Origin of the sequence: Roseovarius sp. SK2 (genome assembly GCF_028807495.1) — a bacterium.
Classification (GTDB): domain Bacteria; phylum Pseudomonadota; class Alphaproteobacteria; order Rhodobacterales; family Rhodobacteraceae; genus Roseovarius; species Roseovarius confluentis.
The window spans coordinates 113,373-200,570 of the sequence record NZ_JARAMK010000011.1 but is presented as its reverse complement, the minus strand read 5'-3'; the positions used below and the strand labels follow the sequence as shown (position 1 = coordinate 200,570).

The following is an 87,198-nucleotide window of genomic DNA, read 5'->3' as shown; positions in this document are numbered from 1 at the left end:
CTCTGGGCTATCGCCCGCCTGCGCCAGAAGCCATAGTCCAGATGGACCAAAGGCCGATCATGCACTAACAATCAAATTGGACCACTTAGATGGGGCCGATCAGGGGCAGAGTTATCGTAACAATTTCCTTACCGCTCACCGATACCTAGAAACCGTGCCGGCGCAGGAGCTACTGGTAATCGTGTGAACAGTATTGGCTTCCTCGATCCGTATGATGGATGCAGCCCTTGAGGGGTGAACCGCGCCGGGTTTGCCGGAGGCTGCAACTCCTGAGTAGGAAGGAGCATCATGAGCAAGACGACGAACAAATATTCCCCCAAAGTGCGCGAGCGTGCCATTCGCATGGTTCTGGACAAAGTCGGGCAGCATGAGAGCCACTGGTCGGCGATCCCGTCGATTTCCTCGAAGATCGGTTGCGAGCCGCAGACGCTGAACGAGTGGGTCAAGAAGGCTGAAGTCGATCGGGGAGACCGCGCCGGTATCACGACCGAGATGGCCGAGAAGTTGAAGGCCTTGGAGCGCGAGAACCGCGAACTGAAGCAAGCCAACGAGATACTGCGGAAGGCTTCGGCGTATTTCGCACAGGCGGAGCTCGACCGCCGGTCCAGGACATGATCGCCTTTATCGAAGAGCACCGTGACGCCATTGAGGTCGAGCCAATCTGCAAGCACCTGCCGATTGCCCTGTCCAACTTCTACGATCACATGGCCAAACGGGTGAACCCTGATCTTCTGTCGGATCGGGCTAAGCGCGACATGGCGTTACGGCCTGAGATTGAGCGCGTTTGGGAACAGAACTACAAGGTCTACGCCGGTCGCAAGGTCTGGCCCAGATGCGCCGGGAGGGCTTCGATGTGGCCCGCTGTACCGTTGCCCGATTGATGAAGGACATTGGGCTCGAAGTCGTCACCCGTGACAAGAAACACAGGACGACCATCCCGGACAAGTCTCAGCCATGTCCGCTGGACAAGGTGAACCGTCAGTTCAAGGCACCTGCTCCGAACATGCTGTGGGTCAGCGATTTTACCTATGTGGCGACATGGCAGGGTTTCGTTCACGTGGCTTTCGTCATCGATGCCTTCGCGCGTCGCATCGTGGGCTGGCGGGTCAGTCGAACGGCCCATGCTGGGTTTGTTCTGGATGCTTTGGAGCAGGCCGTGCATCAGCGGCAACCTGGATCGGGTCTGGTTCATCATTCGGATCGCGGATCGCAATATCTGTCCATTCGCTATACCGAGCGCCTAGCCGAAGCGGGGATCGAACCGTCCGTCGGCAGCGTTGGCGAAAGTTACGACAACGCCCTGACCGAGACGATCAATGGGCTGTTCAAAGCGGAGGTCATTCACCGGCGTGGACCATGGTGCAGCTTCGATGCCGTGGACTACGCCCCACTCGAATGGGTGGATTGGTTCAACAACCGCCGCCTGCTGGAACCCATCGGAAACATACCGCCAGCTGAGGCCAAGGCAAACTTCTACGCTGCTCTGGGAGCATCAGACGTGGCCGCGTAACTAAGGTCAATCAGCCTACGGCAAACCCGGCGCGGTTCACTACACAGGAGTGCCATTAAACGAAATGCGAACGCCGCCCTTCAGGTCCTCGAGGGCGGTCATCTCTTCTGCTATTTTGGGCAGTATTTTTCTTAGCTCCCGAGCTGTTTTCGGCATCTCATTTTCGTTGGCGAACCATTCCAAATCCAACATCACTTCGTAAAACCAACCTTTGTTCATTGTTTTCTTCCCCAATTAATGGTTCTAGTTTTCTCCGAATAGTCGTTCTCTCGACAGTGTAATGGAGTGGCATCACCTAGTAAAAATTTGGTAAAAATCTTTGTTGCACGCAAATCAATCAAAAGGTCGTTTGGAATAACAAAGTTCTGCCGTATCAGACCAGACGCTTTAGATTTTTTGTACATACAGCCTCTGCAGTTGATGCTGCCGTGTATGGCTAGCAATTACGCTAATGCATTCTCCTTCGTATGGAAGTTACCTGGTAACGGAGCCGGGTTGGCCAAGACCTGCTCCCCTTGGAGTCCGCATTTATCAGTTAGCTCTGTTCAGGGTTTGATCTTCTTCTGACCGCCGGTGCCCGAGACTCTACGAAGAAATGGCCCGGTCATTCGGGGCTAGACAGGCGGTAAAGAGCGCACGAGGTCGGTCTTTCTAGATTGGAAAGGCAACCCTAAAGAATTGGAGCGACTTTATTGGATGGCGCAGTGCGGCCAGCATGAAGCGCAAGCCGCACCTGCCAAACACACATGGCGCGAATGCATCGAGGCTTGGCGCAGCGATGCTCAGATCCAGCACAATCTAGTTAATAGCACAAAGACCAGCTATCGCCGCATGATGGACGCCCTTCTCGAAAAGAACGCTGGCAAGGACATGAGCAAGACCACGCGGCAAGTTGTGCGCGCCGCCATCAACGCCATAGCAGCGGAGACGCCGCGCAAGGCGACAAAGTACGCGCAGACGATTTCCCTTCTCTGGAATTACGCCGTGACCGAACTGGATTGGCCGCTTGGCCTGAACTCGGCAAAGAAGCTGGGTTCGCACAAGCCCGCCCGCGAGTTTGAGCCGTGGCCTGATTGGATGGTGCGCCAGCTCGATTCTGCGCCCGAGCGCGTGCAGATCGCCGCGCGTCTGATCCTCGGCACCGGCCAGCGCCCGAACGCCGCCATCACCATGCAGCAAGATCAGTTTCACGGCGAAACCATGACCGTGCGCGACGAAAAGGGAAAACAGGAAATTGAAGTCTATTGCCCGAAATCGTTGCGCGAGTTCGTTGGAGAGCTGCCAAGGCGCGGTAAGTATATCCTGGCGAAGAACCTGACTGAGCCGATGGGCTATAACCCCGTCGAGAAAGCCTTTCGGACGTGTCGCGATACGATGGGTGAGCCGGCAAAGCCCTTCAGCCTACACGGGCTGCGCAAGCTCGCAATAATTGAGCTGGCCGAGGCCGGCGCGTCAGACGCCGAAATCCAAGCCGTTACCGGCCAGAGCGCCGAAATGGTGGCCTATTACCGCAAGCGGGCAAACAAGCTGACTCTGTCGAAAGCCGCAATTAAGCGAATGGAATGAGCTGGAACGGAACGTGAAACCGTGACCGAGCACCGTGACCGCGTCTGATTCTCCCACGCCCAAAAGCCGCTAAGTCATTGGTACCCAAGGCCGGACTCGAACCGGCACGGTATCACTACCGGGGGATTTTGAATCCCCTGCGTCTACCATTCCGCCACTTGGGCACGGACCCAACCTGTACCCAACTCGTCGGGCAAGGACAATAGGCGAACTGGCGCTGGCGTCCGGACGTGCGATTTGCTACCCGAGACCTGCCGATCTTTTGCGATCCGTTGACCAAGGGCCCACAGGAATGACCGCGAAACCGCCGGGAGATATCGCGATATCGGACCGGCTTGACCAGTTGACAGCTCTTGCGGCGGGCGATCGTGTGTCGCTCGGCTGGATTCTGGAACAGCTTCACGAACGCGCTTTCGGATTGTTCCTGCTGATACTCGCCCTGCCCTGTTGCATCCCGTTCCTCTACGGCGTGCCGCAGGTTGTGGCTCTGCCGCTGATGTTCGTCGCCGTCCAGATCGCCATTGGGCGGCGGGTGCCGTGGCTGCCGGGCAATCTGGCCGCCCGACAGGTCACCAGCGACAGTCTGCACAGGCTATCCGGCCGCGCGGGCCCATGGCTGCGCCGAATCGAGGCGGTCAGCAAACCGCGCCTTGCGTTCCTGACCCGCAAGCCGCTGGATCAGGTCGTCGGCCTGGCGCTGGTCCTGTTCAGCGCGTCGATCCTTGTCCCTCTGCCCGCCACCAACACCGTGCCGGGCTTTGCCGTGGTGGTGGTGGCGATGGGCCTGTTGCAGCGTGACGGCATCCTGGTGCTGATCGGCGCCGTGCTGGGCACCGCGTGGATCGCCACGCTGATTTTCGCCGGGGCGACGCTTGTCAGCCTGATCAAGGGATGGCTTGGCCTGTGACGCGGCAAGATGAACGCTTGCACCGCCGCACCAACCCGATCTAATTCACCCATCCCTTATCGTTCGAGGCTAATGTGACCCGTAATTCCCTTGTGATCCTTGCCGCCGGCGGCTCGCTGGCCCTTCTGCTGGGGGCGCTGGCGTTCCAACATGTGGGGGGCCTTGCGCCCTGCAAGCTGTGTATCTGGCAGCGCTGGCCCCACGGCGCGGCGATCGCGATCGGGGCGCTGGTGCTGCTGGTCCCGCTGGGCATCGGGGCGATGCGGCTGCTGCTCGGCGCGGGACTGCTCGCGGCGCTGACCACCGCCGGGATCGGCGGCTATCACACCGGCGTGGAACGCGGCTGGTGGGAAGGCCCTTCCTCGTGCACCGCGGGCAGCACCAGCGGCATGAGCACCGACGAGTTGATGGACCAGATCATGTCCGCGCCGCTGGTGCGCTGCGACGAGGTCCCGTGGGAGATGCTGGGCCTGTCGATGGCCAGCTGGAACATGTTGGCGTCATTGCTCTTCGCGGTTTTCTGGGCGATGGCGCTGCGCCGCACAGCCTAACCGGCCTGTTTCTTCGTACTCAGCAGCAGGCTGGTCTCGGAGGTCGCGACGCCCTCGAAGCGCCGGATCTCGGCCAGCACGGTATCGAGTTCCTCCAGCGTTTCGGCCCCGATCTCGACAATCAGGTCCCAGCGGCCATTGGTGCTGTGCAAGGCCCGCACGGCGGAGAGCCCGCGCAGGCGCCGTTCCACCCGTTCGGTGCCGCGCCCTTCGATCCCCAGCATCATCAGCCCCCGCACCGGGTCACGGACCGTGTCCTGCTTGACCACCACGGTAAAGCCCACGATCTCGCCCGAGACCTTGAGCCGGTCGATCCGCGACCGCACCGTGGTGCGTGACACGCCCAGCGTCATCGCCAGTTCCGACAGCGACGCGCGCGCGTCATGGCGCAGCGCCGACAGCAGTTTCTGATCCACCGCATCCATTTCGCAGAACAAAGCCTCCGTTTTGCCTATTTTACTTTCGTTATGGACAAAATACCTGCTTCAATCCGATCTTTTTAGCAACAACATTCTGGCCAACACCAAAAGGAGCCACGCCATGACCCCGTCGCATTGCATTCTCATCGGTGCCCCCGTGGACAGCGGCAAGGCAAGGCGCGGATGCCTGATGGGCTCCGACGCGCTGCGGGTGGCGGGGATCGAGAAATCCCTCGCCTCGCTTGGTCATACGGTAGAGGACTGGGGCAACCTGGCCTCTGCCCCGGCCACCGCACCGGCCTCGCTGCCCGGCCACCTCGTCCAGCCTGCGGAAACCATCGGCTGGACCGAGAGCATCGCCGCCTCCGCCAGGAAATCGATGGAGACCGGCCTGCCCATATTCCTGGGGGGCGACCATGCGCTGTCATTGGGCAGCGTGATCGGCGTGGCCGACCACGCGGCAAGCGTGGATCGGCCCCAGTTCGTACTGTGGCTCGATGCCCATACCGATTTTCACACGCCCCAAAGCACCGAATCCGGTAATCTGCACGGCACGCCGCTGGGCTATGCCACGGGCCGCGAAGGATTTGACGGGTTTCCGCAGGTCGCCAACCCGGTGCCGTATGAGAACATCTGCTTCCTCGGCCTGCGTTCCGTCGACCCCGATGAGCGCGAATTCCTGCAATCCACGCCCGCCCACCGCCACGACATGCGCAGCATCGACGAACAGGGCATCGCGCGGCCCCTCGCCGCCTTCCTCGACACCGTCGCGGCGGCGAACGGGATGCTGCACGTATCCTTCGACGTCGATTTCCTCGACCCCGGCATCGCGCCTGCCGTGGGCACCACCGTGCCGGGCGGCGCCACGATCCGCGAGGCGCATCTGGTGATGGAGATGATCTGCGACAGTGGTCTGATGACCTCGCTCGATCTCGTCGAACTCAACCCTTTCCTGGACGAGCGCGGCCGCACCGCGCAGGTGATGGTGGATCTGACCGCCTCGGCCCTCGGCCGCCGCATCTTCGACCGCCCGACCCGCGCCTTCGCCTGATTTCAAAGGAGCCTGACATGCCCATCCTCGCCCCCTCGGACAAAGCCTTCGTTCCGTTCGTCTCTGTCGAGAACATGATGCGCCTCGTGCACCAGATCGGCATCGAGAAGATGCTGGAAGGCCTCGCCGAATACATCGCCGCCGATTTCGCCCGTTGGGAGCTCTTCGACAAGACGCCCCGCGTGGCCAGCCACTCGGACGTGGGCGTGATCGAGCTGATGCCAACCTCGGACGGCGAGGCCTATGGCTTCAAATACGTGAACGGCCACCCCAAGAACACCAAGGACGGCTTGCAGACCGTGACCGCCTTTGGCCTTCTGGCGGATGTCGACACAGGCTATCCCGTCCTGCTGACCGAGATGACGGTGCTGACCGCCCTGCGCACGGCGGCCACCTCGGCATTGGTGGCCAAGCACCTTGCGCCCAAGGGCGCGGACACCATGGCGATGATCGGCAACGGCGCGCAGTCGGAATTCCAGAGCCTTGCGATGAAGGCCGTCCTTGGCCTCAAGACCGTGCGTCTGTGGGACATCGACAAGGCCGCCACGCGCAAGGCCGCGCGCAACCTCAAGGGGCTGGGCCTGAACGTGGTGGAATGCGACAGCGCCGAGGAAAGCATGGAAGGCGCGCAGATCATCACCACCTGCACGGCGGACAAGCAATATGCCACCATCCTGACCGACAACATGATCGGCGAAGGGGTGCATATCAACGCCATCGGCGGGGACTGTCCCGGCAAGACGGAACTTGCACCGGCGATCCTGACCCGCTCGGACATCTTCGTGGAATACCCCGAGCAGACCCGGATCGAGGGCGAGATCCAGCAAATGGACCCGGACCACCCGGTCACCGAGTTCTGGCAGGTCCTGTCGGGGGCCGCGCCAGGGCGGACCAGCGACCGGCAAATCACGCTTTTCGACAGCGTCGGCTTCGCCATCGAGGATTTCAGTGCGCTGCGCTACATCCGCGACCACATCCCCGGCACGGATTGCTTTCTGGATCTCGACCTGCTGGCCGACCCGGACGACCCGCGCGATCTTTTCGGCATGGTGCAGCGCGCGACGCCCTGACGCCGAGGACCGATCCGCTCTCGTCTTGGGCGGTGAACTTGGCTATCACGTCGCGCGAACACCACAAGGAAAGAGCGTGCCGATGGCCCCACTCACCCGATGGCTCGACCGTCGCCGCAACCCGTGGAAGGCCGCCTTCTACGATGCCTGCCGCATGTGGCGGCGGCAGAACGGCGCGGCGCGGCTTTACCAGTATGGCAATCTTGTTCCGGGCGACGTGGTGTTCGACCTGGGCGCCTCTCGCGGCGAATGGACCGATGCCGTGCTGGACCAGCAGCCCGCCGCGCAGATGCACCAGCTGGCCATCGGGTCGACGACCGGCACGATGGAGCTTTCGGATGCGGGCGATGCGTCGTCTTCGGTGGCCGATCATGACCGCGCCTTCCAGGTCAAGACCATGTCGGTGTCGGATTTCTTCGCCCATACGCCGGTGGACCGGATCGCACTGATGAAAGTGAATATCGAGGGCAGCGAATACGACCTGCTGCCCGCACTGATCGAGACCGGCGACATCACCAGGATCGACCGGCTGCAAGTGCAGTTTCACCTGTTCGAACCCGACATGAAGGCGCTGCGCGACGATATCCGCGCCCGGCTGGACAAGACCCATCATTGCGTCTGGTCTTACCCCTTCGTCTGGGAAGAATGGCAGCTACGTCCCTGAGAGACAAAGAAAAACGGGGGGCCGAAGCCCCCCGGGTCTAGTTTCGCCGCTCAGGCTCACTCTTTATGTACCGCCCGGTTTCTGCCTGCGGCCTGAGCTGCGTCAGGGGCGAGCGCACCCGCCCCGGATCAGGATGGGTCAGAGCGATAGTCTGCCCCCACCCTAGTCTTCAGACCCCGCGCGATGTCTCGCGCCGCTGGCCTGTCTCGTCGGGGCGGCCGGCCTAACGCCAAGCCGGGACCGCCCCTGCACATCCCCCAGGGATGTGTGTTTCTTCAGCTACACCCGCTCGTCGCGCCGCAGGTGTTGCACTTCATGCAGGTGCCGTTGCGCACCAGCGTGTAGTTGCCGCATTCGCCGCAGGCCTCGCCCTCGTAGCCCTGCATCCGCGCCTTGGTCGCGGCGTTCATGCCCAACGTGCCAGTTGAGACCGCCGTCGTGCTGGTCGTCGCGCTGACAGTCTTGGTCTCGGGCACCAGCGTTTGCAGAGCCGTCTCGGGGTCACCGCTGTCCAGCGCCGTGGCCAGCGCGGCCCCGCCGTTCAGCACCACCAGTTCCTGGGGCAGACGCTTGCGCAGGTAGCCGGTCGAGCTGATCTGCTTGAGCACTTCGAGGGATTTCGAGGCAGCTTCGCCCGACATCTCCTTGATATTGCTCACGCCTTCCTCTTCGCCGCGACCGAGGTCGTCAAACGACGCGCCTTCGGGTTTGACATGTGCGAGGTCCGTGCGGTCGAGGTAGCTGACCGCCAGTTCGCGGAAGATATAGTCCAGGATCGACGTCGCGTTCTTGATGCTGTCGTTGCCCTGCACCATGCCCGCCGGTTCGAACTTGGTGAAGGTGAAGGCATCCACGAACTCCTCCAGCGGCACGCCGTATTGCAGGCCGACCGAGACCGCGATGGCGAAGTTGTTCATCATCGCCCGGAAACCCGCGCCTTCCTTGTGCATGTCGATGAAGATCTCGCCAAGCGAACCGTCCTGGTATTCGCCCGTGCGCAGGTAAACCTTGTGCCCGCCGACGACGGCCTTCTGGGTATAGCCCTTGCGACGCTCCGGCATCTTCTCGCGGTGCGACTTGACCACTTCCTTGACGATCACCTTTTCGACGATCTTCTCGGCCAGAACGGCGGCCTTTTCCTGTGCCGACCCGCTCTCCAGCACCTCGGCGGCTTCGTCGTCATCCTCGACCAGCGCGGCGGCCAGAGGCTGGCTGAGTTTCGAGCCGTCGCGATAGAGCGCATTGGCCTTCACCCCCATCTGCCAGCTGCGTTCATACGCGGCCTGGCAATCCTCGATGGTGGCGTCGTTGGGCATGTTGATCGTCTTGGAGATCGCGCCCGAGATAAACGACTGCGCCGCCGCCATCATGTCGATGTGGGAGTTCACCGACAGGAAGCGCTTGCCCTTCTTGCCGCACGGGTTGGCGCAGTCGAAGACCACGTAATGTTCTTCCTTGAGGTGCGGTGCGCCTTCCAGCGTCATCGTCCCGCAAACGTGGTCGTTGGCCGCCTCGATGTCCTGCTTGGAATAGCCCAGCGAGGCCAGCAGGTCGAAGGTCGGGTCGTTCAGTTTTTCCGCCGGGATGCCCAGCACGTTGCTGCAGAACTCCTCGCCCAGCGTCCACTGGTTGAAGACGAAGCGGATATCGAAGGCACTGCCAAGCGCCGCGTCGACCTTGGCCAGCTCGTTGGCGCCAAAGCCGTGACCGGCCAGCGTGGTGTGGTTGACGCCCGGCGCGTTGCCGATGGTGCCGTGACCCACGGCGTAGGCGACGATCTCTTCGACCTCGGCGCTGCCATAGCCCAGCTTTTCAAGCGCGGCGGGCACCGACTGGTTGATGATCTTGAAGTAGCCGCCACCGGCCAGCTTCTTGAACTTGACCAGCGCGAAGTCGGGCTCGATTCCGGTGGTGTCGCAATCCATCACCAGGCCGATGGTGCCGGTGGGCGCGATCACGGTCGACTGCGCGTTGCGGTAGCCGTGCTTTTCGCCCAGCGTCAGCGCCTCGTCCCAGCTTGCCATCGCCAAATCGGCCAGGCGGCTGTCGGGCACGTTGGCCAGGTCCAGCGGCACGGGTTTCACGGCCAGCTTTTCATAGCCCTCGGTCGCGCCATAGGCGGCGTTGCGGTGGTTGCGCATCACCCGCAGCATATGCGCCTTGTTGCGCTTGTAGCCGGCGAACGGCCCCAGTTCCTTGGCCATCTCGGCCGAGGTGGCATAGGCCACGCCGGTCATGATCGCGGTCAGCGCACCGCAGAGCGCGCGGCCCTCGTCACTGTCATAGCCGTAGCCCATGTTCATCAGCAGGCCGCCGATATTGGCGTAACCCAGGCCCAGCGTGCGGAACTCGTAGCTCAGCTGCGCGATTTCCTGGCTGGGGAACTGCGCCATGGTGACCGAGATCTCCAGCGTCACGGTCCAAAGGCGCGTGGCGTGAACATAGGCTTCCGAATCGAAGGTATTGCCGTCGAAGAATTGCAGCAGGTTCATCGAGGCCAGGTTGCAAGCCGTGTCGTCGAGGAACATGTATTCCGAGCACGGGTTCGAGCCGCGGATCGCGCCGTCTTCCGGGCAGGTATGCCAGGCGTTGACGGTGTCGTGGTACTGGATGCCCGGATCGGCACAGGCCCATGCGGCATGGCCCACCTTCTCCCACAGCTCACGCGCCGGGATTTCCTTGACCACGCTGCCGTCGGTCCGGTTGGTCAGCGGCCACATCGCGTCGTCCTTGACCGCCTGCAGGAAGGCATCGGTCACGCGGATCGAGTTGTTGGAGTTCTGGCCCGAGACGCTGGCGTAGGCTTCCGAGTCCCAGTCGGTGTCGTAGGTCGGGAACTCGATGCTCTCGTAGCCCTGCTTGGCGTAGTCCAGCACCCGCTTGACGTAAGTTTCCGGGATCGCCGACTTTTTCGCGCCGCGAATGGCGGTCTTCAGCTGCTCGTTCTTGCTGGGGTCGACTGCATCCTCGGTGCTGCCGTCCCAGGCGCGGATCGCGCCGAAGATATCATTCAGCTTGGCCTCGTGCATCTTGGAGCCGGCGACGATGGACGCCACCTTCTGTTCCTCGATGACCTTCCAGTTGATGAAATCCTCGATATCGGGGTGGTCGACGTCGCAGATCACCATCTTCGCGGCGCGGCGCGTGGTGCCGCCCGACTTGATCGCGCCCGCCGCGCGGTCGCCGATCTTCAGGAAACCCATCAGGCCGCTGGACTTGCCGCCGCCCGACAGCGGCTCGTTGGCCGCCCGCAGCGACGAGAAGTTCGTGCCGGTTCCTGATCCGTACTTGAACAGGCGGGCCTCGCGCACCCACAGGTCCATGATGCCACCGTCGCCGACAAGGTCGTCCTTGACCGACTGGATGAAGCACGCATGGGGCTGCGGGTGCTCATAGGCGCTGCTCGATTTGGTCAGTTCGCCCGTCTTGAAATCCACGTAGTAGTGGCCCTGGCCGGGGCCGTCGATGCCATAGGCCCAGTGCAGGCCGGTGTTGAACCATTGCGGGCTGTTGGGCGCCGCCATCTGACGCGCCAGCATGAAGCGCATCTCGTCGAAATAGGCGCGGGCGTCTTCCTCGGTGGTGAAATAGCCGCCCTTCCAGCCCCAGTAGGCCCAGGCGCCGGCCAGCCGGTCGAACACCTGCTTGGCGCTGGTTTCGCCGGTTTTCGGCGTGTCGTCTCTGGCGGGAACCGAGCGCCACAGGAACTCGGGCACGTCCTTTTCCTCGACCTTCTTCAACGCGGTCGGAACGCCGGCCTTGCGGAAATATTTCTGGGCAATCACGTCGCTGGCGACCTGGCTCCACTTGGCGGGGACTTCGACCTCGTCCAGCTTGAAGACGGTGGTGCCGTCAGGGTTGCGGATTTCCGAACTCGTGGTGACGAAGTCCAGCTCCGCATAAGCGTCCTGACCTGCCTTGGTAAACTTTCTTTCGATCTTCATTTTGGCTGCCCCATGATCCAGCGTTATTATGACCAGCACGACCTTTCTGGCCGCAAACCCTCGCGTCTCAGTGGACCGGGAGCAAAACCCATACCTGCCGATGCGCCGCATCCGGTCGCACCTGGCTTTGTCCGGCCCTGCCGGTGGAAGTCTTGGGTTTCTGTCCCTACCCAGATCCGCGCCACTATATCTTGTGGCTTACTGATCCGCCTGCACAACCTGACGTATGTAGCCACAAACGGTCAACGGATTTTTTACCAAGATGACCTAAAAAATTCAGTTGACCGGCTTATCCACAGCGGCGGTTTTGCGCTCGCCCCGATTCATTTCCGAGCGCGTGTCGACGCCCGCCCAAAAAAGGGGCGAAAAAAGCGCTTTTATCCGTGTGGCTTAGCCGGTTCTGAACAAACGAGTTCGGTATGGGCATGGGCAAGGGACCGACAACCCACCAGATGTGGTGTTCCGGGCACGCAAGAACCCATACATAGTGCGGGCGCGTGTCCCGGCAACACGCTCAACTGTGTTATCCACAGAATCGACCCAAAGGCGAGTGCCCCGCGTGTCATCATCGTCATGTCGGAAAAAAATGGTCGGGGCGGCAGGATTCGAACCTACGACCCCCTGTACCCAAAACAGGTGCGCTACCAGACTGCGCCACGCCCCGGACCGTGCCGCCCGTTTAGAGGGCTTTGCATCGAATGGAAAGCCCCTTTGCGACGCGCCCGAAAACTAGGCGACATGTCATCCCGGGCGCACGTAGACCTATTCGGCGTCGCAGGGCCAGGCCGCATTGTCTCCGATCACCGGATGACGCAATTCGCTGCCCTCGGAAATGCCCATCTGCCGGGCCAGCCCGCCATTGATCTCCAGCACGTACTGGATGGCATCGCCGCCATAGATCAGCGACTCGTCCAGCGGCTGGGCTTCGTGATGCACCTTTTGCACCGTGCCGGCCTGATCGAGAAAGATCATGTCGAGCGGAATAAGCGTGTTGCGCATCCAGAACCGCACCGGGCGCGGGGCCGGATAAGCGAAAAGCATCCCCGCCGAGCGCGCCATGCTTTCGCGGTTCATCAGGCCCTGCGCCCGTTCGGCATTGTCGTCGGCCAGTTCCACGGTAAAGCTGGCCGAGCCCCAGTCGCCGCGCAGGTCGACCTTGTCTTCGCGGCAGGCACCCATCGCCGCGCCCGCCATCAATACCAGCGCCGCCGCGCCTGTCAGGAGTCTTTGGATTCCTTGACCGCCATTTCCCATCCACACACCTCCGTGGCCATCCGGCCGCGTTTCCCTTCAATCACACGAATGGCAAGCGCCTCGCCCGGCTGCAAGTCCGCAAGGCCCGACCGGCGCAACACTTCTATGTGAACGAAGACATCCTCGTCGCGTCCGAAGGTGTTGGCAAATCCGAACCCCTTGCCCTTGTCGAACCACTTCACCCGCGCCGGTTCCAGCGGGGCGGATCGGATCACCTCGGGGTCGACGCCTTCCAGGTCGGCAAGCCCGGTGGAGTCGGCATCCTCGGGCGGCTCGATCTGCAGCACCTCGACGGCCTGAACGCCACGCTCGGTTTCCTGGACGGTCAGCAGGATGCCCGCCCGGTCGGCGACCGAGCTTTGGCCGAAGTTCCGCAGCACATTGGCATGCAACAGGATATCCGGGCCGCCTTCGTCTGCCACGACGAAGCCGAACCCCTTGACGGGATCGAACCATTTCACATGGCCATGCAATTGCCTGGTGCCGTCTGCCGAATTTTCCACGTTCACTGTCCGGTTGCGCCTTCTTTTCAGGCTGTTCACGAATATTGCGCCGAAGTGCGCGGCGTATTCAAGAGAATCACATAGCGATCAAAGGTTTGCATGCTTGCGCTTTGTTCACCCTACGGGCTGAGTCGTGTAATTTCCCAAGCGTTTTCAAGTGCTTCGCGGCGCCAGACGAACCGATCATGCAAACGGAACGCGCCATCCGCCCAAAATTCGATTTCAACCGGAGCGATACGGAACCCGCCCCAAAACTCGGGACGCGGTGGATTCGGCCCCTTGGCGGCGGTCACGCGAGCGACCTCGGCCATCAAATCCGTACGAGATTCCAAGGGCTGCGATTGTCTCGACGCCCAGGCCCCCAGCCGGCTTTTCAGCGAGCGCGACGCGAAATAGGCGTCGGCCTCGGGCCCGTCCTCTCGGGTCACCGTGCCACGCACCCGGATCTGGCGGCGGAGCGATTTCCAGTGCAGCACCAGCGCGACTTTGCCGCTGGCCGCGATCTCGGACCCCTTGGCGCTTTCGTAATTGGTGTAGAAGACGAAACTGTCCGCACCGATGCTTTTCAGCAAGACCATGCGTACGTTGGGCAGGCCGTCGGGGTCCACCGTCGCCAGTGCCATGGCATTGGGATCGTTGATTTCCGCGGCTTCCGCCTCGGCCAGCCACGCGCGGGCGATCTCGAACGGATCGTCGCCCGCGAATTTTCCGGTTCTGTCAGCCATTCAGTCCTTCCCGTCTTGTCCCAGCCCGCGCTAGACCGCGACGCACGATTGCGCAAGTGCAACCTGACCCGCCCGCCACGCTCTGGCGCCCGCATGCCGTCGCATCCGGTCTTTGGCTTGATGCACCTTTGGCAATCGCCTAAAGCAGTCAGACAAGCGAAGTGGGCCGAGGGCACTGAATGTCAAATCAACTGATGGCGGGCAAGCGTGGGCTGATCATGGGATTGGCCAATGACAAATCCATTGCATGGGGAATCGCCAAGGCCTGCGCCGACGCCGGTGCCGAACTGGCCTTCTCCTACCAGGGCGAGGCGCTGTTGAAACGCGTGGCGCCGCTGGCCGAAGAGCTGGGCAGCGACACCGTCCTGCCCTGCGACGTCGCCGACATGGCCTCGATCGGGGCGCTGTTCGACGAGTTGGAAAAGAAATGGGGCAAGATCGACTTCCTTGTCCACGCCATCGGCTTTTCCGACAAGAACGAGCTGCGCGGCCGTTACGTGGACACCAGCCGCGAGAATTTCATCAAGACGATGGACATCTCGGTCTATTCCTTCACCGCCGTGGCCCACCGCGCCGAGAAACTCATGACCGACGGCGGCTCGATGCTGACGCTGACCTATTACGGTGCCGAGCAGGTAATGCCCCATTACAACGTCATGGGCGTCGCAAAGGCCGCGCTGGAGGCGTCGGTGAAATACCTGGCCGAGGATCTGGGCCGCGACGGTATCCGCGTGAACGCCATCTCCGCCGGCCCGATCCGCACGCTGGCCGCCAGCGGCATCGGCGATTTCCGCTATATCCTGAAGTGGAACGAACTGAACTCGCCCCTGCGCCGCAACGTGACGATCGAGGACGTGGGCAAATCGGCGCTCTATCTTCTCAGCGATCTGGGCAGCGGCACCACGGGCGAGAACCTGCACGTTGACGCGGGCTATCACATCGTGGGCATGAAGGCCGTCGACGCGCCGGATATCGACAAGAGCTGAGCCTTACCCGTTGCGCCGCCGCACCAGTTCGCGGCGCAACCCCTCTTCGCCACGGGCCATGGCCCATCTGTGGTTGGCGATGAAAACCGGCCAGAGGATCGGCGCCATGATCCGCATCCAGGGCCGCTCCACACCCACTGTCCAGACATAGCGGGCCACGGCGACGTCACCCTCCTGCGCGAAGGCCCAGACGCCCTGCCCTTCGAGGTCGCCGCGGGCGCGGATCGTCCAGCCGTCATCCTGCACCGAGATCACCTCGCCGCGCCAGCGCAGCGTGTAGGGCAGCTTGCCCCGGCTGTGAAACGCCACCACGCGCCCCACGCCGTTTTCGTCGCCGTCTTTCAGGGTCTCCACGCTCAGGTAGACGTCGCCCCACCAGTCGGTCAGCGCCTCGGCGTCGCCCAGCACATTGACCACCTCCTCGACCGTGCCGGGCAGGCGCCATTCGGAGACAAGCGTGCGCGAGGCCATTTGCAGCATTCCTTTCGCGGCGCAGGGTACACCGCCCCGGCCCGCGCGCAAAACCCGGCTTTCGCTTTGCGCGGTGTTGCGCTAGACGAATAAGGCAAAGGAGACCGCTTGAGATGACCGACCGCCTGCCCCACGAAAAAGGCTTCCACGTCAGCTGGGATCAACTGCACCGCGACGCACGAGCGCTGGCCTGGCGGTTGCAGGACGAGGCGCCTGCCGATGCCGACTGGAAGGCCGTCGTGGCCATCACCCGCGGCGGCATGGCGCCCGCGATGATCGTGGCACGGGAACTGGACATTCGCGCGGTCGATACGATCAGCGTGAAATCCTACAGCCACCAGACGCAAGGCAAGCCGCAGATCCTGAAATCCCCCGACCCGGACCTCGTGGGCGATGGGACGGGCGTGCTGATCGTCGATGATCTCGTGGACACCGGCAAGACGCTGGAAGTGGTCCGCGCCGCCCTGCCAAAGGCGCATGTGGCCACCGTCTATGCCAAACCGCAGGGGCGCGAGCTGGTCCATACCTTCGTCACCGAGGTCAGCCAGGACACCTGGATCTTCTTCCCCTGGGACATGGCCCTGCAATATGTCGAACCCTATCGCGGGGCCTGAGGACACATCATGACAAGCCGCACCGAGACGACCTTTTCGCCCCCGGTGATGGAGGCGCGGCGCTGGCTGGAGGGCGTCACCTTCCCGCCCGAGCGCCCGCTGATCAACGTCAGCCAGGCCGCCCCGGTGGACCCGCCGCCCGACCAGCTGCGCCAGGTCATTGCCGAGGCCGCGCTGAACGAGCCGCAGGCGCATCTTTACGGCCCCGTTCTGGGCCGTCCGGATCTGCGCGAGGAAGTGGCCCGGCAGTGGTGCGGGGCCTATGGCGGCGCTATCGCGGCAGACCAGGTCGCCATCACCTCGGGCTGCAACCAGGCCTTTGCCGCCACGATTGCCGGGCTGTGCACCGAGGGCGACGAGGTCATCCTGCCCACCCCGTGGTACTTCAATCACAAGATGTGGCTCGACATGCAGGGCGTCACCTCCGTGCCCCTGCCCACCGACGACGCACTGCTGCCTGACCCCGAGCGGGCCGAGGCCCTGATCACGCCGCGCACGCGGGCCATCTCGCTGGTCACACCGAACAACCCCGGCGGCGTGGAATATCCCGCCGAACTGGTGCGGGCGTTCTTCGATCTGGCCCGCCGTCACGGCATCGCGCTCATCGTGGATGAGACCTACCGCGATTTCGACGCCCGCAGTGGCGCGCCGCATGACCTCTTCACCGACCCCTCATGGGACGACACGCTCATTCAGCTTTACTCCTTCTCCAAGGCCTACCGCCTGACCGGTCACCGCGTGGGTGCCATGGTCGCCAGCCGCACGCGCCTGGCCGAGGCCGAGAAGTTCCTCGACACCGTCACCATCTGCCCCAACCAGCTGGGCCAGATCGCCGCCCTTTGGGGGATGCAGAACCTCAGCCAATGGCTGGCCGGCGAACGCGACGAGATCCTCGACCGCCGCGCCGCCATTTCGGACAACATGGCCAAGATCGACGGCGCGGGCTGGAAACTGATGGGCTGTGGGGCGTATTTCGCCTATCTCCGCCATCCCTTCGCCATGCCGTCCGATGAACTGGCGCAGAAACTGGTGGCCGAGGCCGGCATCCTGCTGTTGCCCGGCACCATGTTCCAACCCGCCGGTGACGCGCAGGGCAAGCGCGAACTGCGCGTGGCCTTTGCCAACGTGAACCGCGCCGAGATCGGCACGCTCTTCGACCGGCTGGCCGGTCTCGACTGGCCCCTTGCTCCTCGCTGAAACCGGCCTTAGACAGGCCTGAACGCAAGAGCAGCCCCGGGGGAGGCCAAATGGCAGCCAAAAGCATCACGAAACCGCTTGTCTGGAGCTTGATGGGTCTCCTGATCCTCGGTCTCGGCGGCTTCGGCGTCACCAGCCTGTCGGGCACCCTGCGCACGGTCGGCACCGTGGGCGAGGCCGAGATCTCGGTCCAGGACTATTTCCAGGGCCTTCAGAACGAGATCCGCGCCGCCGAGGCCGACAGCGGTGAAAGCATCAGCTTTGCCCAGGCCCAGCAGAGGAACATCCCCGAGCGGGTCATGGGCCAGCTGACCGTGCAGGGCGCGCTGGACCATGAAACCATCGTCAACAACATCTCGGTTGGTGACGCCAATCTGGCCGATCAGATCACCTCGATGCAGCAATTCATCGGCCCCGGCGGCGAATTCGACCGCGAGGCCTACCGCTTTGCCCTCGACCGCATGGGCATGAACGAATCCGAGTTCGAGGACGACATCCGCCGCGAGATCGCCCGCAGCTTCGTGCAGGCTGCCGTGCTGTCGGGCGTCACAATGCCCGAAATCTATACCGACACCATGCTGCAATATCTGGGCGAACAGCGCGGCATCGAATGGGCCATCCTCGGGCGCGAGGATCTGGAGGTCGGCCTGCCCGAGCCGGACGACGCGGATCTTGCCGCCTTCCATTCCGAGAACGAGGCGATGTTCACCCGCCCCGAGGTCAAGCGCATCACCTATGCGTGGCTGACGCCCGAAATGATCCTCGACACGGTCGAAGTCGACGAGCAGGCCCTGCGCGACGCCTACGAGGCGCGGCGCGACGAATTCGTCCAGCCCGAGCGCCGGCTGGTCGAACGGCTGGTCTTTTCCGACACCGAAGCCGCCGAGGCCGCGATGGCCCGGCTTGACGAAGGCGAGGCCAGCTTCGAGGACCTGGTGGCCGAACGCGGGCTGGAACTGGCCGATACCGACATGGGCACCGTCGAGGCCGCCGACCTGGGCGAGGCCGCCGAAACCGTTTTCGAGGCCGCCCCGTCCGAAGTGGTCGGCCCCCTCCCCAGCAGCATCGGCCCCGCGCTGTTCCGCGTGAACGCGGTGCTGCAGGCACAGGAAACCACCTTCGAAGAGGCCGAGCCGGAACTGCGCGACATCATCGCCGCCGACCGCGCCCGCCGCGTGGTCGAGGGCCGCGTCGACGCCGTTGATGACCTTCTGGCGGGCGGCGCCACGATCGAGGATCTGGGCGCCGAGACCGCCATGCGCGTTGCCAGCATCGACTGGCATCCCGGCATGTCCGAGGATATCGCCGCCTACGAGGGTTTTCGCGCCGCTGCGGCCAACCTGAGCGAGGACGATTATCCGGAGGTGATCGAACTGGAGGATGGCGGCATCTTCGCCATGCGTCTTGACGAGGTCGTTCCCCCCACCCTGCAACCGCTCGAGGAGGTCCGCGACGCCGTCAACGCCGCGTGGACCGAGACCAAGATCAATGAGCTTCTGCGCGAACAGGTGGCCGGCAAAGTCGGTCGACTCGCCGCCGGCGAAAGCTTCGAGGAGGTCGAACTGACCGTTGACGGCAGCGAGGAAGTCACCCGCCGCGGCTTCATCGAGGAAGCGCCTCAGGAATTCATCGAGACCGTCTTCGGCATGGACGTGGGCGATGTCGAGGTGATCAACGGCAATGGTCGCATCTTCGTACTGAAGCTGAACACGGTTCAGGACCCCGATCCCGAGGATGGCGACCTGCAACAGATCGACCAGTTCCTCCGCAACGAAACCGCGGGCGGCCTGTCACAGGACCTGTTCCAGGTGCTGGCCAATGACATCCGCGCCCGTGCGGGCGTCAATTTCGATCAGGGTGCGCTGAACGCCGTGCACAACAACTTCCAGTAAGGGCGCCTGCGTTGGACCTCACCCCGACATTCGAGGATTTTGCCAAGGGCTACGAGGCCGGGCAGAACCAGGTCGTCTATGCCCGGTTGGCCGCCGACCTCGACACGCCCGTGTCCCTGATGCTGAAGCTGACGGGCGCGGCCCGCGATGCGTTCTTGCTGGAATCCGTCACGGGCGGCGAGGTGCGCGGTCGCTACTCCATGATCGGGATGAAGCCCGACCTGATCTGGCAATGCCACGGGCAGACCAGCCGCGTCAACCGGCAGGCCCGCTTCGACGGCGACGCGTTCGAGGCGCTGGACGGCTCGCCGCTCGACACGCTGCGCGCGCTGATCTCCGAGAGCCGGATCGGCCTGCCAAGCGACCTGCCCGCCGCCAGCGCGGGCCTTTTCGGCTACCTTGGCTACGACATGATCCGGCTGGTGGAACACCTGCCCGACGTGAACCCCGACCCGCTGGGCCTGCCCGACGCGGTGATGATCCGCCCCTCGGTCGTGGCCGTGCTGGACGGGGTGAAGGGCGAGGTGATCGTCGTGGCCCCTGCCTGGGTCAGCGACGGTCAAAGCCCCCGCGCGGCCTATGCCCAGGCCGCCGAACGGGTCATGGACGCGGTGCGCGACCTCGAACGCGCCTTGCCCCAGCAGGCCCGCGACCTGGGCGATGCGCACGAGGTGGGCGAGCCGGTCAGCAACTTCACCCGCGACGGCTACAAGGCCGCCGTCGAGCAGGCCAAGGAATACATCCGCGCGGGCGATATCTTTCAGGTCGTGCCCAGCCAACGCTGGACGCAGGACTTTCCGCAGCCGCCCTTCGCGTTATACCGCAGCCTGCGGCGCACCAACCCGTCGCCTTTCATGTTCTATTTCAACTTCGGCGGTTTCCAGGTGGTGGGCGCCAGCCCCGAAATCCTCGTGCGGGTCATGGACGGCGAGGTCACGATCCGCCCCATCGCCGGCACCCGCCCCCGCGGTGCCACCCCCGAAGAGGACCGCGCCAACGAGGCCGACCTACTGGGCGATCAAAAAGAGCTTGCCGAGCACTTGATGCTGCTGGACTTGGGCCGCAACGACGTGGGCCGCGTGGCGAAAATCGGCACGGTGCGCCCCACCGAGGAATTCATCATCGAGCGCTACAGCCACGTGATGCACATCGTGTCGAACGTGGTGGGTGAGCTTTCCGACGAACACGACGCCCTCTCGGCCCTTCTGGCCGGCTTGCCCGCCGGCACGGTCAGTGGTGCCCCCAAGGTCCGCGCGATGGAAATCATCGACGAACTGGAGCCCGAAAAGCGCGGCGTCTATGGCGGCGGCGTCGGCTATTTCAGCTGCACCGGCGACATGGATGTCTGCATCGCCCTGCGCACGGCTGTGGTGAAGGACGGCAAACTTTACATCCAGGCGGGCGGCGGCGTGGTCTATGACAGCGACGCCGAGGCCGAGTACATGGAAACCGTCCACAAATCCAACGCCATCCGCCGCGCCGCCGCCGATGCCACGCGCTTCACCGGCGACGGCAACACGTAGGGTGGGGTTCCACCCCACCATCGCGGCGCCTTGCGCACACCTCCACCGCCACGCATGCTGATCCTCTTCAACAAACCCCACGGCGTCCTGTCGCAGTTCACCGACAAGGGCACCGAGGGCAGTCCCCGCCCGACGCTCTCGGCCTATATCGACATCCCCGGCATCTATCCCGCCGGGCGTCTGGACCGCGACAGCGAGGGGCTCTTGCTGTTGACGGATGACGGCAAGCTGCAGGCGCGCCTGTCGAACCCGAAGTTCAAGACCGAGAAAACCTATCTGGTGCAGGTCGAGGGCGACCCCGATGCCGCCGCGCTCGACGCGCTGACACGCGGCGTCACCTTGAAGGACGGTCCGACACGTCCCGCAAAAGTCCGCCGCATCGCCCCGCCCGACATCTGGGAGCGTGACCCGCCGGTGCGGTTCCGCAAATCGGTGCCGGATTGCTGGCTGGAGATCACCATCTCGGAAGGCCGCAACCGGCAGGTCCGTCGCATGACGGCCGATGTTGGCCACCCCACCCTGCGGCTGGTGCGCTGGCGGGTGGGCGACTTCACGCTGGACGGGATAGAGCCCGGCACGTGGCGCCACGCCTGAACCGGGCGGCAGGGCGCGCGTCGGTCATCCGTCGCGTCGGGGGGGGGACGCGAACCGCCCTATGCCGCCTCTGGGGTGAATGTCAGCGTCGCAACGACACCATGCGTGCCGTTTCGCAGGTCCAGGTCCGTACCAAGCTCCATGCAGACGACTTCGGCGATCTTCATCCCCAGGCCGCTCGTCTTTGCGCCGTGGTCGGGCGGAAGACCGACACCGCTATCCGAACAGGTCAGCCGGACACGCCCGTCCGGTTCGAGACCGAGATCGACCCTGACCGCACCGCCCTGCCCGTCGGGAAATCCGTGCTTGAAGGAATTCGCGACAAATTCGTTCACGAACGTGCCCACGGCGACGGCCTGCTGTGCCACGACCGACACCGATACCGCCGCGACCTCGACCGTGACTTCAGCCGGCGCCAGCCCTTCGAGCTGGGCGCAGACCTGGGTGAGGTACTGACCCAATTCGACCACGCTGAGTTCATCGGATTGGTACAGCATGTCGTGCAGCTGTGTCAGCGCGTCGATCCGGGTCTTGACCATCGACAGGGCCAGTTTCGCCTCGTCCGCGGCAAAGGCCCTGGTTTGCAGATTTGTAAAGGACGACAGCGATTGCAGCGAATTCTTGACCCTGTGATCGACCTCGCGGCGCAGGATGTCGGCCGACCGCAACGCCTTGCGCATCTCCAGCAGGGCCATGACCTGCCGCGCCAGAACGCGCAGGGTGTCGCGCTGCAACGCGGTCAGTTCACGGGGCTCGTAATCCAGAACGCACATCGTGCCCAGCGGCAGCCCCTCCTGGGTGGTCAGCAACGCCCCGGCATAAAAGCGCAGGCCCGGCTCGCCACAGCACAGCGGGTTGTCCTGCATCCGGGGGTCTTCCAGCGTGTCCCGGATTTCGGCAAACTCCTCTTCGAGGATCACATGGGCGCAGATCGAGGTTGCCAGCGGCGTCTCGCGCACGCCAAGTCCGGTTTCCGCCTTGAACCATTGCCGTTCCGCGTCAATGAAATTGACCACCGAGATCGCCGTGCCACAGGCCGCCGCGGCCAGCTTCACGATCTCGTCGAACTCCTGCTCGGGGTCCGTGTCGAGGATCTCGAAGTCGTGCAGCGCGGCAAGCCTGTGCTGTTGCAGCGGGTGATGGACGGCTTCCATTGAAATTACTGTCCCGAACTGTGGTCAATTGGTCGATGTCACCGTCAGGTCCACGACGTCGCCTGTGGCAAATGACCTGTTTCCCTACGACCTCTACGATATCCCGCACATGTGGCGCAACAGGCGTCGCGCGCACCGTCACGTCACGCAGAACTGGCCTACTCGGCCGTCAGCACCGCCGAGACCGGCGCCAGCGCCACGCTGGCCGCCCGGTCCTGAAGCCCCCAGAGCAAGAGCGCGCTGATCGTGTCCGGGCGCAGCCGGCCCACCATGATCACCCCGCCCTCTTCCTGGCCCGCGCGGAACGCGGCCTGATCGAGGAACCGGCGCACGGCAGCGGCGTTCTGACCGTTGGAATCGAAATCGCGGAACACCGTGGCCGACGGCACGCCCTCGCGCGCGATCAGCTTCTGCGCCGTGTTCAGCCCGTTGGGAAACATTACCAGGCCATGGCCGCTGTCCTTCAGGATCGGCGCCAGCTGTTCGGCGGCCTCGCGGCTGGATTGGAGCCCGGTGCCTGTCCCCTCGAAAACCGCCACCGCCTCGGGAACGGCCTCCAGCAGAACACTCATCGACGTTTCCGCGTCGCTCGCGGCGGCATTCTGCGGCAGGTTGACCATGGCCAGAACCTCCATCCCCGCCGCACGATACTTCGCGGCGGTGTCAGCGGCATTGGCATACGAAGCATCCACGGCAAAGCTCAGCGGATAGGGAAAATCGGCCAGCGCGGCGGGGCCGATCGGGCTGGTGCCATCGTCGATCAGGATGATCGACATCAGCGGCTTGTCCTCGGGGTTGTCGAACTGGGCGGCGAAGCGTTCGACCGGCGGCAGGGTGTCTGCTTCCGTCTCTTCGGTTGCATCTTCGGCTGACACGTCTGCGGTCCCGGCTTCGGCTTCAGGCGCGGGGTCGATGGCGGTGGGCAACCGGTTGGTGGTCACGCCTTCTGCAATATCACCGATCGTGCCGGTTTCTTCCGTGTCGCTCGTTGCCTCCGCAGCCTCTTCGTCCGCTTCTGCCAAAGGCGAGGCCGACTCTTCCGCCTCCTGCGGTGCGTCGACGACCGGGTCGTCCTGTGGCTCCGGCGCGGCCACGTCGCTGTCAGAGGTCTCGGGCGTGGTTTCCGGGATCGTCTGAGAGCCAGAGCCGCTCTCGGCCTCGGCTTGCGGTTCGCTGTCCGCCTCGGGGGCATCCGCGCCTTCAGGCTCGGGGAATGCGGTGCTTTCCTCTCCGGGGTCCGGCAGCGCCGGCTGCGCCGGTTCGGTGGAAATCGACAGGTCGTCCTCGCCCGACGGTGCCTCGGGCGCCTGGGCCTGCGGGTTGGGCAGCACCGGCTCCTCGTTGCCCACGCTCAGGCCGCTGTCACCCTCGGGCGTCTCCGGCGTGCTCAGCCCCGTTTCGGGCTGGCCGGTTTCGGGCTGCCCCGACGAGGTGGTGTCGGCGCCGTCCATCGAGCTAAGATCGTCAGGTTCGGGCGCGGTTACCTGCGGCACGGAGTCAGGCGTGGGCGTTTCCTGCAACTGCGGCAACGAGGCCGCGTCGTCGTCGCGCGACTGGTCGAACTCCGACCCGGCCGGCACTTCGACCGGCGTCGCCTCCGGCGGGGTATTCCCCGGCATTCCGCTCAGCACCGAGGCCCCGGCCAGAAGTATTCCCGACAAGGCCGTTCCCGACACCACTCCGGCAAGAAATCCGCGTAACACTGCTATTGCCCTCTTATTTCTTTCTTAACAGTTTTGCGCCTCTTGACCCTGCCGCGCAACCCTGAGCATCTATACCCCGATTGAAATGCCGGGTCATAGGCCCGAAATGACACGGCGCGGACGGGAAATTGGCGACATGCTGCTGCTCATCGATAACTACGACAGTTTCACCTACAACCTCGTGCAATATGTGGGCGAGCTGGGCGCGGACGTGCAGGTGCATCGCAACGACGCGCTGAACGTGCAGGAGGCGATGGCGATGAAACCCGCGGGGATCCTCCTGTCGCCCGGCCCCGGCACGCCGTCGCAGGCGGGCATCTGCAAGGCGCTGATCGAAGCGGCGGCGGACACGCGCACGCCGCTCTTGGGCGTCTGCCTCGGCCATCAGGCCATCGGCGAGGTCTTCGGCGGCACGGTCACACGGCATTCCGATATCGTGCATGGCAAGATGGGCACGATGCACCACACTGCCTCTGGCGTCTTTGCCGGGCTGCCCACCCCGTTCGAGGCGACGCGCTATCACTCCCTTGTCGTGGCGCGCGACACCTGCCCGGATGTGCTTGATATCACGGCAGAACTTGACGATGGTACGATCATGGGCCTGCAACACCGGACGCTTCCCATCCACGGTGTCCAGTTCCACCCCGAATCGATACGCTCGGAACATGGCCACGCTCTTTTGCAGAATTTTCTCGACGTCATGAAGGTGCCCGCGTGAGTGACAGCCTGAAGCCCCTGATCGGCGCCGCCGCCGACCGTCCCCTAACCCGGGAAGAGGCCGAAACGGCCTTTACCACCCTCTTCGAGGGCGAGGCGACGCCCGCCCAGATGGGCGGCTTCCTGATGGCCCTGCGCACGCGCGGCGAGACGGTGGACGAATACGCCGCAGCCGCCGCCGTGATGCGCGCCAAGTGCAACAAGGTCCGCGCGCCCGCCGGCGCGATGGACATCGTCGGCACCGGGGGCGACGGCAAGGGCACGCTGAACATCTCGACCGCCACTGCCTTCGTCGTGGCCGGCGCGGGCGTGCCCGTGGCCAAGCACGGCAACCGCAACCTCAGTTCAAAGTCCGGCGCGGCCGATGCTCTCACGCAGATGGGAATCAACGTGATGGTCGGCCCTGATGTGGTTGAAAAGGCTTTGGAAAGCGCGGGCATCGCCTTCATGATGGCGCCCATGCATCACCCGGCCATGGCCCATGTCGGCCCGGTCCGGGCGGAGCTTGGCACGCGCACGATCTTCAACATCCTCGGCCCGCTCACCAACCCCGCCGGCGTCAAACGCCAGCTGACGGGTGCGTTCAGCGCCGACCTCATCCGTCCCATGGCCGAAACCCTCGGCAAGCTCGGGTCCGAGCGGGCCTGGCTGGTGCATGGCGGCGACGGCACAGACGAGTTGAGCATCTCCTTCCCCAGCCAACTGGCGGCGCTGGAGGAAGACGGCACAATCCGCGAGGCGGAAATCCACCCCGAGGACGCGGGTCTGCCCGTCCACCCCTTCGAGGACATCCTGGGCGGCACGCCCGAGGAAAACGGCCGCGCGTTCCGCGCCCTTCTGGACGGGGCGCCGGGCGCCTACCGCGACGCCGTACTGCTCAATGCCGCCGCAGCCCTTGTGGTGGCGGGCCAAGCAGACGACCTCAGGCAAGGCGTCGAGCAGGCCCGCGACAGCATCGACAGCGGTGCCGCCCGCGCCCGGATCGAAACACTTGCCAAAATCACATCGGAGGCCGCATGAGCACGCCGTCCATCCTTGAGAAGATCAAGGCCTACAAACTCGAGGAAGTCGCCGCAGCCAAGGCCGACAAGCCTCTGGAAACGCTTGAATCCGAGGCCGCGAATGCCCCGACCGTGCGCCCATTCGGCGACGCGCTCTTGCAGGCCAGCAAGACCGGTTTCGGCCTGATCGCCGAGATCAAGAAGGCCAGCCCCTCCAAGGGTCTGATCCGCGAGGATTTCGACCCCGCCGCGCTCGCCGCGGCCTATGCCGAGGGCGGCGCCACCTGCCTGTCGGTGCTGACCGACACGCCCAGCTTCCAGGGTGCGCCCGAGTACTTGGCGCAGGCCCGCGAGGCGTGCGATCTGCCGGTGCTGCGCAAGGATTTCCTCTATGACCCCTACCAGGTGGTCGAGGCCCGCGCCTGGGGCGCCGACTGCATCCTGATCATCATGGCCTCGGTCAGCGACGCGCAGGCGATCGAACTGGAAGAGGCCGCAATCGCGCAAGGCATGGACGCGCTGATCGAGGTGCACAATGAGGCGGAACTGGAGCGCACCGGCGTGCTCAAATCCAACCTTCTGGGCATCAACAACCGCGATTTGAACACGTTCGAGACCTCGCTCGATGTCACCAAGCGGCTGGCACGGCTGGCCCCGATCGATCACCTGCTGATCTCGGAAAGCGGGCTTTACACCAGTGACGACCTGGCCGAGATGGCCCGCTACGGCACGCGCTGTTTCCTCATCGGTGAAAGCCTGATGCGGCAGGAAGACGTCACCGCCGCCACCCGCGATATCCTGTCGGGTACCACCCCGGCGGCGCACGTCTGATGGCCGGGCTCACCCATTTCGACGGCAAGGGCGATGCCCACATGGTCGACGTCTCTGAAAAGGACGTGACGGACCGTGTGGCCGTGGCCGAATGTCACGTGAAGATGGCGCCTGAAACCTTTGATATCATTATCGAAGGCCGCGCCAAGAAGGGTGATGTCCTGTCCGTTGCGCGCCTTGCCGGGATCATGGGCGCCAAGCGCACATCCGAACTGATCCCGCTCTGCCACCCGCTGCCCATCGCCAAGGTAGCGGTGGAGCTTACGCCCGACCCCGACCTGCCCGGCATCCGGATCGAGGCGACGGTCAAGACCACCGGCCAGACCGGGGTGGAGATGGAGGCGCTGACCGCCGCCAGCACCGCGGCGTTGACGGTCTATGACATGGCCAAGGCCGTCGACCGCGCGATGGAAATAGGCGGCTTGCGCGTGGTGCTGAAAGACGGCGGAAAATCAGGCCGTTACGAGGCAAAATGATCACCGTCGACCAGGCTCTTAACCACCTCTTCTCGCTCGTCTCCCAGTTGGAGCCGGAAACCGTCCCTCTGCGCGAGGCACATGGCCGCGTTCTGGCCCAGCCTGCCGAGGCGCGACGCGATCAGCCGCCGTTTGACGCCTCCTCCATGGACGGCTACGCGCTGAACGAGGCCGAGGCCACACCGGGCGCCAGTTTCGACGTGATCGGCGAAGCCGCCGCCGGACACGGCTTTGACGGCACGGTCCGCTCCGGTCAGGCCGTGCGCATCTTCACCGGCGCGCCGGTGCCCGAGGGCGCAGACAAGGTGGTCATACAAGAGGACGTCAGCCGCGACGGCGACCGTATCACGCTAGGCGACAGGCTTGACGACAAGCCGAACATCCGCCCCCGAGGTGGCGACTTCAAGGTTGGCGACCGGATCGAGTCCCCGCGCCTGCTCTCCCCCGAGGATGTCGCACTGCTTGCCTCGATGAACGTGGCCGACGTCACCGTCACCCGCAAACCCAAGGTCGCGCTCATCGCCACGGGCGACGAGCTGGTGATGCCGGGCGAAGATCCCGGCCCCGACCAGATCATCGCGTCCAATTCCTTTGGCCTCTGCGCCCTGCTTGACACCCTGGGCGCCGAGCCCCGGATGCTGCCCATCGCCGGCGACACGCGCGAGTCGTTGGAGACCGCCTTCGACCTGGCCAAAGGCGCCGATCTCGTCATCACGATCGGCGGCGCGTCGGTGGGCGATCATGACCTCGTGGGCAAGGTCGCGGGCGATCTCGGCATGGAACGCGCGTTCTACAAGGTCAGAATGCGCCCCGGCAAACCCCTGATGGCGGGCCGGATGGGGGACGCGGCCATGCTCGGGCTGCCCGGCAACCCGGTTTCGGCCATGGTCTGCGGGCATGTCTTCATGGCGCCGATGATCCGCGCGATGCAGGGCTTGGGTGCACACCCCGCCCCGCGTCTCTCTGCCAGGCTTGCCGCCGACATAGGTCCCGGCGGCCCGCGCGAACATTACATGCGCGCCCAGGTCGAGGACGGCACCATCCTGCCCGAACGCAGCCAGGACAGCGGGATGCTGTCGGTGCTGGCCCGCGCCAATGCCCTGCTGATCCGGCCCGCCGACGACGCCCCCCGGGCGCAGGGCGACTGGATCGAATACGTTCCGATCTGACCGCTTATCCACAGACCCGTTGACACAAAACGAGAACATGCGTAGAACAAATGTAAACGCATGGATCGTGGAGACGTGGAAAAATGCTGACGAAAAAGCAGCTCGACCTGTTGGAATTCATTCACAAGCGGGTGCAACGCGATGGCGTGCCGCCCAGCTTTGACGAGATGAAGGATGCGCTGGACCTGCGTTCGAAATCCGGCATCCACCGCCTGATCACGGCCCTGGAAGAACGCGGCTTCATCCGCCGCCTCGCCCACCGGGCCCGGGCGCTGGAAATCATCAAGCTGCCCGAAAGCATGGGCGGCGAAGCGATCGGCGGCGGCGAAAGCGGCGGCTTTACCCCCCGCGTGATCGAGGGCGACCGCCCCGAGGCCGCACAGCCCGCCAACGCCCAGCCGGTCGAGCCGGTGCACGCGCTGGAACTGCCTGTCATGGGCCGCATCGCCGCCGGTGTCCCGATCGAGGCGATTGCCCATGCCAGCCACAATGTCGCCGTTCCCGGCGGCATGATCGCCGGTCCCGGCCAGCATTACGCGCTGGAGGTCAAGGGCGACTCGATGATCGAGGCGGGCATCAACGACGGCGACGTGGTGGTGATCCGCGAGACATCGACGGCGGACAACGGCGATATCGTCGTGGCGCTGGTGGACGACCAGGAAGCAACGCTGAAGAAATTCTACCGCCGTGGTAACGCCATCGCACTCGAGGCCGCGAACCCGGCCTACGAGACCCGTGTGCTGCCCGAGGATCAGGTCAAGGTACAGGGCCGCCTCGTCGGCCTCATCCGCACCTACTAAAGCGTTTCGCGATAAACCTGGATCACAGCTTATCGCGAAACGCAGCACTACGGCCAATCGTTGCACGCGTTTCGCCTTCAGCTGATGCCTCTGGTGAATGGCGAAACGCTTTAACGCCAGTCGGACCGCCGCCGGCGGTCCGTGTTCCAAAGCCGCGCGCCCGTCATGTCGCGGGCGGTCACGGCCCGAAGGCCATCGTTCTCTCGCCAGATCGCCAGCGCGCCCGTCTCTTTCAACGTACCGGGATGGATCGCGCGGCATGGCAATTCCACCTTCGGCACGTTGTTGAACACCACCCACTCCTTCGCGGCGCAATCGGTAAATTCTTCCGCCGCGCGCTTGCCCCGCACGGCGGTGATCGGCCAGCCCTCGCCGCCCGCCACCTTGGTCCAGCGGGCGAACGCCCCCTCCTGATCCACCGGATCGCCGTCATTCTCCAGCCAGTTCATCGCGACAAAGCCGGAGGCACGACCCGTGGACAGCGCCCGCCCCTCGGGCGTCATCACCCCCACCAGGCTGCCATTGTCGGAGACAAGGATATCGGGCCGCTCCGCCTGCGCCCACAGAACGAAGGCCAGCGCCACCGGCGCCACGCCCGCGAACCGCGCCTGCCCCTGCCACAGCACGACCAAGAGCAGGCCCAGCGACAAGAGCGGCAGCACACACGGACCGGGGCGAACCACGGTACCGCGCGCGCCCTCCAGCCCCGAGACCCAATGCGCCACGCCCAGGATCCACTCCAGCGCGGGCTGCATCACCGCCAGCGCCAGTCCTTCCAGTCCAAAGGGCATCAAGAGCCCCGCCAGCACCGCCATGGGCATGACCAGCACGCCCATCAACGGCACGCTCATCAGGTTCGCCACCAGCCCGAAATGCGCGATCTGGTTGAAATGCGCGGCGGCAATCGGCGCCGTCGCCAGCCCGGCCACGAAGGACGACATGACGACCGCCCAGACCGGCCGCATCCATTTGGGCCCCAAGCGCCAGTCAAGGTCGCGCAAGGCGCCGAAGACCGCCACCAGCGCCGTCGTTGCCGCAAAAGACATCTGGAACCCCGGCCCCATCAACGCTTCGGGCCGCAGCATCAGGATGATGCAGGCCGCCAGCGCCACGGCCCTCAAGGACAAGGCCCGCCGGTCCGCCAGCACCGCCAGCAGCATCACCGCCACCATGACAAAGGCGCGTTCCGTGGCGACGTTGCCGCCCGACAACGCCAGGTACCCCGCCGCCGCCGCCAGCGCGCCCACCGCCGCGATCTTTTTCGTCGGCAGGCGCAGCCCCCAGCCCGGCACAGCCGCCATCCCCAGCCGCAAGGCGGCAAAGACGAACCCAGCCAGCAGGCCCATGTGCAGGCCCGAAATGGCCAGCAGGTGCGCCAGGTTCGACACGCGCAGCGCGGTCAGCGTCTCCTGCCCCATGCCCGAGCGGTCCCCGGTCATGATCGCGGCGGCAAAGGCGCCGGCTTCACCCGGCATCTGCGCCTGGATGCGGCCCGACAGGGCCATGCGCGTCTTGAACAGCACCTGTCCGCCCGACGCCGGTTCCAGCAGCAGGACAGGCGTGCGCGTATACCCCACCGCGCCCAGCCCCATGAACCAAGCGTGCCGCTGGAAATCGAAGCCGCCCGGCTCCACCGGGCCTGCGGGCGGCGACAGGTGCGCGGTCAGGATCAGCGTCTCGCCCGGTTGCGGATCGGCCCCCTCCGCCGCGCCATGAAACGACACCCGCACGCGCCCGGGCGTGATATCGGGGCCCATGTTGCGCAGCACCACCCGGTCCAGCGTCACCCGCAGCGCGTCCGAGCTGGAGCGGTCGATATCCACCACCCGCCCCTCGACCGGGCCGTAATAACGCCAGCCCAGCTTGGCATCCGCCACGCCATGCGCCCGAAACGCCGCGATGCAGAGCCCGAGTGCGACCAGCGCCACGGCCCAGATCACCGGCGCCAGTCCCGCGTCCACCAGGCGCAGCACCACAAGTGCCCCGCCAATGCCCCCGGCCAACGCCACGTAAACCAAGACCGGCGGTTCGGACTTCAGCCCGAAATAGAGCCCGATGCCGCACGCCAGCATCACCGGCACCCATGCAAACAGGTGCCCGCGCTGATCCAGCCACGCGGCGACGGCACGCTGCCAAAGCACCAAGGCTTGTCTCCCTTTTCATGGGCCGATAGACAGGCACCGTTATTGATACGTCTCCCATGCTTACCGAAAGGTTAACCGGCCCCATGTCGCAGCCAGTTGTCACCCGTTTTGCCCCTTCGCCGACCGGATACCTGCATATCGGTGGGGCGCGCACGGCGCTCTTCAACTGGCTTTTCGCACGGCGTCACGGCGGGTCTTTCCTGCTCAGGATCGAAGATACCGACCGCGCGCGATCGACCCCCGAGGCGACGCAGGCCATCCTCGACGGGCTGGCATGGCTGGGCCTGGACCATGACGGCGACGTGGTCAGCCAAGCCGCCCGCGCCGACCGGCACGCCGAGGTGGCGAACGAATTGCTGGCCAAGGGTCAGGCGTACAAGTGCTTCGCCACGCAGGAAGAAATCCAGGCCTTCCGCGATGAGGCCAAGGCCCAGGGCCGCTCCACCCTCTACCGCAGCCCGTGGCGCGATGCCGACCCCGCGACGCACCCCGATGCGCCCTACGTCATCCGCATCAAGGCCCCGCTCGACGGCACGACCACCATCGCCGACAAGGTGCAGGGCGACGTCACCATCCGCAATGATCAGCTGGACGACATGGTCCTGCTGCGCTCGGACGGCACGCCCGTCTACATGCTCGCCGTCGCGGTGGACGATCACGACATGGGCGTCACGCATGTCATCCGCGGCGACGACCACCTCAACAACGCCGCCCGCCAGATGCTGATCTACACCGCGATGGACTGGCCCCTGCCGGTCTATGCCCATATCCCGCTGATCCACGGCCCCGACGGCAAGAAGATGAGCAAGCGGCACGGCGCCCTCGGCGTCGACGAGTACCACAAGCAGGGCTACCCGGCCGCGGGGATGCGCAACTATCTCGCCCGCCTCGGGTGGAGCCACGGCGACGACGAGTTCTTCACGGATGACCAGGCGCAGCAATGGTTCGACCTCGACGGCATCGGCAAGTCCCCGGCCCGGTTCGACTTCAAGAAGCTGGAAAATCTCTGCGGCCAGCACATCGCCGCAAGCGACGATGCTGCGCTGCTGCATGAATTGAATGAATTCCTTGACGTGACGGAATCCGCGCCCTTGCCCGAGCCGACACGGGCCCTCATGCTGGACGGCATGTATTGCCTCAAAGAACGCGCAAAGACCTTCCCGGAACTGCTTGATAAGGCGCAGTTTATCCTGGCGAACCGCCCGATCCGCCCGGACGAGAAGGCCGCCGCGCAGCTCGACGCGGTATCCCGTGGTATACTGAACGAATTGACGCCGCACTTGCAAAATGCTAACTGGTCGCGCAACGATCTGGAAGAAGCCGCAAATGCGTTCGCGGCATCCAAGGATATCAAGTTCGGCAAGCTGGCCGGCCCGATGCGGGCCGCGCTGGCCGGTCGGGCGGCAACACCTAGCGTGTTTGACATGATGCTGGTCCTGGGCCGGGAGGAATCCCTCGCCCGACTGAATGATGCTGCCTCGCAGAACGGTTAACCCGTTCGTAAGGCGTGCTGGAATATGCAGCCAAGGCGCGCCACGCGCCGCGGCGTGACGAGGGAGACCCTGATGGCAGACAGTACCAAATCCGCGAAACTGACGATCGAAGGCAACGACTACGAGCTTCCGATCTATTCGCCCACCGCCGGACCGGACGTGATCGACATCCGCAAGCTCTATGCGCAGGCGGGCGTGTTCACCTATGACCCCGGCTTCACCTCGACCGCCAGCTGCGACAGCACGATCACCTATATCGACGGCGGCAAGGGCGAGCTTCTGCACCGCGGCTACCCGATCGACCAGCTGGCCGAGAAATCGCACTATCTCGAGGTGTGCTACCTGCTGCTTTACGGCGAACTGCCCTCCGCCGCCCAGCTGGAAGATTTCGAGACCCGCGTGACCAACCACACCATGCTGCACGAACAGATGCAGTTCCTGTTCCGCGGCTATCGCCGCGACGCGCATCCGATGGCCATCATGGTCGGCGTCGTGGGCGCGCTTTCGGCGTTCTACCACGACAGCACCGACATTTCGGACCCGTGGCAACGCGAGGTCGCGACGATCCGCCTGATCGCCAAGATGCCGACGATCGCCTCGATGGCCTACAAGTACACGCTGGGCCAGCCCTTCGTGTATCCGCGCAACGAGCTCGACTATGCCTCGAACTTCCTGCGCATGTGCTTTGCCGTCCCGGCCGAGGATTACGAGGTTAACCCGATCCTTTCGCGCGCCATGGACCGCATCTTCACGCTCCATGCCGACCACGAGCAGAACGCCTCGACCTCCACGGTGCGGCTCGCGTCTTCGTCGGGCGCCAACCCGTTTGCGTGCGTTGCAGCGGGCATCGCCTGCCTCTGGGGCCCGGCCCATGGCGGCGCCAACCAGGCCTGCCTGGAAATGCTGCAGGAAATCGGCACGCCCGACCGCATCCCGGAATTCATCGCGCGCGCCAAGGACAAGGACGATCCGTTCCGCCTGATGGGCTTCGGTCACCGCGTCTACAAGAATTTCGACCCCCGCGCCAAGGTGATGAAACAATCCGCCGACGAAGTGCTTGACCTTCTGGGCGTGGAAAACAACCCCACGCTTCAGGTTGCCAAGGAGCTTGAGGCCGCGGCGCTCGACGATCCCTATTTCACCGAGAAGAAGCTGTTCCCGAACGTGGATTTCTACTCGGGCATCATCCTCGAGGCGATGGGCTTCCCGACGTCGATGTTCACGCCCATCTTCGCGCTCAGCCGCACGGTCGGCTGGATTTCCCAGTGGAAGGAAATGATCGGCGATCCGCAACTTAAAATCGGCCGCCCGCGCCAGCTTTACATGGGCGAAACGCTGCGCGATTACGTGGATATGGAAAACCGGTAAGCGCCGCACCCGCTCTTCTGCAAAACGCCCCGCCAGTGCGGGGCGTTTTTCGTTGCGCCGTCCGGTTATTGAAATTTTAGCCAACCGACGGGGCGGACCCGATCGTACATTTACTTACGATTCAGTCGGCTGCGCCATGATTGCTGCAACTGGTCGGTTAAGGGCACATCATGGTGATACTCGGCATCTTGGGACATCATGATCTTGGGCCAGGACGACACGGTGACCGGTGGCGACAGCTTTGACCTTTTCATCGGCAGCAGCCCCACTTTTTGCCGGCAGCCCGGCCAACATCATGGATTTCGAGGTGAACGAGGAGTTGCTGGTGCTGACATAGGAGGGCAGCGACCTGCCGGACCTCAGCCTGAAGGATGTCGTCGGCGCCGCGGTACTGAGCCTCGACGGCGCCCCGCCGCAATCCTGGCCGGGCTTGGCGGCTCGTTCGTGCTCAGCGACGTGGAACTGGTCGAACGCGTCGCCTGATCAGCGCCCCTCGTATTCCGGTTTGCGCTTGTCCAGGAAGGCGGTCACACCTTCCTGGAAATCCCGTGTCCGGCCGCATTCGCCCTGCAACTGCGCCTCCAGGTCCAACTGCTTGTCGAACCCGTTTTCCCAACTGCCGCGCACCGCGCGCTTGATCCCGCCATAGGCCGCCGTCGGTCCCTTGGCCAGATGCGCCGCCCGCGCCTGCCAGTGCATCTCGAACGCGTTATCCTCGACCGCCTCCCAGATCAGGCCCCAGGCATCCGCCTGCCGCGCCGAAATCGGCTCGGCAAAGAGCGCCGCGCCCATCGCCTTGGCCGCGCCGACCTGCCGCGGCATCCAGTAGGTGCCGCCCGCATCCGGGATCAGGCCGATCCGCGCAAAAGCCTGCAGGAAATAGGCGCTCTCGGTCGCGATCACAACGTCGAAGGCCAGCGCCAGGTTGGCCCCCGCCCCTGCCGCCGGGCCGTTCACCGCCGCGATGGTCGGCACCGGGCAGTCCGAGATCATCCGCAGCATCGGCTCGTACTCGTCGCGCAGCACGCGCTCCACGTCCAGCGCCGCCGCCGTGCCGTTGTCCGACAGGTCCTGCCCCGAACAGAACGCCTTGCCATTGCCGGTCAGCACCGCCACCCGCGCCTCGCGCCCGGCGCGCTGCATCGCATCGGTAATCTCGGCCCGCATCTGGGTATTGAGCGCGTTCATCTTGTCAGCGCGGTTCATCCGCAGCACGGCGATGTCGTCGGTCAGGTCATAGGTCAGGGTCTGATAGGTGGTCATCGGGCGGGCCTCCATCTGGCGTTTGACGCCAATCAACCCCGCCCGGGCGTGAAATGCAACGCGCGACGGCGCGTCAGTCCTTCATGATTTCCTTCAACCGCGCCTCTTCGGCCCAGCCCAGCCCGGCCTCATCCTCCGGTTTCGCCCGCGCGCGGCCGCGGATATAGACCACCGCCAGCAACCCGCCCAACAGCAGCATCACCGGCCCCGCAAGCCACAGCACAAGGTTGCTGCCGCTCGCCACGGGGTTCAGCAGGACGTATTCGCCGTAACGGTCCACGACAAAGTCGATGACCTCCTCGTCGCTGTCCCCCGCCACCAGCCGCTCGCGCACCAGAAGGCGCAGGTCCCGGGCCAGGTCCGCATTGGAATCGTCGATGCTCTCGTTGCGGCAGACAAGGCAGCGCAGGCCCGAGGAGATCTCCCGCGCGCGCTCTTCCAGCGCCGGATCGTCAAGAATCTCGTCCGGCTGCACCGCCCAAAGCGGCGAGGCCAGAAGGCACAGGATCAGCACAAGCCGTTTCATTCCGCCGGCACCCCCACGGCGCGGGTCTTGCGCGCACCCGCCGCCACGCGATAGCGCCGGTCGGACAGCGACAGCGCGCCCCCGATCGCCATCAGGATCGCACCGCCCCAGATCCAGTTCGCCAGCGGCTTGTAGTAGGTCCGCACGGCCCAGCCGCCCGCCGCCTGCTCGTCGCCGATCACCACGTAAACGTCACGCAGGATGCCATTGTCGATCGCGGCCTCTGTCGTGGGCATCCCCGCCACCGGGTAAACCCGCTTTTCGGGGTTCAATTGGCTGATCTCGGACCCGTTTTTGGACAGGGTCACATCTGCCATCGTGGACAGGTAATTCGGCCCCTCCACCTCGCGCACGTCGTTGAGCGTGATGGTCAGTCCCGCCACGTCGAAACTTTCGCCCACCTGCGCCACGCGGATATCCTCGGCCTCCCAGGCCAGCATCCCGGCGATACCCGCGATGGTGATGCCAAAGCCCGCATGCGCCACGGCCTTGCCCCAGTCCGCCCGCGGCAGGCGTTTCAGCCGCGACAGGCGGCCCCCGCCCCGGCCCGTGCGGCTCCACAAATCGACCACCGCGCCCGACACCAGCCAGGCGGCCAGGAACAGGCCCACCGGCCCAAGCGCGCTGCGCTCTGTCTGCATGGCATAGGCCAGCGCACCCACCGCCACGGCCAGCGCAAAGGCTCCCGCCAGCGGCCTCACGACCCGGCCCAGGTTGCCCCGCTTCCACGGCAGCATCGCGCCCACCGGCAGGATCAGTCCCAACAGCACCATGAACGGCGTGAAGGCCATGTTGAAGAACGGCTCGCCCACGCTCAGCTTGCGGTCGAACATTAGCTCCGACACCAGCGGCCAGATCGTACCCACGAAAATGACGAAGGCCGACACGCCCAGAAGAACATTGTTGGCGACCAGCATCGTCTCGCGGCTCACAAGGCCAAAGACCCCCTTGGCCTGCATCGCCCCGGCCCGCGCGGTAAAGAGCGATAGGCCAAGCATCATGAAGAACCCTGTGATCATCAGCAGGAACACGCCGCGCTCCGGGTCCGTCGCAAAGGCATGGACCGAGGTCAGCACTCCCGAGCGCGTGATGAACGCGCCGATCATCGAAAAGCCAAAGGCGATGATGGCGAGCAATATGGTCCAGCTTTTCAGCGACTCGCGCTTTTCAACCACGATGGCCGAATGCAGCAACGCGGCGGCGATGAGCCACGGCATGAAGCTGGCGTTTTCCACCGGATCCCAGAACCAGAATCCGCCCCAGCCCAGCTCGTAATACGCCCACCACGAGCCAAGCGCGATGCCGATGGTCAGAAAGATCCACGCCGCCAACGTATAGGGCCGCACCCACCGGCCCCAGGCCGCATCCACGCGGCCTTCGATCAGGGCGGCCAGCGCGAAGGAATAGGTCATCGAAAGGCCCACGTAGCCGAGGTAGAGGAACGGCGGATGGAACGCGAGGCCCGGGTCCTGCAACAGCGGGTTCAGGTCACGCCCATCGAAAGGCGGCACTTCCATGCGCAGAAACGGGTTCGAGGTGAACAGGATAAAGGCAAAGAACGCCACACCGATGAGACCCTGTATCGACAGCACCCGCGCCTTCAGCGTCGGCGGCAGGTTGCCCCCGAACCATGCGGCAAAGGCCCCGAACAGCGTCACGATCAGCACCCACAGCAGCATCGAGCCTTCGTGGTTCCCCCAGACGCCGGTGATCTTGTAAAGCATCGGTTTCGCGGAATGGCTGTTGGCCACCACCAGTTCCAGCGAGAAATCCGAGGTCACGAAGGCCCAGGTCAGCGCCGCGAAGGCCCCCAGCGTCAGCACGAATTGCAGCGTAGCGGCGGGCTCGGCCACGGCCATCCACCCCGCCCATCGCTTGTGTGCGCCGATCAGCGGCACGACGGATTGAAAGCACGCCACGAAGAAGGCGAGGATGAGGGCGAAATGTCCAAGCTCGGTGATCATGGCCCGGTTATAATCGCCCCGGGCCTCGCCTCCAACGCATTTCGGGTGCGACGGGTGATCACATTGTCGCGGGGCGCGGCCGTGCCGTCGCTGCCCCCCGGGGTGGCGCGCCGACGCCAGAGCAGCAGACCTTAACCCCAGCCAAATCCGAAAAACGTCCAAGCAGAGCGCTTGCGTCTGCCAAATCGCCGCCCCCTGGGTGGGCGGCAGCGATGGCGCGGCGGCGCGTACCGCGCCTTGATTCCGCGCCGTCAGTTTACCGCCCGTGGCTCGCCTCCTGCCACTCGCGCAAGGCCGCGTTCGGCTCGCTTTCCACCTCCTGCACCTGCAACGCCAGCCCCGCATCATGCCCGGTATCCGCCACGCCCGCGCTGCCCGCGTCCAGCGCGCGCAAGGATCTCAGGTTGCCCACCACCTTTGGCGCGCGGGCCATAGTGGCGGCGATGGAGCGCTGAAACTCCTGCCCCTTGGCCTGATGCCGCGCGCCGAAATAGAAACTGACGATTGCCCCCAGCAGCCACCACAACGGCTCGGGCACCAGTGCGATCCCCTGCATCCGCTCGGAAAACCAGATCGGATCGACCATCGCCGTGACGAACAACCCCAGCGTCCCAAGCGCCATGGCCGGGCGCGGCACCCGGTTCAGCCCGTCGATAAACCGGTCGTACCAGCCCTTGCGCACGGCCTTGTACTCGGCCGCCAGCTGCGCCAGCGCCGCGCCCTGCAATTCGGCGGCGCGTTCATCCGATTTCTCGGCATTCACCCGGAACACTTGGGCCGTTTCCGCCACGGCATTGCGCCCCCCGCCGAAGACCAGGCTCAGGACCGTCTCGATCAGTCCCATTTCGCCACCCGATCCCGAAACTCCGCCGGCGTCATGTGATAGCGCGACGAGATGAACGCCTCGGCGCGCCGGATCCAGCCGCCTTTGCCACCCGACCGGGTGCGCGCAAACTTGCGCGACGCGGGGCGCTGATCGGCCAGCCGGAAATAGTAATTCCGCCGCGCGATCCCGTAGGCATCGGCGATATGCAGCGGCGCCACGCCATGCGCCAGCTCCGCCGCCTCGATGGTCTGTGGGCCGATGAGTCCGTCCACGGCCACCTCGTGGCCCATCTGCCGCAACAGCCGTTGCAGGATCTTCACCGCGTTGGCCCCCGCATTCACGTACATGTCGAACACGCTGGCCTGCAAAACCTGCGGCAGGCGCGCGATCCCGGGCCGGTGGTAATAATGGTCGATGAAAATGTCCTGCGCCTGCGCCCGGCTGAGACGACGCACATCGGCCACGTCCACATCCCCGTCCCGGTCAAGATCCAACCCCAGCCGCCGCATCGTGTGGATGGTCACGCCATGGTTGGTGGCCCCGCCCGGGTCGTCGGGGTCATTCACGAACCCGCCTTCCCGCGCCAGGATATCCTCTGCGATCTCCGAGACAGTCTGCATTCCGCGCTCCCTTGGCCAGCGATTTGAACTCGCCGGCAAGGATTGTCAGGAATGGTTAATGCGTGGCTTAGCTACCGTCCGGTTCCTGGTAAACGCCCTGTTCCTTCAGCGCATCGACGACTTCCTTGGGCATGTATTCCTCGTCATGCTTGGCCAGGATCTCGGTCGCGGTGAAAACCCCGTCCTCGTAGCGGCCCAGGCCCACCATGCCCTCGTTCTCGCCAAACAGATCCGGCAGAACGCCGGTATAGCGCACCGGCACCGACGCCCCGCCATCAGTCACGCTGAAGCTCACGGTCTCGCCCTCGCCACGCACCAGAGTGCCTTCCTCGACCAGCCCGCCAATACGGAACGTCTCCGAAGGTGCGGGCGGTTCGGCCATAACTTGACTGGGCGAGCGGAAGAAGTTGATGCCGTCGCGCATGGCATAGCCGATCAGGCCCGTGGCCAGGATCAGCGCAATCGCCGTTACGGCAATGACCTGCACGCGCCTCTGTTTCTTCAGTGATTTCATCGCGCTACCCCGTCCTCCTCAGGGAAACTAGGGAAACACCGGCGCCAGCATCAGCCCCGTCGTCTCGTCCAGATTTAACATCAGGTTGGCGTTCTGCAAGGCTTGCCCGCTCGACCCCTTGCACAGGTTATCGAGCGCGGCGACCACGATGGCCCGCCCCTCGATGCGGTCCGCGACCACGCCGATATGGCAGAAGTTGCTCCCCCGCACATGCCGGGTGCTGGGCCCCTCGCCAAAGGGCAACACCTCGATGAACGGCTCATCCGCGTAAGCGTTGTAAAGCGTCTCGTAAACCGCCTTCGCCTCGCCCTTCACATACCCCGTCGCCAGAATCCCCCGGTTCGCCGGCACCAGGTGCGGCGTGAACTGGATGTGCACGTCGCGCCCCGCGATGGCCGAGAACTCCTGGTCAAACTCGCCCAGATGCCGGTGCGTCCCCCCCAGAGCATAGGCGTGATACCCCTCCGACAACTCCGCATGCAGCAGGTTTTCCTTCAAACTCCGCCCGGCCCCCGACACCCCGCATTTCAGGTCCAGGATGATGTCGTCGAGGTCGATCACCCCGGCTTCGATCAGCGGGCGCAGTACGTATTGCCCGGTCGCGGCGTTGCACCCTGTTCCGGCCACCAGCCGCGCCTCGCGGATGGCATCGCGGTAAAACTCGGTCAGGCCATAGACGGCCTCTTCCTGCATCTCCACCGCCGCATGGGGGGTGCCGTACCATTTCTCATAGGCGGCCGGATCGCGCAGCCGGAAATCCGCGCTCAGATCCACGATCTTCAGATCCTTGGGCAGCGCCGAGATGACCTCCTGGCTGGTCTTGTGCGGCAGGGCGCAAAAACACAGGTCAATGCCGGTAAAGTCGATCTCGTCGATCGTCACCAGCGTGGGCAGGTCGAGGTGCCGCAGGTGCGGAAACGCCTGCGCCATGGTCTGCCCGGCCTTGGAATTGGCCGACAGCGCGGCAATCTCCAGCCCGGGATGCGTCGCGATCAGCCGGACAAGTTCGGCGCCGGTATAGCCCGAGGCGCCCAGAATGGCGATTTTATGGGTCATGTCAGACCTCTTTCGTCAGTTAACAGTCATGTAAGGAAGAATGCGCGGCCCCGCAATGCGACGCGCTGGCCTCAGGCGGCCTGGAACGTGATCCCTCGTCGCAGGAACTGCGTCGCCCGGTCCGAGGTGCGCTTGGGGTCGCCCGTGGTCAGGAACCGCACGCCGGTCCCGCCATCCGCCATGTCCGGATGCCGCGACAGGTAATCGGCCAGGCTCGCCGCCACCAGGTTGGGCTGCGAGAACACCTGCACCTCCGGTCCCAAGGCCGCCTGGAACACGTCCTCGACCAGCGGGTAATGCGTGCACCCCAAAACGGCGGCCTGCGGATTGGGCATCTTGCGCTTGAGCGCGTCCACATGGCTGCGCACCAGCGCTTCGGCCAATATCATGTCGCCATCCTCGATGGCGTCCACCACGCCGCCGCAGGCCTGCGCCTCCACGTCCACGCCGATGGCGCGAAAGGCCAGTTCCCGCTGAAACGCCCGGCTGCTGACAGTCGTGGGCGTTGCAAAAAGCGCGGCATGCTTCACCGCCACCTCGCGCGGGGCGGAATTGTCGCCCCACTGCCGCTCGGTCAGCGCCTCGATCAGCGGCACGAAGACGCCCAGCACCCGCTTGCCCGGCGGCACGCCTTCCTCCTGCATCCGGCGCAGGGCGGCGGCGGACGCCGTGTTGCACGCAAGGATCACCAGGTTGCACCCCTCGTCATGCCACAGCCGATGCACATGCGCCTTGGTGCGGGCAAAGATATCCTCGGGATCGCGCACACCGTAAGGCGCGTTGGCATTGTCGCCCAGATACACCAGTGCCACCTCCGGCAACCGTGCCTCCACGGCGCTCAGAACCGTCAGGCCACCAAGCCCGCTGTCGAAAATTCCAACTGCCATATGTCCCGCGCTGCCCGCGCCCCTAGTCGTATTCGAAGCCAATCTCGTCCGGGTTCACCGGACGCGTGCTAAGCTCATACGTCTTGTGCCGCAGAAACGCCATCATGGATTTTGTGTCCTTGGCCCGTGCGCGCAATTCGTCCTGCGGGATCGGCTGGCCCACCACGACCTGCACGCGTGTGTCCACCCGCTTGCAGAATTCCTTGATCAGCAGCCCCATGCGCAGCGTGTAATGCAAGTGACTGGCCAGCTGGAACAACCGGCTGGTGTGCCCCTCGAAGAAGATCGGCATCACGGTCGCATCCGATTTCGCCACCATCCGCGCCGTGAACCCCCGCCAGCCGGGGTCGAGCGGCTGTGCAAAGGGTTTCGCCGCCGTGCTGACCGTGCCGCCGGGGAAAATGCCGATGGCCCCGCCGTCACGCAGATAATTCAACGCCGTTCTGCGCGTCTCGATGTTCAGCGCCACCGCCTCTTTCGTCTCGTCAAAGCTGATCGGCAGGATGATCCGGTTCAGGTCTTCGGCCTTGCGGAACACCTTGTGCGCGAGGATACGGAAATCGCCCCGCGTCTGGCTCAGGATATGCCCCATCATCATCCCATCCAGAATGCCGTAGGGATGGTTCGCGATCAGGATCAGCGGCCCGGTGCGCGGAATGTTGTCCAGGCGCCCGCCCACAACGTCCAGCGTCAGGCCATAGCGCTCCACCATCACCTGCCAGAAATCGCGGCCCGCCGCGACTTCCTGCTCATAGCCCGCCGCCCGCTTGATCAGCCGAATGCGGCCCGTCAGGTTTTCCATCGTGCGGATCATGGCGCGGCCCCCGCGGGTCTGCGCCGAATAGGCATAGCTGATGTCACGGGCCACGTGGCGTTCCTGGCGCATCTCACCTTCCGTCTCGATTCGCGTGCATCCAACTACATCGCCCCGCCACGTAACAGGGCGATGAATTCTAGGTAACAAACACGGGAGTGCCCTACTGTGCCGCCCGCGCCACGTCCTGCCCCCCGTCGCGGATCACCTGCAAAAGATGCTCGCGCTGCTTGGCCGCCTTTTGCGCGTTCGCCATCTTCACCGGGCCGAAGCCGCGGATCTGCAATGGCAATTCCGCCAGCGCCACGATGGCGTCCTGCGTCTTGCCCTCCAGCTTGGGCAGCACCTCGGCCATGTCCGCCTCGTACTCGCGGATCAGGGCACGTTCCATGCGCCTCTCCTCGCTATAGCCGAAGATGTCCAGCGGCGTGCCGCGCAAGCCCTTGAAGTTGGCCATCAAGCGCATCGGCTTTTCCATCCACGCCCCGAACTGCCGCTTCTTCGGCCGCCCGTCCGGGCCGGTCTTGCTCAGGATCGGCGGGGCCAGGTGAAAGGTCATGTCGAAATCGCCCGCGAACTCTTCCTCGGCCTTTTTCCGGCTCTGGATCAGCAGCCGCGCGACCTCGTATTCGTCCTTGTAACTCAATAGCTTGTGATAGCCCAAGGCCACCGCCTCGCGCACGGTCCCGTTCTCTATTCCGTCGACCAGCTTGCGATACCGTTTCGCCAGCCGCTTGCCCTGGTAGCCGACAAGGTGATCGGCGCGGAACGCGATCTTCTCCTCCAGCGACTTCGGCTTTTCCACAACGGTCGGCGTCACCATCCGGTCCGCCTCTTGCGGGTGCTCCGCGGCCCACCGCCCGATATCGAAGGCCCGCAGGTTGCGCTCCACCGCCGCGCCGTTCAGTTCAATGGCGGCGTCGATGGACGCCTTGCTGAGTGGCACAAGCCCCCGCTGCCACGCCGCGCCAAAGATGATCATGTTGGAAAAAATCGCGTCGCCCATCGCCACCCGAGCAAGCTCGCTGGCGTCGAACAGCACCACGTCGTCCTGCATCCGCGCCTTCAGCGACAGCGCCAGCTGGTCGGTCGGCAGCGTGAACTCGGTGTCGCGGGTGAAATCGCCGGTCATGATCTCGTGGCTGTTGACCACGCCGCCCGTGCGCCCCTTCCGCGTCTGTCCCAGCGTCTTGGCTCCGGCGCTGACAACCAGGTCGCCGCCGATCAGCGCATCCGCCTCGCCCGTGGCAACCCGGATGGCACTGATATCGCTTGGCTTCTCGGCAATCCGGCAGTGGATATGAACTGCGCCACCCTTCTGCGCCAGCCCGGCCATCTCCATCATGCCCGCGCCCTTGCCGTCGATCTGCGCCGCCTGCGCCATCACCGCGCCGATGGTCACCACGCCCGTGCCGCCCACGCCGGTGATCACCACGTTATAGGTGCCGTCGATCCTGGGCAGCGCGGGCTCCGGCAGATCCGGCAGGTCCAGATCGGCCGACGCCTCCTTGCGGATCTTCGCCCCTTCCAGCGTCACGAAGGACGGGCAGAACCCCTTGAGGCACGAAAAATCCTTGTTACAGCTCGACTGGTCGATGGCCCGCTTCCGGCCAAGTTCGGTTTCCTTGGGCACGATGGCGACACAGTTCGACTGCACCCCGCAATCCCCGCAGCCCTCGCAGATATCGGTGTTGATGAAGACCCGCTTGTCGGGGTCCGGAAAGGTGCCGCGCTTGCGGCGGCGGCGCTTCTCGGCAGCGCAGGTCTGCACGTAAATAATGGCCGATACGCCTTTGATTTCCTGAAACTTCTGCTGCACCTGCATCATCTCGGCCCGCTCGTGCCAGCCGATGCCCGAGGGGAAATGCGCCTTCTCCGGCTCTTCCTTCTCGTCATAGACCACCGCGATGTGCTCCACGCCCATCGCCTGCAACTCTCGCGCAATCCGGTCCGGCCCCAGACCGCCCTCGTTGGTCTGCCCGCCGGTCATGGCGACCGCGTCGTTGTAAAGGATCTTGTACGTGATGTTCACACCCGCAGCCAACGCCGCGCGAATGGCCAGAACGCCCGAGTGGTTATACGTTCCGTCGCCAAGGTTCTGGAACACATGCTCGCGGTTGGAAAACGGCGCCTCGCCGATCCAGTTCGCGCCTTCCGCGCCCATATGCGTGAACCCGCTGGTCTCGCGGTCCATCCACAGCGCCATGATGTGACATCCGATCCCGGCATAGGCACGCCCGCCCTCCGGCACCTTGGTCGAGGTGTTGTGCGGACACCCCGCGCAGAAATACGGCAACCGCGCCGCCAGCTCTTCGGCGTTGTCCGATTTCTTCGCTTCGTCAATTAGTTGCAACCCGGCCTTCACGCGGTCCGTGCCGCGGCCTTCCTCCACCAGGATGGTGCCGATCTTCTCGGCCACCATCACCGGGTCCAGCGCCATGCGCGTCGGGAACAGTTCCTCGGAATGCAGGCCGCCCGCGCCGCCCTTGTACCAGCCATAGACGCGCCGCCCCTGCCGGTCGTCGAAAATCGCCTCCTTGATCTGGATCTCGATCAGCTTGCGTTTTTCCTCGACCACCACGATCAGGTCCAGCTCCTCGGCCCAGTCGTGAAAGCCCTTCATGTCCATCGGAAAGGTCTGGCCCACCTTGTAGGTCGTCAGCCCCAGACGCTCGGCCTCGGCGGCGTCGATCCCCAGCATGTCCAGCGCATGCGTCAGGTCCAGCCAGTTCTTGCCCGCCGCGACGAACCCGATCTTTGCGCCGGGTTTACCCCACACCCGCTTGTCGATTTTGTTCGCGTGGGCAAAGGCTTCGGCGGCGTACCTCTTGTGGTCGATCATCCGCGCTTCCTGCGCGATCCAGTGATCCCCAAGCCGGATGCTCAGGCCCCCATCCGGCATGTCGAACTCCGGCAGGACGAAGTTCATCCGGTCCAGACTGCCATCGACGACGCTGGTCACTTCCACCGTGTCCTTCATCGTCTTCAGACCCGCCCAGACGCCCGCGAAGCGCGACAGCGCAAAGCCGTAAAGCCCGAAGTCCAGGATCTCCTGTACCCCGGCAGGTGACAGCACCGGCATATAGGCATCCACCAGCGCCCAATCCGACTGGTGACAAACCGTGGAGCTCTCCCCGGTATGGTCATCCCCCATCGCCATCAGCACGCCGCCCAGCGGCGCGGTCCCGGCCATGTTGGCATGGCGCATCACGTCGCCCGAGCGGTCCACCCCCGGCCCCTTGCCGTACCACAGGCCGAAGACGCCGTCGTGCTTGCCCTCGCCGCGCAGCTGCGCCTGTTGCGTGCCCCACAGGGCCGTGGCCGCCAGGTCCTCGTTCAGCCCCGGCTGAAAGGTCACGTTCGACTCGGCCAGCACCTTTTCGGCACGCGCCATCTGCATGTCCACCGCGCCCAGGGGCGAGCCGCGATAGCCCGTCACGTAGCCCGCGGTATTGTGCCCCTCGGCCCGGTCCCGTGCGGCCTGCATCAGCATCAGCCGTACTAGCGCCTGCGTGCCGTTCAGCAGAATCTGCGATTTGGTCAAATCCAGCCGGTCGTTCAGGGAAATCTTCTGATCGCTCATGTCGTCCTCCCGAGGCGCTTGCGCGATCCCGCGCAATTGCTAGGTATATAGGCGTATTTTAGGTCATAATACGTGACCTAACACAAAGTTTCACGTTTTTTCCACGCTATCGGCTGTGAACCGCAGATGTTTTTCTGCTATTGCGCCTGCGGGATTGGATTGAATTGAAAGTTGCGAAATGGATTGGGACAAACTGAGAATATTTCACGCTGTGGCCGATGCCGGCAGCCTCACACATGCCGGCGACCAGCTTCACCTGTCGCAATCGGCCGTCTCGAGGCAGATTCGCGCGCTCGAAGAATCACTCAATGCCACACTTTTCCATCGCCACGCCCGCGGCCTGATCCTGACCGAGCAGGGCGAGCTTCTGTTCGATGCCACCCGCGCCATGGTCAAGCGCCTGGACGCCGCCACCGCCCGCATCCGCGACAGCGAGGAGGAGGTATTCGGCGAGCTGCGCGTGACCACCACCATCGGCTTCGGCACGCTCTGGCTGGCCCCGCGCCTGCCCAAGCTCTTCGCCACCTATCCCGACCTCAACATCGACCTGATGCTCGAGGAACGCGTGCTCGACCTGCCCATGCGCGAGGCTGACGTGGCGATCCGCATGAAGGAACCCAGCCAGGCCGACCTCATTCGCAAGCGCCTGATGATGATCAACATGTGCCTTTTCGCGACCCAGAAGTACCTCGACGAGCGCGGCACGCCGGAACGGATGGAAGACCTCAGCCAGCACCGCATCATCTGCCAGAACCCCCGCTCGGCCCAGGTCGGCGCTGGCGCGACGCTGGTCAGCGAGCTGATGACCTACGACATCCCCTCGCTGCTGACGGTGAACAACTATTACGGCGTGTTGCAGGGCGTGCTCAACAATTTGGGAATCGGCGTGCTGCCCGACTACCTCGGCCAGGATTTCGACCAGATCGTGCGCGTCCTGCCAGAGGTCCAGTCATCGGACGTGCCGGTCTTCCTCGCCTACCCCGAGGAATTGCGCCAGTCGCAACGCATCAAGGCATTCCGCGACTTCGTCCAGGAAGAGATCGTGGCCTATCGCAAAAACGTCGCAAAATAAGGCATTACGCCCATTTCTCGGACAACCGCCGATGCAGCTATGCGGCAACAGCATAGCAGGTTTTCGCCTCCTGCGACCTGATTACCCTTGAACGCTCGGAAAACGGGTACTAATTCGCGGTCATGACGGTGATCAACCCGATCACTTCATACCTCCCTGTTGGACTTTGGCCGAGCTTATTGCTCGGCCTTTTTTTTGGCCTGTCGGGATGGCTGACGCATGATGAAATCAGGTTGCAGCAGCTGCTGACCCTTCGCTCCCTGGCGCGGGATCAAGACGCAGCCAGCTGCTCCGCCGCGCCATCGACGGGCCGCCCCCACGGCACATCGAGTCGTTGAAGTGAGTGCACCGCTCGTTCCTTTTGCGGCAACTTGGGAATAAAGCGCACCTGCTCCGGCCCTGGATCGACGCACCACGGCCCGTCGATGGCGCGGCTCGGCACCCGGTTGTGGAGCGTCTACGACGGATCCCCACGATCCCGGTCCCTTCCTCCCCTAAATCACCGCAATATCACCCCCTGCCAGCGGCGACAGCGCCTTCGGCCGGCCTTCGGTGATGACGATCACCTCCTCATGGACCATGCACAGCCCGCCGGGCCGGTCGATCCCGGGCTCCAGCGTGATCACCATGCCGGGTTCCAGCACGGTTTGGTCCTGCGGCGTCAGCGACAGCCCCTCGGTCAGCTGCATCCCCAGGCCGTGCCCCAGCCGTCCCGCCGTCTCGCCCGCCCCGACGATACCCGACATGACCCGCCACAGATCGCTGGCGCGCGCGCCGGGCCGGGCGATCTCCATCGCCGCTGCCGTGGCCGCGACAAGCCGTTCATGCGCCTCTGCCACGCCTTCACCCACATGTCCCACGGCGAAATTGCGGTCGAAATCGCAGAAATACCCGTCCCATACCGCGCCCGTGTCCAGCATCAGCACGTCGCCCGCACAGAGCGGCGTCTCGGGCGCGGGCGAGATCACGTCCGCGTACCCGCCCTGCGCGGCGCCCCCGGCAAGGTAAGGCACCCAGTCCGCGCCTTCCTCCAACAAGAGGCGCTGAAAATCGCGAAAGACCTGCGCCAGCGGGCGGCCTTCCCCCGCGATCTCGGGCACCCGGGCAAAGGTCCGACCGGCAATGGAACAGGCGGTTTCAATCTTGGCGATCTCGGAGGGGGATTTCACAGCCCGCAGTCGCGCCACGAGTCCCGCATCTTTGGTGAACGCCAGACCGGCCAAGTCTTTCACCCGCTCGAAGTCGTGCAAAGGCATCCTCAAATGCGTCTCGTACCCCATTGGCACGCCCACCGGGCCGCCCACCTCGCGCAGCGTTGCGGCCAGCAGGCTCACACCGTCATCGTCGGGGTTGGGGGCCGACCACGTGCGGATATCCTCGACCCACGTGCGCCCCATCAGCGCCGCCCCGATCGACGGGATCACCGCCACCGGCGGACCTTCGCGCGGCACCACCAGGAACCACGGGCGGCTCGGGCTTTCCCAGAACCGCGTCAGAAAGCCGGTGAAATAACGCACATCCGCCTCGGTCGTCAGCAAGAGCGCGCCCAGCCCCGCACGGTCCATCAGCACCTGCGCCCGCGCGGTCCGGGTCTCGTACTCCGCCCGCTCGAACCCCCGGATCATCCGTCGGCTTGCTCACTCAGGATGCACAGCACCCGCGCGTCGGGTCCAAGGCCCATCAACCGCGCGGCGGCCAGCCCCGCCGCCCCCGATTCCGTGCTCTCCAGCCCCATAAGCTTCAATTCCGGCAGCACCTCCGCCGCCTCGTCCTCACTGAGGGTCACGAAGGCGTCGGCATCCCGCGACAAACCACGCAGCGCGATCAGCGATGGCTCCTTGCAATCCAGACGCCCCATGGCCGAGACCGGACCTTCGGTCGCCACCGGACGACCCGCTTCGATACTCGCCTGCAACGCCGGGGCGGCCTCGGGCTCCACCACCACGATGCGCGGCTCCGCACCCCAATGCGCCCGGAAAAGCGCTGCGCAGGCCCCCGCAAGCCCGCCGACGCCCGCTTGCAGGAAAATATACGTGGGCACCTCCGGCATCTGCCGCACCGCCTCCTCGGCCATCACCAGGTAGCCTTCCATCAGCCGCCAGGGCAGGTCCACGTACCCGGGCCAGGAGCTATCGGACAACAGCGTCCAGCCGTTGTCCGTTGCTGCTTGCTCGGCGGCCTTCATGCTGGATTCGTAGTCTGACCCGGCCCGCACCACCTCGGCGCCCCTGTCGCGCAGGCGTCCGGCAAAGCTTTCAGGCACCGTCTCGGCGATATAGACCACGGCCTTCGCGCCAAAGACCTTCGCCCCCGCCGCCACCGACATCCCGTGATTGCCCGCGCTCGCGGTGACATAGGTCCGCTCCGCCAGCGCCCTCGGCATGTCCTCCGCCCCCGTCGCGGCGGCCTCATGCGCAATCACGTAAGCCGCCCCAAGTGCCTTGAAGCTGCCCAGCCCCATGCGCCCGCGCTCGTCCTTGACGAAAAGCGTCGTGCCGAACGCTTCGCGCCGCTCCAGCGGCGTCTCGCCATGCGCCGGGCACTCGGACAACAGCCGCAAGGGCGCGGCGGCGTCCACGCTGGGGCCGGGGATCTCGGCCAGGACCCCGTCCACCAGCCCCTGCCCGCGCCACGGGTTCTCGATCGTCTTCATGGCAACTCCTTTTCGCACAACCCGACGGCATCGCGCGGCATCCGTCAAGGCCCATGGCACGCACCGCGCCGCACCCCCTTCCCCCCGCTGCGTTCATGGCCTAATAGGGGCGCCATCTGCACCGCACCTTGGGGGACATGTTTCACATGCAGGAACCGGCCATCACGTCCGAACTGATCGCGGCCCACGGGCTCAAGCCCGACGAGTACGACCGCATCCTCGAAATCATCGGCCGCGAACCGAGCTTCACCGAACTCGGCATCTTCTCGGCCATGTGGAACGAGCATTGCTCCTACAAGTCCTCCAAGAAATGGCTGCGCACCCTGCCCACCGACGGCCCGCAAGTGATCTGCGGCCCGGGCGAGAATGCGGGCGTGGTGGATATCGGCGACGGCCAGGCCGTGGTCTTCAAGATGGAGAGCCACAACCACCCCTCCTATATCGAGCCCTACCAGGGCGCGGCCACCGGCGTGGGCGGCATCCTGCGCGACGTCTTCACCATGGGCGCGCGTCCCATCGCCTCGATGAACTCGCTTTCCTTCGGCGAGGTCGCCCACCCCAAGACCCGCCAGCTGGTGCATGGCGTGGTCGAGGGCATCGGCGGCTACGGCAACTGCTTCGGCGTGCCCTGCGCGGGCGGCGAGGTGCGGTTCGATCCGGCCTATAACGGCAACTGCCTCGTCAACGCCTTCGCGGCGGGCCTCGCGGATGCCGACAAGATTTTCTACTCGGCCGCCTCCGGCATCGGCATGCCCGTCGTGTACCTCGGCGCCAAGACCGGCCGCGACGGCGTCGGCGGCGCCACCATGGCCTCCGCCGAATTCGACGAGACCATCGAGGAAAAGCGCCCCACCGTTCAGGTCGGCGACCCCTTCACCGAGAAACGCCTGATGGAGGCCACGCTGGAACTGATGGCCACCGGCGCCGTCATCTCGATCCAGGACATGGGCGCGGCCGGCCTCACCTGTTCCGCCGTGGAAATGGGTGACAAGGGCGGCCTCGGCGTGAAACTCAACCTCGACGCCGTGCCGCAGCGCGAGGCGAACATGACCGCCTACGAGATGATGCTGTCCGAATCCCAGGAACGCATGCTCATGGTCCTGCGCCCCGAGAAAGAGGCGGAAGCCCGCGCCGTGTTCGAGAAATGGGACCTCGACTTCGCCATCGTCGGCGAGACCATTGCCGAGGACCGCTTCCTCATCATGCACAAGGGCGAGGTCATGGCCGACCTGCCGCTCGCCACCCTGTCGGGCAGCGCGCCGGAATACAACCGCCCATGGGAAGAGCCTGAAACGCCCGAGGCGCTCGACGATGCGAACGTGCCCAATGTCGATCCGATCGACGGGCTGAAGGCCCTCATCGGTTCGGTCAACTACTGCGGTCGGCAGTGGGTGTACGAGCAATACGACACAATGGTCATGGCCGACAGCGCCCGCACACCCGGTCAGGGGGCGGGTCTCATCCGCGTGCACGGCACCGACAAGCACCTCGCCTTCACCTCCGACGTCACCCCCCGCTACGTCAAGGCGAACCCCTTCGAGGGCGGCAAACAGGCGGTGGCCGAGGCCTATCGCAACCTAACCGCCCTTGGCGCCGTGCCGCTTGCCACGACCGACAACCTCAACTTCGGCAACCCGGAAAAGCCCGCGATCATGGGCCAGTTCGTCATGGCCATCAAGGGCATCGGCGCGGCCGTCGCGGCGCTCGACATGCCGATCGTGTCGGGCAACGTCTCGCTCTACAACGAGACCGATGGCAGCGCCATCCTGCCCACCCCCACCATCGGCGCCGTGGGCCTGATCAAGGACCCCGAAACCGCCATCACCGGGCAGGCCCGCGACGGCCACGTGGCCCTTCTGGTGGGCGAAACCACCGGCCACCTGGGCCAGTCGGCGCTTCTGGCCGAGGTCTACAACCGTGTCGAAGGCGACGCGCCCCCTGTCGATCTCGATGCCGAGAAGCGCAACGGCGACTTCATCCGCGCCAATGCCGAATACATCAAGGCCTGCACCGACCTTTCCGACGGCGGCCTCGCGCTCGCCGCCTTCGAGATGGCCGAGGCCGCCGGCGTCGGAATCTGCCTCGACAGCGACGAGACCGCGACGCTCTTCGGCGAAGACCAGGCCCGCTACCTAGTGGCCTGCAACTTCGACCAGGCCGAGGCGCTGATGATTGCCGCAGGCCAGGCCGGCGTGCCGATCCAGTCCGTGGGCCGCTTCACCGGCAGCGACGTGCAAATGGGCCGCTCCAGCGCCCCGCTGGACGAGCTGGCCGCGATCTATCGTGGCACCTTCGGCGACACCTTCGCCTGACACCCCGCAGGCCGGGGTTTCACCCCGCCTTGCCGCGCCAATGCCGGGACGAAATCCCGGGCTGCCCCGCCACGGACGACATCGCCCGAAACCTCGCCTGTCGCTTGCACTCGGCCCCCACCGTCTCTACATCAGGGACAGACACCAAGGAGACGCGCGCATGCCCATGCAAGTCCAGGAAATCGAGGACCTGATCCGCGAGACCTTCCCAGACGCAAAGATCACCATCACCGATCTGGCCGGCGACGGGAATCACTACGCGGCCGAGGTCATCGACGAAAGCTTCCGGGGCAAGAACCGTGTCCAGCAACAGCGGGCCGTCTATGCCGCGCTCAAGGGCAAAATGGACGGCCCCTCGGGCGACCTGCACGCCTTGGCCCTGACCACCAAGGCCCCGGACTAGGCCCATGAGCTGGACGCTGATCATCCTCCTGGCCCTGGTTTTCGCCGCCATCACTGCGGTCGCCATCGTGGGCCAGCGCAAATCCCCCGGCAAGCGTGGCAGCGAACCGGGTGAAGGAATGCACGCCCTGGAATCCGACTACCAATCCGGAATGGGCGGCGGCAACGTCCGGCGCTGGGAAATCCCCCGCGATCCACAAGCCTACGCCAAAATCTTTGCACCGAAGGACACCAAGAAATGAGCGATCCCAAGACGCAAATCGAAGAAACGAACAAAGCCAACGACGTGGTGCTTTACATGAAGGGCACCAAGACCATGCCGCAATGCGGGTTCTCGTCCCGCGTGGCCGGCGTTCTGAACTACATGGGCGTCGAGTTCACGGATGTGAACGTGCTGTCGGATGATGGCATCCGTCAGGGCATCAAGGACTATTCCGACTGGCCCACCATCCCGCAACTCTACGTGAAGGGCGAATTCGTCGGCGGCTGCGACATCATTACCGAGATGACGCTCTCTGGCGAACTCGACACGCTGTTCGAGCAAAACGGCGTCACCTATGACAAGGACGCCGCCGAGAAGATCCGCGAAGCCAACGCCTGAGCGGGTCTTTCGATCCAATTAATGCAAGGCGCGGTCCCCGCCCGGGGGCCGCGTTTTTCTTTGCGAATGCTTAACGGCGCACGGTCTGTTCATTCCGGCCCTTCGAACAACGGCACCGTCGCGATACCACCCGGATACCGACGCGATACCGACGTGGATTTTCGCCCCCGATTCGCCGTTAAGACATCGGCCAAAGGATCAAAAACAACCCCGCCGCAAACGCCGCCCCCCGCAGCGGCCAGCCTTTCCTCAGAACCAGCGACAGGCTGACCAGCGCCAGCCCCACGCCCACCTTGAACATCGCCAGAACCGCCACTCCCGGCGCCTCGGCCAACGCCGTGATACCGGGATTTGCCACCATCCCCAACGGGATCAGGTACAGCCCCACGCCCAGCGTCATCGCCGTCAGCGCGACCCGCAGCCAGTTATCTCCGATCATGCCCGCCGCGATGAAAACCGCCCCGCAGACGGGCGGCGTGATGGTCGATAACAGCGCGTACCAGAAAACGAAAAGATGCGCCTGAAGTGGCTCCATCCCCAGTTCGATCAGCGCCGGCCCCGCGACCGAGACGCAGATCACGTAGGCCGCCGTTGTCGGCACCTCCATGCCCAGGATCAAGCAGGCAAAGGCGGTCAGCAGCAGTGACGGCCACAGCATCCCGCCCGAGGCCGACAGGATCAGCGAGGTGATCTTGACCCCCAGCCCCGTGACGCCCAGCACGCCTATGACCAATGAGGCGCAAAAGATGATCGACCCGATCAGCGCCACCTGCCGCGCCGCCGTCATCACCGCCGTCTCGGCCCGCGCCAGGGCCCGCGACAGGTCCACCCGCAGGTCCGACCCCAAGAGCAGCAGCGCCGCCCCGGCAAAGATCGACAGGCACGCGGCATATTGCGGCGTGACCCGCATCACGAACATACCCCACAGCAGGATCAGGAACGGCACCAGGAAAAACCCTGATGTTACAAGCACATCGCGCCGCGCTGGCCGGTCCGCATCCGAAAGTCCCCGCAAGTCGAACCGCGCCGCATAGCCGTCGATCCCGACCCAGACGGCCCAGAAATACAAGAGCGCCGGAAGCGCCGCAGCAGCCATGATGCCGGTATAGGGCACCCCCGTCAGCTCGACCATGACGAAGGCCCCCGCCCCCATCAGCGGCGGCATGATCTGCCCGCCGGACGAGGCCACCGCCTCCACCGCGCCTGCGATCCGCTTGGGGTATCCCAGCTTCTCCATCGCCGGCAACGTCACCGCCCCGGTCGAAGCCACGTTGGCCGAGGCCGAACCCGAGATCGACCCGAAGAGCGCCGAGCTCAGCACCGACACCTTCGCCGCGCCCCCTCTCAGACGCCCGGCAGCAGCAGCGGCCACGTTCATGAAGCCCTGCCCCGCCTCGCCCGCGTTCAGCACCGCGCCGAAGATGACAAAGATCGCCACCACGTTCACCGACACCTGCGTCAGCGATCCCCAAAGCGCGCCTTCGGCAATCGTCAGCGTCCCGAGAAAGCTCTCGATCGGCGTGCCCGAATGGCCGAAACGCCCCGGAATGTATTGCCCCAAAAGCCCGTACATCAGGGCGATGGCCGCCACCAATGGCAGAGGCCAGCCAATCGCCCGCCGCGCCGCTTCCAGCACCACGAGGATCAGCACGGCGGCGATGGCCACCTGCCCCCGTCCTTCGAGAAATCCGTACTGGTCCCCCAGGATGTCACGGTTGACCACGACCCAAAGCGCCGCGCCCACGCCAAGCGCCGCCAGCACGTACCCGCTCTGGCGTGTCAGCCCCACCTGCCCCCAGATCAGCACCCACGGCAGCACGAAGACCAGGTGCATCGGCCGACTGACCAGGTTCGGGACCAGCCCCCAGAACACCAGCCCGATGTGAAACACCACCGACGCCAGCGCCAGGCCAAGCCAGAAAAACCGCGCAGGACCGGCCTGCGCGGCGGGATCGGGGGTCGTCAGGCTCACGTGGTCACTTCTGCGCGTCGGTCAGGGTCATGCCTGCCTCTTCGTAATACCGCACGGCTCCGGGGTGGATCTGGCCGGTGATGTTCTCCATCAGGCCTTCGTCCACGCCGTTCCACCATGCCGAGGATTCCGCAAGCCTGGCCTTGTTCTCCCAATAGGTCTTGGTCAGCTGATAGGCGGTCTCGTCATCCATCTGGGTGGTCGTGTAGGCCGCCACCGGCAGCGAGGTCGTCACGATCTCCTCATCCTGCCCCGCATAGGTGCCCGCGGGGATGACCAGCCTTGTGCGCTTGGTCTCGGCGATCTGTTCATCGCTCAGCGACAGCACCGTCACGCCGGTCGAGGCCGCGGCCTCCACCACGTTCGGCGCGGGCCACGAGCCTGCGGTCACGAACCCATCGATCTGGCCGTTCTGCATCGCCGGCACCGCGTTCGACAACTCCACGTCCGCGATCTCGACCTTGTCGGCCAGCCCGAAGAGATCGAGATACTTCTCGCCCTCAGTCGCGCCAAAGCTGCCCTTGCCCAACAGGATCGTCTTGCCTTCCAGATCGTCCAGCGTCGTGGCCCCGCTCTCCTCGGACATGACGAAATGCATGGTCAGCGACGGAATCGGAAACAGCGCGCGGATCTCGTCAAAGGCCGGGTCGCCCTTGCCCTCGAACATCGCCTTGCCACCCTGTGCCAGGCTGACCAGCACCGGGGGCGTGGTGAAGACGTAGTCAGCCCCCCGCGCCCGAACTTCCATCACGTTCTGGACCGACCCCTGGCTTTCCTCGACCGTCACGCTGATTTCGCCGTCCGAAGCCTCTTGCATGGCTTCGGCGATCTGCACCCCCATCTGGTAATAGGACGAGGCCGTCTTGGCGGATTTATAGGTCACGCGCGTCTCGGCGGCCGCCGGAAACGCGAGCATCGATCCCGCCAGAACGGCGGCGGTCATACGGTGGAATTTCATGGTATCCTCCCAAGTGTTCGAGGCGCATCAAGACATGCGCCCCGGGCAGGGTCAATGGTCAGATATCCAGCGTATGGTCCTTTTCCCATTGGCTGAAATGCGCCATGTAGGAATCCCATTCCTGCCGCTTCATCTTCAGGAAGGCGGACGAAAACGCGTCACCCAACATCGCCTTCAACTCCTTGTCCTTGTCGTAAAGACGCAAGGCATCCAGCATGTTCAGCGGCAGTTTCGGCGCACCCCGCACCTTGTGGCCTTCGGCATACATGTCGATGTCATACCGCTTGCCCGGATCGGCCTTGGATCGGATCCCGCTGAGACCCGCCGCGATGACCACGGCCTGCAACAGGTACGGGTTCGCCGCCCCGTCCGCCAGCCGCAGTTCGAACCGCCCCGGCCCCGGCACGCGCACCATGTGCGTGCGGTTGTTGCCGGTCCACGTCACCGTGTTGGGCGCCCATGTCGCCCCAGAGGTGGTGCGCGGCGCGTTGATCCGCTTGTAGCTGTTGACCGTCGGATTGGTGATCGCCGCCATGCCGCTGGCGTGCTTCATGATCCCGCCCAGGAAGTTTGCGCCCCGGTCCGACAGGCCCAGCTCTGCCGTCTGGCTGCCCTCGGCGGTGTCGGTGGCAAAGACATTGGTCTTGGCCTTGTCCCCCGGCGCGTCCCAGACCGAGATATGCACATGCGCGCCGTTGCCTGTCAGCCCCTCGACGGGCTTGGGCATGAAGGTGGCGCGAAAGCCGTGTTTCTCGGCCACCGACTTGGTCATGAACTTGAAGAACGAATGCCGGTCGGCGGTCACCAGCGCGTCGTCGAACTCCCAGTTCATCTCGAACTGGCCGTTCGCGTCCTCGTGGTCGTTCTGGTACGGGCCCCAGCCCAGATCCAGCATGTAGTCGCAGATCTCGCGCACCACGTCATAGCGGCGCATCACCGCCTGCTGGTCATAGCACGGCTTCTCGGCGGTATCGAACTCGTCCGACAGCGCATTGCCATCCGGCGTCAGCAGGAAATACTCCGCCTCCACGCCGGTCTTGACGTGCAGGCCTTCCTCGGCAGCCTCGTCGATCAGGCGACGCAGCACATTCCGGGGCGCTTGCGCCACGTCCTCGCCTTCCATCACCGGGTTGGCGGCGACCCAGGCGACCTCGGGCTTCCACGGCAGTTGAATGACCGACTCCGGGTCCGGCACGGCCAGCATGTCGGGATGCGCCGGCGTCATGTCCAGCCACGTGGCAAAGCCCGCGAACCCCGCGCCATCCTCCTGCATGTCGGCAATCGCCTGCGCCGGAACCAACTTGGCGCGTTGCCCGCCAAAGAGGTCCGTGAAGGATATCATGAAGTATTTGACGCCGTTCTTGTCGGCAAATTTCGCCAGGTCCGTGGCCATTGTCGTCTCCCCGTTTCTTGTCGTTCTGATTTTTGTTGTCGATTAGATACCGCCCTGCCCGGGAATCCAAGAGGTTCCCGCCAAAGGCACCCGCGCCATGGCGGCGGCCTCCACGGTAAGAGCTTGTAAATCTTCTGGCTCCAGATTGTGCACGTGGTTCTTGCCACAGGCCCGGGCCAGCGTCTGCGCCTCCAGCGTCAGAACCTGAAGGTAATTGTTCAGCCGCCGCCCGGCCTCGACCGGGTCAAGGCGTTTGGACAACTCCGGGTCCTGGGTGGAAATGCCCGCCGGGTCGCGGCCCTCGTGCCAGTCGTCATAGGCCCCGGCGGTAGAGCCGAGCGCGTTGTACTCGGCCTCCCACTTGGGGTCATTGTCGCCGATGGCCACCATGGCCGCAGTGCCGATGCTGACGGCGTCGGCGCCAAGCGCCAGCGCCTTGGCCACGTCGGCACCCGTGCGGATGCCGCCCGACACGATCAGCTGCACCTTGCGGTGCATGCCCAGTTCCTGAAGCGCGGCGACGGCCTCGCGGATACACGCCAGCGTCGGGATGCCGACATGCTCGATAAACACGTCCTGCGTGGCCGCCGTGCCGCCTTGCATGCCGTCGATCACCACCACGTCCGCGCCGGCCTTCACCGCCAGCGTCGTGTCGAAGAACGGGCGCGCCGCGCCGACCTTGACGTAAATAGGCTTTTCCCAGCCGGTGATCTCGCGCAACTCCAAGATCTTGATCTCAAGGTCATCCGGCCCCGTCCAGTCCGGGTGCCGACACGCCGAGCGCTGGTCGATCCCCTTGGGCAGCGTGCGCATCTCGGCCACGCGGTCCGATATCTTCTGACCCAGCAGCATCCCGCCGCCGCCGGGCTTGGCGCCTTGCCCCACGACAACCTCAATGGCATCGGCCTTGCGCAGGTCGTCGGGGTTCATGCCATACCGGCTCGGAAGGTATTGATAAACCAGAGTTTTCGACTGCCCGCGCTCTTCGGACGTCATGCCGCCATCGCCAGTGGTGGTCGAGGTGCCCGCCATCGACGCCCCGCGCCCGAGCGCCTCTTTCGCTTGCGCCGACAGCGCGCCAAAGCTCATGCCGGCGATGGTGATCGGGATCTTCAGCTCGATCGGCTTCTTGGCATAGCGCGACCCCAGCACCACGTTCGTATCGCACCGCTCGCGATAGCCTTCCAGCGGGTAACGCGACATGGACGCGCCCAGGAACACAAGGTCGTCGAAATGCGGCACCTTCCGCTTGGCCCCGCCGCCGCGGATATCGTAGATACCGGTGGCCGCGGCCCGCCGGATTTCCGCGTTAACGTCAGGTGTGAAGGTATTGGAATACTTCGGCAAAGTCCGCGGAGCGGATTTTTGATTGTCGCTCATGGTCCGTCTCCTCAATAGGCGTTGTCGACTTTGAAATTATAGAGCTTGCGGGCCGAGCCATAGCGCTTGAACTCCGACGGGTCGGCGTCGATCCCGGCCATCTCCAGAAGTTCGGTCAGTTTCTCGACATGCTCGGTCCGCATCTCCTTTTCGATACAGTCGGCGCCCAGGCTTTTCACGCTGCCGCGCACGAACAGCTTCGCCTCGTAGATCGAGTCGCCAAGCGCATCGCCCGCATCCCCGCACACCACCAGGTGCCCCGCCTGCCCCATGAAGGCCGACATATGCCCCACATTGCCGCCCACCACGATGTCGATCCCCTTCATCGAGATCCCGCAGCGGGACGAGGCATTGCCCTTGATCACCAGGAGCCCCCCATGCCCGGTCGCCCCGGCATACTGGCTGGCGTCACCCTCGACGATCACCGTACCGCTCATCATGTTCTCGGCCACGCCGGGGCCGACATTGCCCGCGACGCGCACCGTCGCCTTTTGGTTCATGCCCGCGCAGTAGTACCCGGTCGAGCCCTTCACGGTCACATCGAGGGGCGCGTCCAGCCCCACGGCAATCGCGTGGCTGCCGCGCGGATTGACCACTTCCCAGCCGGTCTCGTTGCCGCTGGCCGCTTGCAGCGTGGCATTCAGCCCGCGCAGCCCATCCGCTTCCAAGTCGTAAGTCTGCATCTCAATGGCTCCAGAAATAAACAGTGGCGGGTTCGGGTTCCCACACGCGGGCATCCTCGATGCCCGGCAGGTTCACCAGCGCGCGATACTCGCTGCCGAAGGCCACGTATTGATCGGTTTCGGCCATCACGGCCGGTTTGCAGGCGATGGGATCGCGCAGCACGCCGAACCCGTCCTTGGTGCCGACGACAAAAGTGTAGAATCCGTCCAGATCCGCCAACCCGGCCTCCAGCGCCTCGCCAAGACTATGACCTTGCTGCATTTTCCAAGTCAGGTAGGCCGCCGCGACCTCGGTGTCGTTCTCGGTTTCCACCTCGACGCCCTCACGCGCCAACTGCCGGCGCAGCGCATTGTGATTACTGAGCGAGCCGTTATGCACAAGGCACTGATCAGCGCCGGTGGAAAACGGATGCGCCCCCAGTGTGGTGACCGCACTTTCGGTGGCCATACGGGTGTGCCCGATGCCATGACTGCCGGTCAGCTTGGGAATGTCGAACCGTTTCGCCACGTCCCCCGGCAGGCCGACTTCCTTGTAGATCTCGATAATGTCGCCGGCACTCATCACCCGGATATCCGGGCGCTGCCGCTTGATCGCCTGCCGCGCCGCCGACAGCTTGTCCTGCGGCAGGCTCAGCACGGCATGCGTGTCGATCACACGTTGCTCGATGCGCGCGCCGACTTCCTTGCCGATCTCCTCGGCGAGCCCCTCGAACTGGCTCGGCTCGGCGGCTTGCAGCGTCAGTTTCGCCTGCCCGTCCCGATCCGTGCCGTAGACCGCGATGCCCGCGCTGTCGGGCCCGCGGTCGGACATGGTGATCAGCATATCGGTCAGCATTTCGCCCAAGCGCGGCTCAAGCGTTTTGTCCTTCAGGAACAGTCCAACGATTCCACACATGACGGTGTCTCCTATGTTGCGGAGACGCTAATACGACCATAAGAAAGATGCAATACGGGGAATTAAATATTCTTCTGGGGAATATTCACCGGTCGCCTTGCGGATACGAGATCACCGACAGGTAACGGATCGGCAGCCGCAGCAGCTCGTCCGGGCCGTGCGGCGCGTCGGCGTCGAAAAACAGGCTGTCGCCAGGGCGCAGGTGAAAGCTCTGGTCGCCGTGGCGATAGCCCACCTCACCCTCGAGGATATAAAGCATCTCGATCCCTTCGTGTTGAAAGGTGGGAAAGATGTCGGATTCCTCGTTCAGCGTGATCAAATAAGGCTCGACCACGACTCCGCTATTATTGGCGCCGATATGACCCAGCAGGTTATATTGGTGCCCAGCCCGTGTGCCGGCGCGCTCCATTTCCACGGCCTCGCCCGCCTTGACATGCACCACCTCGCGCCGCTCCTCGAACCGGCGGAAGAAGGCCGTGATCGGAACGCTCAGCGCCGTGGACAGCGCCTGCAGCGTGGTCAGGGACGACGACGTGACCCCGTTCTCGATCTTCGACAGCATCCCGACGGACAGGCCCGTGACGTCCGACAGGTCCGACACCGTCATGCTGCGGGCCTTGCGAAACTCTCGCACTGCCCGCCCGATGGCGGTTTCGAGGTTCATGTCCTGATGTTCACGAACCTTGTGGGGGTCCTGATTCAGCTTTCCGGGGGCCATTTTCTTCGTACTTTTCTCGTTTCGGAACTTACCCTTGCACGGTCCCGGCCGGAATTACGATATAAAATTCGCACGGCTCGCCACAATCCGGCCACATTTAGGCCCAATTCCTGACAGTCTTTTCCGAAACACTGCTCTGATAACCAGGCGCCGGTCGGCGCTGTTCGGCCGGTCTGACCTATAATAAGGAGCAGGCAAATGGCAACGACCCCCGACCTCCCCCAGAAGTCGCAGAAACCCGCGCCGACACCGCGCAGCACCGTGACGCAAGGCGCAAAGGTGATCGTGTCCAGGCAGGTCTTCACCGACTTCGCCGCGATCTGACGCGCCAAGCGCAAACAAAAACGGCGCGATCCTAAGACCACGCCGTTTGTGAATTCGTGTCTCGGTTGCGTCAGCCGACCAGTTCGAGACCCGAGAAGAAATAGGCGATCTCCACCGCCGCCGTCTCCGGAGCGTCAGAACCGTGGACCGAGTTTTCGCCGACCGATTCCGCGAATTCCGCGCGGATCGTGCCCGGGGCCGCATCGGCAGGGTTCGTGGCGCCCATCACTTCGCGGTTCTTGGCAATCGCGCCTTCGCCTTCCAGCACCTGCACGACAACCGGCTCGGACGCCATGAATTCGCACAGTTCGTCATAGAACGGACGCTCCGCGTGCACGGCGTAGAACACACCGGCCTGCGCCTTGGACAGGTGGATCCGCTTCTGCGCGATGATGCGCAGGCCGGCATCCTCGAACTTGGCGTTGATCTTGCCGGTCAGGTTACGTTTGGTGGCATCGGGTTTGATGATGCTGAGCGTGCGTTCGACAGCCATTGTAGCCTCTTTTCGTGTAAGTCATGGCGCAAACCCCATGTCTGCGCCGTCATTCGGCGCCCCGATAGCATGGGGGTGCATGATTGAAAAGCTGCGATTGACGGCGCGGGCCCGATACGGCATGCGGTGCGCATGTTGCGTCTTGAAGACATAAGTTTCTCGGTCGCCGGTCGCCCCCTGATCGAGGGCGCCTCGGCTGTCATTCCCGCAGGCCACAAGGTGGGTCTGGTGGGCCGCAACGGCACCGGCAAGACCACGCTTTTCCGGATGATCCGGGGCGAGCTGCCGTTGGACACCGGCACGATCTCCCTGCCCGAACGCGCCCGCATCGGCGGCGTCGACCAGGAGGTGCCGGGCAACGAGGTGTCGCTGATCGACACGGTGCTGGCCGCCGACACCGAACGCAGCGCGTTGATGGCAGAGACCGAAACCTCGACGGACGGCACCCGGATCGCAGAGATCCAGACGCGGCTGGCCGATATCGACGCCTGGAGCGCCGAGGCCCGTGCCGCGACCATCCTAAAGGGCCTTGGCTTCACCGACGAGGAACAGGCCCAGCCCTGTTCGGCCTTCTCGGGCGGCTGGCGGATGCGGGTGGCGTTGGCCGCCGTGCTTTTCACCGCGCCCGATCTGCTGCTGCTCGACGAGCCCACGAACTATCTCGACCTCGAAGGCGCGCTCTGGCTGGAAAGCTATCTTGCTCGCTATCCCCATACCGTTCTGGTCATCAGCCACGATCGCGGGCTCCTCAATCGCGCCGTCGGCGCGATCCTGCATCTGGAGGACCGGAACCTGACGCTCTACCAGGGCGGCTACGACACCTTTGCAGAAACCCGGGCCGCACGGCTTGCAAATGCCGAGGCCGAGGCAAAAAAGCAGGAGGCGCGCCGCGCCCATCTGCAATCCTATGTCGACCGCTTCCGTTACAAGGCGGACAAGGCGAAACAGGCCCAATCCCGCATCAAGGCGCTGGAAAAGATGAAGCCGATCTCGCGCCCGCAAGAGGCCGCGCTGCGCCGCTTCACCTTCCCCGAGCCCGACCAGCTGTCGCCGCCCATCCTGAGGCTGGACAATGTGGCCACGGGCTATGACGGCGTGCCGGTTTTGCGGCGCCTGTCGCTTCGCATTGACCAGGACGACCGGATCGCGCTTCTGGGGCGCAACGGTGAAGGAAAATCCACGCTTTCCAAGATGTTATCCGGAAAACTCGAGGTTTTCGAAGGCAAGAAACATGCCGCCTCGAAGCTCCGCGTCGGCTATTTCGCGCAGCACCAGGTCGACGAGTTGCATCTCGACGAAAGCCCGCTCGATCACATCCGCCGCCTCTATCCCGATGACGGCCAGGCCAAGCTGCGCGCGCGGCTGGGCGGCTTTGGCATCGGCGCGGAACAGGCCGACACCAAGGTGGCGAAACTGTCGGGCGGGCAAAAAGCGCGGCTGTCGCTTATGCTGGCCACCACCGACGCGCCGCACATGCTGATCCTCGACGAGCCCACCAACCACCTCGATATCGAAAGCCGCGAAGCGCTGGTCGAGGCGCTGACCGATTACACCGGCGCGATCATCCTTGTCAGCCACGACATGCACCTGCTGCAATTGGTGGCCGACCGGCTGTGGCTGGTCAAGGACGGCACGGTCAAGCCCTACGAGGGGGACCTGCAAACCTATCGCGCCGCCCTGCTGGACCAGAAGCCGCCGAAAAAAGACGCGGCAACGCTGCCCGCGGAAAAGCCCGCGCCGAAATCCAAGCGTCCCTCTCGCGATGCCGTTCTCGAACTGCGGCAAGACGTGAAGGCCTGTGAGCAGCGCGTGGAAAAGCTGAACGTGATGCGCGACAAGATCGCGGCCAAGCTGGCCGATCCCACGATTTACGCCGATGCCAAAGCCAACGACATGGAAGCCTGGCAGCGCAAGTATGCCGAGGTGATGGATGGTCTCGACCGGGCCGAGGCGCTGTGGATGGCTGCGCTGGAACGGCTGGACGCGGCGGAAAACTGACGCTGGGCGGTTTACAACGCCCGCATCCCGTCGCAAACCATGGCGCATGGACCCGAGCTTTCTCATCACCGCGTGGGTGGCGCTTTTCGTCATCATCGACCCGATCGGCATGACCCCGCTTTTCGTGGCGCTGACTCAAGGCGACAGCCCGTCGCGCCGCCGCGCCATTGCCCTTCGGTCCTGCATCGCCGGGGCACTGATCCTGATCGTCTTCGCAAGTTTTGGCGAATCCGTGCTGGACTTCGTCGGCATCTCGATGCCCGCCTTCCGCATCGCGGGCGGCCTGCTGTTGTTCCTGACCGCGCTCGACATGCTGTTCGAACGGCGCACCAAGCGGCGCAAGGATCAGGCGGACGAGGAAGACGACCGCGAGGATCCGTCGATCTATCCCCTCGCGATACCACTGATTGGCGGCCCGGGCGCTATCACCACCGTGATCCTGCTGGCCGGACAGCAACCCGGAGTCGAAGGGCTGGCTTGGGTCATCGGCGTGATGCTCAGCGTGGTCCTCCTCGTGTTCCTCCTGTTCCTGACCGCCGGCCTGCTGGAGCGTGCCTTGGGGCGAACCGGCATCAACGTAATCACCCGCCTGCTGGGGATGCTCCTGGCCGCGCTGGCCGTTCAATTCGTGCTGGACGGGCTCAAGGGATTTGGACTGGCGGGCTGACGCGCCGCTCCTTATATCTTGACCATGACCGGAGATGACACCGCCCGCCTGCTCTATCTCGTGCTGCTCGGCGCCGCCGTCGTGGCGTGGTTCTTTGCGCAGAACCGGACCTCGCTGGGCAAGAACATGCAGTACATGGTGGTCTGGGGGCTGATCTTCGTGGGCGCCATCGCCGCCGTCGGACTTTGGGGCGACATCCGCAACACCGCACGCCCCGCATCCTACACGAGCTTGGGCGAAGACCAGATCGAGTTGCGCCGGGCGCTGGACGGTCATTACTACGTCACGGCCCAGGTGAACGGGGCGCCCGTGGACTTCGTGGTGGATACAGGCGCCACGCTGATCGTGCTGACCCGCGCCGATGCCGAACGCGCAGGGCTGAATACGGATGATCTCGCATTCATCGGGCGCGCTGGCACCGCCAACGGTACGGTCAGCACGGCGCAGGTGCGGCTCGACAGCCTGACCATCGGCCCGCTTGAGGATCGTGGCATCGCGGCCTCCGTCAATGGCGGCGAATTGGACAAGTCTCTCTTGGGCATGAGCTATCTCGAGCGATTCTCGAGCGTTCAGATTTCCGATGGGCGGATGATTCTGACCCGCTAGACGGCGCGCCGCCCCTACGCCTCGGCCTTTTTCTCCCAGCGGCCGGAGTCCTCGGACCAGTATTGCGCCGAACAGCCCGCGCCGGTCAGCGCCTTCCACTGGCCACGCGCATGGTTCAGGGCGTGATCGTCGTTGCCGTCAAAAAGGATACAGGCCCGTTCAAGCGCCTGCACTTCGTCGGGTGAGACCTCGGCGCCGTCTACGCTCATGATGCAGGAGGCCCCGTTGGTGGCCTCCCCCGTGCCCAGCAGGATCGGCTGGCGGGCGTCATGCGGCCCGCCCGAGCGGCCATGCGCCAGAAACGCCTCCTCGGGTCCCAGCCACAGTTTCTCGTCCAGCCAGTCCAGCCGCGCCTCCTGCGTGCCGCGCACCAGCACGCGCCAGCCCGCGCCGCGGGCCTTGTCCAGCAACATCGGCAGCGTCGCCTCCAAGGGGCGGCGGGTCAGGTGGTAGAAAAAGACCGCGCCCATCACTCCCCTTCGTATTGATCGGCCACCAGCCGGTCGAGGGTCATCACGCCCCAGCCGGTCGAGCCCTTGGGGGCGAAATCGGTGTCCTTGGTCACCCGCGCCACGCCCGCGATATCAAGGTGAATCCACGGCGTGCCCTCCTCGACGAAGCGTTGCAGGAATTGCGCCGCGGTGATCGACCCCGCGGGGCGTCCGCCCACGTTCTTCATGTCGGCGATGTCGGACTTGAGCTGCTTGTCATAGGCCTCGCTCAGCGGCAAACGCCATGCGCCCTCGCCCTCGTTCTTGGCCGCGCGCAGGAACTTGTCCGCGAAATTGTCGTCGTTGGAAAACACGCCCGCGTTTTCATGCCCAAGCGCGATGATCATTGCCCCCGTCAGCGTCGCAAGGTCGATGATCGCCGCGGGCTTGTAGGTCTGCTGCGCGTACCACAGCACATCGGCCAATAACAAACGGCCCTCGGCGTCGGTGTTGATGATCTCGACCGTGTCGCCCTTCATCGAGGTGAACACGTCACCGGGACGATAGGCCTCGCCCGACGGCATGTTCTCGACCAGCCCGACAAGGCCCACGACATTGGCCTTGGCCTGCCGCAGCGCGAGGGCGCGCATCGTGCCCGTCACAACGCCTGCGCCGCCCATGTCCATGGTCATGTCTTCCATGCCCGTGGGCACCTTCAGCGAGATCCCCCCGGTGTCAAAGACCACGCCCTTGCCAACAAGCGCCAATGGCGCATCGCCATCTCGCCCGCCGGACCATTCCATGACCGCGACCTTCGTGGGTGACGCCGAGCCCTGCCCCACGGCGAGCAAAAGCCCCATGCCATGTTTTTCAAGGTCCTTTTCCTCAAGGATGGTGATCTTGAGGCCGAGGCTCTCCATCTCCTTGATCCGCTTGGCGAATTCCGTCGTGGTCAGGTGGTTGGCCGGTTCAGACACCAGGTCGCGGGTCATAAGCACGCCCTCGGCAACGGCAAGCGCTGATTTCGCCGTCTCGGTCGCCTCGTCCGGCTTGCCGACCATGATCGAAACCGGACCCTGCTCCTCGGGCTGCTTGGACTTGCGTGCGTCGAACGAATAGGCCCGCAGCACGATACCCTGCGCCAGTTCGCCCAGCCGCCGCGCAGTGCCTGCCAGCACCAGAAGCGGCGCCTCGCCTTTCAGCTTGCCCAGGGCGGCACCGGCCTTGCGCGTCTCGACCGGGTCGGCCCCGCGTTCCAGGCACAGCACGTCCAGCGCCTTGGCGGCAAGGCCCGTGGGCCACGCCATCGTGACGACCTGCCCGGGTTTGGTCTTTTCCCAGGCCTCGCTTTCCAACAGGCGCTTGACCGCGCCCTTGGTGAGCCGGTTCACGCGCCGCGCACCGGGGCCCATCTTGCCGTTCGGGGTGACCACCACCGCCACGCGGCCTTCTGCTTCGGCAATGGCGTCAAGGTCCAGCTCGGTGAAGGTGACGGAAACGGGGGTGCTCATATGATGCTCCTTGCGCGCAAATTTTCTGTCTGTCGTCCCCAGACGTAGCGTCTTGCGGGCGGGAAGGCCAGTGCCGGCTGCAAACCGCCGGTCCGCGTCGCTTTAACGGTTTTCCCCCGCAGTCAAATCGCATAACTTGCCGTGAAATGCTGCTAAATTCCGGGGGGATGCGTGACCAGATTCGACAGGTACATGCTGTCGCAATTCATGGTGCTGTTCGGGTTCTTCGCACTCGTGCTGGTGTCGATCTTCTGGATCAACAAGGCGGTGCGGATGTTCGACCGGTTGATCGGCGATGGCCAGCCTGCCTGGATATTCCTTGAGTTCACCGCCCTCACCCTGCCCGGCGTGATCGGCGTCGTGCTTCCTATCGCGACCTTTGCGGGCGCGGTCTACGTGACCAACCGGATGACTACGGAATCCGAACTGACGGTCATGCAGGCGACCGGCTACTCGCCCTGGCGTCTGATCCGGCCGGTTCTGATCTTCGGCATCATAATTGCCTTGATGATGTCGGTGCTGAGCCACTACCTGATCCCCAAGAGCCTCAGCCAGCTGCGCCTGCGCCAGGCCGAGGTCAGCCAGAACATCACGGCCAAGCTGTTGACGGAGGGAGAGTTCCTGCACCCTGCCCCCGGCATCACCTTCTACATCCGCGACATCACGCCAGAGGGCGAGCTGCGCGATGTCTTCCTGTCGGACAGGCGCAATTCCGAGATTCCGGTGACCTACACCTCGACCCAGGCCTACCTGGTGCAAGAGGGCGGAGGCACCAAGCTGGTGATGGTGGAGGGGCTGGCGCAGAACCTGCGGGCCGAGGGAAACCGCCTCTTCACGACGCATTTCGACGATTTTTCGTATGATATCAGCAGTCTGATTTCCCGCGATCCGACCAACCTGAACCGGGTCGATTTCGCCCTGACGGGCGATCTTCTGTTCCGTCCCGTTGAGATGGCCGATTCCACCGGCAGCACGGTGCCCGAAGTGCTCTACGAGGCGCATGGCAGGTTCGCGCAGGCGCTGATGTGTATCGTCGCCGCATTGATCGGGTTTGCAACACTCCTGGTCGGCACCTACAGCCGCTTCGGTGTCTGGTGGCAGATCATCGGCGCCTTTACCCTTTTGGTGCTTATCAAGATGGTCGAAGGTGGTGTGTCGGGCGCCGTTCTGGCCAGCGCCAGCGCCTGGCCACTGATGTACGTGCCGACCGGCGTGGGAGCGCTGGTCACTATTATCCTGCTGTACATTGCGGCTTATCCCGGCATTTGGCGCCGTTTGTGGCCGTTCGGCGCTCGCGGCGATTCCTCCGGCCCGGCGGAGGGTGCGGCGTGATCCTTCACTACTACTTTGCCCGCAAGTTCCTTTGGACCTTTGTCGCAATCGCCTCGGTCTTCGTGATCCTTCTGGCGCTTATCGACCTTGTCGACGAGTTGCAGGATTTTCCGAACCTGCCGTTCATGGACGTGCTTGGCGTGGTCCTGCTGAATGTCCCGCACGCGAATTACGAGATCCTGCCACTGGTCGTGATCCTGTCCGCCGTGGCGTTGTTCCTGCGGCTTGCGCGGTCCTCTGAACTGGTGGTCGTGCGTGCCGCCGGGCGGTCGGCCCTGCGCAGCCTGGCGGCGCCGCTGACCGTTGCCGCGCTGATCGGAATCATTTCGATCACCATGTTGAACCCGCTCGTGGCGGCCGCCTCGAAACGCTACAACAACGTGGTCAACACCTATATGGGCGGTGGCACCAGCGTGCTGGCCATTGCCTCCGAGGGCCTGTGGCTGCGCCAGGGCAGTGCCGAGGGCCAGACGGTAATTCACGCCGCAAGGGCGAGTTCGGATGTAACCACTCTTTACGAAGCGACCTTCATCAAGTTTTCACCCGAGGGACAGCCGGAACGCCGGATCGTGGCTGAAACCGCCAGTCTTGCCGCCGGTCAGTGGGAGCTGAAAAACGCCAAGATATGGGAGCTGACGCTGGGTCAGAACCCCGAAGCGACGGCACGGGAAGTGGCGCAGCTGGAACTGCCTTCCGCCCTGACGCAGGACCGCATCATCGACAGCTTCGGCAAGCCCGAATATATCTCGCTGTGGGATCTGCCGGGGTTCATCAACCAGCTTGAGGAGGCCGGATTTTCCGCACGCCGTTACGCGGTGTGGTTCCAGATGGAGTTGTCGCGCCCGCTTTTCCTGGTGGCACTGGTCATGGTCGCGGCGGCGTTCACCATGCGGCACGCGCGGTTGAGCAATACCGGCATTTCGGTGCTGATCGCCGTGATGCTGGGCTTCACGCTGCACTACATCCGCAATTTCGCGCAGATCCTTGGGGAAAACGGGCAGATCCCGGTTTACCTGGCGGCGTGGGCGCCGCCGGTTGCGTCTTTCATGCTGGCGGTAGGCATCCTGCTGCACATGGAGGACGGATGAGGCCGTGGGCGTGCATATGCGCCTTGCTCGCGGGGCTTGCGACCTGGATCATCTGGGCGGGGGACGCCGTTGCACAGGGCGGCGTCGATCCGTCCCCGGCACCTGCAACAGGCGCCACGATGCCAGCTGTCCTTGTGGCAGATGACGTTTTCCTGTCCGGGAACGAACAACTGGTCGCAAGCGGGAATGTCGAGGCGCTTTACGACGGGCGCAGGCTCAAGGCCTCGCAGATCGTCTACGACCGGACCACCGAAACCCTTCGGGTGATGGGGCCGATTTCGCTGGAAGAGGCCGATGGCACGATGCTGGTGCTGGCCGACAGTGCCGAGCTGGACCGCGAGATGCGTAACGGGCTGCTCCGAGGCGCGCGGATCGTGATGGACGATCAGGTTCAACTGGCGGCAAACGAACTGGCCCGGGTGAACGGACGCTACAATCAGCTGTACAAGGCCGCCGTCACCTCCTGCCGGGTGTGCAACTCGAAGAATCCGCCGCTCTGGCAACTGCGCGCGCGCCGGGTCGTTCACGACCAGAAGGAAAGGCAGCTCTATTTCGACGGGGCGCAATTCCGCATTCTGGACACGCCGGTTTTCTACCTGCCCCGCCTGCGCTTGCCCGATCCCACGCTAGAGAGGGCCACAGGCTTTCTCGTGCCTTCGCTGCACAATTCCTCGCTCCTCGGATTTGGCGCCCGTGTGCCGTATTTCATCCGTATCGGCGATCACAAGGATCTGACCGTCACACCGTACCTGTCGACCGAAAGCCGGACGCTGGAACTTCGCTACAGGCAGGCCTTCCGCACAGGCGAGATCGAGGTCACCGGGGCTTTGAGCGACGACGATATCGGCGGACGCAATTTCAAATCCTATGTCTTTGCAAGGGGCACCTTTGCCCTTCCCCGGGATTTCACTCTGCGCTTTGATATAGAGGCGGTGAACGACGACACCTACTTGCTGGATTACGGCTACTCCGACAAGGACCGTCTTGACAGCGAGATTTCGGTCGAACGTGCCCGGCGGGATGAATATGTCCGGGTGGCATTCACCCATTTTCACTCGCTGCGGGCGGGCGAAAGCAACACGACGCTGCCCACGTTGGTCTCGAATGGCGAATACGAAAAACGTATCCAGCTTGCCTATGCGCCGGGCGGAGAACTTCGTCTCGGGGTCCTCAGCCACGCGCATTACCGAACCTCCGGCCTTGCCGTTGACGGGCCGGATTTCGATCCTTTCGCCGATGGCCGCGACGTTGCCCGCTTCACTCTCAGCGCAGACTGGCACCGGTCGTGGACGTTGGGCCCGGGCGTGCTGACCAAAGCGCAGCTTGGACTGGCGGTCGACAGCTTCCACATCAGGCAAGCCGGCGTCACAAGCCGGTCCGACGCGGTCGAGGTGACGCCATCAGCCTCGGTCGAACTGCGATGGCCGCTTGTCAAAACGACGACGTCGGGGGCCACCCACGTGGTCGAACCGGTCATGCAGCTGTCATGGGTCGGAGGCAGCAATCCACTGGTACCCAACGACGAAAGCACCCGGATCGAGTTCGACGAGGGCAATCTTTTCGCCACCTCCCGCTTTACCGCACCGGACAGGCGGGAACGCGGCTTCAACTCGGCCTACGGCCTGAGCTGGACGCGCTATGGCAACAAGGGCTGGCAAAGCTCTTTCGCCTTGGGACAGGTCGTGCGTGAAGAAACCCAGATCGACCCGGCGGGCGGCTTTGCCTTCACCAATTCCTCGGGCCTGCAGGATCGCTATTCGGACCTGCTGGTCGCCGGACAGTTCAAGACCGATGACGGGCTCGCGATTACCGCGCGGGGACTTTTCGACGACGATTTCGTCACCACCAAGGCCGAGGCCCGTGCCAGCTGGCGCAACGACCGTGCCGCCGTGGGCGGCACCTATATCTGGCTGCGAAACGACGTGGCCGAGGCCCGGCCCAGCAACATCTCCGAATGGGCGTTCGACGCCTCCTATCGGCTGTCGCGCCACTGGACCGGCAGTGCCGACTGGCGCTACGATGTGGCCAGCGACCAATCAGTTCGCGCTGGCATCGGGGTCACGTACACCAACGAGTGCGTGGACGTTTCGCTTTCGGCCTCGCGTCGGTTCACCTCTTCCACTATCCTCGAGCCATCGACCGATATCAGTTTCACGGTGGGCCTGCGCGGTTTCACCACAAAGACACGCGACAAAAGCTACGTCCGGACATGCGAGCAATGATGCCAAGACTTACCTTTCTATCTTCCGCGCTTCTGGCGCTTTCCATATTCACGACCACCTCCGTGACCGGTACGGTCCCGGCACAGGCGCAGCAAAGCCCGTTCGACGCCGTCATAAAGGTCAACGATCAGGCCATTACGCGCTACGAGATCTCTCAACGTGCCAGGATGCTTCAATTGTTCCGCGCGCCGGGCGATCCCGAGAAACTGGCCCGTGAGCAGCTGATCGAGGATCGACTGAAGCTCGACGCCGCCAATGCGGTGGGCTTCGCACTGGACGACGAACAACTCATGGCCGGGATGGAAGAATTCGCTGGACGGGCCAACATGGATGCAGAGCAGATGCTCGGCTCATTGCAGCAGGCCGGTGTCGACCCGTCGACCTTTCGCGAGTTTGTCCGGGCCGGTATGACCTGGCGTGAATATTCTCGTGGTCGCTTCGGCCCGCAGATCAACATCGACGAGGACGACATCAACCGCGCCCGCCTTTCGGTCGGTAACGAAACCAGCGTGCGCGTGCTTCTGTCAGAGATCATCATGCCACTGGCGAGCGGCGATCCGCAGACCATACAGGAACGCGCGAACCGCATAAGCCAGTATACGTCCGAGGCGGAATTTGCCGCCGCCGCGCGGCGTTACTCGGCCACCGAGAGCGCCGCCCGCGGAGGACGGATGGAATGGGTCGCCGTAAACGACCTTCCCGAAGGCCTGCGCCCGGTGGTGCTGGGGCTTGGCCCCGGGGAAGTCAGCGACCCGTTGCCGCTGCAAGGCGCCATCGCCCTGTTCCAGTTGCGTGACATCGAAGAGATCGAGCAGCCCGAGCGGGAATACGAAGAGATCGAGTACGCCGCCTATTACATCGAAGGCGGGCGCACCGAGCAGACGCTGGCCCGCGCCGCGCAGATCGACGCCGATACCGATACATGCAACGATCTTTACGGCATCGCCCAAGGCCAGCCGGAGCGCGTGCTGGAGCGCGGCAGCAAGCCTCCCGCCGAGATCCCTGACGACATCCGGTTCGAGTTGGCGAAACTCGATCCCGGCGAAATTTCCACAGGTGTCACCCGCGCCGGTGGTCAGACGCTGGTTGTTCTGATGCTGTGCAGCAGAACCCCCAAGACCGAGGGCGAGGCGCCGACCGCCGAACAGATCACGAATTTCATCCAGAGCCGTCGCCTGGACAGCTACGCCAATGCCTATCTCGAGGAGCTGCGGGCAGCGGCGCGGATCGTCGAGCTGGAATGACCTCACCTTCTGCGTTGCCCGTCGCCATTAGCTGCGGCGAACCCGCGGGGATCGGGCCGGAAATTGCGGCCCGCGCGTGGGCTGCGCTGAAGGACGAGGTCCCGATACTGTACCTGGGCGACCCCGACCACTTGCCCGGCGACGTGCCGGTGGCCTGTATCGAAGATATCCGTGACGTGGCCGAGGCCGCTGAGAGCGCCCTGCCCGTATTGGCGCATCGTTTCAAAGGGCCGTTGACGCACGGCAAGCCCAACCCCGACCACGCCCAATCGGTGATCGACATGGTCACCACGGCTGTCATGCTCCTGAACGACGGCGCCGTGGGCGCGCTATGCACCGCGCCCATTCACAAGAAGGCCTTGCAGGACGGGGCGGGTTTCTCCTTTCCCGGACACACCGAATTCCTCGCCGATCTTGCCGGTAAAGAGCGCGTCGTCATGATGCTCGCCTCGGAGAATTTGCGCGTCGTGCCGGCCACCATCCATATGCCTTTGTCACAGGTGCCCTCCGCCCTGACCGCTGATGTTTTGGAACAGACAACCCGCATCACCCATGCCGGCCTTATCCGCGACTTCGGAATTGCTGTCCCGCGCCTTGCCGTGGCCGGGTTGAACCCGCACGCGGGCGAAGGCGGCAAGATGGGCCGGGAGGAGATCGAACTCCTCGGTCCGGTGCTCGAAAAGTTGCGCGGCGAAGGTATGGACCTGCGCGGCCCGCTCAGCGCCGACACGATGTTTCATGCCGCGGCCCGTGCCACGTATGACGCCGCCATCTGCATGTATCACGACCAGGCGCTTATCCCAATCAAGACACTGGATTTCGACCGAGGTGTGAACGTGACCCTGGGTCTGCCTTTCGTGCGCACCTCGCCGGATCATGGCACCGCGCTGGACATCGCGGGCCAGGGGATTGCCAATGCCTCGTCCATGATCGAGGCCGTGCGCCTTGCCGCAATCCTTGGTCGGGCGCGCGGATGAGCGGCATCGACGCTCTGCCCCCCCTGCGCGAGGTCATCGCGTCGCATGGGCTGAGCGCCCGAAAGTCCCTGGGGCAGAATTTCCTGCTGGACCTGAACCTGACGGCCAAGATCGCCCGCATGGCCGGCGACATCGGCAATTCCGATGTGCTCGAGATCGGCCCCGGCCCCGGCGGGCTGACGCGCGGTCTGCTGGCCGAGGGCGCCCGACGCGTTCTGGCCGTGGAGAAAGATGCGCGCTGCCTGCCCGCGCTGGAAGAGATCGCCGCCGTGTATCCCGGGCGGCTGGAGATCATCCACGGCGACGCGTTGGACATCGATCCGGCCGCGCGTTTGTCACCGCCGATCAAGATCGCCGCGAACTTGCCCTACAACGTCGGCACCGAACTTTTGGTGCGGTGGCTTACGCCCGACGACTGGCCGCCGTTCTGGGACAGTCTTACCCTGATGTTCCAACGCGAGGTGGCCGAACGGATCGTGGCGCGGCCCGGCTCCAAGGCCTATGGCAGGCTGGCGGTGCTGGCCCAATGGCGCAGTTCGGCGCAGATCGTTCTGAACTTGCCGCCAGGTGCGTTCACGCCGCCCCCGAAGGTCTCGAGCGCGGTGGTGCATCTCAAGTCGCTGGACGCGCCGCGCTTTGCGGCAGAACCGAAGGCGTTGGAACGGGTTGTTGCCCGCGCCTTCAACCAGAGACGCAAGATGATGCGCGCGGCATTGAAGGGGCTTGCTCCGGATATCGAGGACAGGTTGATCGCATCGGGAATCAAGCCCACGGATCGCGCTGAAACCGTCGGGCTTGAGCAGTTCTGCGCCCTCGCCCGCAACCTCGGTTAATCCTGGAAGATGCCCTCCGCCAACGAAGGGCGCCGGTTACTCCGCAGCCGTCGAAGCGTCCGAGTTTCCGCCATCGCCCTGATCGCCGCCATCATTGTTGCCATCGTCGGCCTTCTTGCGCGGCTTGCGGCTGCGCTTGGGCTTCTGCGGCTTCTCGCTGGATTGATCTTCGGGCGTTTCCACGAGGCCGCTGTCGCCGCCATTGTCGTTTTGTGCCAAATCAGAACCGGACCCGGAGTTGTCACCCTGGTCGCCGCCACCATTGGAGTCGCGCTCCTGGCGCTGTGCGCGCTCACGGTCACGCTCGGCCTGGCGCTCGCGGTTCTGGCGTTCCTGCTCCTCGCGGCGCTGGTCCTGTTCCTTCTGGGCAGACCCCAGCAGGCGCAGGTAATGCTCGGCGAATTGCTGGTAATTCTCGGTCAGTACCCGGTCGCCGGACAATTGAGCGTCGCGGGCAAGCTGGTTGTACTTGTCAATGATTTGCTGCGGCGTGCCGCGCACCTTGCCCTCGGGACCGGAACTGTCGAAAACCCGGTTCACGACATTGCCCTGAGGCGAGCGGTTGCGGTTGGACTTGTTCCGCGAACGTGACTTCGATGATCTCATGAGTGGTTGTCAGCCCTATTGCTTGAAGCGCTGTTTGTTCCGGGTGACGCCCCTCGCGTCCATGATGACCGGATCAATGTGCTGGCTTGAATTCACGTACGGGTGTCTCGAGGACCCTCTACGCCGTGATGGTCACCAGTAAACATGCCCAAGCGGTTTTAACAAGGGCTTGGCGCGATTTTTTGCCAAAAAACGCGCTGAAACACCCAGTTTTAGCATATTTCAGCCGGGCCAAACGCCCCCGACTACTCGGTCGCGCCCCTCGATATCCTGCCTGACGAAGGTCTCGCGGAACCCGACCTGTTCGAAAAGGCGCGTCACCTCGGCGGCCTGTGTCCAGCCGATTTCCACCAGAAGCCGTCCCCCGGGGCGCAGGTGCGCGGGCGCTCCGGGGACGATGACACGATAGGCCGACAGCCCGTCTGCCTCGTCGGTCAGCGCGACGCGCGGCTCGTGCGACAGTTCGGGCGACAGGCCGTCCATCTCGGTCGTCGCGATATAGGGCGGGTTCGACACGATCAGATCGAACCGGCCCTCGACCGCCTCGTACCAATCCGAGCGCAGCAACATGCAACGCTCCGCCACCTCCAGCCGGCGGGCGTTGCGGTCGGCCACGGCCAGCGCCTCGGGCGAAATATCCGTACCCACACCCGCGGCTCCGTCACGTGCCGCCAGCAGTGACAACAGGATACACCCCGATCCGGTCCCCAGATCCAGCACGTGGCCGAACGTTTGCTCCAGAACTGTCTCGACAAGCGTCTCGGTATCCGACCGCGGGTCCAGAACCGCTGCGCTGACCTCGAACCGGTGATGATAGAAGTCGCGCCAGCCCGTCAGGTGCGACAGCGGAACGCGCGCGACCGTGCGACGCTCCAGCAAGCGTTCCAGCCGTTGCGCGGCTGCGGCCGGCGCGGGGTCGCGGGCGATCAGCGTGATCCGGTCGGCACGGGTCTCCAACGCCAGAGCCACAAGGCTGCGCGCCTCGCGCGGCGCGTCCTCGATGCCCGCGGCCGTCAGAACGACCCCGGCGTGGCGCACGAGGTCGGCAACCGTCTGGCTCACCCTTCCATCTCCGCCAGGAGCGCGGCCTGCGCATCGGTGATCAGCGCGTCGATCACCTCGTCCAGGTCGCCCTGCATCACCTGGTCCAGCTTGTAGAGCGTCAAGTTGATCCGGTGATCGGTCATGCGCCCCTGCGGGAAATTGTAGGTCCGGATGCGCTCCGACCTGTCGCCCGACCCCACCTGTGCGGCGCGGCTGGCCGAGCGTTCGTCATGCATCTTCTGGCGCTCCATGTCGAACAGGCGCGTTTTCAGCACCTGCATCGCGATCTCGCGGTTGCGGTGCTGCGACTTCTCGGAACTGGTGACGACGATGCCTGTGGGGATATGCGTGATTCGCACGGCGGAGTCTGTGGTGTTCACGTGCTGACCGCCCGCGCCGGAACTGCGCATCGTGTCGATCCGCAGGTCGTTCGGGTCGATCTGGATATCCACGTCCTCGGCCTCGGGCAGCACGGCCACCGTCGCGGCAGAGGTATGGATCCGCCCGCCCGATTCCGTTTCCGGCACGCGCTGCACCCGGTGCACGCCGGATTCGAACTTCAGCCGGGCAAAGACGCCCTCGCCCTTGATGTTGGCCACGACCTCCTTCACCCCGCCCAGCTCGGTCTCGCTGAACTCGATGATCTCAAGATTCCAGCCCCGCGCCTCGGCATAGCGTTGGTACATGCGCAGCAGATCGCCCGCGAAGAGCGCCGCCTCCTCGCCGCCCGTACCGGGCCGGATCTCGATGATGGCAGGCCGCGCATCGGCCTTGTCGCGCGGTAGCAGCGCCAGTTGCAGCCGCTCCTCAAGCGCCGGGCGTTGCTCTTCCAGCGCGTCCAGTTCCTCGGCGGCCAGATCCTTCATCTCGGGGTCGTCCAGCATCGCGCGGGCATTCCCGATCCCGTCCAACACCTCGTTATAGGCGCGGATTTCTTCGACCACCGGGCGCAGTTCGGCGTATTCCCGGCCCAGCTGCGCGATATCGCCCGTCCCGGCCGACATCTGCGCCTCGATATACTCGAACCGCTGCGTGATCTCGCGAAGTTTGTCCAAAGGCACCATCCGCGCGGTGTTGCCTATTCCTCGCGCTTGGTCAAGTCGCCAAGCCGTGCTAGCATAATCTCATGAAACGGATTTTCATCCTTCTCTTTGCCCTCGCCCCCGTGCTGGCCTCGGCACAGGGAAAAACCGTCGAGTGCTACTGCACCGACAAGTCCGGCGCCCGGGTCGAGATGGGCGAGACGATCTGCATGCAGGTCGACGGCCGCAGCTTCATGGCGCAATGCCAGATGTCGTTGAACGTGCCGATGTGGCGCAAGGTATCCGACGGCTGCCTCAGCTCATAACTGCGCCAGCCACTTGTCCAGCCGCTTGGCGTTGACGCCCATATCCGACTTGCCGAACCGCAACCGCCCGAAAAGCACGATCTGGTCGCCCTGCCGCGCAATCGTCGTGTAGTCCGGAAACCCCCACAGGGCCGAACGGGTGATGTAGGTGATCATACCCTCTTCGACCGCCCCTGCCAGAACGCGCGTCCGCGGCGTGTCGCGAATGATCGCATCGAGCCGACCGAGCGTGTCGCCCTCGTCCGGCACCACGCGCACCGCCCGGCCTTCACCGTCGCCAGGCTCCAGACCACTTGGCAGATCGTGCCAGTCCTCTGGATGAGACGGCGCAAGCCGCACGTAGACCCCAAGCGCGAACAGCGCCAGCACCAGAACGACAATGATCCGCGTGACGATATACATGTCTGCCCCCTCTATTGCCGCGTCCAGCCCCAGAGGCACAGCATCTCCATCACCACATGCGCGCCGGCGATGGCCGTGGCCCCGGTCGTGTCGAACGGCGGCGAGACCTCGACCATGTCCCCGCCCACAAGGTTGATCCCCGCGATATCGCGCAGGATCGCGGCGGCCTGCCAGCTGGCCAGCCCGCCCCAGACCGGCGTGCCCGTCCCCGGCGCAAACGCCGGGTCGAGACAGTCGATATCGAAGGTCATGTAGGTCGGCGCGTCGCCCAGCACATCCTTGATCCGCGCGGCCACGGCGGCGGGCCCCATCTCGTGCACCTCCCGCGCCGTCAGGGTCGGCACGCCCAGGTTATCCTCGTTCACCGTGCGGATCCCCACCTGGATAGAACGTGCAGGGTCCACCAGCCCTTCCTTCACCGCCTTGTAGAACATGGTGCCGTGGTCGATCCGCTCCATGTCGTCATCCGCCCAGGTGTCGGAATGCGCATCGAAATGCAGCAGGGACAGGGCCCCGTATTTCTCGGCATAGGCGCGAAGGATCGGGAACGAGATATAATGATCGCCGCCGATCGCGATGCTGGCCGCGCCGCCTTTCAGGATGCCACGGATATGCGCGGTCAGGGCGGCGGGAAACTCCGACACCTTGGCATAATCGAACGCCATATCGCCGTAATCCACGATCGCCAGCGCCTCCAGCGGGCTGTAGCCGTCCCAGTAGATGGGCGGATCGTAGGGCTGCAGGCTCGACGCCTCACGCACCGCCCGTGGCCCCAGCCGCGTGCCGGTGCGATTGGTCACGGCCTGGTCGAACGGGATGCCGGTGATGGCCACGTCCACGCCCTCCAGGTCCTTGCTGTATTTCCGCCGCAGAAAGGACGGCGCGCCGCCAAAGGCGTTCTCGAACGAAAGGCCGCGCAGGTCGTCCCGCGTGAACGCCTGGTCCACCTGTTTCTTCGCATCCTCAAGCGCCATCTTCGTTGCCTCCTTATTATCCGTTCAGCGGCTGCGCCCGCTCCACCAGCCGGGCAAAGAACGACGCGCCAACAGGCGCCACTCTGTCGTTGAAATCAAAGCCGGGATGATGCAGCGCCGGCCCCTCGCCCTGCCCCAGGAACAGGTAGGCGCCGGGCCGCGCGTTTAGCATGAAGGCGAAATCCTCTGCCCCCATCTCGCGCTGGCGGTCGGTCTTCACCATGCCCGCGCCCGACACCTCGCCCGCGACTTCGGCGGCAAAGGCCGTCTGGTCAACATGGTTCACCGTCGCCGGATAGCCTGTCTCGATCCGCAAGGCCGCCTCGACCCCGTAAGAGGCCGCCTGCCCCGCGATGATCTCTTCCAGCCGCGTGTGCACCATCTGTTGCACCTCCGGCGCAAAGGTGCGGATCGTGCCGTTCACATAGGCCGTTTCGGGCACGATATTCTCGGCGCTGCCGGTGTGGATCTGGGTCACCGACACGACCAGGTCCTGCAACGCGTGGTGGTTACGGCTGACGATGGTCTGGATCGCCTGCACCATCCCCGCCGCCGCCACGACCGGGTCGCGTGTGTGATGCGGAAAGGCGCCGTGCCCGCCCTGCCCGGTGATATCGATGTGGAACGTGTCCACCGCCGCCATGATCGGCCCCGGCGTGGTGCTGAACCGCCCTTCGGCATCCTCCGGCATGGTGTGCAGCGCGTAGACCTGTTCGATCCCGAATCGCTCCATGATGCCTTCCTCGACCATGATCCGCCCACCGCCCGGCCCCGCCTCCTCGCTGGGCTGAAAGATCAGCGCAACGCGACCTTTGAAATTGCGCGTCTCGGCCAGGTACCGCGCCGCGCCCAACAGCATCGCGGTGTGCCCGTCATGCCCGCATGCATGCATCGCGCCTGGCGTCTGCGAGGCATGGGGCACGCCGGTCGTTTCCTCTATTGGCAGCGCGTCCATGTCGGCGCGCAGCCCGATGGTCGGCCCCGCCCCCTGCCCCTCGATCACCGCCACCACGCCGGTCCGGGCAACCCCGGTCTCGATCTCGCTGACCCCGAACTCCCGCAACCGCTCCACCACGAAGGCCGCGGTCTCGAAGCAGTCAAACCCAAGTTCGGGCCGCTGGTGCAGATGCCTGCGCCATGCCGTCATGTCGTCTGCGAACCCCGCAATCCGGTTGATGATGGCCAAGCGTCTGGACTCCTCTTTGCTCTGCGGTCAGGGTCCACTCAACGCCAGAACCAAGGAGGGTGCAATGCCCGATGACCTGATCCATGATCCCAAGGGCGGGATGCCCCGGCTGCGCGCGATCATGCGGTCGCTGCGCGATCCCGACACCGGCTGCCCGTGGGACATCGAACAGGATTTCGGCACCATCGCCCCCTACACCATCGAGGAAGCTTACGAGGTCGCCGACGCCATCGAGCGCGGCCAGTGGAACGAGCTGCGCGACGAGCTTGGCGACCTGCTGTTGCAGGCCGTGTTCCACGCCCAGATCGCCGACGACAAGGGATTGTTCGATTTCGATGACGTGGCCAACGGCATCGCCGACAAGATGGTGGCCCGCCACCCGCATGTCTTTGGCGATGAAAGCCGCGACAAGTCCGCCGAACAGCAGACCCGCGACTGGGAAACCGTCAAGGCGGCCGAGCGGGCGGCCAAGGCCCAGACCGGTGTTCTGGATGGCGTCGCGGTCGGCCTGCCGGCCCTTCTGCGCGCGGTGAAGTTGCAGAAACGCGCGGCGCGGGTGGGCTTCGACTGGCCCGACGCCTCGCACGTGCTCGACAAGATCACCGAGGAAGCGCACGAGTTGCAAGAGGCCGCCGACACGCTCGGCCCGGACGAGGTCGAGGAGGAATTCGGCGATCTTCTCTTCGTCATGGCCAACCTCGCGCGGCACATGAAGGTCGACCCCGAACAGGCCCTGCGCCGCGCCAACGCCAAGTTCACCCGCCGGTTCGAACGGATCGAGGCGTTGCTGTCCGAACAGGGCAAAACGCCGCAAGAATCCGATCTGGCCGAGATGGACACGCTCTGGGACCAGGCCAAGCGCGAGGAGAAAGCCTGAGATCAGGTTGCCGTGGCACCATCCTGTTGCCGGTCAAAGCCGGCGTTTTCCTCCCGCGTTCCAGCGGCGACGATTTGGCGATAAAGGTGCCAGGTTCCATGCCCCAGAAGCGGCAGAACCACGAAAAGCCCCAGGAACGCCGGCAAAAGAGCGACAAACGTCAAAACGGCCACGATCACGGCCCAGCCCAGCATCGGGCCGGGGTTGCCGGCCACGGTCTGTATGCTGGTGATCATCGCCGTCACGAAATCAACCTCTCGGTCCAGTAAAAGCGGTAACGCGATAACCGTCATCGAATAGAGCAGCATCGCGAAGGCCGCGCCCACGGCGCCCCCGACGGCCAGCATAGTCAGGCCTTCGCGCGTCAGGTAGATATCGTAGGTCGAGGACACGTTGGTCATGGTCGAAAAGCCCAGGAACAACGCGAAGATCATGTGCGCCAGGAAGAACCAGAACAGGAACACCACGATCACCACGGCGCAGATCGAAGGCAATTGCCGATGTCGCTGGTCAAAGATGACGCCCAGGATATCGGACGCGACCAGCGGTTCACCCCGCTCCAACCGGTGACTGACCTCGTAAAACCCGACTGCGGCGAACGGCCCCACGAGCGGAAAGCCCACAGCCGCGAAAACCAGCCAGTACGTGTGTCCCGTCGCCAACGTGACCCAGATCATGAACCAGCCAATGGCCACGTAGACACCCGCGAAAAGCACCGCGTAGCCCGGCGCGCGTCGCATGTCCTGCCAGCTTCGGGCAAGGGCGCGGCTCAGCATGTCCCAGGTGACGGCTCCCATCTGCGGAACGCCCAAGGGTTGTTCGGGCTTCTCCCTCTTTGCCATGTCATCCTCCCTTGGACCGAAAGCTTACCGCCACCACCGATCCTGACAAAGCTCAATTTGACCTTCCGACGATCAAAGCGCCGGAGGGCACGTCTGCGGCCAGAGCGTTTCCCGATGGTAGGCCTCGGCCAGCTCCAGCAGGCGCGCATCGTCGCCGTGCCGCCCGATCAGTTGCAGCCCCATCGGCAGGCCCTGCGGCCCGAACCCGGCTGGCACTGCGACCGCTGGCAGACCCAGCAGGCTCGCCGGCACAACCACCTCCATCCAGCGATGATAGGTGTCCATCCCCTGCCCCGCGACCGTCTTCGGCCAGTCCAGCGTCTTGTCGAATGGCCAGACCTGTGCTGTCGGCAGCGCGATCACATCGAACCGCTCGAAAAAAGCGTCGGCGGCGCGCAGCCAGTCGGACCGCAGCACACTCGCCGCGTGCACGTCCAGCGCCGACAGCGCGCGGCCCTGCTCGATCTCCCAGATCGCCTCGGGCTTGAGATGCCCGCGCAGCGTGTCGTCTTCGTACATTGGCGACTTGTCCGACGCGATGGCCCAGCTGCGCAACGTGGTCCAGGACTGCCACAGCGCCTCGCGGGAAAACGGCGCGGCGGGGCTGTCCACGGTGCAGCCCACCCGCCCCAGCACATCCAGCGCCGCCTCGCACAGGGACAGGATACCGCCTTCGAACGGCAATGCGCCGTTCCAATCCGCCAGCCACGCCACGCGCAAGCCTGCCGCTTCGCCACGCAGCGCGCCTACCGGCGCAAACTCCGGCCCGGGCACGACGCCCGCCTGCGGCACCGACATCACGTCCAGCAATAACGCAAGGTCGCCGGGGCAGCGGGCCATCGGCCCGTTGGTCGATAGCCGATGCAGGAAGAGATCACCATCCGCCCCGCCCGGCACCCGGCCCCAACTGGGGCGCATCCCGTAGACGTTGTTCCACCCCGCCGGGTTGCGCAGGCTGCCCATCATGTCAGAGCCATCCGCAACCGACAGCATCCCCGCCGCCAGCGCCACCGCCGCGCCGCCCGACGAACCGCCACAACTGCGCGAAAGATCATAGGGGTTCGCGGTGACCCCGTGAACGGGGTTGTACGTGTGGCTGCCCAACCCGAATTCCGGCGTGTTGGTCTTGCCGATCACGATCGCGCCCGCCGCCCTCAGCAGTGCGATATGCGGGCTGTCCCCGGTGGCGATCTGCCCGGCAAAGGCGGGCGAGCCATGGCTGGTCGGCAAGCCTGCCGCGTCGGCCAGATCCTTTACCGCGAGCGGCAAACCGTGCAGCGGGCCTTTGGCCTCGGCCTTGTCCGCAGCCCGCGCCTCGTTCAACAGCGTCTCTCGGTCGCGCATCGACACGATGGCATTGAGCGGGCCATTTACGGCATCGATCCGGTCCAGTGTCGCCGCCATCAGGTCGGTCGCGCGCAACCGTCCCGCGCGGATCGCATCCACCTGATCCGCCGCGCTCAATGTCAGCGGATCACTCGTCATAGGAACAGATCGGCGGACGCGGGGTGCCGCGCTCGGTGGCGCTGATCCCCTCGACCCAGCCTGCGTCGATCGCCAGCATCAGCATGTCCATCATCGTCCAAGCGTTGACGACCTCACCGTTCGTGAGATCCGTCAGCGTCTGCCCCACCTCGACGGTGACCGGCGCGCCGTTCGCCTCGCAGGTCACGCGGCTCGCATTATCGCGCACCAGCGTGTCGAAATGCTCCAGCATCAGCGCCTGGCTGCGCCGGATGTCGTCGATCCTTGGCACATCCGCACACTCGCCCGTCAGAACTTGAAACCCCATCGGCGTGCGCAGCGGATCGTCGGAGAAAAAGCTGACCTGGCCCGAGCGGACGCCCTCGGCAAGAACCTCGAGATACACGACCGCCGCCGCGTCGCGGGTCAAGCCGTCCTGCTCCATGAGATCCTGCTGCATCTCCTCGCTCGCGACAAAACAGCCGTATTCCTCGAACTCCGCATAGGCATCGACGGCGCTGATACTCCGCGCAACGACGGGCGCGGTGATGTCGTAAGCGCTGTCGATTTCCGGCGGACGGATGGTGCACAGCTCCGGTCCCAGCACGATCCACTCGCCCTGCTGCTTCGCCTGTCCGGTGTCCAATGCCGTTTCGGCATAGGCCATCAATTCGTCGCGCAATTCCCGTGGTAAACCGTCATCGGCCATGACTTCCGACGGTCCAACCACGCAGCCATGGTCTGCCAATACCTCACCCAGAGTGTCTTCCTGCGCGCGCAAGCCGCCCGCGGCCAGCGTCAGTACGACGCTCGCTGCGGCCAGAGCGCTAGACATCCTCGCCCTGCGCCTCGGCGCGGGACTTGCCCGACACGTCCAGCGCCAGCGTGGCGGCCATGAATGGGTCCAGGTCCCCGTCCAGCACGCCCTTGGTGTCGCTGGTCTCGTGCCCGGTGCGCAGGTCCTTCACCATCTGGTAGGGTTGCAGCACGTAAGACCGGATCTGGTTGCCCCAGCCGGCATCGCCCTTGGCCTCGTGCGCGGCGTTGATATCGGCATTCCGCTTGTCCAGCTCCAGCTGGTACAGCCGCGATTTCAGCGCCTTCATGGCGATATCGCGGTTCTGGTGCTGCGATTTTTCCGAACTGGTCACGACAATCCCCGTGGGATGGTGCGTGATCCGCACCGCCGAGTCGGTCTTGTTCACGTGCTGACCGCCCGCGCCGGAACTGCGATAGGTGTCGATGCGGATATCGCTGGGATTGACCTCGATCTCGATATTGTCGTCGACCACCGGGTAAACCCAGACAGAGCTGAACGACGTGTGCCGCTTGGCTGCCGAATCGTAAGGCGAAATGCGCACCAACCGGTGCACGCCCGATTCGGATTTCAGCCAGCCATAAGCGTTGTGCCCGCTGATCTTGTAGGCCGCCGATTTGATCCCCGCCTCGTCGCCCGGTGTCTCGGACTGCAGCTCAACGCTGTAGCCATGCTGCTCGGCCCAGCGGACATACATCCGCGCCAGCATGTTGGCCCAGTCGCAGCTTTCCGTGCCGCCCGCGCCCGCGTTGATTTCCAGGAAGGTGTCGTTGCTGTCGGCCTCGCCGTTCAGCAGCGCCTCCAGCTCCTTCGCCGCCGCCCTCTTGGCCAGACGCCGCAGCGCCTCCTCGGCCTCGGACACGACCTCGTCGTCCTCTTCCATCTCGCCCAGCTCGATCAGGCCGGTCTGGTCTTCCAGCTCCGCCTTGATGGAATCATGCGTTTCGATGGCATCGACCAGCGCCTGCCGCTCACGCATCAACGCCTGCGCCTTTGTCGGGTCGTCCCACAGGTTGGGGTCCTCGACGCGGGCGTTGAACTCTTCCAGCCGGTGCTGCGCGGTCTCCCACGCCATCCGCTGACGCAACAGCTCCAGCGAAGTTTCGATCTCGGAAACAAGTGTCTGTATCTCGGCGCGCATTTGGGCGGTGTCCTTGGTCTGCTCAGGGCTTGGTGATATCAAGGCCCTTCGCCGCGGACAAGATCACGCGCACCTGTGCGAAGCAGCCGGCCGGCCCGTCAGTACAGGCCGCCCGAGCTCATGTTGCCAAAGCTGGATTTCTGCCCGACCTGCGCCTTGTCGCCGGTCGACGTGGTAACCTCGCGCACCTGCTCGGTCTCTCCCGCCTGGAACAGGTCGAAATCGCCGCCCATCGCGTAACCGCCATCGAAGGTGATCCCGAAAAGCGGGTCTTCGCCCTCGCGGAAACATTCTGACACCACGTTGGCGCCGGATGCGCCCTCGGGCAGACGCGAGCCGGAATACCGGTCGATGTTGATAAAGTCACAGCCCTCGGGCACCTTGAAGTTGGAGCCGCCGTATTTCTCGATCGCCTTCTCCATGAACGCCTGGAAGACCGGGCCGCACATCGACGACCCGTAAGCGCCCCGCCCCATGCCGCGCGGCTGGTCATAACCGATGTAACAGCCCGCCGCGATGGTGGATGAAAAGCCCACGAACCACACATCGCGCGCATCGTTGGTGGTGCCAGTCTTGCCGGCGATCGGCACAGGCAGGTTGATCGCACCGCGGGCCGTGCCCCGGTCAACCACACCCTTCATCATCGAGGTCAGCTGATAGGCCGTCACCGGATCCATCACGCGTTCACGATCGGACACGATCCGCGGGCCGCGCGACCGCGGGATACCCGGATCGTTGCAATCGGTGCAATCGCGCGTGTCGTGACGGTAAACAGTGCGGCCATAGCGGTCCTGCACCCGGTCCACCAGCGTCGGCTGGACCCGCTCACCGCCATTGGCGAACATCGAATAGGCCGCCACCATTTTATACAGCGTGGTCTCCTCCGACCCCAACGCGTTTGCCAGGAACGGTTTCATGTTGTCATAGACACCGAATTTCTCGGCATAGCGCGCCACCGTCTCCATGCCGACCTCTTCGGCCAGGCGGACCGTCATCAGGTTCCGCGACTGCTCGATCCCCGTCCTCAGCGGTGTCGGTCCGTAGAACTTGTTCGACGAGTTTTTGGGCCGCCACAGACCCTGCGGCGTGTTGATCTCGATCGGGGCGTCCACGACGATCGTCGCGGGCGTATAGCCGCTATCCAGCGCGGAGGCGTAGACGAAGGGCTTGAAGCTCGATCCGGGCTGGCGCTTGGCCTGCGTGGCGCGGTTGAAGACCGAGTGCTGATAGGAAAACCCGCCCTGCATCGCCAGCACGCGGCCGGTGTTGACGTCCATCGCAACGAACCCGCCTTGCACCTGCGGCACCTGCCGCAGCGTCCAGCGTATAAAGCTGCCATCGCTGTCGGCTGTCATGCGCCGCACATGGACGATCTCGCCCCG

General features: G+C 64.5%; 80 protein-coding genes, 2 tRNA genes, 1 pseudogene and 1 other annotated feature (1 of these 84 cut by a window edge). Of the genes and pseudogenes, 38 read left to right on the top strand and 45 right to left on the bottom strand.

All coding sequences use genetic code 11. The features are described from left to right. Positions 1-288: 288 nt before the first annotated feature. Positions 289-1,510 (top strand): annotated as a pseudogene (locus PVV74_RS19070) (IS3 family transposase). Beyond that, positions 570-686 (top strand) — a sequence feature (AL1L pseudoknot). Its footprint overlaps the pseudogene before it by 117 nt. A 39-nt stretch (positions 1,511-1,549) precedes the next feature. Here the strand turns inward: PVV74_RS19070 and PVV74_RS19065 are convergent. Further along, positions 1,550-1,729, bottom strand: coding sequence for a hypothetical protein (locus PVV74_RS19065; RefSeq protein ID WP_274594329.1), 180 nt, complete (start codon positions 1,727-1,729; stop codon positions 1,550-1,552). A 477-nt stretch (positions 1,730-2,206) separates the two neighbouring features. Here PVV74_RS19065 and PVV74_RS19060 point away from each other — a divergent pair, with 477 nt between their 5' ends. Continuing rightward, the gene (locus PVV74_RS19060) at positions 2,207-3,076 is read left to right on the top strand and encodes a tyrosine-type recombinase/integrase (protein ID WP_274594328.1); all 870 of its coding nucleotides are present in this window, start codon (positions 2,207-2,209) and stop codon (positions 3,074-3,076) included. Between the two features lie 78 nt (positions 3,077-3,154). Here the strand turns inward: PVV74_RS19060 and PVV74_RS19055 are convergent. Beyond that, a tRNA-Leu gene (locus PVV74_RS19055) sits at positions 3,155-3,240 on the bottom strand. A 128-nt stretch (positions 3,241-3,368) separates the two neighbouring features. Between PVV74_RS19055 and PVV74_RS19050 the strand changes: the two genes are divergently transcribed. Then, positions 3,369-3,983 (top strand): exopolysaccharide biosynthesis protein, encoded by a 615-nt coding sequence (locus PVV74_RS19050; RefSeq protein ID WP_103764263.1) that lies wholly within the window; start codon positions 3,369-3,371, stop codon positions 3,981-3,983. Between the two features lie 74 nt (positions 3,984-4,057). Beyond that, positions 4,058-4,534 carry a disulfide bond formation protein B gene (locus PVV74_RS19045; protein ID WP_274594327.1) on the top strand — a complete coding sequence of 159 codons (477 nt, stop codon included), beginning with the start codon at positions 4,058-4,060 and terminating at the stop codon, positions 4,532-4,534. On the opposite strand, the gene PVV74_RS19040 is transcribed toward PVV74_RS19045, so the two are convergent. Beyond that, positions 4,531-4,959, bottom strand: coding sequence for an Lrp/AsnC family transcriptional regulator (locus tag PVV74_RS19040; protein WP_274594326.1), 429 nt, complete (start codon positions 4,957-4,959; stop codon positions 4,531-4,533). The two genes, PVV74_RS19045 and PVV74_RS19040, sit on opposite strands and share 4 nt — an antisense overlap. Positions 4,960-5,074: 115 nt before the next feature. On the opposite strand from PVV74_RS19040, the gene rocF reads away from it, so the two are divergent. The 3 genes from rocF to PVV74_RS19025 all read left to right on the top strand — a co-directional run bounded on the left by rocF (position 5,075) and on the right by PVV74_RS19025 (position 7,738). After that, positions 5,075-6,004, top strand: coding sequence for an arginase (rocF, locus tag PVV74_RS19035; protein ID WP_274594325.1), 930 nt, complete (start codon positions 5,075-5,077; stop codon positions 6,002-6,004). A gap of 17 nt (positions 6,005-6,021) precedes the next feature. Next, positions 6,022-7,074, top strand: a complete 1,053-nt coding sequence (locus tag PVV74_RS19030; protein ID WP_245890527.1) for an ornithine cyclodeaminase — start codon at positions 6,022-6,024, stop codon at positions 7,072-7,074. Between the two features lie 82 nt (positions 7,075-7,156). Continuing rightward, on the top strand, positions 7,157-7,738 hold the full coding sequence (locus tag PVV74_RS19025; protein WP_274594324.1) for an FkbM family methyltransferase: 582 nt from the start codon (positions 7,157-7,159) through the stop codon (positions 7,736-7,738). 275 nt (positions 7,739-8,013) lie between these two features. On the opposite strand, the gene PVV74_RS19020 is transcribed toward PVV74_RS19025, so the two are convergent. The 5 genes from PVV74_RS19020 to pdxH all read right to left on the bottom strand — a co-directional run bounded on the left by PVV74_RS19020 (position 8,014) and on the right by pdxH (position 14,164). Then, positions 8,014-11,682 carry a vitamin B12-dependent ribonucleotide reductase gene (locus tag PVV74_RS19020; protein WP_274594323.1) on the bottom strand — a complete coding sequence of 1,223 codons (3,669 nt, stop codon included), beginning with the start codon at positions 11,680-11,682 and terminating at the stop codon, positions 8,014-8,016. Positions 11,683-12,269: 587 nt separating this feature from the next. After that, positions 12,270-12,346 (bottom strand) — tRNA-Pro (locus tag PVV74_RS19015). Between the two features lie 98 nt (positions 12,347-12,444). Next, on the bottom strand, positions 12,445-12,936 hold the full coding sequence (locus PVV74_RS19010) for a DUF192 domain-containing protein (protein WP_170067247.1): 492 nt from the start codon (positions 12,934-12,936) through the stop codon (positions 12,445-12,447). Next, the gene (locus tag PVV74_RS19005) at positions 12,900-13,439 is read right to left on the bottom strand and encodes a cold-shock protein (protein ID WP_103764290.1); all 540 of its coding nucleotides are present in this window, start codon (positions 13,437-13,439) and stop codon (positions 12,900-12,902) included. The genes PVV74_RS19010 and PVV74_RS19005 overlap by 37 nt, the downstream gene beginning before the upstream one ends. A gap of 119 nt (positions 13,440-13,558) precedes the next feature. Continuing rightward, a complete protein-coding gene (gene pdxH / locus PVV74_RS19000) occupies positions 13,559-14,164 on the bottom strand; it encodes a pyridoxamine 5'-phosphate oxidase (protein ID WP_103764258.1) in 606 nt (201 codons plus the stop codon). Between the two features lie 179 nt (positions 14,165-14,343). Between pdxH and fabI the strand changes: the two genes are divergently transcribed. Then, positions 14,344-15,150, top strand: coding sequence for an enoyl-ACP reductase FabI (gene fabI / locus PVV74_RS18995; protein ID WP_103764257.1), 807 nt, complete (start codon positions 14,344-14,346; stop codon positions 15,148-15,150). A gap of 3 nt (positions 15,151-15,153) precedes the next feature. On the opposite strand, the gene PVV74_RS18990 is transcribed toward fabI, so the two are convergent. Then, positions 15,154-15,621, bottom strand: a complete 468-nt coding sequence (locus PVV74_RS18990; protein WP_103764256.1) for a polyketide cyclase — start codon at positions 15,619-15,621, stop codon at positions 15,154-15,156. A gap of 113 nt (positions 15,622-15,734) precedes the next feature. Between PVV74_RS18990 and gpt the strand changes: the two genes are divergently transcribed. Genes gpt through PVV74_RS18965 form a run of 5 tightly spaced genes read left to right on the top strand, consistent with a single transcriptional unit; the run spans position 15,735 to position 21,441 of the window. Further along, positions 15,735-16,235 carry a xanthine phosphoribosyltransferase gene (gene gpt / locus PVV74_RS18985; RefSeq protein WP_103764255.1) on the top strand — a complete coding sequence of 167 codons (501 nt, stop codon included), beginning with the start codon at positions 15,735-15,737 and terminating at the stop codon, positions 16,233-16,235. Positions 16,236-16,244: 9 nt separating this feature from the next. Beyond that, the gene (locus PVV74_RS18980; RefSeq protein WP_274594322.1) at positions 16,245-17,432 is read left to right on the top strand and encodes an aminotransferase; all 1,188 of its coding nucleotides are present in this window, start codon (positions 16,245-16,247) and stop codon (positions 17,430-17,432) included. Positions 17,433-17,482: 50 nt separating this feature from the next. Continuing rightward, the gene (locus PVV74_RS18975; RefSeq protein ID WP_274594321.1) at positions 17,483-19,324 is read left to right on the top strand and encodes a peptidyl-prolyl cis-trans isomerase; all 1,842 of its coding nucleotides are present in this window, start codon (positions 17,483-17,485) and stop codon (positions 19,322-19,324) included. Positions 19,325-19,335: 11 nt separating this feature from the next. Next, positions 19,336-20,847 (top strand): anthranilate synthase component I, encoded by a 1,512-nt coding sequence (trpE, locus tag PVV74_RS18970; RefSeq protein ID WP_274594320.1) that lies wholly within the window; start codon positions 19,336-19,338, stop codon positions 20,845-20,847. 54 nt (positions 20,848-20,901) lie between these two features. After that, on the top strand, positions 20,902-21,441 hold the full coding sequence (locus tag PVV74_RS18965) for a pseudouridine synthase (RefSeq protein ID WP_274594319.1): 540 nt from the start codon (positions 20,902-20,904) through the stop codon (positions 21,439-21,441). Between the two features lie 59 nt (positions 21,442-21,500). On the opposite strand, the gene PVV74_RS18960 is transcribed toward PVV74_RS18965, so the two are convergent. Together PVV74_RS18960 and PVV74_RS18955 are read right to left on the bottom strand one after the other, a co-directional pair. Then, a complete protein-coding gene (locus PVV74_RS18960) occupies positions 21,501-22,595 on the bottom strand; it encodes a histidine kinase dimerization/phosphoacceptor domain -containing protein (RefSeq protein ID WP_274594318.1) in 1,095 nt (364 codons plus the stop codon). A gap of 158 nt (positions 22,596-22,753) precedes the next feature. After that, entirely contained in the window at positions 22,754-24,298 is a 1,545-nt protein-coding gene (locus PVV74_RS18955; protein ID WP_274594317.1) for a divergent polysaccharide deacetylase family protein, read from the bottom strand. Positions 24,299-24,434: 136 nt separating this feature from the next. Here PVV74_RS18955 and PVV74_RS18950 point away from each other — a divergent pair, with 136 nt between their 5' ends. From PVV74_RS18950 to lexA, 6 genes are all read left to right on the top strand, one after another. Next, positions 24,435-25,016 carry an anthranilate synthase component II gene (locus PVV74_RS18950; RefSeq protein ID WP_103764289.1) on the top strand — a complete coding sequence of 194 codons (582 nt, stop codon included), beginning with the start codon at positions 24,435-24,437 and terminating at the stop codon, positions 25,014-25,016. Further along, complete coding sequence (trpD, locus tag PVV74_RS18945) at positions 25,013-26,035, top strand: anthranilate phosphoribosyltransferase (RefSeq protein WP_274594316.1); 1,023 nt, start codon at positions 25,013-25,015, stop codon at positions 26,033-26,035. The genes PVV74_RS18950 and trpD overlap by 4 nt, the downstream gene beginning before the upstream one ends. Further along, positions 26,032-26,847 carry an indole-3-glycerol phosphate synthase TrpC gene (trpC, locus tag PVV74_RS18940; protein WP_103764247.1) on the top strand — a complete coding sequence of 272 codons (816 nt, stop codon included), beginning with the start codon at positions 26,032-26,034 and terminating at the stop codon, positions 26,845-26,847. Before trpD ends, trpC begins: the two co-directional genes overlap by 4 nt. After that, positions 26,847-27,323 carry a cyclic pyranopterin monophosphate synthase MoaC gene (gene moaC / locus PVV74_RS18935; RefSeq protein ID WP_274594315.1) on the top strand — a complete coding sequence of 159 codons (477 nt, stop codon included), beginning with the start codon at positions 26,847-26,849 and terminating at the stop codon, positions 27,321-27,323. Before trpC ends, moaC begins: the two co-directional genes overlap by 1 nt. Continuing rightward, positions 27,320-28,492, top strand: a complete 1,173-nt coding sequence (locus tag PVV74_RS18930; protein ID WP_274594314.1) for a molybdopterin molybdotransferase MoeA — start codon at positions 27,320-27,322, stop codon at positions 28,490-28,492. The genes moaC and PVV74_RS18930 overlap by 4 nt, the downstream gene beginning before the upstream one ends. 83 nt (positions 28,493-28,575) lie before the next feature. Further along, a complete protein-coding gene (lexA, locus tag PVV74_RS18925) occupies positions 28,576-29,292 on the top strand; it encodes a transcriptional repressor LexA (protein WP_103764244.1) in 717 nt (238 codons plus the stop codon). A gap of 110 nt (positions 29,293-29,402) precedes the next feature. Here lexA and PVV74_RS18920 read toward each other — a convergent pair whose 3' ends face one another. Continuing rightward, positions 29,403-31,433, bottom strand: coding sequence for a ComEC/Rec2 family competence protein (locus PVV74_RS18920; RefSeq protein ID WP_338020435.1), 2,031 nt, complete (start codon positions 31,431-31,433; stop codon positions 29,403-29,405). A gap of 86 nt (positions 31,434-31,519) precedes the next feature. Between PVV74_RS18920 and gltX the strand changes: the two genes are divergently transcribed. After that, positions 31,520-32,929, top strand: coding sequence for a glutamate--tRNA ligase (gene gltX, locus PVV74_RS18915; RefSeq protein WP_274594312.1), 1,410 nt, complete (start codon positions 31,520-31,522; stop codon positions 32,927-32,929). A 72-nt stretch (positions 32,930-33,001) separates the two neighbouring features. Beyond that, the gene (gltA, locus tag PVV74_RS18910; protein ID WP_103764287.1) at positions 33,002-34,297 is read left to right on the top strand and encodes a citrate synthase; all 1,296 of its coding nucleotides are present in this window, start codon (positions 33,002-33,004) and stop codon (positions 34,295-34,297) included. 483 nt (positions 34,298-34,780) lie between these two features. Here gltA and PVV74_RS18905 read toward each other — a convergent pair whose 3' ends face one another. From PVV74_RS18905 to PVV74_RS18860, 10 genes are all read right to left on the bottom strand, one after another. Next, on the bottom strand, positions 34,781-35,560 hold the full coding sequence (locus PVV74_RS18905; protein WP_103764286.1) for an enoyl-CoA hydratase-related protein: 780 nt from the start codon (positions 35,558-35,560) through the stop codon (positions 34,781-34,783). 73 nt (positions 35,561-35,633) lie between these two features. Beyond that, a complete protein-coding gene (locus PVV74_RS18900) occupies positions 35,634-36,086 on the bottom strand; it encodes a cytochrome c-type biogenesis protein (RefSeq protein WP_274594311.1) in 453 nt (150 codons plus the stop codon). Continuing rightward, on the bottom strand, positions 36,083-38,050 hold the full coding sequence (locus PVV74_RS18895; RefSeq protein WP_274594310.1) for a heme lyase CcmF/NrfE family subunit: 1,968 nt from the start codon (positions 38,048-38,050) through the stop codon (positions 36,083-36,085). The genes PVV74_RS18900 and PVV74_RS18895 overlap by 4 nt, the downstream gene beginning before the upstream one ends. A gap of 256 nt (positions 38,051-38,306) precedes the next feature. Continuing rightward, the gene (locus PVV74_RS18890) at positions 38,307-38,894 is read right to left on the bottom strand and encodes a holin family protein (protein ID WP_274594309.1); all 588 of its coding nucleotides are present in this window, start codon (positions 38,892-38,894) and stop codon (positions 38,307-38,309) included. Then, positions 38,885-39,496: a holin-associated N-acetylmuramidase gene (locus PVV74_RS18885; RefSeq protein ID WP_274594308.1), complete on the bottom strand. Its 612-nt coding sequence runs from the start codon at positions 39,494-39,496 to the stop codon at positions 38,885-38,887. The genes PVV74_RS18890 and PVV74_RS18885 overlap by 10 nt, the downstream gene beginning before the upstream one ends. A 67-nt stretch (positions 39,497-39,563) precedes the next feature. After that, a complete protein-coding gene (gene ccmE / locus PVV74_RS18880; RefSeq protein WP_274594307.1) occupies positions 39,564-40,010 on the bottom strand; it encodes a cytochrome c maturation protein CcmE in 447 nt (148 codons plus the stop codon). Between the two features lie 27 nt (positions 40,011-40,037). After that, complete coding sequence (gene argC, locus PVV74_RS18875; protein WP_274594306.1) at positions 40,038-41,066, bottom strand: N-acetyl-gamma-glutamyl-phosphate reductase; 1,029 nt, start codon at positions 41,064-41,066, stop codon at positions 40,038-40,040. A 71-nt stretch (positions 41,067-41,137) separates the two neighbouring features. Continuing rightward, positions 41,138-41,953, bottom strand: coding sequence for a glutamate racemase (locus PVV74_RS18870; RefSeq protein WP_103764237.1), 816 nt, complete (start codon positions 41,951-41,953; stop codon positions 41,138-41,140). Positions 41,954-41,975: 22 nt separating this feature from the next. Further along, complete coding sequence (locus PVV74_RS18865; protein WP_274594305.1) at positions 41,976-42,839, bottom strand: lysophospholipid acyltransferase family protein; 864 nt, start codon at positions 42,837-42,839, stop codon at positions 41,976-41,978. Positions 42,840-42,930: 91 nt separating this feature from the next. Continuing rightward, positions 42,931-46,350: an indolepyruvate ferredoxin oxidoreductase family protein gene (locus PVV74_RS18860; protein ID WP_274594304.1), complete on the bottom strand. Its 3,420-nt coding sequence runs from the start codon at positions 46,348-46,350 to the stop codon at positions 42,931-42,933. 178 nt (positions 46,351-46,528) lie between these two features. Between PVV74_RS18860 and PVV74_RS18855 the strand changes: the two genes are divergently transcribed. After that, entirely contained in the window at positions 46,529-47,422 is an 894-nt protein-coding gene (locus PVV74_RS18855) for a LysR family transcriptional regulator (protein ID WP_103764234.1), read from the top strand. A 494-nt stretch (positions 47,423-47,916) separates the two neighbouring features. Here the strand turns inward: PVV74_RS18855 and PVV74_RS18850 are convergent, their stop codons facing one another. Together PVV74_RS18850 and PVV74_RS18845 are read right to left on the bottom strand one after the other, a co-directional pair. After that, positions 47,917-49,047: a M24 family metallopeptidase gene (locus PVV74_RS18850; protein ID WP_274594303.1), complete on the bottom strand. Its 1,131-nt coding sequence runs from the start codon at positions 49,045-49,047 to the stop codon at positions 47,917-47,919. Further along, positions 49,044-50,075, bottom strand: a complete 1,032-nt coding sequence (locus PVV74_RS18845; RefSeq protein ID WP_274594302.1) for a pyridoxal-phosphate dependent enzyme — start codon at positions 50,073-50,075, stop codon at positions 49,044-49,046. Before PVV74_RS18845 ends, PVV74_RS18850 begins: the two co-directional genes overlap by 4 nt. Positions 50,076-50,221: 146 nt before the next feature. On the opposite strand from PVV74_RS18845, the gene purL reads away from it, so the two are divergent. The 4 genes from purL (at position 50,222) to grxD (ending at position 53,390) form a co-directional block, all read left to right on the top strand. Continuing rightward, positions 50,222-52,387 (top strand): phosphoribosylformylglycinamidine synthase subunit PurL, encoded by a 2,166-nt coding sequence (gene purL, locus PVV74_RS18840; RefSeq protein ID WP_274594301.1) that lies wholly within the window; start codon positions 50,222-50,224, stop codon positions 52,385-52,387. 160 nt (positions 52,388-52,547) lie between these two features. Beyond that, a complete protein-coding gene (locus PVV74_RS18835; RefSeq protein WP_057793905.1) occupies positions 52,548-52,790 on the top strand; it encodes a BolA/IbaG family iron-sulfur metabolism protein in 243 nt (80 codons plus the stop codon). A 4-nt stretch (positions 52,791-52,794) separates the two neighbouring features. Continuing rightward, positions 52,795-53,031, top strand: a complete 237-nt coding sequence (locus tag PVV74_RS18830; RefSeq protein WP_274594300.1) for a hypothetical protein — start codon at positions 52,795-52,797, stop codon at positions 53,029-53,031. After that, on the top strand, positions 53,028-53,390 hold the full coding sequence (gene grxD, locus PVV74_RS18825; protein WP_274594299.1) for a Grx4 family monothiol glutaredoxin: 363 nt from the start codon (positions 53,028-53,030) through the stop codon (positions 53,388-53,390). The genes PVV74_RS18830 and grxD overlap by 4 nt, the downstream gene beginning before the upstream one ends. A 178-nt stretch (positions 53,391-53,568) precedes the next feature. Here the strand turns inward: grxD and PVV74_RS18820 are convergent, their stop codons facing one another. The 7 genes from PVV74_RS18820 to PVV74_RS18790 all read right to left on the bottom strand — a co-directional run bounded on the left by PVV74_RS18820 (position 53,569) and on the right by PVV74_RS18790 (position 61,389). Continuing rightward, positions 53,569-55,356 carry a TRAP transporter permease gene (locus tag PVV74_RS18820; protein WP_425061949.1) on the bottom strand — a complete coding sequence of 596 codons (1,788 nt, stop codon included), beginning with the start codon at positions 55,354-55,356 and terminating at the stop codon, positions 53,569-53,571. A gap of 10 nt (positions 55,357-55,366) precedes the next feature. Beyond that, positions 55,367-56,320, bottom strand: coding sequence for a TAXI family TRAP transporter solute-binding subunit (locus PVV74_RS18815; protein WP_103764229.1), 954 nt, complete (start codon positions 56,318-56,320; stop codon positions 55,367-55,369). Positions 56,321-56,378: 58 nt separating this feature from the next. After that, positions 56,379-57,713 carry a type III glutamate--ammonia ligase gene (glnT, locus tag PVV74_RS18810; protein WP_274594297.1) on the bottom strand — a complete coding sequence of 445 codons (1,335 nt, stop codon included), beginning with the start codon at positions 57,711-57,713 and terminating at the stop codon, positions 56,379-56,381. 42 nt (positions 57,714-57,755) lie between these two features. Then, positions 57,756-59,093, bottom strand: coding sequence for an FMN-binding glutamate synthase family protein (locus PVV74_RS18805; RefSeq protein WP_274594296.1), 1,338 nt, complete (start codon positions 59,091-59,093; stop codon positions 57,756-57,758). Between the two features lie 11 nt (positions 59,094-59,104). After that, positions 59,105-59,776 (bottom strand): GXGXG domain-containing protein, encoded by a 672-nt coding sequence (locus PVV74_RS18800; RefSeq protein WP_274594295.1) that lies wholly within the window; start codon positions 59,774-59,776, stop codon positions 59,105-59,107. A gap of 1 nt (position 59,777) precedes the next feature. Continuing rightward, entirely contained in the window at positions 59,778-60,671 is an 894-nt protein-coding gene (locus PVV74_RS18795; RefSeq protein ID WP_274594294.1) for a class II glutamine amidotransferase, read from the bottom strand. A gap of 85 nt (positions 60,672-60,756) precedes the next feature. Next, positions 60,757-61,389: a helix-turn-helix domain-containing protein gene (locus PVV74_RS18790; RefSeq protein ID WP_274594293.1), complete on the bottom strand. Its 633-nt coding sequence runs from the start codon at positions 61,387-61,389 to the stop codon at positions 60,757-60,759. Between the two features lie 198 nt (positions 61,390-61,587). Here PVV74_RS18790 and PVV74_RS18785 point away from each other — a divergent pair, with 198 nt between their 5' ends. Further along, complete coding sequence (locus tag PVV74_RS18785; protein ID WP_274594292.1) at positions 61,588-61,713, top strand: hypothetical protein; 126 nt, start codon at positions 61,588-61,590, stop codon at positions 61,711-61,713. Between the two features lie 70 nt (positions 61,714-61,783). Here PVV74_RS18785 and ndk read toward each other — a convergent pair whose 3' ends face one another. Continuing rightward, positions 61,784-62,206 (bottom strand): nucleoside-diphosphate kinase, encoded by a 423-nt coding sequence (gene ndk, locus PVV74_RS18780; protein WP_103764223.1) that lies wholly within the window; start codon positions 62,204-62,206, stop codon positions 61,784-61,786. A gap of 132 nt (positions 62,207-62,338) precedes the next feature. Between ndk and PVV74_RS18775 the strand changes: the two genes are divergently transcribed. From PVV74_RS18775 to PVV74_RS18765, 3 genes are read left to right on the top strand one after another with little or no spacing between them, the layout of a single operon-like run. Then, entirely contained in the window at positions 62,339-64,204 is a 1,866-nt protein-coding gene (locus PVV74_RS18775) for an ABC-F family ATP-binding cassette domain-containing protein (protein ID WP_274594291.1), read from the top strand. 46 nt (positions 64,205-64,250) lie between these two features. Further along, a complete protein-coding gene (locus PVV74_RS18770) occupies positions 64,251-64,871 on the top strand; it encodes a MarC family protein (RefSeq protein WP_152475006.1) in 621 nt (206 codons plus the stop codon). A gap of 24 nt (positions 64,872-64,895) precedes the next feature. Beyond that, positions 64,896-65,477, top strand: a complete 582-nt coding sequence (locus tag PVV74_RS18765) for a retropepsin-like aspartic protease family protein (RefSeq protein ID WP_103764282.1) — start codon at positions 64,896-64,898, stop codon at positions 65,475-65,477. Positions 65,478-65,491: 14 nt separating this feature from the next. Here the strand turns inward: PVV74_RS18765 and PVV74_RS18760 are convergent, their stop codons facing one another. Beyond that, complete coding sequence (locus PVV74_RS18760) at positions 65,492-65,947, bottom strand: DNA polymerase III subunit chi (protein ID WP_274594290.1); 456 nt, start codon at positions 65,945-65,947, stop codon at positions 65,492-65,494. After that, positions 65,947-67,419, bottom strand: a complete 1,473-nt coding sequence (locus PVV74_RS18755; protein ID WP_274594289.1) for a leucyl aminopeptidase — start codon at positions 67,417-67,419, stop codon at positions 65,947-65,949. The genes PVV74_RS18760 and PVV74_RS18755 overlap by 1 nt, the downstream gene beginning before the upstream one ends. 192 nt (positions 67,420-67,611) lie before the next feature. Here PVV74_RS18755 and lptF point away from each other — a divergent pair, with 192 nt between their 5' ends. The 6 genes from lptF to rsmA are packed head-to-tail and all read left to right on the top strand — an operon-like array spanning position 67,612 to position 75,115. Continuing rightward, entirely contained in the window at positions 67,612-68,751 is a 1,140-nt protein-coding gene (gene lptF, locus PVV74_RS18750; RefSeq protein WP_274594330.1) for an LPS export ABC transporter permease LptF, read from the top strand. Continuing rightward, a complete protein-coding gene (gene lptG / locus PVV74_RS18745) occupies positions 68,748-69,839 on the top strand; it encodes an LPS export ABC transporter permease LptG (protein WP_103764217.1) in 1,092 nt (363 codons plus the stop codon). Before lptF ends, lptG begins: the two co-directional genes overlap by 4 nt. Next, positions 69,836-72,061: an LPS-assembly protein LptD gene (locus PVV74_RS18740; protein ID WP_274594288.1), complete on the top strand. Its 2,226-nt coding sequence runs from the start codon at positions 69,836-69,838 to the stop codon at positions 72,059-72,061. The genes lptG and PVV74_RS18740 overlap by 4 nt, the downstream gene beginning before the upstream one ends. Continuing rightward, positions 72,058-73,305, top strand: a complete 1,248-nt coding sequence (locus tag PVV74_RS18735; protein WP_274594287.1) for a peptidylprolyl isomerase — start codon at positions 72,058-72,060, stop codon at positions 73,303-73,305. The genes PVV74_RS18740 and PVV74_RS18735 overlap by 4 nt, the downstream gene beginning before the upstream one ends. Beyond that, positions 73,302-74,282 carry a 4-hydroxythreonine-4-phosphate dehydrogenase PdxA gene (gene pdxA, locus PVV74_RS18730; protein WP_274594286.1) on the top strand — a complete coding sequence of 327 codons (981 nt, stop codon included), beginning with the start codon at positions 73,302-73,304 and terminating at the stop codon, positions 74,280-74,282. The genes PVV74_RS18735 and pdxA overlap by 4 nt, the downstream gene beginning before the upstream one ends. Beyond that, positions 74,279-75,115, top strand: coding sequence for a 16S rRNA (adenine(1518)-N(6)/adenine(1519)-N(6))-dimethyltransferase RsmA (gene rsmA, locus PVV74_RS18725; RefSeq protein ID WP_274594285.1), 837 nt, complete (start codon positions 74,279-74,281; stop codon positions 75,113-75,115). Before pdxA ends, rsmA begins: the two co-directional genes overlap by 4 nt. A 36-nt stretch (positions 75,116-75,151) precedes the next feature. Here the strand turns inward: rsmA and PVV74_RS18720 are convergent, their stop codons facing one another. The 3 genes from PVV74_RS18720 to prfA all read right to left on the bottom strand — a co-directional run bounded on the left by PVV74_RS18720 (position 75,152) and on the right by prfA (position 77,829). After that, positions 75,152-75,721 (bottom strand): DUF4167 domain-containing protein, encoded by a 570-nt coding sequence (locus PVV74_RS18720; protein ID WP_274594284.1) that lies wholly within the window; start codon positions 75,719-75,721, stop codon positions 75,152-75,154. Between the two features lie 222 nt (positions 75,722-75,943). Next, entirely contained in the window at positions 75,944-76,783 is an 840-nt protein-coding gene (prmC, locus tag PVV74_RS18715) for a peptide chain release factor N(5)-glutamine methyltransferase (protein ID WP_274594283.1), read from the bottom strand. Beyond that, positions 76,780-77,829 carry a peptide chain release factor 1 gene (gene prfA, locus PVV74_RS18710; RefSeq protein WP_274594282.1) on the bottom strand — a complete coding sequence of 350 codons (1,050 nt, stop codon included), beginning with the start codon at positions 77,827-77,829 and terminating at the stop codon, positions 76,780-76,782. Before prfA ends, prmC begins: the two co-directional genes overlap by 4 nt. A 62-nt stretch (positions 77,830-77,891) precedes the next feature. Here prfA and PVV74_RS18705 point away from each other — a divergent pair, with 62 nt between their 5' ends. Beyond that, complete coding sequence (locus PVV74_RS18705; protein ID WP_103764210.1) at positions 77,892-78,113, top strand: hypothetical protein; 222 nt, start codon at positions 77,892-77,894, stop codon at positions 78,111-78,113. Here the strand turns inward: PVV74_RS18705 and PVV74_RS18700 are convergent. The 3 genes from PVV74_RS18700 to PVV74_RS18690 are packed head-to-tail and all read right to left on the bottom strand — an operon-like array spanning position 78,108 to position 80,675. Next, complete coding sequence (locus tag PVV74_RS18700; RefSeq protein ID WP_274594281.1) at positions 78,108-78,515, bottom strand: DUF1499 domain-containing protein; 408 nt, start codon at positions 78,513-78,515, stop codon at positions 78,108-78,110. The two genes, PVV74_RS18705 and PVV74_RS18700, sit on opposite strands and share 6 nt — an antisense overlap. An 11-nt stretch (positions 78,516-78,526) precedes the next feature. After that, positions 78,527-79,489, bottom strand: a complete 963-nt coding sequence (gene speB / locus PVV74_RS18695; RefSeq protein ID WP_274594280.1) for an agmatinase — start codon at positions 79,487-79,489, stop codon at positions 78,527-78,529. Between the two features lie 16 nt (positions 79,490-79,505). Next, on the bottom strand, positions 79,506-80,675 hold the full coding sequence (locus PVV74_RS18690; protein WP_274594279.1) for a M20 aminoacylase family protein: 1,170 nt from the start codon (positions 80,673-80,675) through the stop codon (positions 79,506-79,508). 64 nt (positions 80,676-80,739) lie between these two features. Between PVV74_RS18690 and mazG the strand changes: the two genes are divergently transcribed. Then, positions 80,740-81,552 (top strand): nucleoside triphosphate pyrophosphohydrolase, encoded by an 813-nt coding sequence (gene mazG / locus PVV74_RS18685; RefSeq protein ID WP_274594278.1) that lies wholly within the window; start codon positions 80,740-80,742, stop codon positions 81,550-81,552. Positions 81,553-81,554: 2 nt separating this feature from the next. On the opposite strand, the gene PVV74_RS18680 is transcribed toward mazG, so the two are convergent. The 5 genes from PVV74_RS18680 to PVV74_RS18660 all read right to left on the bottom strand — a co-directional run. Further along, entirely contained in the window at positions 81,555-82,394 is an 840-nt protein-coding gene (locus PVV74_RS18680) for a DUF2189 domain-containing protein (protein WP_274594277.1), read from the bottom strand. A gap of 72 nt (positions 82,395-82,466) precedes the next feature. Then, the gene (locus PVV74_RS18675; RefSeq protein ID WP_274594276.1) at positions 82,467-83,879 is read right to left on the bottom strand and encodes an amidase; all 1,413 of its coding nucleotides are present in this window, start codon (positions 83,877-83,879) and stop codon (positions 82,467-82,469) included. After that, positions 83,869-84,693, bottom strand: coding sequence for a hypothetical protein (locus PVV74_RS18670; RefSeq protein ID WP_274594275.1), 825 nt, complete (start codon positions 84,691-84,693; stop codon positions 83,869-83,871). The genes PVV74_RS18675 and PVV74_RS18670 overlap by 11 nt, the downstream gene beginning before the upstream one ends. Then, positions 84,686-85,816: a peptide chain release factor 2 gene (gene prfB, locus PVV74_RS18665; protein ID WP_103764203.1), complete on the bottom strand. Its 1,131-nt coding sequence runs from the start codon at positions 85,814-85,816 to the stop codon at positions 84,686-84,688. The genes PVV74_RS18670 and prfB overlap by 8 nt, the downstream gene beginning before the upstream one ends. Before the next feature lie 98 nt (positions 85,817-85,914). Beyond that, positions 85,915-87,198, bottom strand: the 3' portion of a protein-coding gene (locus PVV74_RS18660; protein ID WP_103764202.1) for a penicillin-binding protein 1A. It continues 1,239 nt past the right edge of the window; the window shows 1,284 of its 2,523 coding nt (coding positions 1,240-2,523); its start codon lies off the right edge, out of view; it ends in the stop codon at positions 85,915-85,917.

Excerpts from the sequence above, each read along its gene's own strand:
- PVV74_RS18990 (WP_103764256.1), bottom strand. The coding sequence starts at position 15,621 with ATGGCCTCGCGCACGCTTGTCTCCGAATGGCGCCTGCCCGGCACGGTC.
- PVV74_RS18830 (WP_274594300.1), top strand. The coding sequence starts at position 52,795 with ATGAGCTGGACGCTGATCATCCTCCTGGCCCTGGTTTTCGCCGCCATC.
- PVV74_RS18895 (WP_274594310.1), bottom strand. The coding sequence starts at position 38,050 with ATGATCACCGAGCTTGGACATTTCGCCCTCATCCTCGCCTTCTTCGTG.
- gltX (WP_274594312.1), top strand. The coding sequence starts at position 31,520 with ATGTCGCAGCCAGTTGTCACCCGTTTTGCCCCTTCGCCGACCGGATAC.
- fabI (WP_103764257.1), top strand. The coding sequence starts at position 14,344 with ATGTCAAATCAACTGATGGCGGGCAAGCGTGGGCTGATCATGGGATTG.
- ccmE (WP_274594307.1), bottom strand. The coding sequence starts at position 40,010 with ATGAAATCACTGAAGAAACAGAGGCGCGTGCAGGTCATTGCCGTAACG.
- PVV74_RS18775 (WP_274594291.1), top strand. The coding sequence starts at position 62,339 with ATGTTGCGTCTTGAAGACATAAGTTTCTCGGTCGCCGGTCGCCCCCTG.
- PVV74_RS18980 (WP_274594322.1), top strand. The coding sequence starts at position 16,245 with ATGACAAGCCGCACCGAGACGACCTTTTCGCCCCCGGTGATGGAGGCG.
- PVV74_RS18905 (WP_103764286.1), bottom strand. The coding sequence starts at position 35,560 with ATGACCACCTATCAGACCCTGACCTATGACCTGACCGACGACATCGCC.
- moaC (WP_274594315.1), top strand. The coding sequence starts at position 26,847 with ATGGCCGGGCTCACCCATTTCGACGGCAAGGGCGATGCCCACATGGTC.
- rsmA (WP_274594285.1), top strand. The coding sequence starts at position 74,279 with ATGAGCGGCATCGACGCTCTGCCCCCCCTGCGCGAGGTCATCGCGTCG.
- PVV74_RS18740 (WP_274594288.1), top strand. The coding sequence starts at position 69,836 with ATGAGGCCGTGGGCGTGCATATGCGCCTTGCTCGCGGGGCTTGCGACC.
- PVV74_RS18950 (WP_103764289.1), top strand. The coding sequence starts at position 24,435 with ATGCTGCTGCTCATCGATAACTACGACAGTTTCACCTACAACCTCGTG.
- trpC (WP_103764247.1), top strand. The coding sequence starts at position 26,032 with ATGAGCACGCCGTCCATCCTTGAGAAGATCAAGGCCTACAAACTCGAG.
- rocF (WP_274594325.1), top strand. The coding sequence starts at position 5,075 with ATGACCCCGTCGCATTGCATTCTCATCGGTGCCCCCGTGGACAGCGGC.
- grxD (WP_274594299.1), top strand. The coding sequence starts at position 53,028 with ATGAGCGATCCCAAGACGCAAATCGAAGAAACGAACAAAGCCAACGAC.
- pdxH (WP_103764258.1), bottom strand. The coding sequence starts at position 14,164 with ATGGCTGACAGAACCGGAAAATTCGCGGGCGACGATCCGTTCGAGATC.
- PVV74_RS18805 (WP_274594296.1), bottom strand. The coding sequence starts at position 59,093 with ATGAGCGACAATCAAAAATCCGCTCCGCGGACTTTGCCGAAGTATTCC.
- PVV74_RS18765 (WP_103764282.1), top strand. The coding sequence starts at position 64,896 with ATGACCGGAGATGACACCGCCCGCCTGCTCTATCTCGTGCTGCTCGGC.
- lptF (WP_274594330.1), top strand. The coding sequence starts at position 67,612 with ATGCTGTCGCAATTCATGGTGCTGTTCGGGTTCTTCGCACTCGTGCTG.
- PVV74_RS18760 (WP_274594290.1), bottom strand. The coding sequence starts at position 65,947 with ATGGGCGCGGTCTTTTTCTACCACCTGACCCGCCGCCCCTTGGAGGCG.
- PVV74_RS18845 (WP_274594302.1), bottom strand. The coding sequence starts at position 50,075 with ATGAAGACGATCGAGAACCCGTGGCGCGGGCAGGGGCTGGTGGACGGG.
- PVV74_RS18720 (WP_274594284.1), bottom strand. The coding sequence starts at position 75,721 with ATGAGATCATCGAAGTCACGTTCGCGGAACAAGTCCAACCGCAACCGC.
- PVV74_RS19020 (WP_274594323.1), bottom strand. The coding sequence starts at position 11,682 with ATGAAGATCGAAAGAAAGTTTACCAAGGCAGGTCAGGACGCTTATGCG.
- PVV74_RS18800 (WP_274594295.1), bottom strand. The coding sequence starts at position 59,776 with ATGCAGACTTACGACTTGGAAGCGGATGGGCTGCGCGGGCTGAATGCC.
- glnT (WP_274594297.1), bottom strand. The coding sequence starts at position 57,713 with ATGGCCACGGACCTGGCGAAATTTGCCGACAAGAACGGCGTCAAATAC.
- PVV74_RS18670 (WP_274594275.1), bottom strand. The coding sequence starts at position 84,693 with ATGTCTAGCGCTCTGGCCGCAGCGAGCGTCGTACTGACGCTGGCCGCG.
- PVV74_RS19060 (WP_274594328.1), top strand. The coding sequence starts at position 2,207 with ATGGCGCAGTGCGGCCAGCATGAAGCGCAAGCCGCACCTGCCAAACAC.
- PVV74_RS18700 (WP_274594281.1), bottom strand. The coding sequence starts at position 78,515 with ATGTATATCGTCACGCGGATCATTGTCGTTCTGGTGCTGGCGCTGTTC.
- PVV74_RS19065 (WP_274594329.1), bottom strand. The coding sequence starts at position 1,729 with ATGAACAAAGGTTGGTTTTACGAAGTGATGTTGGATTTGGAATGGTTC.
- PVV74_RS18930 (WP_274594314.1), top strand. The coding sequence starts at position 27,320 with ATGATCACCGTCGACCAGGCTCTTAACCACCTCTTCTCGCTCGTCTCC.
- PVV74_RS18790 (WP_274594293.1), bottom strand. The coding sequence starts at position 61,389 with ATGGCCCCCGGAAAGCTGAATCAGGACCCCCACAAGGTTCGTGAACAT.
- PVV74_RS18965 (WP_274594319.1), top strand. The coding sequence starts at position 20,902 with ATGCTGATCCTCTTCAACAAACCCCACGGCGTCCTGTCGCAGTTCACC.
- PVV74_RS18870 (WP_103764237.1), bottom strand. The coding sequence starts at position 41,953 with ATGGCAGTTGGAATTTTCGACAGCGGGCTTGGTGGCCTGACGGTTCTG.
- PVV74_RS18815 (WP_103764229.1), bottom strand. The coding sequence starts at position 56,320 with ATGAAATTCCACCGTATGACCGCCGCCGTTCTGGCGGGATCGATGCTC.
- PVV74_RS18900 (WP_274594311.1), bottom strand. The coding sequence starts at position 36,086 with ATGAAACGGCTTGTGCTGATCCTGTGCCTTCTGGCCTCGCCGCTTTGG.
- prfA (WP_274594282.1), bottom strand. The coding sequence starts at position 77,829 with ATGGTGCCTTTGGACAAACTTCGCGAGATCACGCAGCGGTTCGAGTAT.
- PVV74_RS18865 (WP_274594305.1), bottom strand. The coding sequence starts at position 42,839 with ATGCGCCAGGAACGCCACGTGGCCCGTGACATCAGCTATGCCTATTCG.
- PVV74_RS18835 (WP_057793905.1), top strand. The coding sequence starts at position 52,548 with ATGCCCATGCAAGTCCAGGAAATCGAGGACCTGATCCGCGAGACCTTC.
- prfB (WP_103764203.1), bottom strand. The coding sequence starts at position 85,816 with ATGCGCGCCGAGATACAGACACTTGTTTCCGAGATCGAAACTTCGCTG.
- PVV74_RS18860 (WP_274594304.1), bottom strand. The coding sequence starts at position 46,350 with ATGAGCGATCAGAAGATTTCCCTGAACGACCGGCTGGATTTGACCAAA.
- PVV74_RS19030 (WP_245890527.1), top strand. The coding sequence starts at position 6,022 with ATGCCCATCCTCGCCCCCTCGGACAAAGCCTTCGTTCCGTTCGTCTCT.
- PVV74_RS18785 (WP_274594292.1), top strand. The coding sequence starts at position 61,588 with ATGGCAACGACCCCCGACCTCCCCCAGAAGTCGCAGAAACCCGCGCCG.
- PVV74_RS18855 (WP_103764234.1), top strand. The coding sequence starts at position 46,529 with ATGGATTGGGACAAACTGAGAATATTTCACGCTGTGGCCGATGCCGGC.
- pdxA (WP_274594286.1), top strand. The coding sequence starts at position 73,302 with ATGACCTCACCTTCTGCGTTGCCCGTCGCCATTAGCTGCGGCGAACCC.
- PVV74_RS18850 (WP_274594303.1), bottom strand. The coding sequence starts at position 49,047 with ATGATCCGGGGGTTCGAGCGGGCGGAGTACGAGACCCGGACCGCGCGG.
- PVV74_RS18960 (WP_274594318.1), bottom strand. The coding sequence starts at position 22,595 with ATGGAAGCCGTCCATCACCCGCTGCAACAGCACAGGCTTGCCGCGCTG.
- ndk (WP_103764223.1), bottom strand. The coding sequence starts at position 62,206 with ATGGCTGTCGAACGCACGCTCAGCATCATCAAACCCGATGCCACCAAA.
- PVV74_RS19010 (WP_170067247.1), bottom strand. The coding sequence starts at position 12,936 with ATGGGAAATGGCGGTCAAGGAATCCAAAGACTCCTGACAGGCGCGGCG.
- PVV74_RS19025 (WP_274594324.1), top strand. The coding sequence starts at position 7,157 with ATGGCCCCACTCACCCGATGGCTCGACCGTCGCCGCAACCCGTGGAAG.
- PVV74_RS18770 (WP_152475006.1), top strand. The coding sequence starts at position 64,251 with ATGGACCCGAGCTTTCTCATCACCGCGTGGGTGGCGCTTTTCGTCATC.
- mazG (WP_274594278.1), top strand. The coding sequence starts at position 80,740 with ATGCCCGATGACCTGATCCATGATCCCAAGGGCGGGATGCCCCGGCTG.
- gpt (WP_103764255.1), top strand. The coding sequence starts at position 15,735 with ATGACCGACCGCCTGCCCCACGAAAAAGGCTTCCACGTCAGCTGGGAT.
- PVV74_RS18885 (WP_274594308.1), bottom strand. The coding sequence starts at position 39,496 with ATGCAGACTGTCTCGGAGATCGCAGAGGATATCCTGGCGCGGGAAGGC.
- gltA (WP_103764287.1), top strand. The coding sequence starts at position 33,002 with ATGGCAGACAGTACCAAATCCGCGAAACTGACGATCGAAGGCAACGAC.
- PVV74_RS19040 (WP_274594326.1), bottom strand. The coding sequence starts at position 4,959 with ATGGATGCGGTGGATCAGAAACTGCTGTCGGCGCTGCGCCATGACGCG.
- lexA (WP_103764244.1), top strand. The coding sequence starts at position 28,576 with ATGCTGACGAAAAAGCAGCTCGACCTGTTGGAATTCATTCACAAGCGG.
- PVV74_RS18975 (WP_274594321.1), top strand. The coding sequence starts at position 17,483 with ATGGCAGCCAAAAGCATCACGAAACCGCTTGTCTGGAGCTTGATGGGT.
- purL (WP_274594301.1), top strand. The coding sequence starts at position 50,222 with ATGCAGGAACCGGCCATCACGTCCGAACTGATCGCGGCCCACGGGCTC.
- PVV74_RS18705 (WP_103764210.1), top strand. The coding sequence starts at position 77,892 with ATGAAACGGATTTTCATCCTTCTCTTTGCCCTCGCCCCCGTGCTGGCC.
- PVV74_RS18735 (WP_274594287.1), top strand. The coding sequence starts at position 72,058 with ATGATGCCAAGACTTACCTTTCTATCTTCCGCGCTTCTGGCGCTTTCC.
- PVV74_RS18795 (WP_274594294.1), bottom strand. The coding sequence starts at position 60,671 with ATGTGTGGAATCGTTGGACTGTTCCTGAAGGACAAAACGCTTGAGCCG.
- argC (WP_274594306.1), bottom strand. The coding sequence starts at position 41,066 with ATGACCCATAAAATCGCCATTCTGGGCGCCTCGGGCTATACCGGCGCC.
- PVV74_RS18675 (WP_274594276.1), bottom strand. The coding sequence starts at position 83,879 with ATGACGAGTGATCCGCTGACATTGAGCGCGGCGGATCAGGTGGATGCG.
- PVV74_RS18680 (WP_274594277.1), bottom strand. The coding sequence starts at position 82,394 with ATGGCAAAGAGGGAGAAGCCCGAACAACCCTTGGGCGTTCCGCAGATG.
- PVV74_RS19050 (WP_103764263.1), top strand. The coding sequence starts at position 3,369 with ATGACCGCGAAACCGCCGGGAGATATCGCGATATCGGACCGGCTTGAC.
- PVV74_RS18755 (WP_274594289.1), bottom strand. The coding sequence starts at position 67,419 with ATGAGCACCCCCGTTTCCGTCACCTTCACCGAGCTGGACCTTGACGCC.
- speB (WP_274594280.1), bottom strand. The coding sequence starts at position 79,489 with ATGGCGCTTGAGGATGCGAAGAAACAGGTGGACCAGGCGTTCACGCGG.
- PVV74_RS18890 (WP_274594309.1), bottom strand. The coding sequence starts at position 38,894 with ATGGGACTGATCGAGACGGTCCTGAGCCTGGTCTTCGGCGGGGGGCGC.